This is a genomic window from Thermotoga petrophila RKU-1 (assembly GCF_000016785.1).
GTDB lineage: Bacteria > Thermotogota > Thermotogae > Thermotogales > Thermotogaceae > Thermotoga > Thermotoga petrophila.
Genome location: NC_009486.1, coordinates 1430985 through 1546327, shown reverse-complemented (window position 1 = coordinate 1546327; position 115343 = coordinate 1430985). Strand labels below are relative to the sequence as shown.

113 protein-coding genes, 1 tRNA gene and 3 pseudogenes (2 of these 117 cut by a window edge) are annotated in these 115343 nt (G+C 46.1%); 65 read left to right on the top strand and 52 right to left on the bottom strand.

The window, feature by feature from the left end; translation table 11 throughout:
- The 20 genes from TPET_RS07945 to TPET_RS07850 all read right to left on the bottom strand — a co-directional run.
- Positions 1-6, bottom strand: partial view of an ABC transporter permease subunit gene (locus tag TPET_RS07945; RefSeq protein ID WP_011943975.1) — the beginning only. 2466 nt of this gene lie to the left of the window's left edge; only the first 6 of its 2472 coding nucleotides appear in the window; it begins with the start codon at positions 4-6; the stop codon falls past the left edge of the window.
- On the bottom strand, positions 6-1739 hold the full coding sequence (locus TPET_RS07940) for a DUF4896 domain-containing protein (RefSeq protein WP_011943974.1): 1734 nt from the start codon (positions 1737-1739) through the stop codon (positions 6-8). Before TPET_RS07940 ends, TPET_RS07945 begins: the two co-directional genes overlap by 1 nt.
- 59 nt (positions 1740-1798) lie before the next feature.
- On the bottom strand, positions 1799-2974 hold the full coding sequence (malE, locus tag TPET_RS07935) for a maltose/maltodextrin ABC transporter substrate-binding protein MalE (RefSeq protein ID WP_011943973.1): 1176 nt from the start codon (positions 2972-2974) through the stop codon (positions 1799-1801).
- A gap of 470 nt (positions 2975-3444) precedes the next feature.
- Positions 3445-4431 (bottom strand): LacI family DNA-binding transcriptional regulator, encoded by a 987-nt coding sequence (locus tag TPET_RS07930; RefSeq protein WP_011943972.1) that lies wholly within the window; start codon positions 4429-4431, stop codon positions 3445-3447.
- A 1-nt stretch (position 4432) separates the two neighbouring features.
- The gene (locus TPET_RS07925; protein ID WP_011943971.1) at positions 4433-5380 is read right to left on the bottom strand and encodes an ABC transporter ATP-binding protein; all 948 of its coding nucleotides are present in this window, start codon (positions 5378-5380) and stop codon (positions 4433-4435) included.
- Positions 5377-6357 carry an ABC transporter ATP-binding protein gene (locus tag TPET_RS07920; RefSeq protein WP_004080073.1) on the bottom strand — a complete coding sequence of 327 codons (981 nt, stop codon included), beginning with the start codon at positions 6355-6357 and terminating at the stop codon, positions 5377-5379. The genes TPET_RS07925 and TPET_RS07920 overlap by 4 nt, the downstream gene beginning before the upstream one ends.
- The gene (locus TPET_RS07915; RefSeq protein WP_048810888.1) at positions 6354-7202 is read right to left on the bottom strand and encodes an ABC transporter permease; all 849 of its coding nucleotides are present in this window, start codon (positions 7200-7202) and stop codon (positions 6354-6356) included. The genes TPET_RS07920 and TPET_RS07915 overlap by 4 nt, the downstream gene beginning before the upstream one ends.
- A 5-nt stretch (positions 7203-7207) precedes the next feature.
- Complete coding sequence (locus TPET_RS07910; RefSeq protein WP_004080068.1) at positions 7208-8197, bottom strand: ABC transporter permease; 990 nt, start codon at positions 8195-8197, stop codon at positions 7208-7210.
- A 55-nt stretch (positions 8198-8252) separates the two neighbouring features.
- Entirely contained in the window at positions 8253-9926 is a 1674-nt protein-coding gene (locus TPET_RS07905; protein WP_011943969.1) for an ABC transporter substrate-binding protein, read from the bottom strand.
- A 131-nt stretch (positions 9927-10057) separates the two neighbouring features.
- Positions 10058-11164, bottom strand: a complete 1107-nt coding sequence (locus tag TPET_RS07900) for an ROK family transcriptional regulator (protein WP_011943968.1) — start codon at positions 11162-11164, stop codon at positions 10058-10060.
- Positions 11165-11177: 13 nt separating this feature from the next.
- Complete coding sequence (locus TPET_RS07895) at positions 11178-12158, bottom strand: glycoside hydrolase family 130 protein (protein ID WP_011943967.1); 981 nt, start codon at positions 12156-12158, stop codon at positions 11178-11180.
- A 2-nt stretch (positions 12159-12160) separates the two neighbouring features.
- The gene (locus TPET_RS07890; protein WP_011943966.1) at positions 12161-14164 is read right to left on the bottom strand and encodes a glycoside hydrolase 5 family protein; all 2004 of its coding nucleotides are present in this window, start codon (positions 14162-14164) and stop codon (positions 12161-12163) included.
- A 157-nt stretch (positions 14165-14321) separates the two neighbouring features.
- Positions 14322-15122, bottom strand: a complete 801-nt coding sequence (locus TPET_RS07885) for a MurR/RpiR family transcriptional regulator (RefSeq protein WP_011943965.1) — start codon at positions 15120-15122, stop codon at positions 14322-14324.
- Positions 15106-16248: a glycosyltransferase family 2 protein gene (locus TPET_RS07880; RefSeq protein ID WP_011943964.1), complete on the bottom strand. Its 1143-nt coding sequence runs from the start codon at positions 16246-16248 to the stop codon at positions 15106-15108. The genes TPET_RS07885 and TPET_RS07880 overlap by 17 nt, the downstream gene beginning before the upstream one ends.
- Positions 16245-17528, bottom strand: a complete 1284-nt coding sequence (gene mggS, locus TPET_RS07875; protein ID WP_011943963.1) for a mannosylglucosylglycerate synthase — start codon at positions 17526-17528, stop codon at positions 16245-16247. The genes TPET_RS07880 and mggS overlap by 4 nt, the downstream gene beginning before the upstream one ends.
- Positions 17525-20023: a glycoside hydrolase family 38 N-terminal domain-containing protein gene (locus tag TPET_RS07870; RefSeq protein WP_011943962.1), complete on the bottom strand. Its 2499-nt coding sequence runs from the start codon at positions 20021-20023 to the stop codon at positions 17525-17527. The genes mggS and TPET_RS07870 overlap by 4 nt, the downstream gene beginning before the upstream one ends.
- Complete coding sequence (locus tag TPET_RS07865; RefSeq protein ID WP_011943961.1) at positions 20020-21087, bottom strand: ABC transporter ATP-binding protein; 1068 nt, start codon at positions 21085-21087, stop codon at positions 20020-20022. Before TPET_RS07865 ends, TPET_RS07870 begins: the two co-directional genes overlap by 4 nt.
- Positions 21088-21100: 13 nt before the next feature.
- Positions 21101-21898: a carbohydrate ABC transporter permease gene (locus TPET_RS07860; RefSeq protein ID WP_011943960.1), complete on the bottom strand. Its 798-nt coding sequence runs from the start codon at positions 21896-21898 to the stop codon at positions 21101-21103.
- The gene (locus tag TPET_RS07855) at positions 21895-22740 is read right to left on the bottom strand and encodes a carbohydrate ABC transporter permease (protein WP_011943959.1); all 846 of its coding nucleotides are present in this window, start codon (positions 22738-22740) and stop codon (positions 21895-21897) included. The genes TPET_RS07860 and TPET_RS07855 overlap by 4 nt, the downstream gene beginning before the upstream one ends.
- A gap of 44 nt (positions 22741-22784) precedes the next feature.
- Entirely contained in the window at positions 22785-24047 is a 1263-nt protein-coding gene (locus TPET_RS07850; RefSeq protein ID WP_048810887.1) for an ABC transporter substrate-binding protein, read from the bottom strand.
- 155 nt (positions 24048-24202) lie between these two features.
- Here TPET_RS07850 and TPET_RS07845 point away from each other — a divergent pair, with 155 nt between their 5' ends.
- Positions 24203-25270, top strand: a complete 1068-nt coding sequence (locus tag TPET_RS07845; RefSeq protein ID WP_004080040.1) for a radical SAM protein — start codon at positions 24203-24205, stop codon at positions 25268-25270.
- Between the two features lie 4 nt (positions 25271-25274).
- Here TPET_RS07845 and TPET_RS07840 read toward each other — a convergent pair whose 3' ends face one another.
- The 4 genes from TPET_RS07840 to TPET_RS09540 are packed head-to-tail and all read right to left on the bottom strand — an operon-like array spanning position 25275 to position 29106.
- Entirely contained in the window at positions 25275-27221 is a 1947-nt protein-coding gene (locus TPET_RS07840; protein ID WP_011943957.1) for an ATP-dependent helicase, read from the bottom strand.
- 9 nt (positions 27222-27230) lie between these two features.
- Positions 27231-27599, bottom strand: coding sequence for a divergent PAP2 family protein (locus tag TPET_RS07835; RefSeq protein WP_011943956.1), 369 nt, complete (start codon positions 27597-27599; stop codon positions 27231-27233).
- Positions 27592-28674, bottom strand: coding sequence for a redox-regulated ATPase YchF (ychF, locus tag TPET_RS07830; RefSeq protein WP_012311200.1), 1083 nt, complete (start codon positions 28672-28674; stop codon positions 27592-27594). The genes TPET_RS07835 and ychF overlap by 8 nt, the downstream gene beginning before the upstream one ends.
- A 9-nt stretch (positions 28675-28683) precedes the next feature.
- Positions 28684-29106: a hypothetical protein gene (locus TPET_RS09540; protein ID WP_011943954.1), complete on the bottom strand. Its 423-nt coding sequence runs from the start codon at positions 29104-29106 to the stop codon at positions 28684-28686.
- A 126-nt stretch (positions 29107-29232) separates the two neighbouring features.
- On the opposite strand from TPET_RS09540, the gene TPET_RS07820 reads away from it, so the two are divergent.
- The 12 genes from TPET_RS07820 (at position 29233) to TPET_RS07765 (ending at position 40418) form a co-directional block, all read left to right on the top strand.
- Positions 29233-29309, top strand: a tRNA-Pro gene (locus tag TPET_RS07820).
- Between the two features lie 114 nt (positions 29310-29423).
- Positions 29424-30116: a phosphoribosylaminoimidazolesuccinocarboxamide synthase gene (locus TPET_RS07815; RefSeq protein ID WP_011943953.1), complete on the top strand. Its 693-nt coding sequence runs from the start codon at positions 29424-29426 to the stop codon at positions 30114-30116.
- Positions 30092-30340: a phosphoribosylformylglycinamidine synthase subunit PurS gene (gene purS / locus TPET_RS07810; RefSeq protein ID WP_004080026.1), complete on the top strand. Its 249-nt coding sequence runs from the start codon at positions 30092-30094 to the stop codon at positions 30338-30340. The genes TPET_RS07815 and purS overlap by 25 nt, the downstream gene beginning before the upstream one ends.
- On the top strand, positions 30337-30978 hold the full coding sequence (gene purQ, locus TPET_RS07805; protein WP_011943952.1) for a phosphoribosylformylglycinamidine synthase subunit PurQ: 642 nt from the start codon (positions 30337-30339) through the stop codon (positions 30976-30978). Before purS ends, purQ begins: the two co-directional genes overlap by 4 nt.
- Positions 30978-32789, top strand: coding sequence for a phosphoribosylformylglycinamidine synthase subunit PurL (gene purL, locus TPET_RS07800; RefSeq protein WP_148186823.1), 1812 nt, complete (start codon positions 30978-30980; stop codon positions 32787-32789). Before purQ ends, purL begins: the two co-directional genes overlap by 1 nt.
- A gap of 4 nt (positions 32790-32793) precedes the next feature.
- Positions 32794-34089 (top strand): amidophosphoribosyltransferase, encoded by a 1296-nt coding sequence (gene purF / locus TPET_RS07795; RefSeq protein ID WP_004080018.1) that lies wholly within the window; start codon positions 32794-32796, stop codon positions 34087-34089.
- On the top strand, positions 34050-34667 hold the full coding sequence (gene purN, locus TPET_RS07790) for a phosphoribosylglycinamide formyltransferase (RefSeq protein ID WP_048810886.1): 618 nt from the start codon (positions 34050-34052) through the stop codon (positions 34665-34667). Before purF ends, purN begins: the two co-directional genes overlap by 40 nt.
- Positions 34648-36006, top strand: a complete 1359-nt coding sequence (locus TPET_RS07785; protein ID WP_004080014.1) for a bifunctional phosphoribosylaminoimidazolecarboxamide formyltransferase/inosine monophosphate cyclohydrolase — start codon at positions 34648-34650, stop codon at positions 36004-36006. The genes purN and TPET_RS07785 overlap by 20 nt, the downstream gene beginning before the upstream one ends.
- 12 nt (positions 36007-36018) lie before the next feature.
- Positions 36019-37212: a phosphoribosylamine--glycine ligase gene (gene purD, locus TPET_RS07780; RefSeq protein WP_011943949.1), complete on the top strand. Its 1194-nt coding sequence runs from the start codon at positions 36019-36021 to the stop codon at positions 37210-37212.
- Positions 37209-38144, top strand: a complete 936-nt coding sequence (gene purM / locus TPET_RS07775) for a phosphoribosylformylglycinamidine cyclo-ligase (protein ID WP_004080012.1) — start codon at positions 37209-37211, stop codon at positions 38142-38144. Before purD ends, purM begins: the two co-directional genes overlap by 4 nt.
- A gap of 2 nt (positions 38145-38146) precedes the next feature.
- Entirely contained in the window at positions 38147-38722 is a 576-nt protein-coding gene (locus TPET_RS07770) for a hypothetical protein (protein ID WP_011943948.1), read from the top strand.
- Entirely contained in the window at positions 38688-40418 is a 1731-nt protein-coding gene (locus TPET_RS07765) for an NAD+ synthase (protein ID WP_011943947.1), read from the top strand. Before TPET_RS07770 ends, TPET_RS07765 begins: the two co-directional genes overlap by 35 nt.
- Here the strand turns inward: TPET_RS07765 and TPET_RS07760 are convergent.
- Positions 40402-41052 carry an HAD family hydrolase gene (locus TPET_RS07760; RefSeq protein WP_011943946.1) on the bottom strand — a complete coding sequence of 217 codons (651 nt, stop codon included), beginning with the start codon at positions 41050-41052 and terminating at the stop codon, positions 40402-40404. The genes TPET_RS07765 and TPET_RS07760 overlap by 17 nt on opposite strands.
- 108 nt (positions 41053-41160) lie before the next feature.
- Here TPET_RS07760 and aspC point away from each other — a divergent pair, with 108 nt between their 5' ends.
- Genes aspC through TPET_RS07745 form a run of 3 tightly spaced genes read left to right on the top strand, consistent with a single transcriptional unit; the run spans position 41161 to position 45842 of the window.
- Positions 41161-42294, top strand: coding sequence for an aspartate aminotransferase (gene aspC, locus TPET_RS07755; RefSeq protein WP_011943945.1), 1134 nt, complete (start codon positions 41161-41163; stop codon positions 42292-42294).
- Positions 42269-44002, top strand: a complete 1734-nt coding sequence (locus TPET_RS07750) for an ABC transporter ATP-binding protein (RefSeq protein ID WP_011943944.1) — start codon at positions 42269-42271, stop codon at positions 44000-44002. Before aspC ends, TPET_RS07750 begins: the two co-directional genes overlap by 26 nt.
- A 4-nt stretch (positions 44003-44006) precedes the next feature.
- Positions 44007-45842 (top strand): HAS-barrel domain-containing protein, encoded by a 1836-nt coding sequence (locus TPET_RS07745; protein ID WP_011943943.1) that lies wholly within the window; start codon positions 44007-44009, stop codon positions 45840-45842.
- Here the strand turns inward: TPET_RS07745 and TPET_RS07740 are convergent.
- Genes TPET_RS07740 through TPET_RS07710 form a run of 7 tightly spaced genes read right to left on the bottom strand, consistent with a single transcriptional unit; the run spans position 45835 to position 51410 of the window.
- Positions 45835-46794 carry a sensor histidine kinase gene (locus TPET_RS07740; protein ID WP_004080004.1) on the bottom strand — a complete coding sequence of 320 codons (960 nt, stop codon included), beginning with the start codon at positions 46792-46794 and terminating at the stop codon, positions 45835-45837. The two genes, TPET_RS07745 and TPET_RS07740, sit on opposite strands and share 8 nt — an antisense overlap.
- Positions 46775-47455, bottom strand: coding sequence for a response regulator transcription factor (locus TPET_RS07735; RefSeq protein WP_004080003.1), 681 nt, complete (start codon positions 47453-47455; stop codon positions 46775-46777). The genes TPET_RS07740 and TPET_RS07735 overlap by 20 nt, the downstream gene beginning before the upstream one ends.
- Positions 47430-48128: a phosphate signaling complex protein PhoU gene (phoU, locus tag TPET_RS07730; protein ID WP_004080001.1), complete on the bottom strand. Its 699-nt coding sequence runs from the start codon at positions 48126-48128 to the stop codon at positions 47430-47432. The genes TPET_RS07735 and phoU overlap by 26 nt, the downstream gene beginning before the upstream one ends.
- A gap of 14 nt (positions 48129-48142) precedes the next feature.
- Positions 48143-48898 carry a phosphate ABC transporter ATP-binding protein PstB gene (gene pstB, locus TPET_RS07725; protein ID WP_004079999.1) on the bottom strand — a complete coding sequence of 252 codons (756 nt, stop codon included), beginning with the start codon at positions 48896-48898 and terminating at the stop codon, positions 48143-48145.
- Entirely contained in the window at positions 48882-49712 is an 831-nt protein-coding gene (gene pstA, locus TPET_RS07720) for a phosphate ABC transporter permease PstA (protein ID WP_004079997.1), read from the bottom strand. Before pstA ends, pstB begins: the two co-directional genes overlap by 17 nt.
- Positions 49709-50536, bottom strand: a complete 828-nt coding sequence (locus tag TPET_RS07715) for a PstC family ABC transporter permease (RefSeq protein WP_004079995.1) — start codon at positions 50534-50536, stop codon at positions 49709-49711. Before TPET_RS07715 ends, pstA begins: the two co-directional genes overlap by 4 nt.
- A gap of 49 nt (positions 50537-50585) precedes the next feature.
- Positions 50586-51410 carry a phosphate ABC transporter substrate-binding protein PstS gene (locus TPET_RS07710; RefSeq protein ID WP_011943941.1) on the bottom strand — a complete coding sequence of 275 codons (825 nt, stop codon included), beginning with the start codon at positions 51408-51410 and terminating at the stop codon, positions 50586-50588.
- Positions 51411-51634: 224 nt separating this feature from the next.
- Here TPET_RS07710 and TPET_RS07705 point away from each other — a divergent pair, with 224 nt between their 5' ends.
- From TPET_RS07705 to aar, 6 genes are all read left to right on the top strand, one after another.
- Positions 51635-52798 carry an ATP-binding protein gene (locus TPET_RS07705; RefSeq protein WP_011943940.1) on the top strand — a complete coding sequence of 388 codons (1164 nt, stop codon included), beginning with the start codon at positions 51635-51637 and terminating at the stop codon, positions 52796-52798.
- 140 nt (positions 52799-52938) lie between these two features.
- The gene (locus TPET_RS07700; protein ID WP_004079987.1) at positions 52939-53187 is read left to right on the top strand and encodes a TM1266 family iron-only hydrogenase system putative regulator; all 249 of its coding nucleotides are present in this window, start codon (positions 52939-52941) and stop codon (positions 53185-53187) included.
- Positions 53188-53192: 5 nt separating this feature from the next.
- On the top strand, positions 53193-54608 hold the full coding sequence (hydG, locus tag TPET_RS07695) for a [FeFe] hydrogenase H-cluster radical SAM maturase HydG (RefSeq protein WP_048810885.1): 1416 nt from the start codon (positions 53193-53195) through the stop codon (positions 54606-54608).
- Positions 54595-54840 carry a hypothetical protein gene (locus TPET_RS07690; RefSeq protein ID WP_011943938.1) on the top strand — a complete coding sequence of 82 codons (246 nt, stop codon included), beginning with the start codon at positions 54595-54597 and terminating at the stop codon, positions 54838-54840. Before hydG ends, TPET_RS07690 begins: the two co-directional genes overlap by 14 nt.
- Positions 54841-54846: 6 nt before the next feature.
- Entirely contained in the window at positions 54847-55893 is a 1047-nt protein-coding gene (gene hydE / locus TPET_RS07685) for a [FeFe] hydrogenase H-cluster radical SAM maturase HydE (RefSeq protein WP_011943937.1), read from the top strand.
- Positions 55894-55943: 50 nt separating this feature from the next.
- Positions 55944-57083 (top strand): bifunctional L-alanine/L-glutamate racemase, encoded by a 1140-nt coding sequence (aar, locus tag TPET_RS07680; protein WP_011943936.1) that lies wholly within the window; start codon positions 55944-55946, stop codon positions 57081-57083.
- A 38-nt stretch (positions 57084-57121) separates the two neighbouring features.
- Here aar and TPET_RS07675 read toward each other — a convergent pair whose 3' ends face one another.
- On the bottom strand, positions 57122-57643 hold the full coding sequence (locus tag TPET_RS07675) for a type II secretion system protein (protein ID WP_011943935.1): 522 nt from the start codon (positions 57641-57643) through the stop codon (positions 57122-57124).
- Positions 57644-57858: 215 nt separating this feature from the next.
- On the opposite strand from TPET_RS07675, the gene gatA reads away from it, so the two are divergent.
- From gatA to TPET_RS07650, 5 genes are all read left to right on the top strand, one after another.
- Positions 57859-59277, top strand: a complete 1419-nt coding sequence (gatA, locus tag TPET_RS07670; protein WP_011943934.1) for an Asp-tRNA(Asn)/Glu-tRNA(Gln) amidotransferase subunit GatA — start codon at positions 57859-57861, stop codon at positions 59275-59277.
- Positions 59274-60722 carry an Asp-tRNA(Asn)/Glu-tRNA(Gln) amidotransferase subunit GatB gene (gene gatB, locus TPET_RS07665; protein ID WP_011943933.1) on the top strand — a complete coding sequence of 483 codons (1449 nt, stop codon included), beginning with the start codon at positions 59274-59276 and terminating at the stop codon, positions 60720-60722. The genes gatA and gatB overlap by 4 nt, the downstream gene beginning before the upstream one ends.
- A 4-nt stretch (positions 60723-60726) precedes the next feature.
- Complete coding sequence (locus tag TPET_RS07660) at positions 60727-61464, top strand: hypothetical protein (RefSeq protein ID WP_011943932.1); 738 nt, start codon at positions 60727-60729, stop codon at positions 61462-61464.
- 120 nt (positions 61465-61584) lie between these two features.
- Positions 61585-61848 carry a type II toxin-antitoxin system Phd/YefM family antitoxin gene (locus TPET_RS07655; protein WP_011943931.1) on the top strand — a complete coding sequence of 88 codons (264 nt, stop codon included), beginning with the start codon at positions 61585-61587 and terminating at the stop codon, positions 61846-61848.
- A 2-nt stretch (positions 61849-61850) separates the two neighbouring features.
- A complete protein-coding gene (locus TPET_RS07650) occupies positions 61851-62954 on the top strand; it encodes an ABC transporter ATP-binding protein (protein WP_011943930.1) in 1104 nt (367 codons plus the stop codon).
- Between the two features lie 14 nt (positions 62955-62968).
- Here TPET_RS07650 and TPET_RS07645 read toward each other — a convergent pair whose 3' ends face one another.
- Genes TPET_RS07645 through TPET_RS07635 form a run of 3 tightly spaced genes read right to left on the bottom strand, consistent with a single transcriptional unit; the run spans position 62969 to position 67614 of the window.
- Entirely contained in the window at positions 62969-64963 is a 1995-nt protein-coding gene (locus TPET_RS07645) for a cell division protein FtsA (RefSeq protein ID WP_011943929.1), read from the bottom strand.
- The gene (locus TPET_RS07640) at positions 64960-67233 is read right to left on the bottom strand and encodes an endonuclease MutS2 (protein WP_011943928.1); all 2274 of its coding nucleotides are present in this window, start codon (positions 67231-67233) and stop codon (positions 64960-64962) included. The genes TPET_RS07645 and TPET_RS07640 overlap by 4 nt, the downstream gene beginning before the upstream one ends.
- A 3-nt stretch (positions 67234-67236) precedes the next feature.
- Positions 67237-67614 carry a hypothetical protein gene (locus tag TPET_RS07635; RefSeq protein WP_011943927.1) on the bottom strand — a complete coding sequence of 126 codons (378 nt, stop codon included), beginning with the start codon at positions 67612-67614 and terminating at the stop codon, positions 67237-67239.
- Positions 67615-67660: 46 nt separating this feature from the next.
- Between TPET_RS07635 and TPET_RS07630 the strand changes: the two genes are divergently transcribed.
- A complete protein-coding gene (locus TPET_RS07630) occupies positions 67661-68620 on the top strand; it encodes an N-acetylglucosamine kinase (RefSeq protein ID WP_011943926.1) in 960 nt (319 codons plus the stop codon).
- Positions 68617-69864 carry a 6-phospho-beta-glucosidase BglT gene (gene bglT / locus TPET_RS07625; protein WP_011943925.1) on the top strand — a complete coding sequence of 416 codons (1248 nt, stop codon included), beginning with the start codon at positions 68617-68619 and terminating at the stop codon, positions 69862-69864. Before TPET_RS07630 ends, bglT begins: the two co-directional genes overlap by 4 nt.
- Before the next feature lie 108 nt (positions 69865-69972).
- Here bglT and metE read toward each other — a convergent pair whose 3' ends face one another.
- A complete protein-coding gene (gene metE, locus TPET_RS07620; RefSeq protein WP_238374337.1) occupies positions 69973-72174 on the bottom strand; it encodes a 5-methyltetrahydropteroyltriglutamate--homocysteine S-methyltransferase in 2202 nt (733 codons plus the stop codon).
- Positions 72175-72350: 176 nt separating this feature from the next.
- Here metE and TPET_RS07615 point away from each other — a divergent pair, with 176 nt between their 5' ends.
- Positions 72351-72698, top strand: coding sequence for a cupin domain-containing protein (locus tag TPET_RS07615; protein ID WP_011943923.1), 348 nt, complete (start codon positions 72351-72353; stop codon positions 72696-72698).
- On the opposite strand, the gene TPET_RS07610 is transcribed toward TPET_RS07615, so the two are convergent.
- Positions 72699-73322: a class I SAM-dependent methyltransferase gene (locus TPET_RS07610; protein ID WP_008195328.1), complete on the bottom strand. Its 624-nt coding sequence runs from the start codon at positions 73320-73322 to the stop codon at positions 72699-72701.
- 51 nt (positions 73323-73373) lie between these two features.
- Here TPET_RS07610 and TPET_RS07605 point away from each other — a divergent pair, with 51 nt between their 5' ends.
- Both TPET_RS07605 and TPET_RS07600 read left to right on the top strand, forming a co-directional pair.
- Positions 73374-75458, top strand: coding sequence for an efflux RND transporter permease subunit (locus tag TPET_RS07605; RefSeq protein WP_011943922.1), 2085 nt, complete (start codon positions 73374-73376; stop codon positions 75456-75458).
- Complete coding sequence (locus tag TPET_RS07600; RefSeq protein ID WP_011943921.1) at positions 75455-76186, top strand: MBL fold metallo-hydrolase; 732 nt, start codon at positions 75455-75457, stop codon at positions 76184-76186. Before TPET_RS07605 ends, TPET_RS07600 begins: the two co-directional genes overlap by 4 nt.
- Positions 76187-76193: 7 nt before the next feature.
- Here the strand turns inward: TPET_RS07600 and TPET_RS07595 are convergent, their stop codons facing one another.
- Entirely contained in the window at positions 76194-76349 is a 156-nt protein-coding gene (locus TPET_RS07595; RefSeq protein ID WP_012896514.1) for a hypothetical protein, read from the bottom strand.
- A gap of 5 nt (positions 76350-76354) precedes the next feature.
- Positions 76355-77014 (bottom strand): ribonuclease H1 domain-containing protein, encoded by a 660-nt coding sequence (locus TPET_RS07590; protein ID WP_012896513.1) that lies wholly within the window; start codon positions 77012-77014, stop codon positions 76355-76357.
- 112 nt (positions 77015-77126) lie between these two features.
- On the opposite strand from TPET_RS07590, the gene TPET_RS07585 reads away from it, so the two are divergent.
- Complete coding sequence (locus tag TPET_RS07585) at positions 77127-77984, top strand: aldo/keto reductase (protein WP_004079927.1); 858 nt, start codon at positions 77127-77129, stop codon at positions 77982-77984.
- On the opposite strand, the pseudogene TPET_RS07580 reads toward TPET_RS07585, so the two are convergent.
- Positions 77975-78244: pseudogene (locus TPET_RS07580) on the bottom strand (hypothetical protein); the annotation flags it as partial. The gene TPET_RS07585 and the pseudogene TPET_RS07580 overlap by 10 nt on opposite strands.
- Before the next feature lie 367 nt (positions 78245-78611).
- Between TPET_RS07580 and TPET_RS07575 the strand changes: the two are divergent.
- From TPET_RS07575 to TPET_RS09615, 9 genes and pseudogenes are all read left to right on the top strand, one after another.
- Positions 78612-78851: a hypothetical protein gene (locus TPET_RS07575; protein WP_004079921.1), complete on the top strand. Its 240-nt coding sequence runs from the start codon at positions 78612-78614 to the stop codon at positions 78849-78851.
- Positions 78852-79036: 185 nt separating this feature from the next.
- Complete coding sequence (locus TPET_RS07570) at positions 79037-80365, top strand: radical SAM/SPASM domain-containing protein (protein WP_004079919.1); 1329 nt, start codon at positions 79037-79039, stop codon at positions 80363-80365.
- On the top strand, positions 80362-81138 hold the full coding sequence (locus TPET_RS07565; protein WP_004079917.1) for an ABC transporter ATP-binding protein: 777 nt from the start codon (positions 80362-80364) through the stop codon (positions 81136-81138). Before TPET_RS07570 ends, TPET_RS07565 begins: the two co-directional genes overlap by 4 nt.
- Positions 81089-81850 carry an ABC transporter permease gene (locus tag TPET_RS07560; protein WP_004079916.1) on the top strand — a complete coding sequence of 254 codons (762 nt, stop codon included), beginning with the start codon at positions 81089-81091 and terminating at the stop codon, positions 81848-81850. The genes TPET_RS07565 and TPET_RS07560 overlap by 50 nt, the downstream gene beginning before the upstream one ends.
- Positions 81844-82650 (top strand): ABC transporter permease, encoded by an 807-nt coding sequence (locus TPET_RS07555; RefSeq protein WP_004079915.1) that lies wholly within the window; start codon positions 81844-81846, stop codon positions 82648-82650. The genes TPET_RS07560 and TPET_RS07555 overlap by 7 nt, the downstream gene beginning before the upstream one ends.
- Before the next feature lie 217 nt (positions 82651-82867).
- The gene (locus TPET_RS07550) at positions 82868-83302 is read left to right on the top strand and encodes an ABC transporter permease (protein ID WP_004079914.1); all 435 of its coding nucleotides are present in this window, start codon (positions 82868-82870) and stop codon (positions 83300-83302) included.
- 3 nt (positions 83303-83305) lie between these two features.
- Positions 83306-84076 (top strand): ABC transporter permease, encoded by a 771-nt coding sequence (locus TPET_RS07545; RefSeq protein ID WP_011943918.1) that lies wholly within the window; start codon positions 83306-83308, stop codon positions 84074-84076.
- A gap of 66 nt (positions 84077-84142) precedes the next feature.
- Positions 84143-84277, top strand: a pseudogene (locus tag TPET_RS09660) (ATP-binding cassette domain-containing protein); the annotation flags it as partial.
- Between the two features lie 54 nt (positions 84278-84331).
- A complete protein-coding gene (locus tag TPET_RS09615; protein WP_041434717.1) occupies positions 84332-84541 on the top strand; it encodes a hypothetical protein in 210 nt (69 codons plus the stop codon).
- Between the two features lie 70 nt (positions 84542-84611).
- On the opposite strand, the gene TPET_RS09725 is transcribed toward TPET_RS09615, so the two are convergent.
- The 5 genes from TPET_RS09725 to TPET_RS07520 all read right to left on the bottom strand — a co-directional run bounded on the left by TPET_RS09725 (position 84612) and on the right by TPET_RS07520 (position 87135).
- Positions 84612-84761 carry a type II toxin-antitoxin system HicA family toxin gene (locus TPET_RS09725; protein ID WP_081434644.1) on the bottom strand — a complete coding sequence of 50 codons (150 nt, stop codon included), beginning with the start codon at positions 84759-84761 and terminating at the stop codon, positions 84612-84614.
- A complete protein-coding gene (locus tag TPET_RS07535) occupies positions 84751-84963 on the bottom strand; it encodes a type II toxin-antitoxin system HicB family antitoxin (protein WP_004079908.1) in 213 nt (70 codons plus the stop codon). Before TPET_RS07535 ends, TPET_RS09725 begins: the two co-directional genes overlap by 11 nt.
- A gap of 22 nt (positions 84964-84985) precedes the next feature.
- Positions 84986-85216, bottom strand: a complete 231-nt coding sequence (locus tag TPET_RS07530) for a type II toxin-antitoxin system HicA family toxin (RefSeq protein WP_008195297.1) — start codon at positions 85214-85216, stop codon at positions 84986-84988.
- Complete coding sequence (locus TPET_RS07525; RefSeq protein WP_004083352.1) at positions 85213-85431, bottom strand: type II toxin-antitoxin system HicB family antitoxin; 219 nt, start codon at positions 85429-85431, stop codon at positions 85213-85215. The genes TPET_RS07530 and TPET_RS07525 overlap by 4 nt, the downstream gene beginning before the upstream one ends.
- Positions 85432-85527: 96 nt before the next feature.
- On the bottom strand, positions 85528-87135 hold the full coding sequence (locus tag TPET_RS07520) for a helix-turn-helix domain-containing protein (protein ID WP_011943917.1): 1608 nt from the start codon (positions 87133-87135) through the stop codon (positions 85528-85530).
- Positions 87136-87571: 436 nt separating this feature from the next.
- Between TPET_RS07520 and TPET_RS09465 the strand changes: the two genes are divergently transcribed.
- From TPET_RS09465 to TPET_RS07505, 4 genes are all read left to right on the top strand, one after another.
- Entirely contained in the window at positions 87572-87667 is a 96-nt protein-coding gene (locus TPET_RS09465; RefSeq protein WP_010865309.1) for a Cys-rich RiPP peptide, read from the top strand.
- Between the two features lie 101 nt (positions 87668-87768).
- The gene (locus tag TPET_RS07515; RefSeq protein WP_004083362.1) at positions 87769-89160 is read left to right on the top strand and encodes a radical SAM/SPASM domain-containing protein; all 1392 of its coding nucleotides are present in this window, start codon (positions 87769-87771) and stop codon (positions 89158-89160) included.
- A gap of 5 nt (positions 89161-89165) precedes the next feature.
- The gene (locus TPET_RS07510) at positions 89166-90884 is read left to right on the top strand and encodes an ABC transporter ATP-binding protein (protein WP_011943915.1); all 1719 of its coding nucleotides are present in this window, start codon (positions 89166-89168) and stop codon (positions 90882-90884) included.
- A gap of 19 nt (positions 90885-90903) precedes the next feature.
- The gene (locus tag TPET_RS07505; protein WP_004083354.1) at positions 90904-92598 is read left to right on the top strand and encodes an ABC transporter ATP-binding protein; all 1695 of its coding nucleotides are present in this window, start codon (positions 90904-90906) and stop codon (positions 92596-92598) included.
- An 83-nt stretch (positions 92599-92681) separates the two neighbouring features.
- Here TPET_RS07505 and TPET_RS07500 read toward each other — a convergent pair whose 3' ends face one another.
- The 3 genes and pseudogenes from TPET_RS07500 to TPET_RS07490 all read right to left on the bottom strand — a co-directional run bounded on the left by TPET_RS07500 (position 92682) and on the right by TPET_RS07490 (position 94697).
- Positions 92682-92831 (bottom strand): type II toxin-antitoxin system HicA family toxin, encoded by a 150-nt coding sequence (locus TPET_RS07500; protein WP_227738448.1) that lies wholly within the window; start codon positions 92829-92831, stop codon positions 92682-92684.
- Positions 92832-92860: 29 nt separating this feature from the next.
- Complete coding sequence (locus TPET_RS07495) at positions 92861-93079, bottom strand: type II toxin-antitoxin system HicB family antitoxin (protein WP_004083352.1); 219 nt, start codon at positions 93077-93079, stop codon at positions 92861-92863.
- A 12-nt stretch (positions 93080-93091) separates the two neighbouring features.
- A pseudogene (locus TPET_RS07490) lies at positions 93092-94697 on the bottom strand (hypothetical protein).
- A 234-nt stretch (positions 94698-94931) separates the two neighbouring features.
- Between TPET_RS07490 and TPET_RS07485 the strand changes: the two are divergent.
- From TPET_RS07485 to TPET_RS07425, 14 genes are all read left to right on the top strand, one after another.
- A complete protein-coding gene (locus TPET_RS07485) occupies positions 94932-95654 on the top strand; it encodes a radical SAM/SPASM domain-containing protein (RefSeq protein WP_081440592.1) in 723 nt (240 codons plus the stop codon).
- A gap of 122 nt (positions 95655-95776) precedes the next feature.
- Entirely contained in the window at positions 95777-96487 is a 711-nt protein-coding gene (locus TPET_RS07480; protein ID WP_012896511.1) for an ABC transporter ATP-binding protein, read from the top strand.
- The gene (locus TPET_RS07475) at positions 96484-96675 is read left to right on the top strand and encodes a hypothetical protein (RefSeq protein ID WP_011943911.1); all 192 of its coding nucleotides are present in this window, start codon (positions 96484-96486) and stop codon (positions 96673-96675) included. The genes TPET_RS07480 and TPET_RS07475 overlap by 4 nt, the downstream gene beginning before the upstream one ends.
- Before the next feature lie 11 nt (positions 96676-96686).
- On the top strand, positions 96687-97208 hold the full coding sequence (locus TPET_RS07470) for a hypothetical protein (protein ID WP_011943910.1): 522 nt from the start codon (positions 96687-96689) through the stop codon (positions 97206-97208).
- Positions 97209-97301: 93 nt separating this feature from the next.
- Complete coding sequence (locus TPET_RS09720) at positions 97302-97391, top strand: zinc ribbon domain-containing protein (protein ID WP_081434642.1); 90 nt, start codon at positions 97302-97304, stop codon at positions 97389-97391.
- 112 nt (positions 97392-97503) lie between these two features.
- Entirely contained in the window at positions 97504-98832 is a 1329-nt protein-coding gene (locus TPET_RS07465; protein WP_011943909.1) for a radical SAM/SPASM domain-containing protein, read from the top strand.
- A complete protein-coding gene (locus TPET_RS07460; protein ID WP_011943908.1) occupies positions 98813-100177 on the top strand; it encodes a radical SAM/SPASM domain-containing protein in 1365 nt (454 codons plus the stop codon). The genes TPET_RS07465 and TPET_RS07460 overlap by 20 nt, the downstream gene beginning before the upstream one ends.
- Positions 100146-100331, top strand: a complete 186-nt coding sequence (locus TPET_RS07455) for a hypothetical protein (RefSeq protein ID WP_004083335.1) — start codon at positions 100146-100148, stop codon at positions 100329-100331. Before TPET_RS07460 ends, TPET_RS07455 begins: the two co-directional genes overlap by 32 nt.
- Positions 100332-100338: 7 nt before the next feature.
- Positions 100339-101151: an ABC transporter permease gene (locus tag TPET_RS07450; protein WP_004083333.1), complete on the top strand. Its 813-nt coding sequence runs from the start codon at positions 100339-100341 to the stop codon at positions 101149-101151.
- Positions 101152-101160: 9 nt separating this feature from the next.
- Positions 101161-101877, top strand: a complete 717-nt coding sequence (locus TPET_RS07445) for an ABC transporter ATP-binding protein (RefSeq protein WP_011943907.1) — start codon at positions 101161-101163, stop codon at positions 101875-101877.
- A 6-nt stretch (positions 101878-101883) separates the two neighbouring features.
- Complete coding sequence (locus TPET_RS07440) at positions 101884-103599, top strand: ABC transporter ATP-binding protein (RefSeq protein WP_011943906.1); 1716 nt, start codon at positions 101884-101886, stop codon at positions 103597-103599.
- Between the two features lie 112 nt (positions 103600-103711).
- Entirely contained in the window at positions 103712-103954 is a 243-nt protein-coding gene (locus tag TPET_RS07435; protein ID WP_004083342.1) for a hypothetical protein, read from the top strand.
- Positions 103955-104076: 122 nt separating this feature from the next.
- Positions 104077-104460: a helix-turn-helix domain-containing protein gene (locus TPET_RS07430; RefSeq protein ID WP_004083341.1), complete on the top strand. Its 384-nt coding sequence runs from the start codon at positions 104077-104079 to the stop codon at positions 104458-104460.
- A 44-nt stretch (positions 104461-104504) separates the two neighbouring features.
- Positions 104505-104891 carry a hypothetical protein gene (locus TPET_RS07425; RefSeq protein ID WP_004083340.1) on the top strand — a complete coding sequence of 129 codons (387 nt, stop codon included), beginning with the start codon at positions 104505-104507 and terminating at the stop codon, positions 104889-104891.
- Positions 104892-105000: 109 nt separating this feature from the next.
- Here the strand turns inward: TPET_RS07425 and TPET_RS07420 are convergent, their stop codons facing one another.
- Positions 105001-106563 carry a hypothetical protein gene (locus TPET_RS07420; protein WP_011943905.1) on the bottom strand — a complete coding sequence of 521 codons (1563 nt, stop codon included), beginning with the start codon at positions 106561-106563 and terminating at the stop codon, positions 105001-105003.
- A 740-nt stretch (positions 106564-107303) separates the two neighbouring features.
- On the opposite strand from TPET_RS07420, the gene TPET_RS07410 reads away from it, so the two are divergent.
- From TPET_RS07410 to TPET_RS07400, 3 genes are read left to right on the top strand one after another with little or no spacing between them, the layout of a single operon-like run.
- Entirely contained in the window at positions 107304-109088 is a 1785-nt protein-coding gene (locus TPET_RS07410; protein ID WP_011943903.1) for a radical SAM protein, read from the top strand.
- Entirely contained in the window at positions 109081-111009 is a 1929-nt protein-coding gene (locus TPET_RS07405) for a hypothetical protein (RefSeq protein ID WP_004081534.1), read from the top strand. Before TPET_RS07410 ends, TPET_RS07405 begins: the two co-directional genes overlap by 8 nt.
- Before the next feature lie 15 nt (positions 111010-111024).
- Positions 111025-112197 carry an MFS transporter gene (locus tag TPET_RS07400; protein WP_004081535.1) on the top strand — a complete coding sequence of 391 codons (1173 nt, stop codon included), beginning with the start codon at positions 111025-111027 and terminating at the stop codon, positions 112195-112197.
- A gap of 252 nt (positions 112198-112449) precedes the next feature.
- Here TPET_RS07400 and TPET_RS07395 read toward each other — a convergent pair whose 3' ends face one another.
- On the bottom strand, positions 112450-113226 hold the full coding sequence (locus TPET_RS07395) for a hypothetical protein (RefSeq protein WP_004081536.1): 777 nt from the start codon (positions 113224-113226) through the stop codon (positions 112450-112452).
- Positions 113227-113588: 362 nt separating this feature from the next.
- Positions 113589-113891 carry a hypothetical protein gene (locus tag TPET_RS07390; RefSeq protein ID WP_011943902.1) on the bottom strand — a complete coding sequence of 101 codons (303 nt, stop codon included), beginning with the start codon at positions 113889-113891 and terminating at the stop codon, positions 113589-113591.
- A gap of 123 nt (positions 113892-114014) precedes the next feature.
- On the opposite strand from TPET_RS07390, the gene TPET_RS07385 reads away from it, so the two are divergent.
- Both TPET_RS07385 and TPET_RS07380 read left to right on the top strand, forming a co-directional pair.
- Complete coding sequence (locus tag TPET_RS07385) at positions 114015-114980, top strand: aromatic ring-hydroxylating oxygenase subunit alpha (RefSeq protein ID WP_012311161.1); 966 nt, start codon at positions 114015-114017, stop codon at positions 114978-114980.
- 1 nt (position 114981) lies between these two features.
- Positions 114982-115343, top strand: the 5' portion of a protein-coding gene (locus TPET_RS07380; protein ID WP_004081539.1) for a hypothetical protein. The gene runs 331 nt beyond the window's last position; the window shows 362 of its 693 coding nt (coding positions 1-362); it begins with the start codon at positions 114982-114984; its stop codon lies off the right edge, out of view.

Here is a 115343-nt window from a genome sequence, read left to right as displayed (position 1 = left end):
CACCATTATCTGCTCACCTCTTCGAATGCACCAGACAGCTTGAAGTTTACGAAGCTGATTCCTCCGACTAGGAAGAAGATGAGTATTGAAATGGCACTGGCAAAACCGAAGTCCTGTCCCTGACCACCTTCAAACGCCAGTTTGTAGACGTAAGAGATCAAAATATCTGTGTATCCTGTTGGAGTGGTCGAGTTAGGAATTGGAGGCCCACCACCCGTGATCAGGTATATGATTGTGAAGTTGTTGAAACTGAAGGCGAAACTGCTCACGAGGAGTGGTGCAATGATGGTCATAAGGAGTGGGAAGGTGATGTGTACGAATCTCCTGAATCTTCCTGCACCGTCTATTGCCGCTACCTCGTAGAGCTCTGGTGGAATGCTCTGAAGGGCACCGAGTGAGATCGTCATCATGTACGGAAACGTGAGCCAGACGTTGACGAGAAGGACTCCCACACGTGCCCAGAAGGGATCGTTGAACCATTTTATTGGTTCGAGGCCAAAAAGAGGTAAAAGGAACTTGTTGATCACACCGTAAGACTCGTTCAGAAGTCCATTGCGCCAGACCAGAGCCGAAATGAAAACTGGAATGGCCCAGGGAATGATCAGAAGCGTCCTGTAGAGGTTTCTTCCCTTGAGTCTTGGGTTGTTCAAAACAAGCGCAAACGGAAGTCCCACAGCGAGGGAAAGGACCACGCTGAGAACAGCCCACACGAAAGTCCAGAGAAATATTCTGAAGAAAGGACCGGAAACCTTTGGATCTTTAACGATCCTCAGGAAGTTTTTCCATCCCACAAAATCTATGAATCCAACAAGGAACGTCTCGTTCCCATTTTCGTCCACATCGTAGAAAGCACCTTCACGTTCTACCACTTCTCTTCCCGTGAGATTGTTCACTACTGTGGTTTTTATCTTCATTTTCACACCGTCGTATATTTCTTTGTAAGCCAGTCTGTAGAGCCTCTCCACGTACATGAATCTCCATTCTCCATCCGGAGCAATTCTCAGGGCCAATTTTTTTCCATCGGGAAGCACGTATTCTGCGTTCACCAGATAACCCTGAGCTATTCTGCTCTTGAAGTAAGGTGCATTCAACCTCAGAATCTCGTCATCGGGTGAGTAGAAGCTCTTGTAGGTCTTCTCACCACGTACTACAAGATTGATCTCCGAGAGATCCGCAGGCCATGGAACAATCCTGAAGGTGTCGCTGTTCAGTGAGATCGTTTCACCCGTGATCGGAACCAGATTGAACTGACTCAGGAGAACCTCCTGACCTCGTGCGACAACTGGTTTCGGTCTTTCACCAAGGAAAATGGTATCTCCCGTTTTGAAAAGTATTAGGAAGTCATCAGTGGGAGAGAGGCCGTCGTACACCACGAACACCTTATATGAAACAGGAGTCGAATCTACCACATAGGAAAAATTTGGGTCATAGAGAAGTCTCTCTATAGCTTCCTGTCTCGACATGAAGTGGCCCGTTCCATAATTGGTGAATGCCACTTTGAAGGTGAAGTATATCGGATAGAGTACAAGAACAAAAAGCAGAACAAGAGCAGGTATGGTGTATCTGTAAGGATATCCCTTTGGGTTGATGATGAAGAAATCTATTAGAACTAACAGAGAGAAAAGCACTATCGAAAGTTCGTAATACTCGTTCTGGAAAAGAAAAACACCTGCCCAGAAGAGAGCGATGTTCAAAATGGCAAGAAGAAACCAGAGAAACAATTTAACGATGTTTTTCACTGTTTTCCCTCCCTGAACGTATGGAAGGGGCTGGAAACCCAGCCCCGTAAAATTTTATGTTACTGAATCTGAGCTTTGATTCTTTCAACGGCGTTTTTGAGCGCTTCTTCGACCGTTGCTTTTCCGTTCACAACGAGATTGAGCGCATCGTTCATAGCGGCCCAGACAGCGGCCATCTGTGGAACGTTGGGCATTGGAATACCGTTGGCTGCGCTCAGTGTGAAGCCAACTACGTCTGGGTTATCTTTCACAAGTTCGAGCACGTCCTTTCTGGAGGGAAGTCTTGGATCTCCAAGGTAGATTCTGTACATCGTTTCCTTTTTTGCAATGAAACTGGTCAGGAATTCGATGGCAAGGAGTTTGTTTGGGGATTTTGCGTTCACCATGAAGCCCTGGACCCCAACGAAAGGTCTTGCAGGAACGCCAGGTTCCAGATCGGGGATTGGGGCTACACCATAGTCTATTCCTGCATCCTTGTACGCCTTAATGGCCCACGGTCCGTTGATGATCATCGCCGCCTGGCCTTCCCTGAACATGGAATCCATGATCTGATAATTGTCACTGGGATCCAGTATTCCCTCATCAACCAATCTTTTGAGGAGTTTCACACCCTTGATGGCTCCTTCGTTGGCCAGTCCGATATCGTTGACGTCCAGTCCTTTTTCTGTCTGTTTGAATACGTATCCACCGTATCCGAAAATGAAAGGAGCAATGTAGTAAAACTCGGCCGCTGAGGTGATGAAACCTCTCACTTCTCCTCCAAATTCTTCATCGATCTGTTTTGCTGTCTCTATGAGTTCGTCCATGGTCTTTGGGGGTTCAGGAACGTAGTCCTTGTTGTAGATGAGTGCTATTGCTTCCATGGCGTAGGGAATACCGTAGAGTTTTCCACCGTAAGAGAACGCGTTGAGGGCAGTTTCATAGAAGTTCTTCAGATCACTGAAGTTCGGAATGGGTTCGATCAAACCGTTGACTGCGAGTTCGCCTACCCAGTCGTGTGCTCCAACGATGATATCCGCACCCTGTCCTTCAGGAGCTGCTATGAGGAACTTGGACTTGATGTCTTGGAAGTTCACGTACTGCACTTCAACCTCTACGCCGTACTTTGCCTTGAACTCCTCTCCGAGTTTTTGAAGGATATCGACCTGCTTCTCAGAGCACCAGATGGTGAGTTTCGGCTGAGCGAGGACAACGAGGGAAACGACAAGCAAAGCGATCACCAGAAATTTTTTCATACCACCTTCACCTCCTTAGATATCGAGTGTTCCAATACCATCCAGATAGATATTACCATACGTAAACGTTACCGTGAAAGTTACCGCGATGTCAAACGATATCCCGAGGAGATTTTCGATGTTATTTCCAAATAATTTCTTGAGATCGACTTTTACAGCAAAAAAATGAATATTTCTGTGTTTGATTTACATAATGAAGAGGATCTTGAAAAGAGGGACGCTATAAATCCGAAGGAAGACCGGATTATTCTTACTCGCCCGAAGAAATACGGAGCAAATTCGAATTCGTCAGGGGAAGGATCAAAACAAACGAGTACAACCAGATCCCTGTGGAATGGTTGTTCACAGAAGGAGACATCGTCCACGGTCCGGATATCATTCCCGGTATTGCAGATGGATATACCGCAGCAAAATGAATAGACATGTACCTGAGAAAGGAAAGATGAAAAAGCCCCTCTTCGGAGGGGCTTTTATAGTTGTTTCACGGATTCTCTTTCGATGATCTCAACAGGTAGAACGACTCTTCTCGCAACCCCTTTCTTCCCGGAAAGTCTCTCGTAAAGAATCTCAAAGGCCACTCTTCCCATCTCTTCCCTCGGTTGTCTCACCGTGGTGAGTGGAGGAATGGTATAGCTCGATATGGGATCGTCGTCGAATCCCATGACAGAAACTTCATCTGGAACAGATACACCAAGATCGTGAAGTGCTTTGAGCGCACCGAAGGCCGAAAGATCGTTTATTGCAAAGATCGCAGTGAAATCCCTGCCGTGTTTTTTCAGGTACCTTTCCACCGCGTGGTAGCCGTGTTCAGCGAAATAACCGCATGGTGTGACTTTCACATCTATTCCGTGTCTTGTGCTGTAATCTATGAAACCTCTTTCTCTGTCGGAAAAAGAATAAATGTCTTTTCTACCCTTCAAAAGGAGAACCTTTCTGTGCCCCTTTTCCAGAAGGTACTTCGCACACATCCTTCCAGCGGCGTAGTTGTCGATGCCAACGTTGTCGAGCCTGATCTCCGGTTCTTCCCTGTCCACCACAACAACTGGAATGGCACTCTTTATCAATCTTTCGAGTTGTTCCTCGTCCTTCTTCGACGAGCAGACTATGATACCATCCACTCTTTTCGCAAAGAAAACCTCCAGTCTTTCCAGCTCCACAGAGGTCCTGTGAAGTGTTGTTGAAATCATGAGGGTGAAGTCTCTCTTTATCGCTTCTTTTTCTATGCCCGTCAATATCTCGTTGTAGTGAAAGCCCCCAAAGTTGGGGACGAGAACTCCTATAGTTCTCTTTAAAACAGCCCCCTTCACAGCGTACACAGGGTGATAGTTGAGCTTTCTGATGGCGTCGATTACTCTCTTTCTCGTCTCTTCCGAGACGTTATCATAACCATTTATCACGCGCGAAACAGTTGCTATAGAAACACCAGCGAGCCTTGCTACATCTTTGATAGAGGGCACTTCAATCCCCTGCCTTCAGACAGAGTACTTTATGGTTCTTCTCTACCTCTACCATCTCCGGCTTTTGAACAAGACACCTTTCATCCCTTATAGGACACCTGTCGTAGTACTTGCACGGTGCGTTAGACGAAGAGACGAGTTCCAGGATGAATCTCTTGCTGAGATCCCACTTTCTGTCTATCTCCGGAACGGATTCGAGGAGCATCTTAGTATAAGGATGAATCGGGTTGTGAAAAACCTTCTCGGTGTCTCCCATCTCCACTATGTTACCCCTGTACATGATGAAAGTCTCGTCGCTGATGTAATATCCAAGTGAAAGGTCGTGTGTGATAAAGATAACGGACATTCCTCTCTCACGCAGATCACCGAGAAGATTCAATATGTCCACCCTCGTTGAAGCGTCGAGCATGCTGATGATCTCATCGGCTATCAGAAGTTCCACGTTGAGAAGGAGCGTTCTCGCGATGAGTATTCTCTGAAGCTGTCCTCCACTGAGCTGATGCGGGTATTTTCCTAAGATTTCACGTGGGTTCATTCCAACCGAAGCGATCACTTCTTCCATCTTGGTTCTTCTTTCAGAAGCGGGGGTGCCCGGGAAGAATTCCTCAAACACCATGTCCAGAACCCTGTCTATTTTGTATATGGGGTTGAAAGATGAGAACGGATCCTGAAAGACTCCCTGTACTTTTCTGTAGTATTCTCTGAGTTCTCTTCCTTTTATTTGAGTTATGTCTCTTCCGTTGAACAGTATCTGACCAGATGAAGGTCTTATGAGTTTCAGGATGAGCTTACCCACGGTGGTCTTTCCGCTTCCACTCTCTCCTATGAGAGATACGATCCTGGATCGCTCTATTTCAAAAGAAACGTCATCAACCGCTTTGAGTCTTTCCTTACCGAAGAAACCAAGAGGGAATTCCTTCGTCAAATTTTGAACCTTCAGAAGACTCAATTTGCATCACCTCTTTCGAAAAGCCAGCATGAGACCTTTCTCCCATCAACGTCGAACACTGGTGGATCCTGTTCACACTTCTCGAACGCGTAAGGACACCTGTCTCTGAATCTACATCCCGGTCCTATGTTGAGAAGACTGGGTGGATATCCCGGGATTCCCTTGAGCTTCGTCTGGGAATATCTGACACCTATCTTCGGAAGTGAAGAAAGAAGCATCTTGGTGTAAGGGTGAAGGGGTTCTTGGATGATGTCTTCCATTGGAGAGATTTCCGCCACTCTTCCCGCGTAGAGCACCATCACCTTGTCTGCGATCTGATAAAGGACCGAGAGATCGTGTGTTATGAACGCGAGTGATCCCATGATTTCCTTTTCTCTCATCTCATAAAGCATCTGTATAACCGATCTTTGAGAACTCACATCCAGGGCTGATGTGATCTCATCGGCTATGAGGACATCGGGATTCATCAATGTAGAGATCACCATCACCATTCTCTGCTTCATTCCTCCAGAGAGTTCGATCGGATACATGTTTAGAACTTTCTTTCCAAGGTTGACGATCTCGAGCCTTTCCTCGATAACATCTTTTTTTCTTTCAAAACTTTCTCCGTGTTCGTGCAGAAGGTCGTCTATGATCTGTTTTATCTTTTTCGTCGGGTTCATAGCGTCCATGGCATACTGTGGTATGATGGAGATCTTTTCGTACCTCACTTTCCTGAGCTCTTTTGGAGATAGTGCCATGATGTTCTTTCCATCGAGGATCGCTTCTCCTCCCATGTACTTCATGGGAGGTTTCAAAAGGATCAAGCCGTTTCCAAGAGTGGACTTTCCACAGCCAGATTCACCCGCAATTCCAAGGATTTCACCTCTTTTTATATCGAAACTCACCCCATCAACGGCCTTCACGTAGCCGTAGAGGGTTCTGTAATAAATTCTCAGATCTCTGACATCCAGTACCACTTCAGCCACGCCTATCACATCTCCCTGAGCTTAGGATTGAAGACTTCATCAAGGCCAGCATTCATAACGTAAAGAGTTGCAACCATCAGAGTGATCACCGCACCGGGAGTGATCGCCCACCACCACATGCCAAGCTGTATAGCGTTCCAGAGAGTGGCCTGCTGCATCATGATTCCGAGGGAGATACCCCTTGTCGGACCAAGACCGATGAAGTCGAGCCCCGTAGCTGCAAGAATGGCACCGCCGAACTGGAGAATGAACACCATGAAAACGTAGGACATCATGTTGGGCATGATCTCACCGAAAATTATTTTCATAGGTTTCCTCGCGGTGATTCTTGCAAGATCTACGAACTCTCTTGTTTTCAAGGAGAGAGTCTGTGCCCTGACAGCCCTCGCGGTCCAGGGCCAGGCGGTGAGACCGATCATGATACTCTCGATGAACACTCCTCTGTAAGGAAGGTACGCCGCTATGATGATGAGGAGCGCAAGTGTTGGTATCACCATGAGTATATTGGTGAACATCATCAGAAGTTCGTCGAACCATCCACCTTTGTATCCTGCAACAAAACCAATGAGAAGCCCAATAACCGTCGCCAGAGTTCCTCCAAGGACTCCCACGAACAAGGAGCTTCTGAGACCGTAGACGAGCTGTGTGAAAATGTCCTGGCCGAAGGTGTTGGTCCCGAGCCAGTGCTCTTTGCTCGGAGGTTGATATCCAGGTCCCACAAAAGCAAGGGGATCCTTATAAGGTGAAAGATAAGGTCCTACCAGAGCCAGGATGATCAACCCGGCGTACACACATATGGCAAAAATGACCTTTTTATTTTTCAAGAAGAAATGGACGAATTCTTTTCTCGTCATGGCTATCAAACCTCTCCCGAATAGGATTTTCTGATTCTGGGATCTATGATAACGTAGAAGATATCAACGAGGAAATTGGCAAGAAGCACTCCAAGGATGATGAACAAAAAGCACCCCTGAATCAGGAAATAATCCTGGTTCAAAATTCCCTGCATGAGGATGTATCCTATACCGGGGTAGGAGAAGACGATTTCCGTTGTGAGAGCACCTGCAACCACCGTTCCGAGCTGGATGGCAAGACCGGTGATCTGCGGGAGGATGGCGTTTCTGTAAGCGTATTTCCTTATGAGTCTCTGAGACGATCCGAGCGCCTCGAGATATCTGGAATAGTTCGCTTCCAGTTCGTAGATGATCATGTTCCTCATACCTATTGCCCAGCCCCCGAGCATCACAAGAAACAGAGAACCAAATGGAAGTACCCAGTGGTGCAGAAAATCGAGTATGAAATCCCAGGAGAATGAAGGTGTTATTCCAAAGCTGTAAGCACCTGCGAGGGGAAACAGAGGTATAACCACACCGAATATCCAGGCAAGAAGAATACCAAACCAGAAGTAGGGAGATGCTGTCAGAGTGTAAAAAACAGGCAGTGCAAAGTTATCGAGTCTCTTTTTCCTTGCAACGAAAGCTCCAAATCTGTTTCCTATCGCAAAACTCAGAAGAACGGCTGGAAGAAGCACTATCAGCGAGTAAGGCAAGGCACGAGCTATCACTTTTGCAACTGGTTGAGGATACATGTAGATGCTTATACCAAGGTCACCTCTGAAAAGCGCTTTCCAGAAATTGATGTACTGCTCCCAGAGGGGTTTGTCGAGACCAAAAGCCTGAGTGAAGTAGCTTTGAAGAACCTTGACAGATTCTGGAAGTCCGGCGAACCTTGAGATCAGAAAATTTATAGGGTTTCCTGGCATAAATCGAGGAATAGCCCAGTCAATTGTGACGGCAAAAAAGAAGGTCAGAATGTAGATCAGGATCTTCTTTGTAAGATACTTTCTCAAGACTCCTACCTCCTTCTTTTTTTAAAACCCCGCCCCTCGGGGCGGGGTCATCATTTTACTTTGCTTCAATACCGAAGAGTGTCTTGATTCCTGTGAACTGCCACCAGCCGTTCCAGCCTATCGGGACAGCGTACGGATTCTTCTCCGTTGGCCAGTTGGTCCACACAGCTTCAGAGGCCTGGAACCATGCACCGTTGTACCACAGAGGAATGAACGGCAGATCCTTGAGCAGTATCTCTGAAAGCTTGGCTACTACTTCTTTAATTTTAGCATCATCATTGCTTCTGTTGAGTTCGTCGAGAAGAGTCTCAACTTCAGGATTGGCGTACTTTCCAAAGTTTCCGGAGTAGGAGTACTCGGATTCTACTGCATCTGGATAGAACACACCGTTGAAGTAGGACCAGATGGTAGCGGAAACACCGGTTGTAAAGTTGTTGAGTATGAGATCAAACTTTCCACCGTAGAGGTCGTCTGCGTATTTGGAGTAGTCGGGGTACTTGGGTTCGACGTTGATTCCGACTTTCACGAGATCTTCTGCAATAGACTGGATAGAAACCATCCAGTCGGTCCATCCGTACGGACACTCAATCGTGAGCTTGAACGGCTTTCCGTTCGGATCTTCTCTGAACCCATCCTTGTTCACATCTTTGAATCCAAGCTCGTCGAGGATCTTCTTTGCCATCTCCGGATCGTACTTGAATCCGTACTTATCAACGACTTCTTTCGGATAGTACTTCATGTAACCGGGAAGGGGCAGGATTCCAGCGGGATTGGCAGCCGTCACCATGTTCTCGTAAGCCCTGGTGACGATCTTTTCGGGATTGATAGCGTAAGCCATTGCTCTTCTGAATTCAGGTATGCTGAGAGGATACTTGTTCACGTTGATGTAGATTCCTGCGGTGTTGGCCGGGAGCATGTAAGGAGCGTTTTCATACCAGGTGACGATTCCGTATGCTTTCTTCAAAACCGGAACACCCGGCAGGAAGAAGTTGCTCCAGTCGAGTTCTCCTTTCATGAGCATTCCTACTGCGACATTGTTGCTGAGCACTCTCAGTTCCACGATCCTTTCAGGTTTGGGATCGTAACCGAGTTCTCTGATGCCCCACCAGTTCTCGTTCTTCTTGAATACACATCTGTCGTCTGCCCAGCTCTCGACGTAGTACGGACCGGATCCAACTGGATTTTCGTTAGCCGCCTGAAGGACTTCTTCCTCTGTTTTGTTTTCCCAGATGTGTTTTGGTACGATCGGTGTGTTGATGAGCATCTGTTTCCATTCCTGGTACCTCGGGTCGGAGAAGACAAACTTCAGCGTTCGTTCGTCGATCCTTTCGATCCTGTCGAGCCAGTTCCACACAGGACTGTAGCTGATACCAGTGTACTTCTTGGCGATTTCGAAGGTGAAAACCACATCGTCTGCCGTGAGAGGAACTCCATCCTGCCATCTGAGACCCTTTCTGAGCGTGAGTACGTACTCGTTGTTGCTGACCCATTCTCCTTTTTCTGCAAGCCACGGTTCAAACTTGTCGTTCAGGGGATCGTAGAGGAACAAAGGTTCATAGACAAGACCGATGGTTCCCGCAACCGCGTTCCATGGTGTGAACGGGTTCCAGTTGGATGGAGGAGACCACAGCGCTCCACCCCAGTAGAGCGTTTTGTTTCTCTCAAAAGTCCGTCCGAAAACCGAAACCAGTGCCAGGACCAGAACGAGAACGACTAAAAACCTTTTCATAAGAACACCCCCTTAAAAGAGTATGAGATCGCTATCTCCACGTGTAAATGTACAGTGAAAATGTTTACATTCCAAATCCAGTCTCCCGGGATTATCAAGATTTATTTCTGATTATTTGCAACAACTTTTCTTTAACTCGTTGTTACTCTCTCGAGATAATTTTCCAGTGCGTGTACGGCTGCTCCAAAGGCGATCACCGGTTCCTGCACTTTCGAAAAACTCATGTCCACACTGTGTTTGTAAAGAAGGTGTGTTTCCACTTCGATTTTGATCTTTTTCAGAAAATTCTCACCAAGTTCTTTGAAAAACCCTCCTATGACGATCTTCGATATCCCAAAAAGATGTATCAAATTCAAAAGACCTATACTGAAATACCTCGCTATGTCATCAAAGTACTCTTTCACGCGAACATCACCAGAATCTCTTGCTTCAGCCAGAGAGCTGAATCCCATAGAACGAACGTGTTCCAGAACAACATCTTCGTTGCACACATCTTCCAGAAAGACGTATTCGTTCCCATTGAAAACCCTGGTGTATCCGATCTCCCCAGCGTATCCGTTTTCTCCCCGGTAGAGTTCTCCATCGATGATGATGCCGGCTCCTATTCCTTTTCCTGTCAGGATCCAGGCGAAAGAGTCATCCCGCTTTGTGTACCACTTTTCTCCCACGGCTCCCATGTCCGCGTCGTTCTCCACCCAGACCTCGATGCCGTACTTCTCTTTCAAAAGGTTCGCCAGAGGAATCTGTGAAAGTGGAAAGTTTCTCGGATCTATGATGATGCCTCTTTCAGTATCTATCGGTCCAGGCGCTGCTACCGTCATCGCTGAAAGCTTTCTACCGAGTTTTTCCATCATATCCCTTGCGCGGTCTATAATTCTGTACATGACATTCAACGTTTCCTCTCTATCGCTCTGAGATGGAAGAGGATGTGCTTCGTGTGCGAGAATGTTCATACCAGCATCTATGAGACAGGCAGCTATTTCGTCCCTTGTCACCTCTATACCGAGAACATGAGCGCAATTCGACGAGATTTTCAAAGATTTTGTGGGTCTTCCCACTCCCTTTGGAGAATCTTTCTCTTCAACGACGATCTCCTTCTCCAGGAAGATCTTTGCGATCTCACCAACGGTGGTTTTGGTTAGACCGAGTTCCTCCGCGAGTTCCACACGCGACACGGGTGATTTCATTATTCGTTTCAAAATCTTCGATATGTTTTCTGTTCTCACTGATTTCGGCAAGTTCTCACTTCCTTCACATGGAGTTTCTTTTCACAAAATCCACGATCTCGTCGATGTATCCAAATGCAAGGGCCACGTGGGTGTCTGCCGCACCGTAGTATATCGCAACTCTTCCTGTGTCGGCATCGCAGAGCGCTGCACACGGAAAGACAACGTTTGGAACGAAGCCCACCGTTTCGTACTCTTCTTCCGGCGTCAGAAGATAGTACCTCGACCTGTAGAGAACCTTGCTGGGATCATCGAGATCGAGGAGAGCTGCTCCAAAACTGTACACGTAGCCGTTGCAGGTGAGTGTCACACCGTGGTATATGAGCAGCCATCCTTCGCTGGTTTCTATTGGATACGGTCCCGCTCCTATTTTCAGATTCTCCCACCAGTTGTAACCGCTTCTTCCCATGACGAACCGGTGGTTACCCCAGTGTATCATATCGGGGCTTTCGCTGAGGAATATGTCTCCAAACGGGGTGTGACCGTTGTCACTCGGTCTGTTGAGCATCACGTATTTTCCTTTTATCTTCCTTGGGAAGAGAACTCCGTTTCTGTTGAACGGGACGTAAGCGTTCGGAAGTCGAACGAACGTCTTGAAATCTTTCGTCATCCCAACTCCAATCGTGGGGCCGTGGTCGTCCGTGCAGAAGGTTATGTAGTAGGTATCTTCTATCTTCACCACTCTCGGATCGTAGGCGTAACTTGGCTGGAATGGATTCCCATTCAGATCCACCCACTGTATCTCTTCTGGCTCTATTTCCCAGTGAATTCCGTCTTCGCTTCTTCCAAAGTGAAGAAAAGGCCTTGTGTTCTTGTGATCGATCCTGAACACTCCCACGAACTCTCCATTGTAAGGTACAACAGCAGAGTTGAAAACTCTCGCTCCCTTCGGAACCGGATTTCTTCCAATTATCGGGTTTTTGCTGTATCTCCACACGGGACCTGTGTAACCTTCCGGCCTGTCTTCCCAAGGAATGTTTGGGATCCTTTCGCCCATAACCTTCAACGTTATTCAGCCTCCTTTGTGTAGAGTTTTACATTATCGATGAAAATCGGTCCATTGTACTTCAGATGATCACCGACAATTCCTATGTGAAGCTCGTTCACCCCCGCTGTCTTGTCGAATTCAATCCTTACGTGGAATTTTCTGTACTCTTTTCCACCGAAAGTGACGATCTCCGCACTTTCCACGCTTGTGTTGTTCATATCGAGGCCTATCTTCACCCAGCCGGGGTTCAGAACCGCGTACGGTCTCAACCTTCCTTTGAGCCCTTCGACGTCTGGAATGTAGATGTCATACTCGAGGATCTCACATTCGGAGAGCTTTTCGAACTTCCTCGCTGCCCTCACTTCTTCCCAGTCGCTCTTTCCAGGCAGCTTCACGTTCAACTGCAACGCACCATTTCCCACCTCACTGTTCCATTCAATGTCAGGTGACTCAAATTCTGCCTGCCAGGTTCCGCTGTTCCACCAGTTTTTCACCTCCTCCGGGGAAGAGAAATCCACCTTTCCTGCAAGCACGTACCGCGCTTCGTTCACCACTTTCGCTTTGATAGAGTCTTTCACCGTTTTTCCCTGAAAGTGGCCTTCAAGGAACATTTCATGTTCTCCATCCGGGATCCGGGTTGTGTCGAGATCAAAGCCGTAAATTCCGTATCCGAGATGCTCTATCTCATTTTCAAAAACCAGATCTTCGACTTTGACAGACAACTTTTCAAACGTGTTGCTGTAGTCGAAAACACCAGCCCTCACTTCCACGGTCTTTTTGATCTCCATGCCGTCTTTTGGAAGGATGAAAGAGCAGGTGTCTTCTCTTATGTCTTCACCTGTGTTGAACAGCTTCGCGTATTCTCTTATCAGTTCCGCTTCTGGACTGTCGTCGTTCACTATTCTGAAACCGTCGTAGTCCGGATAGTACCCTCTCTCGTCTCTGTCCGAACCTTCCCCGATTCCCGCGAGCATCCAGAACATCGCTCCATCTCCACCGAGATCGTAGACCAGATCGTTCCAGAGTCTGTAGATGGCCGTTCTGTTAACTGGCGCACTCTTTGGAATTCCATATTCTTCCAGAACAACGGGTTTTCCGATCTCTTTTGCGATCTTTATGTGGTCTTCTATCCACTTCGCTCCCCACTGGGCATAGTTCTCTGGACTGACACCCCAGTGGGACGGATAGAGGTGGAACGTGCCGAAGTCCACCGTCTCTATCGAAAGGAGCTTCTTCCAGTCAACACCGGACCAGCCGTTGTAGGCCCACTCGGCTTCTCCACCGTAAGGTTTGAATCCTTCGTAGTTGCTGAAGAATCCTTCGTCCCCCACAGCCACGAGGTGGTTGGGATCCAGACTCTTTATGTAGGAGCTCATCTCCTTCACCCACTCAACGAGCGTGTTCCCCGATTTGTCCGTCTCACAGCGCAGTTCGTTTGCAAGCTCCCAGGCCATGATGGTGGGCTCTTCCCTGTAAGGAACTCCCGTGTAGACGTTGACATGGTTTATGAGGAAAGACACGTACTTTTTGTACTCTTCTTTGATTCTTTCATCTCTGTAGAAATCGTCGTGGTGGGTTCCTCCGAACCACCTCACGTACTGGTTCATCCCACCAAAGTCGTCCCAGTTGTTCACAAGAACGATGATGAGTTTTATGCCAAGTTCTTTCGCTTTCGCTATCGTGTAGTCGAGTCTTTCGAAACCATTCTGGGCGTTTGAGATCCCTTCCGGCACTCCGAAAACACCGGGCTCAGGATGCATGTAGGTGTTCTTGTCTCTGCAGTAACTCTCCCCGTCGAGGAAACCCCAGATTCTGAGCACCTTTATTCCCATATCCCTGGCGCTCTCCAAAACACTGTCTATCATTCTGTTGCTCTTGTAGTGCATGTAGTAGTTGTTACTCCCAATGAATCTGAATTCTTTTCCATTAAGGACGAATTTTCCGTTTTCCACTCTCACGAACTCATCTGCAAAGAGAACGAAAGAGAGAGCAACGATCGATAAAATGAACATAAACCTACGCATATCGATCCCTCCTGTTAATTAGTAAACTTTACTTATTTATCGGGGGCATCAAGAAAAATATACCATTCGGACTTCTGTAAAATCAAGTCTTATTTTTCGTGGTTTTGGCCCTTTATTTGTTAAAGTGAGGAATTATTTCCAATTAGAATTCAAAATCTCAGAATCTCTTCGGTTTGAACACTCCCTCCAGGTTCTCGAAGTGCTTCTTTCTCTCCCGGTATATTCTCTGAAACGTCTCTTTGAAGAGCACATCCACAACGGCGATCTCTCCGATGTTCTCTCTGAGGAATTCGTAGGTGTCGTATTTCACAGGCGGGCTTTGAAGCACCAGATGAGCCACCCTGGCGAGCTCAGACTGTCTGTTCGTTGTAATTGCGATCGTCTTCGCTCCCATGTCTTTCGCAACCTGGGTGGATTTCACCGTGTCTCTGATGTTTCCTGTGTGACTGATCGAGATCACAAGATCATCGCCGGTCAGATTCACGGCCTCTATCACCTGAACGTGAGGATCGTTGGAAAAGAACGTGTGGAAACCAAGAAGAGAGAACTTCAGACTCGCGTACTCAGAAACCACTCCCGAGAGTCCCACGCCGAAGAAGAGAATTCGATGGGCGGAGAGTATCCACTCCACGGCCTTTTCCACATTCTTCATATCGAGAGTGTCCTTGAGCCTTCTGAGGATGTCTATCTCCTCGTCTATGAAATCTCTTCTTTCTATGGTTTCTTCGATCCCGCTGAGTTCCCTTGCAAGTGCGATCTTGAAGGCCTGGTATCCCTCGAAATCGAGCTTTTTGATCATCCTGTGAATCGTGGTCTCGCTCACACCCACGATCTTTGCGAATTCTGTGATCGAGTAGTGAATGACGTCGTCCGGTCTTTCGAGTACGTAATCCGCTACTCTGCGCTCTGCGGGACTGAGCTGTGTGTAAACGTTCAGGATCTTATCTTTTATTTTCAACTTCCCATTCCTCCTTGAACAAGCGTTTCTTCTCCAGAAACACATCGAGCTGTTCGTACACGTATTTTTCTGCTTCTTCATCCGATAGAGATTTTACCTCTTCCGCGAACCGTACGGTTCTTGCGAAGTAGAACGGCAGAAGATTCTCCACCACTCTTTTATCCCTTGTTTTCCTGTACTGAACAGCGCTCCTGTAGAGGGTGTCAATCCAGGAAGAGAGACTCAGTGTACCGTTTTCTTTCACTTCCGACAGGATGCTGCGGTCTATGTACTCCACTTCTTCCAGAGTTTCTCTTGCGAGTTTTTTGAGGTTTTCGATATCTATACTCATAGGAGGAACTTCCTCTTGAGGAGTTTCACCATAGATGGGAACGTCTTCTATCTTCCATACTTCTTTCCAGGCGTTTTCGTAGGTGATCACAAGTTCGAAGAGCGTTCCCACGACCTGAAGGAACATTCCCTTCAGATGTTTTCCCGGGTCTTTCACGTCGTGCACCTTCGCTCCGAGAGCTGCCTGAACCACCCTTCCAGACTCGTTTATAGCGGTTGTGGTCATCCATATGTCGATCCCGAATCTTGCAACGTCCGTGTTCCAGATCTCTTTTGGTTTTTCCAGATAAATCTCGAGGAGCTTTCTTCCCACACCGAAATCCCCACCGATGGGTTGTCGCACCTTCTTACCGTAGAGAACAGCCGTTATTGGAAAACACACGTTGTTCGTGATCGTACCGTCAAACCTGTGCCTCAGATAGAAGGGAGTGACGTAATCTGCCTCTCCTTTCAAAATAGGTCCTGCGAGTCTTTCGATCCACCAGGGTTTGACACTTCGAAGATCAGAGTCGAGAAAAACAACCGCTTCCGCACCCTGTTTCATAGCAAACTCCATGATCGCTCTCATCGCGCTTCCCTTTCCGGGAAGGCCTTCATAAACGAAGCTCTCTTTGGGAAGACCGAAAGTATCGGTCTCCATGAAGCGCTCTCTTGTCCCATCTGCCGATCCTCCATCGGAGTTCACGATCATACCATCACCATCGAAGAAATCTACAATTCCCTGCGCCGCTGTTCTCGCAACGTGAGAAATCGTTTCGGCGTTGTTGTAACTCGGTATCCCCACAACCACTTTCATGGTAATACCTCCCTGCTCAGTATGTCTTCCAGTCTCTCTAAACTGAAGTGCCTCTTTCCCACTTCAAAGTTGTGTTCGACAGTCTCCCTGTAAAGAGACGGATCGAAGAGGAGACGAGAAATTTCCTCGACGGCCTTTTTCAAAATCCTCTCGTCCACCTTTACAAGGTCGTTCTCTCTGAAGCATCGATCTCCAAGACTGACGTATTTCAGGCCGGCTGCTTTTATATCTGATTTGAAGACTTCGTACTCGAAAAGCACCACGGGCTTTTTGGCTGCGATCGCTTCCAGAAGCTGATTCCCCCATCCCTCGAGTATCGATGGATACGTGACAAAATCGGCGGCGTTGTAGAGCTTCCAGAACAAAGAGGTGTTTTTTCTCACTTCCTCGCTCAGGACAAGAAGCGATACTCCTTTTGAAGAAGCGTATTCTTTGAGTTCTTTCAGATACTCTTCGTCTTCGCAGATACCGGAAAAGAGAAGGATCACTTCTCCGCTGTATCTCTCTCCGTTGTAGAGATCAGCTTCTTTTTTCGATGTCAGTGTTTCCTTCAGAAGTGACACCACATCTATCGAAAGTTCGATCGTTTTTCTTCTATCGATTCTGGTTGCCTGGAGGGCCACAATCGTGCCAGGCGCTATCTGAAGTTCTTCTCTCACCCTGTGGTACATCTCTTCAGAAGTGATGGGAGAGCTGAAATCCATGACGTTTGGCACCACGACAGAATCGATGTTTCTGCGTCTTTTAAGCTCCCTTTGAGCGATCGTGTTTATGACAACGTGTTTCACGTTTGGAAGATCTGGAGGGAAGTGTTTATCAAGGATCTCCCTGAATCTTCTGTTTTCCGGAATCAGATGTTTCCTCTCCCACCAAAAATCGTGGTGATGCGCGACGAAGTTCTTTTCCAATCTCGAAAGGGCAAGGCCCAGGGACGGAAAGAGTCCAAGGGACCAGATGTTGTTGGGAACGATGAGATCGTAATCTTTCAAGGCTTCGTTCAGGATGTGGAAGAGCTCTTCCTCTTTTTCTTTCAAGAAATCGAGAAACTCTTTTTCACTGAGGAAATCTTTTATTCCTCCGAAGAAGTTCCTGTTCACCCTTTCAAAATCTGGATTTTCAAAACCGATCTCCTTTAGAGTGAGATCGACTCCCTCTTTCTTGTTTCCGGCAACGATGTGGACTTCGTGGCCCATCTTTGTGAGAACCTTCTTCCACTTTTCCATCTCGAGTGAGACACCATCCATGAGACCTCCCCGGTAGTGAATGAGCGCTATTTTCATTCTCTCTCCTCGCTTTCAAAGAGTTCCACCACGTAGTCGTAGGTTCTTCTCTTCATTCGAAGCTCGTTCAGCTCTCTCGCTGTTTTCTCGACATCTATCAGATACTGAAGGGAAAGTTCTATTTCCTTTTTCGTTCTCAGAAGAGAGAAGAGCCGATGCTTCGATCGAGGATCGTCCTTTCCCTCAAGATCGGTAATTTCATCTTCGAGGCTGGAGAGCGTTTCTTTCAAAAATTCGATCACTTCACCTTCCGGGTTCTTTTCCACGGAAACAACGGGAAACTCCGGGAAATTCAAAATGTTCAGTCTCGAAACAAAGCATTGTTTCTCTGAGAGAGACTCTATCGATTTCTCACCTATCTGAAGCGGTCTCAGACCTTCTATTTCTTCGAGGTACGGATTGTACACCCAGAGGTGATACCGATCCTTCACACCGGCCCAGGGGAGAGAAGAGAAGAAGAAAGTTTTCTCCTTTTCGGTGCCGTCAGCTTCAACATCTAAAAGAAGAGGAGGATTATCGAAGAGAAGGTACCATCTGAAGAACTCTTCGCTACGTGGATGAACCGGCAGTTCCATGAACGCAAGATCCACTGTGAAAACTCCTTCACACTTTGCCCCCGGAACATACATCATGGGTCCCGCGTCACCAACTCTGTTTTTAACCTCTTTTGCTATCCACTCAACGGACCTGCTCAAAGTGACGTGTACTTTTCCTTCTTCCATCCAGTACTCTCTAAGACCTCTTGCGAGAATAGTCTTTGAACTTTCTTCACTCCAGACGGACACAAACCCCTGAAACGGAAATTCCCTCACTTCACCTGTTTCTCTTGCTGCAAGCAAAATCTCCTTCAGTTCCTCAGGAGGTGTTTCAGGAAGAAGGTAGGAGTCTTTTTCTTTCCTTTTCACCACGTCAAAAGGCATCTTCGCGAAGATTTCGCCACTTCCCGTTTCATAAACCATTGAAAGCTTGTAGTTTTTCCCCTTTATCTTCAACGCGATACGCCACTTCACGAGCGGGGTTTCATCGAAGATCACGCGTTCTTTCGTCTCGATCAGGCATTGCGAGGAACGTATCGTTCTTTCCAGTTCCACCACCATCGAGTGTTTCGTTTGCAAAACTGTTCTCATCTTCTCCAGAGAAATCGAAAAATCAGTTTCTTCAACAGAGGTGGTGTAAGCGTCACCATCTTCTTTGAACAGTTTCAAAACACCCGCTTTCCTGTTATTCAGAACAAGTGTGCCGTCTCCTTCAAAATAGGCTCTGTAGTATTCGTTTTCCCAGGTGAGTTCCTTCACTTCTTTCTTCTCGTCGGCAACTTCTGTTTTGAACAGCCCTGCACCGTTTGTTTTCAACAGGAATGTCCTCTCGCCATCGCAGAAGTGATGGTTGTAGGAAAAGGGCGATAGAGAGAGTGCGTAGGTTCCCTTCTCAAGACCTGAACGCTCTACAAGGTGCCTCAGCCTGGATTCAACAGAAGATTTCACAAGGAAATACACGTTTCTGTACGTTCTCTCCATTTTTTCGTGGACGTGGTCAGCACAAACACCGCAGCTGTTGTCGTGCGCGAGAGTTTTCAGGTAATCTCTCCAGAAAAGATCACTTAACTCCTCTCCGTTCAAAACAGAGAGAAGATCGTTCATTTTCAAAAGCTTCTCTACAAGATCACTTTCAAGCTTCAGATAAGCTCTTGTGGAGAGTGTCCCTGGAAAGACGCAGGCGTACCTTCCAGAAAGGAGCTCTCCAGAGAGGGTGGGGGCATCTTCAGGGAATCTCTCGGGAAACTCTTCTGGTGAGACAATCTCAACGTTCAGATAATCTTTGGGATCCTCGGGAGAGAGATCTATATCGTATCCGTCGAGAAGAAGAATTTCTCCAGATCTCGAGAATTTTGCGAGTTTTTCCACTTCGTGTTTCAGTCTCTTCTCCGCGATATCCCGCGTTTCCTTCAAATTGTAGAGGTTCCTGTATCCTCCCACGAGGAAAACACCCTGGACAGCCGTTCCATCGCTTCCTTTCCAGAAAAACTCCTGGGAGATCCCGTCGTTTTCGAAGGAAATTCCCCTCCACAGAAAGACCTTTTCTATTCCAAAGATTCTGTGCAGTTGAGGTTCCTGTGATATGTGACCGAAACTGTCGAGAAGCCATCCGGCGTTCATGCGTCGTCCAAAACGATTCGTGTCTTTTTCTCCTATCTCGAAGTTTTTCAAAATGGAAGCTTCACCCGGAATTCTCCAGTCTATCTGGATATAATACGGACCAACAAGGAGTCTTCCAGATCTCACAAGCTCTCTGAGATCTTCTTCGAGGTCCGGATGGTAAACGAGGAGATCTTCAACCGCAGCTGTTTGGCCATCCAGAACGTACACGAATTCTGGATTCTTCTGAACAAGCTCTTTCACTCTGAAAAAAACTTCTTTCAGCCATTTAGAGGTCACTTCAGAAGAGGTGAACCACTCTCTGTCCCAGTGGTTGTGAACAACCACCTTCACTTTCATGAGATTCTCTCTCCCGTCTCAGGGTGAAAGAGATGGATCTTTTCAACGTCCAGGAAAAACGTGATCTTCTCACCGCTTCTGAAATCCACATCCCCTGGAATTTTTGCGACGATCTTCTCACTTCCAACGTTGAGATGGAGAATCGTATCCGACATGAGTTTCTCGGCGAAATAAACCTCTCCTTCCAGCTTCAAAGTGTTCGGCTTTTCCTCCAGATAGACGTTCTCCGGTCGAATACCAAGGATCACCTTTTTTGCACCTGGATCGGTCTTCGCGGGAATCTTTATCTCACCGTTTTGGAGGACAACGCTATTTCCTTCCGATCTCACTTCCATCTCTAAGAAGTTCATCTGCGGAGACCCCACAAAACCAGCAACGAAGATGTTCACCGGGTGGTGATAGATCTCAGAGGGCGTACCAACCTGCTGGATTCTCCCCTGGTTCATCACCGCGATTCTGTCTCCCATCGTCATGGCCTCTGTCTGGTCATGAGTCACATAGATGGTGGTGACTCCTATTCTTTCCTGGAGCTTTTTCAGCTCGCTTCTCATCTTCACCCTCAAAAGCGCGTCCAGATTAGAAAGAGGCTCGTCCATCAAGAGCACTTCGGGTTCGTGAACGATCGCGCGGGCAACGGCAACCCTCTGCCTCTGACCTCCGGAGAGCTGCGCGGGATATCTGTCGAGGAGTTCGGAGATGTGAAGGAGATCCGCTGCCCACTTTACCCTCTTTTCTATCTCCTCTTTCGGGACTTTTTTCAGTTTCAGAGGATACGCGATGTTGTCGTACACCTTCATGTGGGGCCACACCGCGTAGCTCTGGAAGACCATCGAAATGTTCCTGTCCTTCGGAGGAAGGTTCGTCACATCGCGATCGTTGAAGAAGATCCTTCCCCCGGTCACCTGCTCGAGGCCCGCTATACACCTCAGAAGGGTCGTCTTTCCACAGCCGGATGGACCGAGAAGAACCAGGAACTCCCCTTCGTTCACAACAAGGTCGATTCCATCGAGGGCTTTCACATTCCCGAAATATTTCTTCACTCCGTCTATTCTTACCTGCGCCAAGATCGATCACCTCTCATTTCAGGGTGATCCCCCACATGCTCACAAGGTATTTTCTTATGAAGAATATAAAGATCATCGCAGGAACGGCCATGATCGTTCCCGCAGCGAACTTGAAGTAGTCCGGTGAGGCCATAGCGGTGTTCAGAATGTGTGCTGGAAGCGTTCTGTTCGTGAGTGTGAGGATCGAAGAAGCGAAGACTTCGTTCCAGGACATGATGAAGGCGAATATGGCGGATGCGGCGAGTCCAGGAAGAGCAAGAGGCAACGTGATCCTTATGAACGCCTGGAATCTGCTGAGGCCGAAAACCATCCCCGCTTCTTCGTATTCGACAGAAATTCCGGAGAAAACACTGGATGTGATGAGGACGACGAACGGCAGTATCATGGAAGCGTGAGCCAGTGCCACACCGAGCGTGGTGTCCGCGAGGTTGAACCTCATGTAGAGAACCACAAGAGGTACCGCCACCACAATCAACGGAATCGATCTCGTCATGAGCATGGAAAGTCTGATGATGTTCTTTCCCGGAAACACGTACCTTGTGAGGGCGTATCCAGCTGGAAGTCCCAGCAGGAAAGAGATCCCTATCGAGATGAGTGCCACCTGCACACTGACCAGAGTGGCTTTCCCACCCCCGAGGGTGACGAACAGCTTGTAGAGATGTTCCAGTGTGAGACTGCTTGGAAAGATCCTGCTGGGATTGTAGTAATCCGAGGACGGTGTTAGAGACGCAAGAACAATGAAGAACACCGGCGTCAGAAACCACAGGGAAATGATCACCGAAAGAAAAACAATGAAGAACCTCTTCATCATCGTGCCCCCTCCAGATGTTTTGCACTGAGGAAGGTGATGTAGAACCAGCTGACCACGATGGTGACAAGGGCGATCACGAGAGCGTACGCACTGGCCATCTTCGGGTCGTTCATGAAGGTGTACCAGTAGTAGGTCTCACCAGCGAGAACGGGAATATCCCTTCCCGCAAGAAGCCACACCACACCGAATATCTGGAACGCGAAGAGAGTTCTCAGAAGGAGCGCTGACATGATCGATGGTTTCAGGAGTGGAAGTATGATCTTTGTGAATTTCTTCCATCTTGAAAAACCGAAGAGATCTGCCGCTTCCAGATACTCTTTGTTTATCGACTGAAGACCCGCCAGTAGAATGATGAAAACAAGGGGAGTAGCCCTCCACACCTCCGTGAGGACGATCACCCAGAATTCTCTTGCCTTGAACATGTATCCAAAGAAATAGATGGGTCTTTCTATCAGATGCAAATTCATGAAAATTTTGTTGAGATACCCGTTCGGAGAAAATATAGTGTAACTCATGAGCGCCGCTGTAACATCACTCAGAGCCAATGGAATCGCTATGAAGTAAAGTACCGTCGTGTAACCTCTGAATCTCTGATTGACAAAAAGAGCGAGTCCCAGTGCGAGTATGAGTTGAAGGGGGACGATCACCGCTGTGAGAAGAAGGGTGTTTTTCATGGCGTTCCAGAAACCACCACTCTCCACAAGGCGCTTGAAATTTCCAAGAAAACCTTCATCGCTTGTAAAAGCGAGTCTGAACGTTTCGAAGAGAGGATATCCCATCAACAAAACGAGATAAAGAACGGCTGGAAGGATCAAAAGAAAAGAAATCCATTTCCCTCTCATGATGCACCCCCGGAAAAGGGGTGGGGATCCCCACCCCGGTATTATCAGAAGAGGCTCGCGTCGGGTTCTGGAAGTTCCGCTCCGGATTCTTTGAACAGCTGTCTGATTCGCTCACCGAGTTCCTTCACTACCTTCGCTGGGTCTTCACCTTGGAAGACGATCCTCGTGAAGGCCATCCTGTAGGTTTCGGTGAACTCTCCGCTCTTTGATCCAAGACTCGGTATGAAGGAAACGACGGAGTCCTTCGTGGCAGACTGATTTATCACACCTTCCGCGAGCACCCTGAGGGCACCTTCTGGCACGGCACCGACAGCCTCCTGAACCACAGGGAAGAAACCGACGTTCTTGAGGATTTCAACCTGCATCTCCGGAGAAGTGAGGAAGTCTATCACTTTCGCGGGTTCCTCGAAATCCGCTCCCTTCGGTATGGCAAGACCCACAAGCACTATGATGTACCCTCTACCCATCGGCCCTCTTGGGACCGGTACAACAACGAAATCGTTAGGCTTTTCAACGATCGCGGGTTTGAGTCTTGCAGTGTGATCCCAGGCGATCCAGACTTCTTCTCTCAGGAGAGGATCGGCCATCCCGTCCCAGGTGGAGCTTGCCGGATGTACGTATTTGAAGAGCTCCTTCAGATAGTTCCACATTTCAACGGCCCTCACACTGTCGAACTTCAGAGCCTGCGCTCCCGTGAAGGATGGATAGATGTAGCCGTGGAGGAACCTGTGCCAGAGTCCCTTCGGTCCGATCGGGAAGCCAAGAAGGGGTTGTTTCGTCTTCTCATAGATGTTCTTTGCCCACTCGAGCAGAGCGTCGTAAGTCCACTTCTCCGTCCCCCTGATGACGTCTTCTTTCGAAAGACCGCGCGGCAGGTAGTCAAACGCCTTTTTGTTAACGGCCATCACGTAAGTTGCCTGGAGCCAGGGAATGAACACCTTTTCACCTTTCACATAAGCGAACTTCTCAAGCGTCTCGATGAAGGTTTTTCCTTCGAATTTGAGATCCTTGAGATCGCTCAGAAATCCTTCGGAAGCCATTATGTAGAGGTTTCCCTGGAGGTCTGCAATCAGGTTCAGCGTATTTTTACCGGCTCTGATCTCCGCCTGGAGCCTGCTGTAGAGCTGTGGATACTCGAAGTTGAGAAACTCCACACCGATACCGGTCTTCTTCGAGAATTCCACGAGTTTGTTGAGCATGAACTCCCTCTCAGCAGCGGGCGTCATCTGTGTGGATGCGAAGTTCACCTTTCCGAACATGAGACCCGCAACGATCAGAAGAACCATGAAAAACAACCACTTTCTCACCTTGAACACCCCCTTGAAAAGATTTTTCAAAATTGGATATGTGATAGAAAATTTTCTACATCCATATCATAATAAAAAATTGCTCCCTTTGTCAAGAGGTGTTAACATAAAAGGGATATTCGTCCTTTTGAACACTCTATGGAGGGTTTTTCAAGATGGGAGTCTGCAGGATTTGTGGTCTTTCACTTGATGAGATCAGCGATTCGATAGGTGTCTGCCTGGAGTGCCTGAGAAAGGGGAATCTGGATTTTGCAAGGAAGGCCCACAGAAAATGGAGGGAAGAGATCGGTCTTCCCGTTGAAAGGTGGGCTCGTGAAGAAGGAAAGGTGTGTTTCCTCTGCGTCAATTCGTGCGTGATACCGGAAGGGAAAACAGGATTTTGCGGCGTTCTCAGAAACGAAGGAGGCAGGCTCTCCTATATAACAGGCTCTCACAGGAAGGCCTTCCTTCACTGGTACTACGATCCCCATCCAACGAACTGCGTCGCACTACCTATCTGTCCGGAAAGAGAACACAGGGGCTTTTACAATTTCGCAGTCTTCTTCGCAGGATGCAACCTCGACTGCCTCTTCTGTCAGAACATAGATCACAAGTACATGGTGAAAGACGGAAGGATATCCGAAGGAAAGATCGTGGACATCGACGAACTCGTTGAGATAGCTATGAAACCACGCGTCTCCTGTGTGTGCTTTTTCGGGGGAGATCCCACTCCCTGGACTGTGTTTGCACTGGAGTTTGCCGTGAAGCTGGGAAATCGCCGAAGGATCTGCTGGGAAACGAATGGTCTTGCTCATCCCAGGATCATGGAGAGGATGGCCAGAGTCAGTCTTGAAAGTGGTGGCATAGTCAAGATAGACTGGAAGGCCTTTTCACCGGAGGTTTATGAAGCGCTGACCGGAGTTGACGGGAAGAGTGCCGTTAGAAGAATCATGGAGAACGTGCAGCTGGTTTCCTCCATGGGTAAGGGAAGAGAAATACCACTTCTTGTTATCAGTGTTCTTGTAATACCTCACTACATCGACGAAAAGGAAATAGAAGGAATCGCAGGGTTCATTTCATCGGTGGATCCAGAAATTCCCCTTGTTCTCCTTGCGTTCGCTCCTCAGCACCTGATGAGCGATCTTCCAACCACCAGAAAACATCACATGGAGAGAGTGAAACAGAAGGCACTCGAAAAGGGTCTGAAGAGGGTGTTCGTGGAGAACGTTTGGCTTCTGAGCTAAAGTCTCATTTCACTTCCCAAAACTCGACGAGTTCAAGCGGTATTCTGTCAATGAAATTCTCTCCGCTTCTCATGATGAACCTGTTTCCGCGGTATGGGTAGGAGGTTCCGGTGACCTGGTAGGAAATATACAGCTGTTCCTTTGCTCTTGTTATGGCAACGTAGAAGATCCTCTCTTCCTCATCGAGATTCCCTTCGGATATCGCGAAATAATTCGGAAAGTCTCCGGGATTCACAGAGATGACAAAAACGACTCTCCACTCGAGCCCTTTTGCCTGATGAACGGTGGTGAGAGTGACCTTTCCCTCTTTTTGAGAGATTTCTCTTTCTATTTCAACGTTTTCCGTCACAGCAAGATCCGTCAGGAAGGATTCGAGACTTGTGTAGCGAGACGCTATTTCAACGAGCCTTTCCAGATCCATCTCCCTTTCACGGAAATCAGGATACCTCGCTTCCAGATATTCGGAATAAAAAGAAGACAGGACGCGCTCTATCATTTCCCCAGGAGAATCGAGCTTTCTGATCTGATCGAGAATATCGATAAACCTGCTGTACTCACCACTGAAACTCACTTTCTTCAGTTCCTGGAAGGGATCCAGACCTTCTTCCACGTAAGCGCTGGCGAGATCCGCTATCTTCGAAGCCGTTCTGTCACCGATCCCGTAGAAGAGCTTTGCAGTCCTCAACCATGCGGATTTGTCCCTTGGATTTTGAACGATTCTGAGAAAAGAAAGAACGTCCTTCACGTGGGCGCTCTCGGTGAATCTGGGACCAGACAACACACGGAAATCTATTCTACTTCGAACGAGTTCCATCTGAAGCTCCAGAGAGTGCGAATGTGATCTGTAGAGAACTGCGATTTCTTCTGGTTTGAACCCTTCTTCTATTAACTCGAGAATCCTCTGAGACACGAACCGCGCTTCTTCGTATCTATCCCAGGTCTTGACAACAACAGGTTTCATACCATCCTTCTTTACCGGCTTCAGTTCTTTTGGAACGGATTTTTTCGGAAGCATGGCGTTTATGAATTTCACAATACTTTCCGTGCTTCTGTAGTTCGTCTGGATCTTGAAGATTTTTGTTCCGGATACCTTTATGAAATCTTCAACGTTTTCGTACCTTGCCCCTCGAAAGGAGTAAATACTCTGGGCATCGTCTCCAACCGCCAGGACGTTGCCGTGTTTCGACGATAGGTGTTCCACTATCCTGTACTGAACGTAGTTGGTATCCTGGAACTCATCAACGAGTACCCAAAGGAATCTTTCCGCCTCTCGATCTCTTATTTCTTTGTTCTCTTCTAAGAGTCTGTAAGCGTAGAAGAGAAGGTCTTCGTAGTCCACCACATTTTGAGAGCGTTTTTCCTGTTCGTAGAGATCGAAGATCTCCGAGATTTCTTCTTTCAAGTCCAGAAACTTTGGATTCTTCACTACGATACTTTCCCTCAAAGATTTGAGAGTATTTTTCATATAAGAATATATAGCCATCAAAACAGAAGGCTGGGGGAAGTTTTTTCTCTCTTCTTTACTCTTTCTTTCGAGGTACTTGCTTCTTGCATGCCTCATGAGGCTCTCCGCGTCTTCTCTGTCCAGGATAGAGTAATTTCGTTCCAAACCCACGTAAGGTGCGTACTTTCTCAAAAAGTAGTTGCACACATGGTGGAACGTTCCGGCGAGCATCTCAGAAAGCTCTCTTCCGGTCACCGTCTTCGCTCTCTCTACCATTTCCCGCGCCGCTGCTCTGGTGAACGTGACCAGAAGAATCCTGGAAGGATCCACACCGTTCGCCAGAAGATAGGCGATCTTGTACGTGATAACCCGGGTTTTCCCAGACCCCGGGCCTGCTATTACAATGCATCTTCCCTCTGATTCAACGACTGCTTTTCTCTGTTCCTCATCCAGATCTTCCAGAAAAGAAAGATTCGCTTCCTTGGGCCTTATCCGGTATTCTTTCATCTCTTCACCTCACCAAAGATGGAGCCGCGCGGGGAAAATGTGGGCGATGAGCATTCCGAGTCCAAGGCCAGCGAGCGCCTCCAGAAAGTTGTGCCCCAGATCCTTCTTCACAGCCGGTCTCAGAACGATGGCATCCATGAATATGATTACAAGGAGAATGGCAGCGATGGAAGTGTAGGGAGAGTCGAATCCCGTGCTTCGGGCGAGTGACCACGCAAGGCCAGAGACGGTGGCCACATGACCGCTGGGCATACCACCGTAGCTCTTCAGCATCTTCACGTCTCTTTTGATCAGAAACTTTATGAACTGAGCCGTCAGGAAAGAAATAACAGCCGTGGTGAACGGCGTGCTCCGAAAAATCTTCCAGACGTCAAGCACGGAATAGGAAATGGATCACATCCCCCTCTCTTACAATGTAATCTTTTCCATGTGTTTCCACAGCTCCGGCTTCACGTGCTTTTTTCAGAGAACCAAATTCCACGTATCTTTCGAAAGGAATAACTTCGGCCTTTATGAACCCTTTCTGTATATCTGAATGAATCAAACCCGCCGCTTCATAGGCAGTGGATCCTTTCTTTATAGTCCAGCTTCTCGCCTCATTCTGCGTCGCTGTCAAAAATCTTATAAGGTTCAGAAGTTTCAAAACCTTCTCGAAAAACTCCCTCCTTTTGTCACCGAAAAGGTTGTACTCTCTCCTGAAAACTTCCGCCTCTTCTTCCGGGAGAAATTTCAATTCTTCTTCGAGCTTCACGTTTATTATAATGTATTCCTCGTCCTTTTCTTTGACGATTTCTTCTATCAGTTTTCTTTTTTCTTCGTCCAATTCATCGACGTTGAAAACCAGTATCTGAGGTTTATCTGTGAGGAGGAAGAGGGATTCGATCACCTCTTCCTCGAATCTGTCGTGCCTTGGAAATTTCGAGGCCTTTTTACCCTGAGAGAGAAACTCCCGAAGATTCTGGAGGAGTTCTACCTCTCTCTTTGCTTCCTTGTCTCCCGTTCTTGCAACTTTCATCCGCTTTTCGAGACGCTTTTGAACAGTTTCGAGATCCTTGAGTATGAGCTCGGTTTCGACTATTTCTATGTCTCTTTTTGGATCCACGTTCTGATACGGATGAGAAACTCTTCCGTCTTCAAAAAGACGGACGACATGGGCTATAACATCCACCTTGCTTATGTGGTCAAGGAACTGATTTCCAAGTCCTTCTCCTTTGCTGGCTCCCTTGACGAGTCCCGCTATGTCCACAACCTCCACGAAAGGATGAACCACCTTTTTCGATCCTTCGTTCTTCGCGAGGAGCTCTATCCTTTCATCCGGCACAACGAAAATCCCCACGTTCGGTTCAATCGTGCAAAAAGGAAAACTTTCCGCAGGTACGCTGTTGTCGGTCAGGAAGTTGAAAAAGGAAGATTTCCCCGCGTTGGGAAGACCTACTATTCCCACCCTCTCCAAAGTATCACCTCAGTATTCATCTTCTTCGTCAAAGAAATCTTCTTCCTCGTCGAAGAAATCCTCTTCGTTGAAAAGATCAAAATCTTCATCCTCATCGTATTCATCTTCTTCTTCCTCGAACTCCTGTTCAGTTTCCGTCTGATGAATGGACAGGGGCTTTCTTGGATCAAGCATGCCGTCGAACACTTTCCTCTCCTTGCCGTTGACTACAAGGTATCCTTCCGCTTTGGCAGGTTTTCCATAGGCAGTGATCACCATCATGATGAGATCTTCATCCACATCGTAACCCGGTTCTGACTCGATCACCAGAGCGTTGTCGTAGTAGAGTTTGTTCTTTACCTCGCTGGCTTGCTTTTGGATTTTACCGTTGTTGAGAATCTCCTTTGCAGCCTCTTCACTGATATGGATCCTGAGGATATACCTGAAGTCCACGCTCTTCACTCCCCTGAGAAATTTTTTTACGCTCTTCGAATTATACAGGAGAAGTTTTAAAAGTCAAGGGTTCGATCGGTAAACGATTGCCCGGTGCAAAATCATATGTTATAATACCAGAGGCTACGGGGAGTAGCTCAGACGGCCAGAGCGCCAGAATCGGGATCTGGAGGTCGCGGGTTCAAGTCCCGCCTCCCCGACCAGGGACGGGAGCAAGGGCTCCCGCTTTTCTGTTTTTTTCAAAGTGTTTACCTCCGATGTAATTTTCATTCATGATTGAAGTATAGAATTTTCAAAAAGGGCGGGGAGGCGAGCGTGTGAATTACGAAGGAAAGACAAAAATTGTTAAGGTCACCGACGACTATGCCCTGCTCGAGTTCAAAGACGATATAACCGCTGGTGACGGATTGAAGCACGATGTTCTAACGGGCAAAGGATCCATCTGCGCAGAAACAACTGCTATCCTCATGAAATATCTCTCCGAGAAAGGTATCAAAACCCACCTCGTTGAATACATCCCCCCTCGAACACTGAAAGTCATTCCTCTGAAAATGTTCCCTCTCGAAGTGGTCGTGAGATTGAAAAAGGCAGGATCTTTCGTGAGAAGGTACGGTGGAGTTGAAGGGGAAGACCTTCCAGTTCCTCTCGTTGAGTTCTTCATAAAAGACGACGAAAGACACGATCCAATGGTCTGTGTTGATCATCTCGAAATACTCGGCATCGCAACAAGGGAACAAGCTGAAAAAATGAAAGAAGCGGCGGTGAAGGCCACTCTTGCTCTCAAAGAGTTTTTTGAAAGGGCGAATTTCGAGCTCTGGGATATAAAGTACGAGTTTGGCCTAGACAAAGATGGAAACGTCGTTCTCGGTGACGAAATCTCTCCCGACACGTTCAGATTGAGAAAGAAGGGTGAAATCTTCGATAAAGATGTGTACAGAAGGGATCTTGGTGATCCCTTAAAAAAGTACAGGGAGGTGCTGGAACTTTGCCGCTCTTTAAATTCGCAATAGACGTTCAGTACAGGAGCAACGTGAGGGATCCGCGCGGAGAAACGATCGAACGTGTTCTGAGGGAAGAAAAAGGTCTTCCCGTGAAAAAGTTGAGACTTGGGAAGTCCATCCACCTCGAAGTAGAAGCAGAAAACAAAGAAAAAGCGTACGAAATCGTAAAGAAAGCCTGCGAAGAACTCCTGGTGAACCCGGTTGTTGAGGAATATGAGGTGAGGGAGCTGTGAAGCCCAGAGCTTGTGTAGTGGTCTATCCCGGTTCCAACTGTGACAGAGACGCGTACTACGCTCTGGAAATAAACGGCTTCGAGCCCAGTTACGTCGGGCTGGACGACAAGCTGAACGACTACGAATTGATCATTCTACCTGGAGGATTTTCCTACGGAGACTACCTGAGGCCTGGTGCCGTTGCCGCAAGAGAAAAAATCGCCTTCGAAATAGCAAAAGCCGCTGAAAGAGGAAAGCTGATAATGGGAATATGTAACGGCTTTCAGATTCTCATAGAGATGGGGCTCCTGAGAGGAGCCCTTCTTCAAAATTCGTCTGGAAAGTTCATCTGCAAATGGGTAGATCTGATCGTGGAGAACAACGACACACCGTTCACGAACGCTTTCGAAAAGGGAGAAAAGATAAGAATACCGATAGCACACGGCTTTGGAAGATACGTGAAGATAGATGACGTGAACGTGGTTCTCAGATACGTCGAAGACGTGAACGGCTCAGACGAACGAATAGCGGGTATTCTGAACGAGAGCGGAAACGTCTTCGGTCTCATGCCCCACCCGGAGAGGGCAGTTGAAGAGCTAATAGGCGGAAAAGACGGAAAGAAAGTGTTCCAGTCCATCCTCAACTACTTGAAGAGGTGATGAAATTGAGATATCTGAACATCCTCAGGGAGAAGCTTGGAAGAGAACCCACCTTCGTCGAGCTTCAGGCTTTTTCAGTCATGTGGAGCGAACACTGTGGATACTCCCATACGAAGAAGTACATAAGAAGATTACCGAAAACGGGTTTTGAGGGAAACGCAGGTGTGGTGAACCTGGATGATTACTATTCCATTGCTTTCAAGATAGAGAGCCACAACCACCCGAGTGCGATAGAACCTTACAACGGCGCAGCAACGGGTGTCGGTGGAATCATCAGAGACGTCCTCGCGATGGGAGCACGTCCAACGGTCATATTCGATTCACTCCACATGTCTCGAATCATAGACGGAATCATAGAGGGCATAGCCGATTACGGTAACTCCATAGGCGTTCCAACGGTCGGTGGGGAACTCAGGATCTCTCCTCTCTACGCGCACAATCCCCTTGTGAACGTACTCGCGGCGGGTATTGTGAGAAACACCATGCTGGTCGATTCGAAAGCATCAAAACCGGGACAGGTCATAGTGATCTTCGGAGGAGCCACAGGAAGAGACGGAATCCACGGAGCGTCTTTCGCTTCGGAGGATCTCACAGGGGATAAGGCAACCAAGCTTTCAATCCAAGTTGGTGACCCATTCGCTGAAAAGATGCTCATAGAAGCGTTCCTGGAGATGGTGGAAGAGGGCCTCGTGGAAGGGGCTCAGGATCTGGGAGCGGGCGGTGTGCTGTCCGCAACATCGGAACTCGTGGCAAAGGGGAACCTCGGAGCGATCGTTCATCTGGACCGTGTTCCCCTGAGAGAACCGGATATGGAGCCCTGGGAAATCCTCATAAGTGAAAGCCAGGAAAGAATGGCGGTCGTCACATCACCTCAGAAAGCGAATCGCATTCTGGAAATAGCCAGAAAGCACCTTCTTTTCGGTGATGTCGTTGCCGAGGTGATAGAAGAACCCGTTTACAGGGTGATGTACAGAGACGATCTCGTCATGGAGGTTCCCGTCCAGTTCCTCGCGAACGCCCCAGAAGAAGACATTGTCGAATACAAACCCGGAAAGATCCCAGAGTTCAAAAGGGTGGAATTCGAAGAGGTGAACGCGAGGGAAGTCTTCGAGCAGTACGATCACATGGTCGGAACGGATACTGTGGTGCCACCCGGTTTCGGCGCAGCCGTGATGAGAATAAAGAGAGATGGGGGTTACTCCCTCGTCACACACAGTAGAGCGGATCTGGCTCTTCAGGACACCTACTGGGGAACCTTCATAGCCGTACTCGAGAGCGTGAGAAAGACTCTCAGTGTGGGAGCGGAACCTCTCGCTATAACGAACTGTGTGAACTACGGAGACCCCGATGTTGACCCGGTGGGACTTTCGGCCATGATGACTGCTCTCAAGGATGCCTGTGAATTCTCGGGTGTTCCCGTTGCATCGGGAAACGCTTCTCTCTACAACACGTACCAGGGAAAACCCATTCCACCCACCCTGGTTGTGGGAATGTTGGGGAAGGTGAACCCGCAGAAAGTGGCAAAACCGAAGCCTTCGAAGGTGTTCGCGGTGGGATGGAACGACTTCGAACTCGAAAGGGAAAAAGAACTCTGGAGAGCCATAAGAAAACTCTCAGAAGAAGGTGCTTTCATCCTCTCTTCGTCACAGCTTCTGACGAGAACTCACGTGGAGACTTTCAGAGAGTACGGCTTGAAGATCGAAGTGAAACTGCCAGAAGTGAGGCCGGCGCATCAGATGGTGCTCGTCTTCTCTGAGAGAACTCCCGTAGTCGATGTTCCTGTGAAGGAGATCGGAACGCTCTCGAGGTGATGATATGTGCGGAATCGCAGGAGTCTGGAATGTGAAAGATGCCTTTTCTGTCCTTCACGACGTGCTTCTCGGTCTTCAGCATAGAGGACAGGAAAGTGTGGGTGTTGTGGTAGACGGGTTCAAAACGATAAAAGGAAAAGGACTCGTAGACACCGTTCTCACCGAAGACAGGTGGGAAGACGCTGAAAAGGGTATTGGACACGTAAGGTACTCCACGGCAGGATCGCTCGAGGACATTCAGCCAATCGTGGCGTTCACGAGAAAGGGAAGGCTCGCGATCGCTCACAACGGAAACATACCCAACGGCGAAAAGTGGATAGAGATGCTCAAAGAAAAAGGAGCGGTTTTCCAGAGCTCGCTCGACTCGGAGGTCTTCCTTCATCTCATCTCGATGTCTGAAGGTGACCTGAAAGAGTCCATAGTGAAAGCGCTGAAGAAAGTCCCTCTTGCCTACTCACTTCTCATTCTACACGAAGAATTCCTCGCTGCGGCGAGAGACCCATACGGCGTCCGTCCCCTGTTCTATGGAAAATACGGTGATGGAATCGTTGTGGCATCGGAAGACGCAGCGCTGAAAGCGATAGGTGTGGAAGACATAGAAGAAGTTCCCTCTGGAACGGTCGTGTTCTTCTCGAACAAAGGCACAGAAACGGTGAGGTTCTCCAAAAAAGAAAAGCGGTTCTGCTCCTTCGAATTCATCTATTTCGCGAGGCCGGACAGTCACTTTCTCGATCAGAGTGTACACATAGCCCGTTACAGAATGGGTGAAGAACTCTACAGAGAAAACCCGATAGAAGCGGACGTGGTCGTTCCGGTGCTGGACTCCGGACTTTCCGGAGCGATGGGATTTTCTTCGGCTTCGGGTATACCTCTCGACATCGGTCTCATGAGGAACAGATATGTGGGAAGAAGTTTCATCATGCCGGTGGACAGGGAAAAGATCGTCAAGAAAAAACTCGTCCCCATAGAAGACGTTGTGAGTGGAAAGAGGGTTGTTGTAATCGATGATTCGATCGTCAGAGGAACAACCATGGGCATCATCGTGAAGATATTGAGAGAGGCGGGTGCGAAGGAAGTACACGTTGGCATACACTCTCCACCTGTACGTTTTCCCTGTTTCTACGGAATAGATACCGCCAGAAAGAAAGAGCTCGTCGCGGGAGAACGTGCCGTGGAAGAAGTGAAAAAAATAGTCAACGCAGACTCTCTCTTTTACCTTTCACTCGAAGGGTTGAAAAGAGCCATCGGGAGGAGTGAACTGTGTGTAGCGTGCTTCAGCGGAGAGTACCTCCACGAATAGTCGTTCTCGCTTCGGGAAACGGAAGCAATTTCGAAGCGATCGTGAACGCAGCGCGAAGCGGTGAATTGAGTGCGGAAATCCAGATGCTCCTTGTGGACAGAAACTGCTACGCAATAGAGCGAGCGAAAAGACTGCAGATCCCCTGGGAAAGGCTCGAGAAACCCTGGGCAGAGTCTCTGAAAAAAAGACTCGAAGAGTTGAATCCCGACCTCGTGGTCCTCGCCGGTTTCATGAGGATTCTTCCGGCGGAGATCGTCGAAAGGTGGAAGTGGAAGATCGTCAACATCCACCCTTCGCTTCTTCCCGCGTTCCCCGGGACCCACGCCATCGAGAAGGCCTACGAATACGGTGTGAAGGTCACAGGAATCACCATCCACTTCGTTGATGAGGGAGTCGACACCGGTCCCATCATCTTTCAGAAAGCAGTTGAAATAAAGAAAGACTGGTCTCTCGAAAGACTGGAAGAAGAGATCCATAAGATAGAACATCGGTATTATCCGCTCGTCATTCAAAAGGTACTGGAAGGAAAATGGAAGATCGAAGGAAGGAGGGTTATCCTTGAAGAGGATATTGGTTAGTCTCTACGAGAAAGAAAAATATCTGGATATTCTGAGAGAACTCCACGAAAAAGGCTGGGAGATCTGGGCGAGCTCCGGCACCGCCAAGTTTTTGAAATCAAACGGAATAGAAGCAAACGACGTGAGCACCATAACGGGTTTCGAGAATCTCCTCGGAGGGCTCGTGAAGACCCTCCACCCGGAGATATTCGCCGGCATCCTCGGACCGGAACCCAGATGGGATGTGGTCTTTGTGGACCTATATCCACCCCCAGACATCGACATAGGAGGAGTCGCTCTTCTTCGAGCAGCTGCCAAAAACTGGAAAAAGGTGAAACCCGCTTTCGACATGGAAACACTCAAACTCGCGATTGAGATAGACGACGAAGAGACGAGAAAGTACCTCGCTGGAATGACCTTTGCGTTCACCAGTGTGTACGATTCGATAAGGGCCAACCAGTTTGTCGAGGGTATTTCTCTCGCCTTCAAGAGGGAAGATCTTCAGCTGAGGTACGGAGAGAACCCTCACGAAAAAGCGTTTGTGTATGGAAAACCAGCTTTTGAGATTCTGCACGAAGGAAAGACAATCTCATTCAACAACATCTTAGACGCGGAAAACGCGTGGTTCATGGCGAAGAACCTGCCGAGGATGGGTGCGGTTGTGGTGAAACACCAATCTCCCTGTGGTGCTGCGATAGGAGAAGACAAAGTGGAAATCGTGAAGAAGGCCATCGAGGCGGACGACGAATCCAGTTTTGGAGGGATCCTGGCCGTGAACTTCGAAATGGACGAAGAAGTTGCGAAGTCATTGAAAAAGTACCTCGAGGTGATCGTGGCACCTTCCTTCACACAGGAAGCGATCGAGGTTCTCTCTAAGAAAAAAGTGCGTCTCTTGAAGCCTGGGGATTACGCTTCGTGGGCTGGAAAGATGGCATTCGGTTCTCTCGTCCTGAGTGAAAGAAAGTACCCCGAAGGGAATTTTGAACTGGTAGTTGGAGAGCCTCTCTCGGAAAAAGAGCTTGAGGATCTGGAATTCGCTTACCGTGTTGTGGAAGGAGCGAAATCCAACGCTGTTCTCATAGCAAAAGACGGTGTAACTGTGGGAATAGGGAGCGGGCAGCCTTCGAGAAAGAGAGCTGCCTGGATCGCCACCGTGATGGCAGGAGAAAAAGCGAAGGGAGCGGTTGCGGCTTCCGATGCGTTCTTCCCGTTCCCGGACTCGCTCGAAATACTCGCTCAGGCTGGTGTGAAAGCGGTGGTCGCTCCTCTCGGATCCATAAGAGACGAAGAAGTGATCGAAAAAGCCAGAGAACTTGGAATCACGTTCTACAAAGCTCCGAGCAGGGTTTTCAGGCACTGAGGGGTGAAAGCGGTGAGGGTACACATACTCGGTTCTGGAGGAAGGGAACACGCGATAGGATGGGCTTTCGCAAAGCAGGGATACGAAGTTCACTTCTATCCAGGAAACGCCGGAACAAAGAGAGACGGAACGAACCACCTTTACGAAGGAGAAAAGACCCTGAAAACTATCCCAGAAGAAGACATCGTGATACCGGGATCCGAGGAATTCCTGGTAGAAGGGGTCTCGAACTGGAGATCCAACGTCTTTGGCCCGGTGAAAGAGGTCGCAAGGCTCGAAGGATCCAAGGTCTATGCCAAAAGGTTCATGAAGAAGTACGGTATAAGAACCGCTCGTTTCGAAGTGGCAGAAACTCCAGAGGAATTGAGAGAGAAGATAAAAAAATTCTCTCCTCCTTACGTGATAAAGGCGGACGGGCTCGCTCGAGGAAAGGGTGTTCTGATCCTCGACTCTAAGGAAGAAACCATCGAAAAGGGATCGAAACTCATCATCGGAGAGCTCATAAAAGGTGTGAAAGGCCCTGTTGTGATAGATGAATTTCTCGCCGGGAACGAGCTTTCCGCCATGGCGGTTGTGAATGGAAGAAATTTCGTGATCCTTCCCTTCGTCAGAGATTACAAGAGACTGATGGACGGTGACAGGGGACCGAACACGGGAGGTATGGGCTCCTGGGGGCCTGTAGAAATCCCTTCCGATACGATCAAAAAGATCGAAGAGCTCTTCGATAAGACTCTGTGGGGAGTGGAGAAAGAAGGCTACGCGTACCGGGGGTTCCTCTACTTGGGTCTCATGCTCCACGATGGTGATCCCTACATACTCGAGTACAATGTGAGACTGGGCGATCCAGAAACAGAAGTGATAGTGACGTTGAATCCCGAAGGATTTGTCAACGCGGTTCTCGAGGGATACCGCGGTGGTAAAATGGAGCCGGTGGAACCGCGTGGATTCGCCGTGGACGTGGTTCTCGCAGCGAGGGGCTATCCCGACGCTCCCGAAAAGGGCAAAGAGATCACCCTTCCCGAAGAAGGTCTCATATTCTTCGCGGGAGTCGCGGAGAAAGATGGAAAACTTGTGACCAATGGCGGCCGTGTTCTTCACTGTATGGGAACAGGAGAAACGAAGGAAGAGGCACGAAGAAAGGCTTACGAACTCGCGGAAAAGGTCCACTTCGAAGGTAAGACCTACAGGAGGGATATCGCTCTATGAAATACACTTACAGAGAAGCAGGAGTCGATGTCGAGAGGGGAGAAAGCTTCGCAAAAACTATAAAAAGCGCTGTAAAACTTCCTGAATGGGTGATGAAAGAGCCCACGGGATACGCTTCCATACTCACGATCACAACTCCCCCCGTTGTTGTAACGGCCGATGGGATCGGCACCAAACTCATCCTTCACAGAAAGCACGGGACCTGGCGCTACGCGGCTGAGGACCTTGTGGGTATGAACTACAACGATCTGGTCTGCGTGGGAGCGAGGCCTGTGGCCTTTCTGGACTACCTTGGGGTCGAGAGAATCTCCGAAGAACACGAGTCGTTCATAAAAGAGCTCGTAAACGTCCTTGACAGCGTGGATGTGAAACTGGTGGGCGGTGAGACCGCTGAGATGCCCGATGTGTATCGTGGAGACTGGGACGCTGTGGGGTTCGCTGTCGGCGTTTTAGAAAAACGGATACCGGTTGATAAGATAAAAGAAGGGGATGTGATCGTTGGTATTCCGTCATCGGGGTTCCACTCGAACGGCTGGTCACTCATAAGAAGGATCATAAAGGAGGAATCCATAAAGATCGAGGAACTTCCCTTTGAACTCCTGAAAGGAACACGCATATACAGAGAAGTCATCGAGTTGTTCGACCTGGTGAAAGGGATCGCACACGTGACCGGCGGGGGAGTGGTGAGGGCGCTGAAGAGAGTCCTCGGAAAGCTTGGGGCGCACGTTTCTCTACCAAAGAGGGACTTCGTTGATTGGATATTGAAATATGTAGACTTCAACGAAGCGGTCAACACCTTCAACATGGGTGTTGGAATGTTTCTGATCGTGGAAAAACAAAAGGTGGACGAGGTTCTGGCCAGAGTGGATGGAACAGTCGTTGGGAAGGTATCCTCAGACTGGAGAATCGAGTACGGAGGTGAGGGGGGATAAGTGTGATCGAGAGTTTCGTTAAAGGATTCAGGGAGATAGTTCAAAATACAAAACTCGCTGTGATAAGCGTTATGGCTCTCGTTCTGGGGTTTGTGGCGGAAGTGCTTTACATCTTTGCCGGAAAGTACGATTTTCTGAGCTTCGATTTCTTCGTCATAAAACTCTTTGAAGAGGTACTGCTCGCATTGTTGATGGGACTACTTCTGGTTCCAAGAAGAAGAGAAAATCTTCTCAGTCTTCTCGTGTTTTCAGCGTTTTACGGGTTGACGGTAAGTGCTGGTTTTTCTCTGTTCGTCCTTCCCGGTTTTGTGGCCTTCATGTTTCTCTTCTTTGTTCCCCTGCTCTCCGCTAAAGACGAATCTCCTTCCAGCGTCCTGGAAAAGAACTACAGAATGGTGTTCAAAGGGGAAAAGACGGTGGACGTTTTCCTCGCTGCAGCCGTTGTGTTCATCGTCTGGTTCATACCGTACCTGGGTTCCATAATATCGAATCTCTTGAGAGTCGTTCTGGTCTACTCGATGTACCGGATAATGGAGGGATCCTATGAAAAGACTGAGAGTGACACTGGCTCAGCTTAATCCGACCCTTGGAGACTTCGAGGGAAATCTGAAGAAGGCAATAGAAGCCCTCAGAGTGGCGGAAGACCGGGGAAGTGATCTCCTTGTCTTCCCGGAGCTCTTTCTTCCCGGTTATCCTCCCGAAGACCTCATGCTCAGGCTCTCATTCCTCAGAGAGAACAGAAAATACCTCCAGAAGTTCGCTCAGCATACAAGAAATCTCGGTGTTACCGTCTTGATGGGCTTCATAGACAGCGACGAGGATGCGTACAACGCCGCCGCAGTTGTGAAAGGCGGTGAGATCCTTGGAGTGTATAGGAAGATATCTCTGCCGAACTACGGGGTTTTCGATGAGAGAAGATACTTCAAACCCGGAGAGGAACTCCTCGTCGTGAAAATAGGCAACATCAAAGTGGGAGTTACCATCTGCGAAGACATTTGGAATCCAGTGGAACCGAGCGCCTCGCTTTCCTTGGGTGAGGGAGTTCATCTCATAGCGAATCTTTCGGCTTCTCCCTACCACGTGGGGAAACCTGTTCTGAGAAAGGACTATCTTTCCATGAAGGCTTACGACTATCACGTGGCCATGGCCTACTGCAACATGGTCGGGGGTCAGGACGAGCTCGTTTTCGATGGAGGAAGCATGGTGGTCGACGCTTCAGGAGAGGTCATAAACTACGGAAAGCTCTTCGAAGAGGAGATCATCACGGTGGATCTGGATCTGGACGAGAACCTCAGAGTCTCGCTGGTAGATCCTAGAAGAAGGTACATGAAGACTCAGAACTATCCGGTGAAAACCGTGGAAGCGGGAAATCTCCGGGAGAAATCCGGGCATTTTGAACCGGTGGTGAATCCTCTTCCTGTGAGAGAAGAAGAGATGTTCAGGGCTCTGATCACGGGTCTGAGAGACTACGTGAGGAAAAACGGTTTTGAAAAGGTCGTGATAGGGCTCAGTGGGGGAATGGACTCTTCCCTCGTCGCGGTCATAGCAACAGAAGCCCTGGGAAAAGAGAACGTGAAAGGTGTCCTCATGCCGTCCATGTACACCTCAAAAGAAAGTATCGAAGACGCGCAAACACTGGCAAAAAATCTGGGCATAGAGACTTTCATCATTCCCATCACGGATGTGTTTCACTCCTACCTTGGAGCACTCGAAGACGTCTTCGCCGGGAGAGAACCAGATATAACCGAAGAGAACCTTCAGGCAAGAATCAGGGGAAACTACCTCATGGCACTTTCCAACAAATTCGGATGGCTCGTTCTCACGACGGGGAACAAAAGCGAGATGGCGACGGGATACGCGACTCTCTACGGAGACATGGCGGGAGGATTCGCCGTTATAAAGGATGTTTACAAGACAGACGTTTACAGAATAGGAAGATGGTACAACAGCTGGAGAGGAAAAGAGATCATTCCGGAAAACATCTTCGTGAAACCCCCAACGGCGGAGCTCAGGCCGGGCCAGACGGACCAGGAGAAACTACCACCGTACGAGGTGCTCGATGAAATACTGAGACTCTACATAGAAGAAGGGCTCGATCCAGAAGAAATCGCATCAAAAGGCTTCGACAGGAAGACCGTGCTCGACGTGACGGAAATGATACGAAAGAACGAATACAAGAGAAAACAGGCCGCTATCGGCGTGAAGATCTCCACGAGAGCTTTTGGGAAAGACTGGAGAATGCCGATCACGAACAGATTTAAAGAACCTCTTTGAGAACGTTCAGGATTTCCTCGGGTTTCACCAGAGCAACCGCACCCGCTTCAAGAAGCGCTTTACCGTCGTTCAAAGAGTGAACGACTCCATAGATTCTTTCTATGCCGGCGCTTTTTGCGGCTTCAACACCGCTCTTTGAGTCTTCGAAGACCACAACCTTCTCTGGGACCACATTCAACCTTTCCAGAACGAGAAGGTATATCTCTGGATCAGGCTTTCCGTTCTTCACCTGATCACCGAACACCATGACATCGAAGTACCTTTCGAGATCGAGTCTTCTCAATCTCTCCAGCGCTTCTCGCTGTGGTGTGGAGGTTGCGAGCGCGAGTTTTATTCTTTTGCTCTTTACGAACTCGAGCGCCTCTCTTACACCCGGATTTTCCTTGAGAAGCTCAGAGAAAACGCGCTTTTTTTCTTCGTGGACCCTCTTTTTGAAGTTCTCCAGAGAATCTTTTATCTCCAGAGCTTCCATGAGGATGGGAAGACCTTCTCTTTCAGGAACTCCCATTATTCTCCTGTGGAGATCCTCCGTGTAAGGTTTTCCATAGCTTTCCGCGACTCTTCTGTAAGCTTCGAAGTAGAGAGGCTCTGTGTCCATGAGCACTCCATCCATGTCGAAAATCACCGCTTCCATTCCTTACTCCTCCTTTCTTTTAAAAGAATAACATGAGAAGTTTAACCTGTCTAAATCGGATCTTTGTGGTAGTATTAAATATGAAACCACGACCAGGGGGGTTTCTAAATGGTATCCAGGAGAATATCAGAGATTCCCATATCGAAAACCATGGAACTCGACGCGAAGGCCAAAGCCCTCATAAAAAAGGGAGAAGACGTGATCAATCTAACGGCTGGTGAGCCGGATTTTCCCACACCGGAACCCGTCGTGGAAGAAGCGATGAGATTTCTCCAGAAAGGAGAAGTGAAATACACAGATCCTCGTGGTATCTACGAACTCAGAGAGGGTATAGCGAAAAGGATAGGCGAGAGATACAAAAAAGATATCTCACCGGATCAGGTCGTGGTGACGAATGGAGCGAAACAGGCTCTGTTCAATGCTTTCATGGCCCTTCTTGATCCCGGTGACGAAGTGATCGTGTTTTCTCCCGTCTGGGTCAGCTACATTCCTCAGATCATCCTTGCTGGTGGCACGGTGAACGTGGTTGAGACGTTCATGAGTAAAAATTTCCAGCCCAGTCTGGAAGAGGTGGAAGGGCTTCTTGTTGGGAAAACGAAAGCCGTTCTTATCAACTCTCCGAACAATCCCACTGGTGTGGTGTACAGAAGAGAGTTCCTTGAAGGACTTGTGAGACTTGCCAAGAAGAGGAATTTCTACATAATCAGCGACGAAGTCTACGATTCCCTTGTTTACACGGATGAATTCACATCGATACTCGATGTTTCTGAAGGATTCGACCGGATAGTTTACATAAACGGCTTCTCGAAGTCTCACTCCATGACCGGCTGGAGGGTGGGTTACCTGATATCGAGCGAAAAAGTAGCGACCGCTGTGTCGAAGATCCAGTCTCACACCACCTCCTGTATCAACACGGTAGCACAGTACGCCGCCTTGAAGGCTCTGGAAGTGGACAACTCTTACATGGTTCAGACCTTTAAAGAAAGAAAAAATTTCGTGGTGGAAAGATTGAAAAAGATGGGTGTTAAGTTCGTGGAACCAGAAGGTGCGTTCTACCTCTTTTTCAAAGTCCGGGGTGACGATGTGAAATTCTGTGAAAGGCTCCTCGAAGAAAAGAAGGTTGCACTCGTTCCAGGATCCGCCTTTCTGAAGCCTGGATTTGTGAGGCTTTCTTTTGCCACATCTATAGAAAGACTTACGGAGGCGCTGGATAGAATTGAAGACTTCCTCAATTCTCGTTGATTTCCTGAAGAGAAACTGGCACAAATACCTTCTCGGTGTTCTTTCACTCATCGCGGTGGACCTCCTTCAAGTCTACATTCCACGTGTCATCGGAAAGATCGTTGACATGCTGAACACAGAAACGATGAACTTCGATACACTCAAAATAATGTTGTTTTGGGTGATGGCCGCCGCGAGCGGGATGTTTATTGGAAGGTTCTTCTGGAGATTCTTCCTTGGTGGCACTGCAAGAAAGTTTTTCCTCGAGACATCGAACAAGATGTTCTCAAAGCTGCTCAGTCTCACTCCCGGTTTCTTCGATCGAATGAAAAGCGGTGAACTCATGGCAAGGTTCACCAACGATCTGAGCCTTCTGAGAAGAGTGCTCGGCCAGGGTGCGATACTCTTCTTCGATTCTTTCATCATGATCGTGATGGTCTTTTTCTTCATGATAGGTAACGTGGGTTGGAAGCTCTCCTGGATCAGCTTTGCGCCGCTTTTGCTTCTTGCCCCTGTTTCGATGAGCTTTGGACGACTCATACACAGAAAAGTATCGGAAGTTCAGAGATCCTTCTCGGAACTTTCCGGGTTCACCGAAGAAACGATTTCGAGTGTGCGCATTGTGAAGAGCTTCTCGGTGGAAGACGTCTCATTCAAGATATTTGAAAACAGGGCACTCAAAAACTACGAAGGCACTCTCAGTGCAATCAAAGTCTCCAGCGTTTTTAGGCCTCTCATCAACCTTATCGCTTCGACCGCTTTTTTCCTCGCCCTTCTCTACGGTGGAAGAGCCGTTATAAACGGGAAGATCTCTCTCGGTGATTTCATAGCCTTCAATTCCTACCTTGGAATGCTCGTCTGGCCGATGATGGCCTACGGTTTCATGGTGGATCTGTTCCAGAGGGGAAGAGCGGCTATGAGACGTCTGGACACGATCTTCACTGCCCAGCCCGAAGTTGAAGAACCCGAAAAACCGATCAAAATAGATCACTTTGAAAGTTTTGAAGTGAGAAACCTGACCTACAGATACCCCGGAACAGAACGTGAAGTTCTGAAAAACGTCACCATGAAGATAAACAGGGGAGAAATGATAGGCATCGCCGGCAGTGTTGGAAGTGGAAAGTCCACGATAGCAAAGCTTCTCGTGAAGCTCTATCCGGTGGAAAGGGGAAAGATATTCATAAACGGTGTGGACATAAACGACGTTTCTTCGGAGAATATCAGATCCATCGTCACTCTGGTTCCGCAGGAAACGTTTCTGTTCTCAGACACGGTGAGAAACAACATAACGGTCGGTTTGGAAAACGTCGATGAGAAAAAGATCGAAGAAGTGACAAAACTTGCGGCCGTCTACGACGATATCATGAGCTTTCCAGAAAAATTCGACACGATCGTTGGGGAAAGAGGTGTGACGCTTTCGGGCGGTCAGAAACAGAGAATCACCATAGCCCGCGCTCTCATAAGAGATTTCGAAGTTTACATATTCGACGACTGTCTCTCGGCCGTTGACCCTGAAACCGAAGAGAGGATCATAGATTCGATCAGAAAAGGAATGAAAGGAAAAACGATCGTCGTCATAACACATCGATTGAAGGTGTTGAAAAACGCCGACAGGATATATGTCTTGCACGAGGGAAGAGTGATAGAAGAGGGCACTCACGAGGAATTGATGATCAGGGATGGCATGTACAGTAGAATGTACAGAAAACAGCTCATCGAGGAGGGATAGGTAAATGAGCGGAAGAAAGATAGGGGTTGTCACCGGTATATTCCAGTCCAGTCCGTACGAATTCTTCGTTCGAATGACCGCCGAAAAGCCAGGAGAAGCGTACAAGGTATTCGCTCAGATAGAGGATGTTGTGAAGGTTGAGTACCTCACGGGGTACGGCACCGTCGTCACGTACGGAATGATCGTTGATATACAGAACAGATGGGATGGAGATTTGAGAAACGGCTACGAAGAGGAAGTTGCACTCGAGAAGTTGAAACCTGCCTATCCGATATACATCGCGAAGGTGAAGGTGACAAGATCGTTTCTGAAAGAAGGAGACAAGCTCCTCGAAGACGCTCCGGAGATCCCTCCAAACATAGGCTCCCCCGTCTTTCTCGTCGGAGATGAGGAGATAGACATCGCCCTTGGATTCGATGAGTTGAAGAGAAAGAACGTTGCACTGCCAGTTGGCTTGCTGAAGAACGGAAGGCCGGCTTATCTCGATTTGAGATACATCCTGGGAGACAACGGAGCCCACATAAACGTCTCCGGACAGTCCGGTGTTGCGGCGAAAACGTCTTACACCACGTTCCTCGTCAAGTCGATGATAGAAACGTCCAGCAAAAACGATGGAGATTTGATGAGAGAGCTGAGAGAGGCGAGATACATCATCTTCAACGTGAAGGGAGAGAGTCTGCTGTTTCTCGATCGCATTTCGAAGGAGTGGTATTCAGAAAGGGAGAAATGGGATGAAATGTACAGGGTTCTCGGCATTGAACCAAAACCTTTTGAAAATGTCGCATTCTACGCTCCCAGCAGGGAGAAGGGAGCTTACATACCGGATGTCAACAAGAGATTGATCGGTGTGAACGTTTACGGCTGGGACGTGTTCGACATCGTCGAAATGAACCTTCTGGAACTCATGTTCGATCCAGATGAGATGACGAGAAACCAGAACTTTCAGCTCGCGGTCTGGTCCCTCCAGGAGCACCTTTCCCAGAGAATGGAAGAGATGTACCAGGAATTTCTGAAAGAGGGATACATCGTTGACAGAAAAAAACTGCCGTCAGAAGCACTGCGCGAAGTGGTGATGAAGAAAGGTGAAGTCGTGGATCTTCCACTTGATCTCGATAGTTTGATAAAAGATCTTGGAGAAGGTGGAAGGACAAGAGAGTATCTCCTGGGAGAACACGTCCAGAAGCAGACGATCGGGATGCTGATCAGGAGATTGAAAGCCGCTCAAAAGATGGACTTCGACAGACTCTGGGTGAAACCGCCTCTGAAAGTGGAACCGTGGCAGACCAACTATCGGATCGACTGGAACGTGCCGGGAAGGGTCACAGTCATCGACATTTCGAAGTTGAGAGAACGCGCACAGGCGTTCGTTGTAGGTGCGATTCTTTCCGAGGTAATGAGAGAAAAAGAAAGAAACAGCGGTTTCACCCAGCCCGTTTTCATTTTCCTGGACGAGCTGAACAAGTACGCACCAAGACACGGCGGAGGAGCCCTTGCGAACATCTTCAGAGATGTGGCGGAAAGAGGAAGATCTTTCAGAGTGATCCTCATTGGAGCCGAACAGACCGCTTCCGAAGTGGATTACAGGGTAATCACGCAAGCCGCTACGGTGGTTGTGGGCAGGCAGAAAGGAGCCGAACTCATAAAACCCGAATACTCGCATCTCACAGAGCACTACAAGAGAAAAGCAGCACTCTTGAGACAGGGAGAAGTGATCATAGATCAGCCGTTCTTGAACCTTCCTCTCACGGTGAAGTTTCCGCTTCCGGCCTGGTGCACGAGAGAAGGCGGGTGGCACAACCCGGAGGGGAAAACGTGGGAAGAAGAGGAGTTCATCATTTGAAGTGAACGATGAACTCTGATCCAACGAGCCACTGAGAGTTCACTTCCAGCCTGTAACCTATCGTGTCGCACAGGTGTTTCACTATGGAAAGTCCCAGGCCAGAACCGGGCGCCATCTTGAGTGCTTCTGAACCTCTGTAGAAGCGCTCGAATATCCTGCTCTTCTCCTCTTCTTTGATACCGATTCCCTGATCTTTCACACTCAGTCTTTCACCGGTGATAGAAATCTCCACCACAGAATCGGGATAAGAGTACTTCACGGCGTTTGAAACGAGGTTCTTCAAGATCGTGTGGAACACGAACCTGTCAGTTTCGATTGTTTCAACATCCACAAAAACGTTTACCTTGATCTTCTTTGACTCGATCTTTTCTCGAAGCTCTTCCAAGACCATGTGAACGACTTCTTCGACAGGAATGTGCTCCATCTTGAGTTCGTAAAGTCTCAGCTGTATCATGGTGAGCACCTTGAGCTGTCTGATGATCGTTTCCATTCTGTCCAAGGAGCGCTCAACTTTTCCGAGTATTTCGAGTTTTTCTGGATCGTTTTCTATGTCCTTCAGAAGAAAAACGTTTGCCTTTGACGCAGAAAGAGGTGTGAACAGCTCGTGGGAGACGGCCGTTACAAAATCGAGTTTTGCCTCGCTGAGAGTTCTCTCCTCGGTGAGATCGTTCACAAAGAGAAGACTCTTCTTCGGAAGGTAGCGGAGGGAGACGAACCTTTTCGAGTGGAGTTCAAAAAAATAGGCGTTTGTTTCAAGGGAGAAATTCTTTCTTTCTTGAACATCTCTGATGAATCTATCCATTTCCTTGCACGTGAAGATCGACATCAGATTCTTTCCCTTTTTGAAGCCGAGTTTCTCACCCGGTTTGTTCGCACCTTCCACTTCCAGGCCCTTCAGTATCACGATCGCTTCTCTGATATGATCGAGATCTTCAAGCTCTATCACCCTCATCACCCCGTGTTGAAAACTTGTATCCCAATCCCCTCACCGTTTTTATCCATCCCTTTCCTATCTTCGATCGAATGGCGCTGATGTGGACATCCACTACCCTGTCAGAGACGTAATCGTCTCCCCACACCCTGTTCAGGATCTCCTCTCTTGAAAAGACCTTGTTCGGGGTCGTGGCGAGGAGTTTCAAAAGCTCGAACTCTTTGGCTGTCATCTCAACGTTTTTTCCATCGTATCTGACTATGTAATCCTCTGGAAAGATCTCGAGTCTTCCAAATCTCAGTACCTTCTGTTCTTTCCCCATCCTTCTCAGAACCGCTTTCACACGTGCGAGAACTTCCCTTGGATTGAAAGGTTTTGTCACGTAATCATCCGCTCCGAGCTCTATTCCAAAGATGCGGTCCATGTCCCTGTCCCTTGCCGAGATGATGATGATGGCCATTTCCGGGTGAGAAACTTTCATCTCGGGAATTTCGTCCATCGCCACACCGTCGGGAAACATGAGATCGAGGAGAAGCACGTTGTACGTTCCTTCAGAGAGTTTTTTCTTGAGATCGAAAAGGGACTCTGCTTCGTCGCACTCGTATCCTTCGGTTTCCAGGTATCTCTTCAACACGCTCCTTATGTCTTCGTCGTCTTCAGCTATCAGCACCTTCACTCCCACTCTCAACACCCCTCAGGAATTCCTTCATGTTTTTTCCCGTTTCTATGTATATGACCTCCTCACAGAGGTTGTTGGCGTGATCTCCCACCCTCTCAAGGTCTCTTGCGATGAGTATGTAAACCAGCGCCAGCTCGGCCGAGATGTTTCCCTCCCTTATTCTTTCCACCACGATTCTTCTGATCTTCTTTTCCATCTCGTCTATCACGTCGTCGAACTTCCAGAGCCTGAAAGCCAGATCCACATCTTCTTCAACGAAGGCCTTGAAAGCGTCCTGAACCACCTTCAGGGTGCTTCCGAACATGTCTTTGAGTTCCTTGAGCATTTCGAATTTGATCTTCTCTTCAGAGAGAAAGAGACACTTCTCAGCTATGTTGCAGGAGAGATCTCCTATCCTCTCCAGATCGTTTGAAAATTTCAAGATGGTGATGATGTACCTGAGCTGTTTCAGGATGGGGTTGTACCTCGCTATGATCTGGTAAGCTTTTTCTTCTATCTCCCTGTTCAGTTCGTCTATCATATCGTCCGACTCGAGGACCTTCCTGGCGAGCGTCTCATTCATCGTCTCGAGGCTCTCTATCGCGTCGTTCAAAGATTCAGAGACCAGAAAGAGCATCTTCGAGACATCAGACTTGAGAAGTGTGAGTTCCCTTTCGAAGTGAACGTGATCGACCATACTTTCCGCCTCCATCATCCGATTTTTCCTGTCAGGTACTCCTCGGTGAGCCTGTTCTTCGGTCTCTCCACGATCTCCCTCGTTGGTCCGTATTCGATGAGTTCTCCTCTGTACATGAACGCTATGTAGTCCGCTATTCTTATCGCCTGGCCGATGTTGTGTGTGACGATCACGATGGTGTAATTCTCAGAGAGTTCTTCCAGAAGCTTTTCTATCCTCTGAGTCGCTATGGGATCGAGGGCCGATGTCGGCTCATCGAGAAGAATCACCTCGGGTTCAACGGCGAGTGCTCTCGCTATGCAGAGCCTCTGCTGCTGACCGCCGGAGAGTCTCGTACCAGATTTGTTCAGTTCTGACTTCACCTCGTCCCATAGGGCTGCCTTTTTCAATGATTCCTCTACTATCCGGTCGAGAATGTGTTTGCTCTTCACCCCGTGTATCCTGGGGCCGAACGCGACGTTGTCGTAGATCGACATGGGAAAAGGTGTCGGTTTCTGGAAGACCATACCGACTCTCTTTCTGTACTCCGTCACGTCGAGCTGTGGATCGTAGATGTCCTGTCCCTTGAAGTATATCTTCCCTTCAACCCTGAATCCAGGCAGATGATCGTTCATCCTGTTGATGCTCCTCAGGAGAGTTGTTTTACCGCATCCGGAGGGACCTATTATGGCGGTTATCTGGTTTTTGAAGATCTTCATCGTCACGTTCTTGACGGCTATCTTCTCGCCGTAGTAAGCGCTGAAGTTTTCGATCTCAATGATGGGCTCCATTCTTTCTCCTCCTCAAAAAGAAAGCTGTTCCATATATCAAGGCAACCACTATCATCAGAAAAGCGGCCGTTCCCTTCGCCATCCACTGGGCCGACTCGCCGTACGCCGCTGTGATGTAGTATATGTGTGTTGGCAGGGTCATAACAGGAGAGAGAAGACTCTTCGGAAGCTGTGTTGAATAGAACACGGCTCCTGTGAGCAGAACAGGAGCGGTCTCTCCCAGAGCTCTTCCACCACCGACGAGAACCGCTGTTATGATTCCTTTCCTCGCAGCGGGGAGAAGAACTTTGAAGATCACCTCTTCTTTCGTCGCACCGAGTGCCAGCGCCGCTTCTCTTATCTCAACAGGTATGGCCTTCAGGGTTTCTCTCGTGGAAGAAGCGATAACGGGAAGTGTCATGAGAGAAAGAGTCAACGCGGCAGCGAGCATGGAAGTTCCAAACTGAAGGGCCACGCAGAAAAAGGCAAGTCCGAAGAGTCCGTAGACGACCGAAGGAATACCGCTCAGGGCGGTCAGAGAGATATCTATCCACTTCGCGATCACGTTGTTTCCGTACTCAGAGAGAAACACTCCGGTGAAGATCCCAAGAGGAATCGATATGAGAAACGTGAGCACCATGAGGTAGAAACTGCCAAGGATGGCGGGAAAGATCCCTCCCTCCGTCATACCGTTCTTCGGGTAATCCAGGAAAAAAGAAGGTGAAAAGTACTTCACCCCTCCAGCGAGAACCAGTACGAACATGATCACAACAACTGCGAAGGCAACGTAACTCACTGCTCTGAAAACGTACGAAGCGATCAGGTCTTTTCTCATCTTGTCTGCCTCCCCGATATGTACCTGGAGAGTCCTGTGAGAACAAGGGAGATCACAAGAAGTATAACCCCGGCCGCAAAGAGCACATGATAATGCATGCTTCCAACGGCCACCTCACCTATTTCGCTCGCAATCGCGGCTGTCAGAGGTTTCACCGGATCGAAGAAAGAACGCGGTATTATGGCGGCTCCTCCGCCAGCCATGAGGACGATCATCGTTTCACCGACAACTCTGTTCACGGTCAGGACGAAGGCGTTCAATATGCCGGGAAGCGCCGCTCTGGTGGTAACCTTGAAAACCGTGGTGAATCGAGTCGCTCCGAGTGCCAGGGCGCTCTCTTCAAGGGCCACATCGACAGAGTCGAGTGCTTCAAGGGAAAGAGAAACGGTGTAGGGAAGGGCCGTGAGAATGAGACCGATGGATGCGAGCAGAAAGTTCTCGGTGGACCACACATCGAAATTGAGCAGAATAGGAGCGATGTACAGAAGAACGAAGAGTCCTATGATTACAGAAGGTGTCCCGGCGAGGAATTCCACTGTGGTTCTTATGAGGTTTTTCTCGAAGTCTTTAGCGTAAGTGTGGAGGAAAAAGGCTATAAGGTAACCGAGGGGAAGTAACACGGCAGAAGAAAAAGCCGTTAGAAGCAGAGTTCCGGCTATCATAGCGAGCATACCGTATTCTGGGGGATCCGCCGTTGGATACCAGTAGATACTCGTGAAAAGCTCGCCCCCGATTTCCACGAGGGCGGGCCAGGCTTCCCTGATCAGAAAGAAAACCAGGAGAAAGAGGGCAAGAATGCCAGTACCCGAAAGAGCGACTATCACCAGTTTTCTGAGGAAATTCGCCAGGGTTCTGTTCAGCTTCGATCCCTCCTCACTGACCGTAAGCGGCTATGTAACCTGCCTTTTCAACCAGCTCCTGTCCTTTCTTCGAGAAGGCGAACATGATGTACTCGAAGACGAGGCTTCCCATCTCAGGAAATCCATTTGTCGCATCGACAAACATGAAGAGAGGTCTTGCTATCGGGTATTTTCCTTTCAGAATGTTTTCCTTCGTCGGGTAGATACCGTTCACCTTCAGGACTTTCACATCGTCTGTGACGTATCCCACACCAACATAAGCAATAGCGTACGGATTTTTGGAAACACTCTCTATCTCAAGCTGGGTACTTTCGACCATTCTCACGTAAGGAGCCATTCTCGCTCCACCGAGGACTTTGTTTTCAAACGTTTCGTAGGTACCAGAAGCGGTGTTTCTCGAGTAAACAACGATTCTCTGTTTCGGGAGATTTGGATTCACCTGTGACCAGTACTGGATCTCTCCTGTGTAGATCTTCTTCAAAGTTTCGATGGAGATGTCGTCGATGCCGAGGTCCTTGTTCACAATGATCGCTATTCCGTCGAAAGCGATGAGGAAAGGAATGAAGTATTTTCCTTCCTTGTTCATTCTCTCGATTTCAGAGGGTTTGAGCCATCTGCTCGAGTTGGCGATGTCGGTCGTTCCGTTGAAGAGCGCCGCGATTCCTGTGGAAGAGCCCGCACCTTCGAGAGTCACCTGAAGATCCGGGTGGAGCTTTTTGAACTCTTCGATCCAGAGCTGAGCGATGGGAAAGACTGTGTTGGAACCCTTGATGACGAGCGTTTCTGCCACAAGAAAAACCGAAACTAATGAAAGAAGAAGTACCACAAACCTTTTCATAAGAGACACCTCCACATCAGGATTTTACCACTTCTTAGTTTCCAGGTTTTCTTTGTGTGATTTCACATGGTTTGTTAAGAAATGTTAAGCCGACTCTTCGTTCTGAAAGAGAACGATTTTGTGAGACTATCGTTCTATAACAGAACGGAAAATAGAATTCTACGAAAAATCGTTCTTTTTGAGAACGTTTTGTGCTATAATTCGTTCCAGAGGAGGTGCATACTGTGTACGAGGAGATCATCGAAAAATTGGATCTCCAGATGAACAGAATGATCAGTTTTCTTTCAAAAAAGATGCGTCTCTTTTTCCAGGATCTGGAAAAGAGATTCACAAACAGGGCGATCCTTCTCTACGGACCACGAGGTGCGGGTAAGACCACTTTTCTCCTGTCGATGGCAAGAAAGCACGGTTTTCTTTATGTTTCAGGAGATGAAATTCTCCTTCTGGACGTTCCACTACACGATCTTTTTCAGGAGATAATGAAAAATTATCCGGGCATCATCATCGACGAAGTTCACCTTCTGAAAAACTGGAGTACCATCCTTAAGGTTCTTTACGATAGCTTTCCAGACAGGGTTATATGGACGAGTGACAGCAGTTCCGTTCTCCTGAGAAAGGGAATATCAGATCTTTCGAGAAGATTCGTTTTGATCAGAATGCCTCTGATGTCTTTTAGAGAATTCATCCACTTCGAAACTGGAAAAACTCTGAGGAAGCTGAGTTCTCCCTTTGAGGTCTCCATCGATTACGCCGCCGAGGCTTTAAAAGAAGTGGACCTGATGAGTCTCTTCAGAAAATATCGAGAGACTGGAACAAGACCGTTCTATGTGGAAGGTAACTTCAGAGAGAAGTTAATGAACATCCTGCAAAAGGCGATCTACTACGATGTACCACACTTTCTTGGTACAGTAACAGAAAATCACCTTGGGGTCATGAAGGCAATCGTCGGCCACCTCCTCCATTCAAAGATACCGACGATAAACGTTGAATCCATGTGCAGAGAATGGGGTGTTGGAAAACAAAAGTTTTACCAGTTACTACAGACAATGGAAGAAATAGAGCTTGTGAACATCGTGCGGAAAAAAAGGGTAGAAAAACCCTTTTCAAAAGGGGAAAAGATCTTCTTATCTGATCCTGCCATGTACTACGCTTTCGAGGGAGAAATTGGAAATTTCAGAGAGGCTTTCGTTGTCTTCGCATTGAAAGAGATCGGGAAAATATACGCTGTGAAAAACGAAGAAGAAGGAGATTACGTTTTCGAAGGAATAAAGATAGAAGTTGGTGGAAAGAGCAAGAAAAAGAAATCGAGTGACTTCGTGATAAGGGACGATGTCGATCTTCCCGTTAGAAATGTGATCCCGATGTGGATGCTGGGGATGTTGTGGTGACTCTCAGAAGGTGGTATAATATGAACAGAAAGTGAGAAAAATCACAAACCTCCTGAGGTGGAGGGGAAAATCCTGACACCGGGGGAGGGGATGGATGGAAGTATACCCCTCTCCCGGCACGTGGAGAGGGGGTTTTCGTTTTGGAGAAGAGATTCTACATCCTCACCATCGTGGTGGAAGACCGGGAAAAAGCCTACCGACAGGTGAACGAACTCCTTCACAATTTCTCCGAAGACATTCTGCTCAGAGTCGGCTATCCCGTCAGAGAAGAGAACATGGCGATCATATTCCTCGTTCTGAAAACAGACAACGACACGATAGGTGCCCTCTCCGGAAAGCTCGGCCAGATTTCCGGTGTTCGCGTGAAAACAGTTCCTTTGAAGAGGTGATGTGTATGTATGTGTTTGTGAAAGAGCGTGTAGAGAGCAGATCTTTCATACCGGAAGAAAAGATATTTGAACTTCTGGAGAAAACGAAAAACCCGGATCCTGCAAGGGTGAGAGAGATCATCCAGAAGTCGCTGGACAAGAACAGGCTCGAGCCGGAAGAGACGGCCACCCTTTTGAATGTGGAAGATCCAGAGCTTCTGGAGGAGATCTTCGAAGCAGCCCGCACTCTGAAAGAACGAATCTACGGAAACAGAATAGTTCTCTTCGCACCGCTGTACATAGGAAACGATTGTGTCAACGACTGTGTTTACTGTGGTTTCAGAGTTTCCAACAAAGTGGTGGAAAGAAGAACGCTCACGGAAGAGCAATTGAAAGAAGAAGTCAGGGCACTCGTTTCCCAAGGGCACAAAAGACTCATCGTCGTCTATGGAGAGCACCCCAAGTATTCACCAGAGTTCATCGCAAGGACGATCGACATCGTTTACAACACAAAGTACGGAAACGGCGAGATCAGGCGTGTGAACGTCAACGCTGCTCCTCAAACGATTGAAGGCTACAAGATCATAAAGTCCGTGGGAATCGGAACCTTCCAGATCTTTCAGGAAACGTATCACAGGGAAACGTATTTGAAACTCCATCCAAGAGGTCCGAAATCGAACTACAACTGGAGGCTCTATGGACTGGACAGAGCAATGATGGCGGGAATCGACGACGTTGGAATAGGAGCGCTCTTCGGCCTCTACGACTGGAAGTTCGAAGTGATGGGTCTCCTTTACCACACGATACACCTCGAAGAGAGATTCGGTGTGGGACCACACACCATCTCTTTCCCGAGGATAAAACCCGCGATAAACACACCATATTCGCAGAAACCGGAACACATCGTGAGCGACGAAGACTTCAAGAAGCTCGTCGCCATCATAAGGCTTTCTGTTCCGTACACGGGCATGATTCTCACCGCAAGAGAACCCGCAAAACTCAGGGACGAGGTGATAAAGCTCGGTGTTTCACAGATAGACGCCGGCTCCAGAATAGGAATCGGAGCGTACTCTCACAGAGAAGACGACGAGGACAGAAAGAGACAGTTCACGCTCGAAGACCCAAGACCACTCGATCAGGTGATGAGAAGCCTACTGAAAGAGGGCTTTGTACCTTCATTCTGCACCGCGTGTTACAGGGCAGGAAGAACTGGGGAACACTTCATGGAATTTGCAATTCCCGGTTTCGTGAAGAACTTCTGCACACCGAACGCCCTGTTCACACTTCAGGAATACCTCTGTGACTACGCAACAGAAGAAACAAGGAAGGTAGGAGAGGAGGTTATTGAAAGAGAACTTCAGAAGATGAATCCAAAGATCAGAGAGAGAGTTAGAGAGGGACTCGAAAAGATAAAGCGCGGTGAGAGGGATGTTAGATTTTAAAAGGATCCTCGAAGAGATCGCGGAAAAATACGACTGCAAGATCTGGATCTCAGAGAAGATAGGAAAGAGATGGTCCTTTTACAGAGATCTCAAAGCGGGAAGGGAAAAGTTCCTTCCCGCCGAACTTCTCGTAGAAAACAAAAGGTTTGGTGTCTTCGCAGAAGATTTCCCCGAGGATAAAAAGGACGAAGTGATCCCTCTTTTGAAGAAAATCCTCGATAAACTGGAGTGATGAGCCATGACCGGTAGAGAAATTCTGGAAAAACTCGAAAGAAGAGAGTTCACAAGGGAAATCCTGAAAGAAGCCCTTTCCCTAAACGACAGGGAATTCAACGAGGCCCTCTTCAAACTCGCGGACGAAATCAGAAGAAAGTACGTGGGCGACGAGGTGCACATCAGGGCAATCATAGAGTTCTCGAACGTGTGCAGAAAAAACTGTCTCTACTGCGGTCTGAGAAGAGACAACAAGAATTTGAAAAGATACCGCATGACTCCGGAAGAGATCGTCGAACGGGCAAGACTCGCCGTTCAGTTCGGTGCGAAAACGATTGTCCTTCAATCCGGTGAAGACCCTTATTACATGCCGAATGTGATTTCTGACATCGTGAGAGAAATAAAGAAGATGGGAGTCGCAGTTACTTTGAGCCTTGGGGAGTGGCCAAAAGAGTACTACGAAAGGTGGAAAGAGGCGGGAGCGGACAGGTACCTCCTGAGGCACGAGACAGCGAACCCCATTCTTCACAAAAAACTGAGACCGGACACATCCTTTGAGAACAGAGTGCAATGTCTTCTCACGTTGAAAGGACTCGGATACGAGACGGGAGCGGGCTCCATGGTGGGCCTTCCCGGACAGACGATAGACGATCTGGTCGACGATCTTCTGTTTCTGAAGGAACACGATTTCGACATGGTGGGAATAGGCCCGTTCATTCCACATCCTGACACACCACTCGCAAACGAGAAAAAAGGAGACTTCACCCTCACGCTGAAGATGGTGGCACTCACCAGGATCCTTCTTCCAGACTCGAACATCCCGGCGACCACCGCCATGGGAACGATCGTACCGGGAGGAAGAGAGATCACTCTCAGATGCGGTGCAAACGTCATTATGCCGAACTGGACCCCATCTCCTTACAGACAGCTTTATCAGCTCTATCCCGGAAAGATCTGTGTCTTTGAGAAAGACACCGCGTGTATTCCGTGTGTGATGAAGATGATAGAGCACCTCGGCAGGAAACCCGGAAGGGATTGGGGAGGCAGAAAAAGGGTCTTTGAAACAGTCTGAACATAAGGTAAAATATGATGCGGTATACAATCACAACAGGAGGCCTACTCATGAACATAGACGACATTCTGTTCTCCTACGGAGAAGAGGACATTCCTCTGAAAGCACTGTCGTTTCCCATCTTCGAAACGACGAATTTCTACTTCGACAGTTTCGATGAGATGTCAAAAGCCCTCAGAAACGGAGACTACGAGTTCGTCTACAAAAGAGGAAGCAATCCCACAACAAGACTGGTGGAAAAGAAACTCGCAGCGTTGGAAGAATGCGAAGATGCCCGCCTCGTTGCTTCTGGAATGAGTGCCATTTCGCTTTCCATCCTTCACTTCCTCAGCTCGGGAGATCACGTCGTGTGTGTGGACGAAGCTTACTCCTGGGCGAAGAAGTTCTTCAACTACCTTTCAAGGAAGTTCGATATAAAAGTCAGCTACGTTCCTCCAGATGCGGAAAAAATAGTCGAAGCCATCACGAAGAAGACAAAGCTCATCTACCTTGAAAGTCCCACGAGCATGAGGATGAAGGTGATCGACATAAGAAAGGTCACAGAAGTGGCAAGAGAACTCAAAATAAAAACCGTCATAGACAACACCTGGGCATCACCGATCTTCCAGAAACCAAAGCTTCTGGGAGTGGATGTGGTGGTCCACTCCGCGACGAAGTACATCTCGGGGCACGGAGACGTGATGGCGGGAGTGATAGCTGGAGACAGTGAAGATATGAAGAACATCTTCGTGGATGAATACAAAAACATCGGTCCAGTTCTCTCGCCCATAGAAGCCTGGCTCATTTTGAGGGGTCTTAGAACGCTGGAACTCCGTATGAAAAAGCACTACGAAAACGCTCTTTTGGTGTCAGATTTCCTCATGGATCACCCGAAGGTCCTCGAAGTGAACTATCCGATGAATCCAAGGTCTCCGCAGTACGAACTCGCTTCTTCTCAGATGAGCGGTGGCTCAGGATTGATGAGCTTCAGGCTGAAAACAGACAGCGAAGAGAAAGTAAAAGAATTCGTCGAAAGTCTGAAGGTTTTCAAGATGGCTGTGAGTTGGGGAAGCCACGAGAACCTTGTTGTTCCAAGGGTGGCCTATGGTGACTGCCCGAAAGAAGACGTGAACCTGATAAGAATCCACGTGGGCCTTGGGAATCCAGAAAAGCTCGTGGAAGATCTGGATCAAGCGCTTAAAAAGATTTAAAGCCCCCGGACGGGGGCTTTTTGTCTCTGGAGAGGAGATTACCACCAGAAGGCGTCGATGGATTTGATGATAAAAACATTGGTGTTATTGTAGTAAGCTCCATCGTCAGTATTTTCATCAACATCATCTAGCGAGCCAAGATTTTTCGTCGTTCCACCACCGTACGCTTCTCTGAGAGTACCTACTATCAGCTGTGCTATGACGGTACTAGGAGCATTGTAATAGAGGGCAATTTTTATCCTTTTATTATTATCATCAGGTATTAGTTTAATATCAACTTCGTCGTTGTTTAGAAGCCCAACATTTGTAAAATCTCTGAAATCCTGATTTCTATCAAGATCATTATATGGTGACTGGTCTAAATCATCAGACTTTGGCAACATAGAATACAGATATTGTTCCACCGCTTGCTCTATGTTTCTCAGTTGCACCGCTATCTTTGTGGCAGTTGCTTTTCTCATTGCCCCTGTTACTGATGGAATGAGCACCGCCATCAGAGCCGCGATGATAGCCATGACGATCAGAAGCTCAATCAACGTGAAACCCGCTCTTCTCCTCATAAAAACACCTCCCAAGTTAAAATTTGTTAAATATAGATTTTACTCTTATGAATTATACAACCTGTTACCTGATTGTGTCAAGTGTTAAAAGGCTTTCAATAAGGCTCTTTTATTCTATAGAAATATGTTCATTTTCCATTTCAGAAGAAATTTCATCGCTCTTCTGAATAATTCTAACACGTCTCTGATATAATTCTCAAGAGGAGGTGATCGGTTTGGACTTCAGAAGGCTCACAATAGAAGACTCCTTGAAACTCCCTGACGAAGAAAGGGAAAATCTCCCCCGTCTTTCCTTAGAGGCGATAAAGAAGTTCGACCCCCACGTGAAGGCGTTCATCTCCGTCAAAGAAGACGTCTCCGTGGAAAAGAATGGAAAGTTCTGGGGAATTCCCATCGCCATCAAGGACAACATCCTGACCCTCGGAATGAAAACGACCTGTGCTTCTAAAATCCTTGAGAACTACGAATCTGTTTTCGATGCCACCGTTGTGAAAAAACTGAAAGAAGCGGGCTTTGCCATCGTTGGGAAAGCGAACCTCGACGAGTTCGCGATGGGATCCAGCACCGAAAGATCCGCGTTCTTTCCCACGAGAAACCCTTGGGATCTCGAGCGAGTTCCCGGTGGCAGCAGTGGAGGATCTGCCGCTGCGGTCGCTTCGGGAATGGTCGTTGCGGCGCTCGGAAGCGACACAGGAGGTTCTGTGAGACAGCCCGCCTCGCTCTGCGGGGTGGTCGGGTACAAACCCACCTACGGACTCGTCTCTAGGTACGGCCTTGTGGCATTTGCAAGCTCTCTCGACCAGATAGGTCCCATCACGAAGACGGTGAAAGATGCGGCGATACTTATGGAAATCATCTCCGGAAAAGACGAGAACGACGCCACAACGATGGATAGGAAAGTTGATTTCCTTTCGGAGATCGAAAACGGCGTCGCAGGTATGAGATTCGCCGTTCCGCAGGAGATTTACGAGCACAAGATAGAAGACGGTGTGGCAGAGAGATTCGAAGAGTCCCTCAAACTCCTCGAGAAACTCGGTGCGAAGGTGGAAAAGGTCAGCATCCCGCACATGAAATATTCCGTCGCCGTCTATTACGTCATCGCTCCCGCTGAAGCGAGTTCCAACCTCGCCAGGTTCGACGGTGTCAAGTACGGCCTCAGGGTAAAAGAGAAAGGACTCAGAGAGATGTACATGAAGACCAGAAACGTCGGGTTCGGTGAAGAAGTTAGAAGAAGGATCATGATCGGAACATTCACCCTCAGCGCTGCCTACTACGAAGCCTATTTCAACAAGGCCATGAAAGTGAGAAGAAAGATCTCCGATGAACTCAACGAGGTGCTCTCGCAGTACGACGCGATCCTCACCCCCACTTCCCCAGTGACGGCTTTCAAGATCGGAGAGATAAAGGATCCTCTCACCTACTACCTCATGGACATCTTCACGATACCCGCAAACCTCGCGGGACTTCCCGCGATAAACGTTCCCTTTGGATTCTCCAACAACCTCCCCGTGGGTGTTCAGGTGATAGGGAAGAGGTTCGCGGACGGAAAGGTCTTCAGGATAGCAAGGGCCATAGAGAAGAACTCCCCCTACAACGAAAACGGCATGTTCCCGCTCCCGGAGGTGAAAGCATGAGATACAGACCCGTCATAGGTCTTGAGATACACGTTCAACTTTCAACGAAGACCAAAGCGTTCTGCTCTTGCCCAGCGGATGTCTTCGAGCTTCCCCCGAACACGGCGATCTGTCCCGTCTGCACCGGCCAGCCGGGAGCCCTTCCTGTTCCCAACGAAGAGATGATCAGGTTTGCCGTGAAGACCGCCCTCGCATTGAACTGCAAGATTCACAAGTACTCCAGATTCGACAGAAAGAACTACTTCTATCCTGACCTTCCCAAGGGGTACCAGATCAGTCAGTACTTCTACCCGATCGCAACCGAGGGTTTCCTGGAGATAGACGGAGACGAAGGAAGGAAAAAAGTCAGAATCAGAAGACTCCACCTCGAGGAAGACGCTGGGAAACTCGTTCACGAAGGGGACTCCATCACCCGCGCAAGCTACTCTCTGGTCGATATGAACAGATGCGGTGTTCCCCTAATTGAGATCGTTACAGAGCCCGATATTTCTTCCCCAAGAGAGGCTCGTGTTTTCATGGAGAAGTTGAGATCCATCGTGAGGTACCTCGGCGTGAGCACAGGAGACATGGAAAAGGGAGCGCTCAGATGCGATGCGAACATCTCCGTCGTTGACACAGAAACGGGAAGACAGAGCAACAGAGTGGAAGTGAAGAACATGAACTCCTTCAGGTTCGTCGAGAAGGCTTTAGAGTACGAGTTCGAGCGAATCGTGAAGGCGATGGAGAGAGGAGAAGACGTGGAAAGAGAGACGAGAGGCTGGGACATGACCACGAAGACCACCGTTTCCATGAGAGGAAAAGAAGAAGAAAGCGACTACAGGTACTTCCCGGAACCGGACATACCGCCCGTTGTTCTCTCTGACGAGTATCTCGAAGAGGTGAAAAAGGAACTCCCAGAACTTCCAGACGAGAAGGCGAAGCGCTTCATGAGAGAGTACGATCTTCCGGAGTACGACGCAAAGGTGCTCACCTCGAGTAAAGAACTCGCCGAGTTCTTCGAAGAGTGTGTGAAGGTGGTGAACAGGCCGAAGGATCTCAGCAACTGGATCATGACGGAAGTTTTGAGAGAACTCAACGAAAGAAACATCGAAATCACAGAGTCAAAACTGACCCCTCAGCACTTCGCTGATCTCTTCAAATTGATGGACGAAGGAAAGATCTCCATAAAGATCGCAAAGGAGATATTCCCTGAGGTCTTCGAAACAGGAAAGATGCCCTCCCAGATCGTGGAGGAAAAAGGTTTAGTTCAGATCAGCGACGAAAAACTCATCGAGGAACTGGTGAAAAAGGCAATGGAACAGAACCCAAAGGCCGTTCAGGATTACAAATCAGGCAAAAAGAAAGCGGCAGGGTTTTTCGTGGGATACGTGATGAGAGAGACAAAAGGAAAAGCGAACCCGGAACTCACGAACAGGATCATTCAAAAACTCCTCGAGGGGGAGTGATATTTTGAAAAAGTTTCTTCCTCTTCTTTTTATTTTTGTGGTGGGCGTAGTCGTTCTTCCCGCCTCTTTCACCTGGACGTCCGATGGATACCGCGTCAAATTCGGTGACACACTCTTTTTTGAAGTCTTCAACGACGGATGGGGTGTGGGAGTGAGTCTCTCGAAGAGTGCGACGAACTACCAGAAACTCGGTTTTCTCAAGGTGAAAACCTCAGAAGTCACTTTGAAGACGGGTCTTTCTTTTGGGAACGGCTGGAACGTTTTCTTCTGCGTTGATCAGAAAGATGTGATTCCGTTTCCCGGAAGCCTCTATTATGAGTTCTTCATCGGAAGATCGGGTGGGTACGCTATCCTGGAACAGGACTACATCGTGAAGATCGGTGGGTACAGACTATCCCTCGACAACTTCGCCTACATGTCCAGGGACACCGTCATGTTCCACAGCGGTCAATTCTCCATGGGAGGCACCTCTTTTGCGTACAGAGCTTTGAACAACACGGTTCTCTTTGGCATCTCAGATCCAGACAACGTTCTCTTTTTGGGAGCCGGACTGCTCAACTGGAAACTCGCCGGAGGAGCAGGATTCAACTTCACACCCATAAACGGTGTGGATGTCAAGCTTCTTGTTTCAGCCGCCGTAGATGAGGTCTCTTTTGGATTCATGACACGTGCAAAGAAGGGAAATACCGATCTCACCTTTGTTCTGAACACGAACGAGTTCTACTTCAGTGTGAAATTTTAAGAATCCGCACGATATTCTTCAATAAACGGGGATATTTCTCGATATCCCCGTTTTTTTGTTCGAAACAGGGCTTGTAATTTTTTGTAAACTTGACTATAATTCTGGTCAGGGAGTGATGAAATGGATCTGAGCAGGGTTTCTTTTTACAGTCTTGCGGACGCGAAAGCGCGGTTCTCCCAGGTTGTCGAAGAAGCGAAAACGAAAGACGTGGTCGTGACAAAGAACGGTGTGCCCGCGGTTGCTGTCATTGACTACGAGAAATACAGAAAACTCATGGAATTCATGGATGAGATCCTTGATACTTATCTGCTGGACATCGGGAACGTGGAGAAGTATCTCGAGCTCAAAAAGTATTTTGAATTCAACGATTCACAGGAGGTGTGAGAATGGCTCAGGTTGTCCTTGAAAACGTCACCAAGGTCTACGAAAACAAAGTCGTCGCTGTGAAAAACGCGAATCTCGTCGTCGAAGACAAGGAGTTCGTGGTTCTCCTTGGACCATCCGGTTGTGGAAAAACGACCACTCTGAGAATGATCGCAGGACTGGAGGAGATCACAGATGGAAAGATCTACATCGACGGCAAAGTTGTGAACGACGTCGAACCAAAAGACAGGGACATCGCCATGGTGTTCCAGAACTACGCTCTGTATCCACACATGACCGTCTACGAAAACATGGCCTTCGGCTTGAAGCTGAGAAAATATCCAAAGGACGAAATCGACAGAAGAGTACGTGAAGCTGCGAAGATTCTCGGAATAGAAAACCTGCTCGACAGAAAACCGAGACAGCTCTCAGGTGGTCAGAGGCAGAGGGTTGCCGTTGGAAGAGCCATCGTGAGAAATCCGAAGGTTTTCCTCTTCGACGAACCGCTCTCCAACCTCGACGCGAAACTCAGGGTACAGATGAGAAGCGAACTCAAGAAGCTCCACCACAGACTCCAGGCAACGATCATCTACGTGACACACGACCAGGTGGAAGCGATGACGATGGCTGACAAGATCGTCGTCATGAAGGACGGAGAGATTCAGCAGATAGGAACCCCACACGAAATATACAACTCTCCAGCGAACGTCTTCGTTGCCGGATTCATCGGTAGTCCTCCAATGAACTTCATCAACGCGAGAGTCGTGAGAGGAGAAGGCGGTCTCTGGATCCAGGCATCTGGCTTCAAAGTGAAGGTGCCGAAGGAATTCGAAGACAAACTCGCAAACTACATCGACAAGGAGATCATCTTCGGTATCAGACCTGAAGACATCTACGACAAGCTCTTCGCACTGGCACCAACTCCAGAGAACACGATCACAGGTGTTGTGGATGTGGTCGAACCTCTCGGAAGTGAAACTATTCTCCACGTGAAAGTCGGAGATGACTTGATTGTGGCATCCGTCAACCCGAGGACTCAGGCAAAAGAAGAACAGAAAATCGATCTGGTACTCGACATGACGAGAATGCACGCCTTCGATAAAGAAACGGAGAAGGCTATTATCTGAGGGGGCCGGCCCCCTCACTTTTTTACTTTGAACTCGATCACGTCCCCATCCTCGAGCAGTTCAGTGAACATGGCTCTCCTTCCGTTTTTGAGAAGTTCGTAGTCCTTGAGTCCGTCCAGTTTCAAATCCTTGAGAAGGTCTATTACCATGGGTTTGAAGTCTTTCAGTTCCACTCTTTCTTCGTCTATCCTGTGGAGGATTTTCAAAGGGATTTTCTTCAATTCGCCGTTGAACGTGACGGTGATGTGGGGAACTTCAAGTGCTTCCTCCAGTGTTTTCCTTCCCTTTTCAACGAGGTCGATCTCTTCTCCGAGCGGAACTTCTTTATCGTCTTTCAAAGGAACTCCCCCTTTGAGAAGATCAAGATTCACGAGGGAGATCCATTTCTCTTCGCCGTTCACCACGATCCTTGTCTTTCCGTAGGAGATCTTTGACTTTATCTCGGAGATCTTTATCTTTTCCGGAAAGCTTATCACATCTCCTTCTTCTACGTCCGCGTCGGGTGGTACTGGCGTTCCGTTCTTCACGATCTCCGGTAAGATCTCCTCCACTTCTCCATCGGGAAGTTTCACTTTCACAGGTTTCACAAGGTCCTTTATTCTCAGTGGAGTTTTCTCCTCTTCGGTTTGAATATCTATCCTGTCACCGTGCTTCACTCTGGAGGAGAGATTCGCCTCTTCGCCGTTCACGAGAATCTTCACGGAGGTTCTTCTCTTTGGCCTCAAGAGAGTTTTTCCGTTTAGTTCAAAGGAAATCATCTCTCCACCTACGAGCGAGGAGAACCTGTATCCCGCCTGTATGAGCACCTGCATGACCGAGTACCTGCCCACTCCTCCCATGAGCTTCACAGGAACCCCGTTCACGAAGACCTGAGAGAAAACGGATCCCCTGTTTCTCATGGCACTGTAAGCGATTCCCACAGGAGTAATGTACTCGCTTCCTTTGACCTTTCCGGTGAGATCCTCAACAAGACCGGTGCTTTCTACACTCTTCAGAGATACCCTGTCAAGAGGAAGATCCATCTTCCTGGCAAGACTTTCCACAAAACCCGGTACCTTCGCGCCGCCGCCGACCACCATCACAACAGAGGGGGCTCCACCGTTCAGCTCTGTCACGACCGTTGAGATCTCCGTTGTGATCTGATCCACCACAGGCTTTATCGCTTCGGAGACCTCCTGAGCGTTTAATTCGATTTCTCTGTCCAGTATATTCTTCACCTTCACTCTTTCTTCCGAAAAAACGGTTCTCTTCACGTGTTCCGCCGTCTGAAAGTCGAGCAGAAATTTCTTTCCTATGGCTTCCGTTATCTCGTCACCCGCCATGGGAATCATTCCGTAGGCCACCACCGTTCCTTCCTTCGAGATGGCTATGTCGCTCGTTCCCGCGCCCACATCGACGAGAGCTATGTTCAGATACCTGAGATCCTCCGGGACGGTCAGATCCATCGCCGCTATCGGCTCCAGCGTCACGTGAACCGGAGTGAGTCCCACAGTCTCCAGAACCCTCATCAGGGAATCCACAACGTGAACGGGAAGGAAAGCAGAGACCACCTTAACATAAGCCTTCCCGCCTCTGTGTCCCTCAAGCTTTTTCATCCACATTCCGTCGAGTCTGTACTCGACGACGGAGTATCCCACACAGAAGAAGTCCTCTTCCACACTTTCCTGCGCTTTAGTCACCGCTTCTATTTCAAGCTTCATAACGTCTTCGCGGGTGATGTGTCCGGTCTTGGAAAAATCCAGCTCCGCCTCACCTACTTGAGTTTTCAGGAACCTTCCCGCGAGGGCTACAGCCACCTCTTTCAGTTCGATTTCGTTCCTCGACTCGAGTCTTTCTTTCACCTCTTTCACCGTTTCCGCCACTCCGAGCACATCGTGAACCTGACCGTCGAACATCGTGCGTGTTTTGTGTTCTATCAGTTCAGAATCCACGATTCTGATCGTACCTTTCTCCTCGACGACGATCAAACCCGCTATCTTTCTGGTACCCACATCGAGAGCGAAGATCACACTTTCACCTCCACCACCGTGACACCCGTTCCCCCCTCAGAAGGTGTTCCGAATCTGAAAGAAACCACTCTTTTGTCCTTTCTCAGTATTTCCCATACTCCAGATGCGAGCTTTCCGGTGCCCTTTCCGTGTATTATGTATCCCTTGCTGATGCCGTTCATCATCAGGTCATCGATGAACTTCTTCACAACCGGCTCCGCTTCTTCAACCGTCATACCCCTTATGTCTATTTCCGTTCTGAAGCTCGAAGGCCTGTAAGAGACCGCTGAAGATTCTTCCTTCTCCTCTTTTTTAGCCTTTTTCAGTTTCGAAACGGGCACCTTCAATCTGAGAAAGCCAAAGTCAACAAGGGCGGTGCCACTTTTCACCTCAACGACCTTCCCCACAGAGGTTCCACCTTCCATTTTCACGTGATCTCCGGGTTTTATTTCTTCTTCGGTCGCTTCTTCGATTCTCTTTTGCTCCAGATCTTTCTTCTCTTTCTCTATCGTCTTCACCGCTTCTCTCATCTCGTCAACGCTGCCAGTTTTTGCCACGTGTATCGCCTGATCGAGTTCCTTCTTGACCTTTCTGATGTAATCGTTGAGCTCCCTCAGCTCTTTGTCGAACTCTTCTATCTTCATCCTCCTCAGCTTTTTGTAATCTTCCTCGTACTTCTCCCTCAGTTTCATGTACTCTTCGCGTTCTTTCTGGAGTTTTCTCTTCTCCTCTTCAAGAAGCGAGATCTTCTCGTGGAGAGACCTTATGAGTCCCTCGAGTTCCATCTCCTCCCGAGAGAGTCTCGATCTGGCGTTTTCGATTATACGTTTGTCGAGTCCCAACTTTTCTGCTATCTGGAAAGCGTGAGAACCTCCTGGAACTCCAACCAGAACCCTGTAAGTTGGTGAGAGGGTTTCCGGATCGAACTCCATGGAGGCGTTCAAGAGCAGAGGATGGTTCATGGCGAAGACCTTCACAGGTGTGAGGTGTGTGGTTACAAAGATCGTTGCTCCTTTTTCCAGAAGATCCTCTATTATCGCGACGGCAAGGGCGGCTCCTTCCACCGGATCCGTCCCCGAGCCCAGCTCGTCGAGGATGACCAGTGAATCGCTGTCTGCATTCTTCACGATCTCCACGATCTTCTTCATGTGCGACGAGAAGGTGCTGAGGCTCTGTTCTATGCTCTGCTCCTCACCGATGTCCGCCATGATCTTTGGAAAGACCTTCAGCTCCGTTCCTTCATCACAGGGGAGAGGGAAGCCACTCATCATGAGGGCGGTAAAAAGACCAACGGTTTTCACAGTCACGGTCTTTCCGCCCATGTTTGGACCCGTTATGATGAAACCTCTTTTGTTGGGTGGAAGCTCAAGATTTATTGGAACGACTCTCTCCTTTGGTATCAACGGATGTCTTGCGTTGACAAGTCTTATCCGCGAAGAAGGTTTCACGACGGTTCCGTTGAACTCTCTTGCGAACTTCACCCTCGCGTAGAGGGAGTCGAAACGCGCTATGAGTTCCACGTTCCTCTCAAGGTCGTTGAGCCTGGAAAGGAGTATGTTCGTCAGCTGTCTCAGGATCCTGCTGATCTCCAGCCTTTCCTCCTCTTCTAAAAGACGCACTCTGTTGTTCAGTTCGACGAACTCGTCGGGCTCCAGAAAGACGGTGGCACCGGAAGAGGAGAGATGGTGAACGATTCCCCTCACTGCGTTCCTCATGGAAGCCTTCACGGGGAAGAGATACCTTCCATCCCTGTAAACGTACATCTGTTCCTGAAGGATCTGAGAGTGCGTCCTGACGAAATCATCGGCCTTTCTCTTTATCTCGCTGGAAAGACGCTTCTTTTCCGTTCTGATCTCCCTCAATCTGGGACTCGCACGGTCCGAGATCTCTCCATCCTGTTCTATGCACCTGTTCACCTCTTCCACGAAATCTCTGAAGGAGCTGAGTCTGGAGAAGGTCTCTTTGAGCCTGCTGTATTCACGCTTTTCGAAGTCCTTCTTCAGGATGTCACAGCCTTCGAGAAACACGGAAACGCGAAGAAGTTCCCATGGTTCCAAGGCTGAACCGGACTTCACCCTCTCCACTTCCTGAGAGATATCGTTCAATCCCTTTATGGGAGGCTCTCCCCACCTGGCAAAATAGTTCAGAAGCTCCTCCACGAGTTCGAGCTCGTCCCACGGATTCACCGTCGGTTTGAGAGTGTCCAGATGTTTTCTTCCCAGGTCAGAGAGCGCGTATTTCTTTACTATCTCCACAACTTTTGGAAAATCGAGTGATTCGAGATAATCCACTCTTCACCACCCCAGTCTCACGAACAGAGGAAATCTGATGCTCGAGTCCTTCAGCGTTATTGAATAACCAAATCCCCATTTTACTCCTTCATGCTTTTTCCAGAAAAAATTGACGACGGCAAGATAGGGTTTTAAAGAAAAGCCTACCCTTGTCTCAAGGGTAAACATGAAATCCCCCAGATCCAGATTCCTCACAGCACCGACGAAGAAACAGATGGAGGAAAAGCCCCAGAGTTCCACTCCCGCTGTGAACTCTCCAGTGTCCATGCCCACGGACGACACGGTTTCTCTTTCCGAAAAATCGTAGGAAAAGCTCACAAAGACGTCTCCCATCATCTGAACGGAGACGATCACAAGCAGAGCGAGAATGATTTTTTTCATGTTTTCCACCCCGAAACGATTATACTATGATGGGGAGGTGAAGAGATTGCTCTTTCTCGGAGTGGATGTGGGGGGAACGAAAACACAGGCCGTCCTCAGCGATGAACAGGGAAACGTTCTGGCTGTTCACAGAGGAAAAGGAGCGAACTATCAGGTCGTTGGAAAGGAAAGCGCTGTCAGGAATCTCAAAGATGTGATCGAAGGTATCCTGAACAAGGCAGGAAAGACCAGAGAAGAGATCGATTTTGCCTTCTTCGGATACGCGGGAGCGGACTTCGACTACGAGATGAAGATTGTGAGAGAAATACTGGAAAAGCTCGGTCTTGAAAAATTCGACTTCGACAACGACGGAAGGACCGCCCTGAGATCGGGGGTTTTCGACGACATTGGCATCATGGTGAGCTGTGGAACAGGTAGCATCTCCTACGCATCGGACGGCAGAAGGGTGAACAGAATAGGAGGCCTTTCTTTTTCACTGGGTGAGAGACTCGGTTCACACTACATCGCTTCTCTTGTGACCTCCGCTGTGATGAGGGCAAAGGACGGCAGAGACGACTGGACGACGCTCGTTGAAGAGGTGGAAAAAGAGATCGGCCCGGTGGAGAACCTTCTGAGATACGACTACGAAGGAGGATACACAGCAGAGCTGGTCAAGAGAGTGAATCAGGCACTGTTCAGATGCGCCGAAAAAGGTGATGCGGTTTCTCTCAGAATTTTCGATGAGATCGTGGTTGAAGTGAAAAAAATCATCGACGCGCATAGAAAGGCACTGAACTTCACACCTCCCATCAAACTGATCCTGGAGGGAAGCTTCTTCAAGAACGCACCTTCCCTTCTGATAAACATGATAGAAAGCGCCACCGGAAAAGAATACGAAATCGTCATACCGAAGCACGACCCTGTAATCGGTGCCGTGTTGTTTGCAATGGAACGCTCTGGACTGAGAGTAACAGAGGACCTTTACAACAGACTGGTGAGGAACTACCTCAGGGAGGTGAAGAAATGAGAATCGCGGTGATAGGTGGAGGAAGCAGCTACACCCCGGAGCTGGTGAAGGGACTTCTCGACATCTCCGAGGATGTTCGCATCGACGAGGTGATCTTCTACGACATCGACGAAGAAAAGCAGAAAATCGTCGTTGATTTTGTGAAAAGGCTCGTCAAAGATAGGTTCAAGGTGCTCATCAGCGACACCTTCGAGAGTGCTGTCGTGGACGCGAAGTACGTGATCTTTCAGTTCAGACCCGGCGGACTCAAAGGTAGAGAAAACGATGAGGGCATTCCGCTGAAGTACGGTCTCATAGGTCAGGAAACAACAGGGGTTGGGGGATTTTCAGCGGCTTTGAGGGCGTTTCCCATAATAGAAGAGTACGTTGATACCGTGAGAAAAACATCGAACGCAACCATTATAAACTTCACCAACCCATCCGGCCACATCACGGAGTTCGTGAGAAACTACCTCGAATACGAAAAATTCATAGGCCTTTGCAACGTTCCCATAAACTTCATCCGGGAGATCGCAGAGATCTTCTCAGCAGAGCTCGAAGACGTGTTCCTGAAGTACTACGGCCTCAACCATCTGAGCTTCATAGAGAAGGTCTTTGTAAAAGGTGAAGACGTGACGGAAAAGGTCTTCGAGAACCTGAAGCTGAGGCTCTCCAACATACCAGACGAAGATTTCCCGGCGTGGTTTTACGACTCGGTGAGGATCATCGTGAATCCTTACCTGAGATATTATTTGATGGAGAAAAAGATGTTCAAAAAGATCTCCTCGCACGAGCTCAGAGCAAGGGAAGTGATGAAGATAGAGAAAGAACTCTTCGAGAAGTACAGAACCGCTACCGAGATACCGGAAGAACTCACAAAGCGCGGCGGCAGTATGTATTCCACTGCGGCGGCTCACCTGATAAGAGACCTCGAAACCGATGAAGGGAAGATACACATAGTGAACACGAGGAACAACGGCTCGATCGAAAACCTCCCGGATGATTACGTTCTCGAGATTCCGTGTTATGTGAGATCCGGTAGGGTCCACACGCTCTCGCAGGGGAAAGGAGATCACTTTGCTCTTTCCTTCATCCACGCGGTGAAGATGTACGAACGACTCACAATAGAAGCGTATCTGAAAAGATCGAAAAAACTCGCCTTGAAGGCTTTGCTTTCCCATCCACTTGGACCCGATGTGGAGGGCGCGAAAGACCTTCTCGAAGAGATACTGAAGGCAAACAGCGAACACGTGAAACTGGAGTAAAAAAAACAAAGGAGGGGGAAATTCCCCCTCCTGTTTTTGGTCGGCCAACGTATATTATACCACATGTTACTCCGATTTGTCAAGTAGGTATTTTCATCTTCTGTCCGTTCAAGTGTTATTATACTCCTTCCTCAACTTCTTTGCAAGGTCCACCATGTTTTTCAAAGAGGGTACGACCTCTTCCCAGTTTCTTGTTTTAAGGCCACAGTCGGGGTTCACCCATATCAGTTCCTTCGGAAGTATCCTGAGGACTCTTTCTATTATACTCTTCATTTCATCAACGGAGGGAACAGCGGGAGAGTGGATGTCCCAGACACCAACACCGATCTGTTTGATCCATCCTTTGAAGTTCTCAAAGGCAGAGATGATCTCACCTTTGCTCCTCGAAGCCTCAATGCTGATCACGTCGAATTCCAGCTGGTGGATGTACTCGATTATCTCGTTGAAATCCGAGTAGCACATGTGGGCGTGGATCTGTGTTTCTGGCCTCGCGTTGGCTGCCAGGTTGAAAGCGTTTATCGCCCATTCAAAGTACTCAGGCCATTTGCTCTTTTTGACAGGTGCCTTTTCTCTGAACGCGGGCTCATCGATCTGTACGATCTTTATTCCCGCCTCTTCCAGATCCTTCACTTCTTCGTTTATCGCGAGGGCTATCTGGTAAGCTATTTCTCTCTCTGGTATGTCTTCCCTGTAGTAGCTCCAGCCCATGATGGTGATGGGACCTGTGAGCATTCCCTTGACGGGTTTTTCTGTCAGAGACTGTGCGTAGGTGATTTCTTTCAACGTCATGGGCCCTGTCCTTGAAACCGTGCCGTATATGATGGGTGGACGATAACACCTCGAACCGTAAGAGAGAACCCAACCGTTCTGAGTGGTGGCGATGCCGTTCAATTTCTCAGCGAAGAACTCGACCATGTCGGTTCTTTCGAACTCACCGTGCACCAGAACATCGAGCCCTATCTCTTCCTGGATCCTTACTACCTTTTTTATCTGTTCTTTTATGAAGGACTCGTATTCTTCTTCCGAGATTTCTCCCCTTCTGTACCTTGCCCTCATCTTTCTCACATCGCTGGTCTGAGGGAAAGATCCGATTGTTGTGGTCGGAAAAAGAGGAAGTTTCAGTTCTTCTCTTTGAATCCTGTCACGCTCCTGATACTCCTTCTCTCTTCTGAAAGAGTCAGGTGTGAGCTGTTTTATCTTTTTAGAAACTGATTCATCGACGGCGAAGTCTTCGAAACTAACCTCTGGAAGATTTACTTTTTTCCCTTCAAAGAACTCTTTCAGTACTTTCAGCTCTTCAAGTTTTTCCTTTGCGAAGGCAAGTTTTTCCCTCAGACCATCAGGAAGGCTGTTTTCCCATTGCGCAGTTATGGGAAGGTGAAATAGCGGACAGGAGTTCGAGATGGCACTCGCACCGAGTTTGTCCACAAGTTCTGCCACTTTCTTGAGATTTGCTCTCCAGGGCTGACGGCCGTTTATGACACCGGCTATGAGAGTCTTGTCCGATGGAAAACCGTGTTTTTCGAAGTTTCTGAGATTTTCTGTGTTTGAAACAAAATCCAGGTGAAGGCCCTTCACAGGAAGGGACACATAAGACTCGTAGTCAGAGACGCTATCGTAATAGGTAAAAATCGTCAAAGGAAACCCTGAAAACTCGCTGTACACATCTTTTATCAAATTCCAGTGGTCTTTCTGAAGATCACACACGAAGGCAGGCTCGTCCACGAGGATTTCTCCACAACCGTTTTCTACGAGTTCTTCAAAAACTTTCCTGTAAACAGGAACGAGCCTGGTGAAAAGTTTTTCCATTTCACCGGGTTCTCTGATCCACATCCCGTCTTTTTTGGAAAGATAGAGGAAGGTGAACGGTCCCAGTATTCTTGGTGCGGTTTCAATTCCCATCGACCTGAAAAAGAGAAAATCTTCAAGAGGTATATTTTCAAGGAGTTCAAAGTTTCCACTCTCTATCTCGGGAACAAGGTAGTGGTAGTTCGTGTTGAAGTACTTTGTCATCTCAAGGGCTTTTCTTCCACGTGCCATCTCAAAATAAGTCGAAAGGCCCTCATACTTTCCAAACCGCTCCGGAATTGCCCCCACCATTATGGCTGTGTCGAGAACGAAATCGTAGTAGGAAAGTTCGTTCGAAGGAACAACGTCCACGTTCGTTCTGTAGTTCTCCACCATGTACATCCTGAGTTCGCTCATCTCTTCTTTGAACTGGTTTTCTGTGATCTTCCCCTTCCAGAAATCTTCCAGTGCTTTCTTGAACTCTCTTTTCTCACCTATCTTTGGAAAGCCGAACGCGTACACCTTCAATTTCTTTCACCTCCATTTGTTGTATGATTTGGAATCATAATACCACATGTTGTGTGTAACGTGGTTAACGACAGGAAAATTTGAACCGACATTTCCGAGGGAAAGGCCAGGTCATCTCAGATCATGATGTGTGATATACTATCAGAAAAATCATTGAAGGAGGGAACAATATGGTTGTGAAATCTTCTGAACTCACCCCTGAAAAGATATCGAACATGCGCGGCGGAAAGGGTGAGGTGGAGATGACACACCTTCTTTCCAAAGAAACCATGAGGAACAGGGCAAGACTCTTCGCAAAAATGAAACTTCCACCGGGGTCTTCTGTGAGACTGCACAGGCACGATGGAGAGTTCGAGATATACTACATCCTCTCCGGAGAAGGCATCTTCCACGACAACGGAAAGGACGTTCCCATAAAGGCAGGAGACGTGTGTTTCACAGATTCTGGAGAGTCACATTCCATAGAGAACACAGGAGAGAAAGACCTTGAGTTTCTGGCGATAATCGTTTTGCTCTGATTAACTTTTTCGCCCCGCGATCACCACAAAAGCCCCTTCGCCGTATCCTTTTAAGACAGGCTCAACATCGGTGAGTTTTGAGGGATGGTTGAAGAGTGTCTGAACCACTTTGAAGTCCCCAAAACCCACCATTTTCATTAGGTGCACTATCTCTTCAGTGGAGAAGAATCTTGCACGTTTGTAGAAGAGGCTCTTTTCCTTCTTTTCTTCGTACTCTCTTCCCAGAAAACTTTCTCTGCCCACAATACCAACGATAATGTGTCCTCCTTTTCTGATCACTCTTTTTGCTTCCTGCAAAGCCCTCAGTGGATCATCCACAAAGCAAATCGTGGTGACCATCAGTGCAAAGTCGAAGCTTTCATCCTTCAGTGGCAGATTTTCCGCTGTTCCTTCTATCACCAGTATTCCCCTTCTTCTTGCTATCTTTCCCATGCGTTTTGAAGGTTCCACCCCGATCTTTATCTTCAAAGGAACAGCGAACCTTCCTGTACCAACTCCTATCTCCACTCCCCTTCCCTCTGGAAGAAGGGCCTTCACCGCTTTGAGTTCAGAAAGATAGGCGAATTTATGCTTTAAGAACCACTCCTCGTACTCGTTCACGAAGTGTTCAAAGACATCCCACATGCTTTTTCACCGTCCTTCCTGATAAAATAAAGTCCACGGGAGGTGACACCTTTGTTCGAAGAGTACACCTCTTTTGTTTTCAAAAACAGAAAGAAGATCTTCGCGGTGGTGCTGGTACTGAACATTTTAGCACTCTTTGGGCTTTTCAGACTTCACTTCACAACTGAGTTTTCCATTCTGATGCCTCAGAAATCCCGTCAGAAAGAGATATACGAGAAGATGAACGGCGTCTTCAAAACAGGAGAACAGCTTGTGGTGATGGTGAAGACGAACGTCGATCCCCTGAGCAGAGAGGGAATAGATGAGATCTTTGAAATAAAGGAAAAACTCTCCTCCGTTGAAGGTGTAAAGACTGTCATACCACCCATTCCGGAGAAGTTTCCCGCTGGCTTCAGACTGGTGGAGACAAAGAACATGTCCGAAGAGCAGTACAGAGACTTTCTGAGCTATGTTGAAAACATGAAAGACTTCCTCAACGTGAGGAAAATGGAAGATGGATACTACTCCCTATTCATGATACTTCCCAGAAACAGTGTAAATCCCAATGAAATCGAAAGTACTCTTTCAGGATATGAACATTACCTCTCTGGAACACAGTATCTGGAAGACCAGATATTTCGCTATCTTCTGTTCATGATATTCACACTTCCCCCACTCGCCGTTGTTCTTCTTCTGAACGTCTTCAGAGTACAACTTGGAAGGTTCAGATACGCCATTTTATCTTTGATACCGGCGGGATTCGCCGCCCTCTGGACGCTTGGCTACGTGATGGGATGGATGGGCCAGAACCTTTCCATCATCACGGTTCTGGTTCCCATATTCACCATCGTCATGGGAAGTGCCGATGGGCTTCACTTCGTTTCGCACTTTTTGGAACGAAAGAAAGATGGAGAGAGTACGTTCAACGCCATCAAAGATACTCTCGAGAGTGTTGGAAGGGCGATGATCCTCACCACACTCACCACGATGGCAGGATTTCTCTCTTTTCTCACTTTGAACTCTCAGTCCATGAAACAGATGGGACTCCTCGCTGCTGCTGGAATCGGTCTTGCGGGAGTTTCAACGTGGATCGTACTTCCCGTAATACTGTCAGGAATGGAAGATGTTGAGATCAAAAAGAAGGAAAGCAGCCTGGCCCGGCTTTTTCAAAGACTTTCAAAGCGAGCGTGGATCATCACACTGGTGGTTCTTTTCGCCTTCCTTCCAGGCACATTCCTTCTGAAGGCAGACCTCAACATTCTGAAACTCTACAAAGGCTACACAAGGGTCAGAAAGAACGTGGAGAAGATAGAAGAGATCTTCGGAAGGGCTCTGCCTGTTTATGCCGTTTTCGAGTCAGAGAATCTGCTCTCTCCAGACTTTGCCCGGAAGGTCCTTTCTATGGAGGAAAAACTGAAGAGCAAAGGATACGATGCCTTTTCCGTCTACGACATCCTTGTGAGGATGAACGAACATCTCTTCAAAGAAGAAGGTTACCCGAAAATCCTTGCAAGGGCGCTGATACTCAAAAGACTTCTTCCAGAGGATTACACGAGCAACTTTCTATCCGAAAGCACAGGAAGAGCTTTTATCTTTCTGGATAACCTGGACAGAAACACTCTCGAGGAAGTGGAACACATAGTGAAAGAAAGCGGCTTTCAGGTGACAGGGCTTCCCTACATCATAAAAGAGATGAACGACTCGATCGTTCCTCAGCAGGTACTTTCGGTGGTGCTTGCTGTCAGTATGGTCTTTCTCCTTCTTGTTCTGTTTCAGAGAAGTTTTGTCATTCCGGCAAAGGCGATCGTTCCTGTTTTGATCTCGCTTGTGTCTCTTTTTGGCTTCATGGGGCTTTCTGGAATTCCTCTGAACCTGATCACGGCAAACATGGCCGGAATAGTGATCGGGGTTGGTATAGACTACGCCATACATGTGACGGAGCTGTTCAGATATTACAGAGATCTGGAAAAGACGGTAAAGATCGCATCCACACCAATTCTGGCAAACGCCTTTGGTCTTTCTGTGGGGCTTTCCGCTCTGATTCTGTCTCCCTTCACGTTCCACACTTATCTTGTCGCAATCATGTGGGTCACAATGACCGTGAGTTCTTTCATGAGTCTTGTGGTCTTGCCGAAACTTCTGGAGGTGAAAAGATGAGGAAAAACGAGTACACCTGCACCTTGCTCGAGCCCGGTGTATGGCACATTGCCGACTACAGGGGAGACAGTATGTACCTGGTAGTGGGAGAAGAGAAAGCCCTCCTCATAGACACTGGTATGGGAGAAGGTGACCTGAAAGGTTTCATAAGATCCATCACGGAAAAACCCATCGAAGTTGTTCTCACCCACGCCCACTGGGATCACATCATGCAGGCGAACCAGTTCGAGAGGGTGTATCTCAACCACAGGGACCTTCAGATCATAGAACTGTTCAAAATACAGGTGGATTACAAAAACTTTCTGGACGTGAGAGAAGGAGACAGTTTCGATCTTGGTGGAAGAACGCTCGAGGTGATCGAAGTCCCGGGACACACACCAGGGTCGATCGCTCTTCTGGACAGAGAAAACAGGCTGCTTTTCAGCGGGGATTCGGTGGGGGCAGGACACACCTGGATGCATCTTCCGGGATGTCTTCCACTGAGAGAGTACCTTAAAAGCCTGAAAAAACTCAGAGAGATCGACAGTTTTGAGAAGATCTACCATGGGCATCTGAGTGGTACACAGTTGAAACCTTTTGGACCAGATTATCTGGAAGACCTCATAAAGGCTGTGGAAGGTGTTATCGATGGGTCACTGAAGGGCGAGCCGTATCCCTATGGAAACTTCAAGGGTCTCCATGTAACATGCGGCACGGCAGTTCTGGTGTACAATCCAGAGAACATCTGAACGATTTCTATTTTTCTCTTTTCGTGAGATACTCGATCAGTAAACCCACACCGATTCCTATGAAAAGAGACGCAATGAAATAGAACACGGAATGTTTGAAAAGAATAAAACCAACTCCAAGTCCTATCAGGGTCGTCCCACCCGTGATACTCATCTTTTTCATTCTGCTCATCTCCTCTTTTGATCCAGTATCTTCATTGTACTCTCGAAATCCCTCAAAGTCCACTCAACGTTTGATCTTTTTTTCGCTGCTTCTTTTGCCAGCCTGTCAGCCTCATCGTTGCAAAAGTCTCCAGAGTGACTCTTCACCTTCTCAAAGACCACTTCAAGACCGCTCCTGCAAAACTGCTCGTAAAGGTACTTGTAAACACGCGTCACCGGCTCTTTTGTTCTGTACTCTTCCGTTGCCCACTTTTCAAGCCCTTCAAGATCGTGCCTGAGAATGAGTCTTTTTGCTCCTTTCTTCAAAGCACAGTCCATGGCAAAAAGTGCAGCCATGATCTCTCCGGCTATGTTCCTTGAGTCTTTGAACTCATCGATGTCCGTCCAGAAATAGTACTCCTCTTTCTTTCCCCTATAGCACAGAACCACTCCAGAACCACAGACCACATCATAACTCCCATCCACATAGGCGATCATCGTCTCTTCGTCAAGTTCCGGGCAGGTGCATTCATCTTTTCCCTCAAGATATGCCTTTGCATCCTCTATCTTCTCAAAACTTTTGTACTCTGCTCCCGGAAAGCCCTTTACCTGTTTTTCTGCCTCTTCCCAGGACTCATAGATTCCTGGTACCCTTCCTTTCCTCACAGCGTAGTATTTTTTTGCCAACTTCATCACCTCTCAAACCCATTTATACCATGTCCATTTAAAATCGATACAATTTGGAGAAATTAAGGTCCTGGATGTATAATAGACCCAGTCGTTGAAGGGGGGATTTTCCGTGGAAAAAAGAGTTCTGGGGAAAACAGGTGAAAAGCTCTCTGTGGTCGGATTCGGCGGAATCGTTGTGATGAACGAGTCCGTGGAATCTGCAAAAAAGATAGTTGCCAGAGCGATCGAGAGGGGCATAAACTACTTCGACGTTGCTCCTTCCTACGGAGACGCCGAGGAAAAACTTGGCCCAGCGCTGAAGCCTTACAGAGACCAGGTGTTTCTGGCCTGTAAAACGATGGAGAGAACAAAAGAAGGTGCCTGGAAAGAATTGAACGAATCTCTGAAGAGACTCCAGACGGATCACTTTGACCTTTATCAGTTCCATGCTGTGACCACGCTCGATGAGGTGGAGGCCATCTTTTCACCGAATGGAGCTATAGAGGCCTTTTTGAAGGCAAAAGAAGAAGGACTGATAAGGTACATCGGTTTTTCTGCTCACAGTGAGGAAGCTGCACTTTCGATGCTGGAAAGGTTCGATTTCGATACGGTACTTTTTCCACTGAACTGGGCAAGCTGGCTGGGAAAAGGATTTGGCAAAAGACTTTACAGCAAAGCCCGGGAGAAAAACATGGGAATTCTGGCAATAAAGGCTCTGGCAAAAAGACGTCTGGAGGAAGGAGAAGAAAAACGCTGGGAAAAATGCTGGTATCATCCTGTGGATGATTTCGAAGAAGCATCCATGGCACTTCGCTTCACACTATCACTGCCCGTCACCGCAGCTGTGAGTCCAAGTCACCAGGAATTTCTCTGGTGGATGTGTCAAATCGTTGAAAATCAGGGAACAAAAATCAGCGAAGAAGAACTGCAGATACTGAAAGAAAAAGCACAGAAACTGACACCCGTTTTCCCACTCGATCACTCTTGAGTCATCCAGTGTAATATCCTCACCAGTCTTCTTCTTGCCCTGCCGTCCTCTTCACACCAGAAGGCAACAAACAGGGGCTGAACCTTGAGAGAGTGCCTCTTTGCAAACTCTCTCACCACATCCGGCTTCCTTAGCCTGATCCCAAACCTCACTCCATCGTACCTTCCGCAGTTCCTCAGAAATCTATCAAGGAATTTTCTGTCAGGCTCTTTCATCTCGATGTATTTCAAAGTGAATCTTTCTAGTTTCTTTCTTTTCATCTATTGCGCTATCTATTTCTGAGAGAGCCTCCTCATAAAGCTTTTCATGACGGTATTTCAGAAATCTTATGTAATGTTTCCAGGATGCATCATGGCATGTTTTGAAGCAGTATGTAACAAGTGGTCGTGAGAAAAGAAATCCATGCTGAAATGGTGCTTTCAAAAGTTGATGACTTTTCAATCCTTTCCCTCCAAAACTATTATTTTTACGCTATTTTATCACACTGCTGTGTAACGTTAGGAGTGAAATTGCACAAAACATGAAATCTCAATGAAAATCCTTTATCGCAGAACGCTTTAAAAAGGGCTTTTCAAAACCAGGAAGATTTGAAAGGTCACAAAAGATCTGTTCTAATGAGGAAGGGGGATGAAAATCGTGAGAAGGATCATTCTCACAATAGTTATTCTGCTCTCTCTCCTATACACGCTTGTGTTTCCCAGTCCTTCTGATGATTATCAAACGACAGTGAGGAAAAAAACTGTTGTTCACACCCTCCTGCTAGAGAAGTCACACTCGGAAGATTTAACGGCTGGAAATCAAATTTTACGGTTTAATAAAAGCCTCGCGAGGCTTCTAATATCGAATGAAAGGGGGGACAAAGGATGAATGTACTTAAGCGAATCGCGAACCATTCTATTCCTTTAGGTGGATGCACTAACAGAAGTCAAAGATGTGCAGTAGTAACTCCTTAGACTGAGGTTAGAAATTTTTAAAGAAGGCGGCCGCCTTCTCTATTAGGAATATCTAGGAATATTTGATTATTAAGTACTCTACAAAAATGGGGTGGTTGTATGTCAGGGTACAAATTCTCGGATTTTCTCATTAAAGTACAAGAAAAGAACCGGATCCTTCTTTATAACGTGTTGTTAAGAAGTTATGCGGAAACCAATGTGGATGAGCTGAGAAGATTACAAGCTGCACTCAACGGTGCTAATGAGGAGTTTCTCTTGTCAACTTTTGTAGATAGAGGTATTGTATTGGAGAATCATATTAATGAGTATGCATTGTTCAAGTATATTTCGAATAAAATCAAGTATGACCGCTCTGTTTTATCAATAACAGATGTCATAACATTGAACTGTAATTTAAACTGCATTTATTGTATGCAGCAAGGTATCAAACCACATAATAAAGAAAGAAATGGTTCACTTTCTCCTCAAGATAGAGTAAATTTATGGCTAGCCTTGATGGATCTGTTTGACACGAAGACCATTGCTGTGACATTTTTTGGTGGAGAGCCTTCTCTCTATCCTGAAAAGTTGAGTGAAATTATTAGAATTGCTGAAAAAGAGCAAGTGCCGATCAAGCAGTACAATATAATAACAAATGGTGTGAGTTTTTCTAATCATATGTTTGAAGTACTAAGTAATTCCAAATTCAGGTTTATTCAAATAACCATAGATGGGCCAAAAAACATTCATGATAAAAGAAGGATCTCGCAAAACTACGACGGGACTTGGGAAGTAATAATAGATAACATAAACAAATTACTTAATAAAACAAATTTAACAATAGTTATCCATACTGTTTTAGACAGAATGAATTCAGAGGAAAAATACGGTATGATGATAGATGAGCTCATAGACATCTTCGGTAAAAATACGATAAAAGAGAGATTTTTGTTCAACATTGGATTACTAAGTCATCCAAATAGTTCTTGTGCCTATACGATCGAGAATATACCTGATATTGCAGAGTATGCAAATATTTATGTAAATACTATAAAAGTTGCTCTAGAACGGGACATTTTCCTATTGGATTTTCTCAACATCTGGCCATGTACCTACCATAAGGAAACAGATCTAGTTGTTGCTCCTAACGGAGATTTGTACAATTGTATTTCGGGAGTGGGAAGAGAGGAGTTTAGGATATGTTCCTACAGTGAATTTCTTAATTCTCCAATAGACTTTTTGAGGCGTTACTCTCAATTCATGGAAAACGATAATACTGACAACGAGTGTAAGGACTGTATCTATTTACCTATATGTAATGGTGGCTGTAGGTTTAACGCCTATATTTTGAAAACAAAGAAAGATTGCTGGAAAGTTTTTCATCAAAATTCTTATCCAGAACTTTTGAGATTATTTTCAAAGTTCCGTGAAAGGGTGAAGTTGGTATGAGAAAAGTCGTAGAAGTGTCCGGTGTCAGGAAATCCTTCGGAGAACTTCGAGTTCTCGATAAAGTTGATTTTTACGCAGAAGAGGGAGACTTCAAGGTAATCGTCGGCGAGAACGGTTCGGGAAAAAGCACACTGCTGAAAATCATGATAGGTCTCTTGCTTCCTGACGATGGGGAAGTGAAGGTTCTCGGCGTTGATGTGAAAAAGCACTGGAAGAAACTATCTGCGAGAATAGGGGTGGTTCTTGCAAACGAGAGAAGTCTGTACTGGAAACTCACTGCCTGGGAAAACCTCGATATCTTTGGGGGTGTATACGGCGTACCGAAAAAAGTCAGAAGAGAACGAATGGAAGAGCTTCTCAAAAGATTCGGTCTGTTCGAATACAAAGACAAACCCGTCGAAGAGTTTTCAACGGGCATGAGGAAAAAGTTGATGATTTGTAAAGCGCTAATTCACGATCCAGAGGTACTGTTCATCGACGAGATACTCAACGGTCTGGATCCACCGTCGGTGCGTGAAATGGTCGGTTTTTTGGATGAACGGAACAGGAGGGGATTGACTATCGTAATGATAAGTCATGTACTTCACGTTCTTCCCGAGAATGCCTGCGTTGTTCTTCTTAGAAACGGTCGTGTACAGATGGAAGTGAGATACAAGGATATCCGCAGCGAAAGAAGCGAAGTATATGAGGTGTTCGAAAACCTCATCAGGGGGCGAAATATGGATGAGGAAGATACTCCATCTGGTTCTGAAGGAGATGAAGATAAGGCTTAAATACAGGTTCGTGTGGGTGAACATGGCTCTGACACCATTTTTCATCATAGGACCTTATGTGTTTTCTTCCAGAATCGCTGATGTGAACTCGCTTGCAGAGAACGTGTTGATAGGAGCCCTGCTCTGGTACTGGCTGAACCAGTACTTCTTTGGGGTGGGAGACGGATTCACAGAAGAAAGAGAAGAAGGTGCCCTCATCTCCGTGGTACTTGCTCCAATCAGTCTTTTGGCTTTTTTGTTCTCAAAAGCCGCTGACACATTCCTAATGAACCTGTACATAACATTCTTCACATTGCTTTTCTTCTACCTTTCCGGTATAAAGCTTGAGATCCATCTTTACTTTCTTCTTTTGCTGGCGGTGAGCGGTGTTTACATAACATTCTTTTCGATATTTTTCGCAGCGTTGTCGTTGTGGAAGAAGAGAATCAGAAGCATAAATTCCACTGCCCAATTCTTTTTTGGCGTCCTCTCAGGGATGGTCAATCCTGTTGAGAATTTCCCTTCTTACGTTCGACTCATCTCGTACATGATACCGCTCACCTACCTCATCTCCATAGGAAGAAGCATAATAAAAAACGGAAACATGAGTGGCTTTGTTCCCCAACTCCTGATACTGACAGGTTTGAGTTTTGCCTATCTGATCCTCGGAGTATGGTTGCTTAAAAAGGCAGAAAACGAGATTCGAAAAAAAGGAGAATGGGAATCATGGTGAGAAGTCTGTATCTTGCAAAAGCCAGTTTCCTGAGTGCGAAAAGATACAGAATAGACTGGTATGGAGCTTTCCTCACACCCCTTCTGACGATAATGCCCGTTGTCCTGCTCTATTACTTTGGCACAGAATCAGGCCTTGTACGGTTTTTCTACGGTGCGACGAACACGAAGAACATCATCGGATACCTCCTGCTAGGGGCAGCTTACTGGAACTACGTTGAGGTACTCTGGGGATCTGTCTTTGCTTTGAGGTACTACATGAGAATAGGACAGCTGGAAGAACTGTTCATCATGCCCGTGAGTTCCATAGGGTACATCCTCTCGTGGTCGGTTTTTGGTCTTGTGAAAGTTACCGTGGAGTCTGTTCCGATAATCGTCCTGGCAGTGCTGCTGAATCTGATGACCTTCAACCTGGTTGAGTTTGCCCTTGCAGCGGGTGTTGTTATTCTTTCCATAATCGCTTCTTTCGGTCTTGTCTTTCTGTTTTTTGGCATCACGTTGAGATTCAAAGAAGGGGACGAACTGGTGAGTTTGCTTGGTAATGCCGCTCCTCTGATTGGTGGTATGTTTTTTCCTGTGAATGTTCTTCCAAAAGTGCTGGAATATCTTGCATATGCTTTTCCATTTACGTGGGGGTTGGACCTCACACGCTATTTTCTCATGAAAACAAACACATTGCTTGACTTGAAAAAAGAATTCATCATCTTGATTGTTTTATCTTTACTGTACTTAGCTTTTGGCACCATTTCTTTTAAGGTACTTCAAACCAAAGGAAGGAAAAATGGGTTGCAGGGTTTTTGATGATTCTTTCACGTCCCATTGCTATATTGTTCAACAGTGGATAAGTAGCAATCACCGTGGGAATTTATCAAATGAAAATAGGTCTCGTGCAAGCGGGTGGTTTGGTGGCAGTGTTGGTGGTCGCAATCTTTCTGGAAAAGAGTGCCAGAGGCTGCTACTTTGCAAAAATTTCTGCATTATCAGAATCCGCTGATATTGATTGAAGCGGGGGAATTAGATGGAAGCCGCCGTGGTTGTGGCTTATTCTTATTTTGTCTTGAAGTTGGAGTTTGCCATTTCGAATCCCGTGATGTTTGCCTGTTCGTTTCTGATACTGGTCCTTTCCTTCATTTCCACCTCTTTCGTTTTTGCAACGCTTTTGACACTCTCAAAGAACGCCTTTTCATGGATGTCAACGATCCAGTATCCGGTGTATTTCATCTCGGGAATGCTCTTTCCGATAGACATTCTTCCAAAATGGATTCGAGTGATTTCCAGTTTCCTTCCCATAAGCTGGTCAGTTACGCTGATGAGAGATTCCTTTGAAGTTGGCAGTGCTGGAAAGGATTTGATTTTCAACGCACTTTTACTCACGCTTTTTTACTTTCTTTTAGGACATGTTCTTTTCAAAAAGATAGAAAGAAAAAGCAGAGCGGAAGGGGAGCTGGTTTGAGAAGTGAGGCTGCTCAGACATTTTTGGATTTCGTACAAAGGGGTTTCCCTGTGGCTGAACTGGAAAGCCTATGCCGCTGAAAAGATCATCAATCCGATTTTTCGGCTGCTCTTTTACTCAACACTTCTTGCATATGGATATAAAACGCTGCACGATGCGAGAGCTTTCATAATAGCAAATATCATGGCTCTGTCTTCAATAAGCGTTTTTAAAGGGCTCGGCATAATATTTTTCTCCGAGCGAGATCAGGGATCGTTGATTTTCTTCGTTGTTTCGCCTTCATCGAAATTCAAAGTAATGCTAAAAAAGATGCCTTTTCACATAATCGATGCACTGGCCACGGTGATTCTGGGACTGGCTGTTTCATTTTGCTTTTTAAAACTTGATCCCTCCATTACTGCGAGCCTTTTTGCCCATATGACGATAGGTGTACTGGCTCTGAGCAGTTTCGGAATGACGGTGGCAGCTCTTGGACTGCTGACGAGAGATATCAACATGCTTCTTGGTGTTGCAGAGATGTTGGTTTTCATTTTGAGCGGTGCAAGTTTTCCTATAGAAAGACTGCCCGTGTTTTTCAGATGGCTTTCACAGCTTTTGCCGCTTTCGCGTTCGGTCGAAAGCATAATATACGCTCTGCAAGGATTTAAAATGAAGGCCTGGATTTCAAGTGCCTGGGAAGCGGCAGTAGGTCTTGCATACCTCGTTTTGGCCTATTTCACACTGCGGTTGATTGAATTTGCAGCAAGAAAGTACGGAAACATCGATATGTATTAGCGAACATTGGTGATGGGAAGGCCTTTCTGAAAAATCTTCCAGAACATCAGGGAGGGAAAGTAAAGAATCATAAAAGAACTTGGAATAGAACATCTGAGAGGAAGAAAACTTGGAGAAGGAGGAAGTTTCGTCTCAGGAGGAGAAAAACAGAGGATACAACTTGCCAGACTCTTCTATGCAGACAAACCAGTTGTTGTTCTGGATGAACCTCTCACAAACCTGGACACGATAACAGAAAAATTCTTACTGGAGAAATTGATTGAATTTTTGAAAGAAAAAACAGCCATCATGATATCGCACAAACCGAATATCATAAGGGTTGCGAGTAAGATAATCTTCCTTGAAAACGGAAAAGTTTCGTCTGTCGGAGGGTTCGAAGAGTTGATGCAAAACAACACAACGTTCAGAAGGATAATAGAAACGTACGTGAATGAATCGAAAAGGATCGCTGATAAAGATGTCTGAAATCAATCTACAACAACCTTCCAATCCAGGGGGGATGGGGGTTGTTCAATGCTGATTCCATGGTACGCAACTACATCTTGTGAACCGGTACGGTTATGAAGTGTTTTCCTCTATAGGAGAGACGTACGTGACTCCCTCGTTGTCTGACAACCTCATATTCTAGATCTTCTAACTTATCAAACGATCCGCAGATACATCCCTCGGTAGTTTCATACCGCAATCGTCACATCCTTCACAAAGCGAGCATGTACGTACTTAGGAGCACCCTCATCGAAATGGCATTTGACCGCATCTTTTATCATCTCAAGGAGCTCTTCCCAGGTATCTCCCTGCGTGAATATCGAATACCTCTCAGTTTTTTCGATGTATCCTCCGTCCTCCGATTCCACGGCGATGAAGACTATCTCCTTTTGCGTCTCCATCTTCCCAATCTCCCTGAGGAGATCACAGATTCTCAAGTACTTTCTTGAATTCCTCCACTGATATACCCGCTTCACGGATGATTTTTCTTATAAGTGATTTGGGCAAGGCTCTTGCATGAAATGGGATGGTCGTATATCTGCCATTGCTGTGCCTGTAGAACACATGACTTCCTTTTTGGCGAACACGTTGAAATCCAAGTTTCAGTAAAACCTTTTCCATAGTTTTTGGATCAACTATTGGAAGATAACTCAAGTTTCCACCTCTATCATCTCAAGAGCCACGAATTCCTGGTGATTTATTTCATCTCCTGCTTCCTCCAATACGAGTTCAAGCACCTCTTTTAAATTCCTTCTCACTTCTTCTAAGGAACTACCTACAGTATGCACACCCGGAACGTCCGGAACCATTCCAACATATTGCTTTGTTTCAGGATCGTATTCAATGATAGCTGTGAAAATTTTGCGCACGTTTTTCACCCCTCATTTTTCCATCATGACAAATGATATGGCAATTTCGATTAAATTATAGCAGGAGAAAGAGATTCTAAGGCTGGAACTCCGGGTTCAATTCAGGACCATATGCTTCAAGACTCTTTCCAGTCTTCTTCTTGCTCTGCCGTCCTCTTCGCACCAGAAAGCAACAAACAGGGGCTGAACCTTGAGAGAGTACTTTTTTGCAAATTCTCTCACTACTTCTGGACCTTTTAACCTGATGCCAAACCTCACACCATCGTACCTTCCGTAGTTTCTTAGAAATTTATCCAAAAGCCTTCTGTCAGATTCTTTCATCTCGATGTATTTCAAAGTGAATCTTTCCAGTTTCCTTCTTTTCATCCTTTCAAGGGCCTTCTTCACCGCTTCTTTTCTTCCTTCAATGAAAGGATGAGCCTTCACCATTGAAACAACAAATTCCATGGTCCGGTGATCTTTTGCCATGAAATCAGCGAACGACTCAATATCTTCAAGGAGTGTATATGCCTTTTTGAGCTTTTCTTTCCTTGAAAGGAACTCTCTATCAAGAAGAGCCATGTAGGTGGTAAGAAAAAGGATTTGTCTTTCCTCTAAAATTTTTGTCTTTATTTCTCTCAATGAAGCCGAGAAATCCTCTTCTATCTTCAGTTTCACCAGTTCATTTAACAGGGGTTCAGGAAGAGACAAAATGTTGGACTTTCCAAGAGCCTTTGCTATTTTTCTTAGCGTTTCTCCCCTGATCTTTTGTGTTTTTCCGTTTAATATGTCGATCAGTCTGTTTCTTGCAACTCCTGTCATTTCTGAGAGGTGTTTGATGGATGTGGTGTTTTTCTTCAGAAATCTCTGGAGAGATTTTGTGTTTTTGTAGAGAGAGTTGTTCAATCTCAAACACAGTTTCTGGGCATTTTTCAAGAGATCGTTTGCGTTGTCTTTTAACCCTTCAGAAGCGATCACAATCAGCCTGGCAGTTTCAACGATTGCGGGGTCAGAAGTTGTCCTTTGAATCTCAAACAGTGTGTCCAGTGCATAGAACCGCGGAGTATCAAAAAAGTATCCATTCCAGTAGAGTGCTTCTTCTGCCATATCTTTGGCTTTTTCTGGATCTTTCTCCTTTTTATACCATGCCATATCGTTAAGACAGGCGATTATTCCAGAAGGATGAGGAATTTCTTGCAGTATTTTCAGTGCTTTTTCGTAGAACTCCATCGCTTCTTTGACGTTTCCTGTTCTTGCCATATATCTTGCTTTTCCTATCAGTATAAAAGCATAAGAGGATTTCTCCAGATGATGAGCCTCTGGCTTTATTCTCCCTAAACATTCAAAAGCGTTGTGTAGATACATGGAGCAATAGTTCAGAAGGTTTCCAATAAATATGCTCCTGAGATTCGGTGAAACGTTTCTCATTCTACCGCGTAAATGAGAGTAAAGTTTTATTCCTTCCTCGTGTTTTCCCATATAACCGAGCACGGTGAGTTTTTCTGAAAGAAGAAAGTAGCGAAAGGCGATCGAGTTGCAAACCTTTATTGCGTTATCTATCTCTGAAAGAGCTTCCTCGTAAAGCTTTTCATGACGGTATTTCAGAAATCTTATGTAATGTTTCCAGGCTGAATCATGGCATGTTTTGAAGCAGTACATAACAAGTGGTCGTGAGAAGAGAAATCCATGCTGAAATGGTGCTTTCAAAAGTTGATGACTTTTCAATCCTTTCCCTCCAAAACTATTATTTTTACGCTATTTTATCACACTGCTGTGTAACGTTAGGAGTGAAATTACACAAAATATGAAATCTCAATAAAAATCCTCTATCGTAGAATGCCTTAAAAATGGCTTTTCAGAACCGGAAAAGTTTGAAAGATCACAAAAGATCTGTCTTAATAAGGAAGGGGGGTGAAAATCGTGAGAAGGATCATTCTCACAATGGTTATTCTGCTTTCTCTCTTATACACACTCGTGTTTCCCAGCCCTTCTGATGACTACCAAACGACGGTAAGGGAAAAAACTGTTGTTCACACCTTCCTGATAGAGAAGTTGCATTCGGAAGATTTAACTGTTGGAAATTAGGGTTTCTTTTGTTTATTAAGTAATTCTGAATCCGAACACCGGTGTTCGGAAACCACATACGAAAGGAGGGGATGCTATGCAGAAGATGCCAAAACCAGTTGTTCCTAATGATTATTTGAACCCAGGAAAAGGATGTGGAGGAGCTGGTCTCGTCTGTGGTTGGTGTGGTTAAGGAAAAATAGCAGCCGCTTTTTTCCCTTTCCCCTGGCGAAAGGCCAGGGGAAGGGGTTCATCAAGAGGCTCTATTTCATTTTACCAAGGAGGTTTTAAGAGATGATAACCATTAATCTACCCAAGGTCTTTTTCTCATTGATTGAAGCTCCTCGCAATAATAGGTATCTTCTAGACAAGGTTAATTTTGATTTCTACAAATTAGATGATAGTATACAAATAACAAGAAAGGCTTCTTCTTACCTAGTTCGCACTAAAGCCAAAAATGTCATAGAAGAGCTCGAAAAGTTAAAGAAAAATACTTTAATTTCTCTGAAAAGAAAGTTGGTTAAAGATAATGATATTTTGCGTTTAGCGCTAAATGTATCTCAGGTTTGTAGATTAAAATGCAGATACTGTTATGCTAACGCTGGAACATATGGTAATCCTGGCTTTATGAAGAGAAATGTATTAGTACGGACCCTTGATTTCTTTCTTTCGAATTATAATGTGCACAATATACATATTTTTGGTGGAGAACCTCTCCTAAATATTGAAATGATAGAAGAAATGTTCAGAATATTGACATCAAAGTATGCTAAAAAATTCAATAATCTGCGAATAACCGTAGCTACAAGTTTATTTGTTTCAGAGGAAACTATCAATCGCTTTATTAAAATTTACGAGTCCTATAAGGATAAATTCCAAATCTATATGGTTGTTAGTCTAGATGGGCCGAAAGAAATACAAGATAATACAAGACCTAGTCTTGATAGCAAGTCTAGCAGTTTTGATCGGATAAAGAATAACATAAATTTGCTTAAACAGAAAGGTTTTTCTATATCATTTGAAGTTACCTACACCAAGTTACACAAGCAACTCGGTTGGAATATTTTGAAAATATACAAATATTTCTATACCGAATTCAATGCTGCAAATGTGATTATCTCTCCGGTGTACGACTGGAATGGTTCTTTAGACAAAAATTTACGAATCGATATTTCCATTGCTCAAGAATATTATGAAATAATAGCTTCTCTGTTAGAAAAAAGTCGCAGAGGAGATTTAAATGACTTTGATCGTGCCCTGCTGTGTAAATTACTGATGAATTATCTCAACCCTAGTGACTCTTCTGGCAAGATAATTGTTAGTACATTTTGCCCTGCTGGGTCGAATTCATTTATTGTAGATATTTTTGGAAACATATACCCATGCCAGCTGGTTGTAGGAAATTTAAAATACAGAATATCGAATGTTGTAAAAGATAATGAAGAAAAAATACTAAAGAATTTGAAAGACTGGAGGTATAAAGCTTTGAGATTATTTACCAAAGCTAGATACAGCAAGTGCAAGGATTGCTATTTCTTGTTTTACTGCAGTAGATGCATTTTTAAGCGTGATTACCAAAAAGATATGTTCAAAGCATGTGATGTTGAAAAGAAAATAATAGAAACAATTTTGGAATTTGATCCATGGACATTATTACCTTTAATGGATAATTTTAACGGAGGATGAAAACTATGAACCTCTTCTTATTTACAGGTCATCTCAGAGACGATATCAGAAAATTCGAGAGGAAGTACAAAAAACACTATCCGATTTTCTTCTTACTGGAAGGCCTGTTTTTGACCACCAACGTTCTTACTCCACTTCTCATCAAAAAGACCATCGACAGTGCGTTTTACAGAGGTGATGTGGGAGAAATCGCTCTGTTCTCAGTACTATACTTCATCGTTCTTGTGGCCCAGTCTTTCATCATGTACAAACTCAACTACTCAGCTGCGAAGTACTTGCTGAACGCATCCCGGGCTAGGGAATCGAAGAGCGCATACGCAAAAATCCTGGCGCTTCCACTGACTTACGCGAACTCACAGAACACCGGTGATTATCTTTCGGTTTTCATGAGGGATGTTCCGAAGGTAGCTTCGGGAGTTTACCTTGGAAGGTTGCAGTTTTTCTTCAACCTGGGATTTTTCCTTGCTGTTCTTTTCCTTTTGTTCATTCTGAGTGTAAAACTCACTCTTGTGGTCCTGGTGAGCATCGTTCTGTTTTTTGTGTCAACCTCGATTCTGAGGAAGATGGTCATCAGGGCTTCTCAGAGAGATCAGGAATCCTACCAGAGGTTTTTGAAAAGATCCAGGGAAGTGGTGGAAGGAATTCCTGTTCTCAAACAGTTTTCTGGATCTTCGTTTCTCAAAAACTTCCTCGATTCAAGTGCCGGAGAATGGAGCAGGGCGAGTATCGCTCACAGTACGGCAAATGAACTGTCGAACAGAAACATCGACATTAACAGATGGATCGGGAGTACCATCGTTCTTGCCTTCGGTATTTATCTTCTCTGGAAGGGTGAGATAAGTGTCGGAACACTTCTGGCCTTCGAATCTTACATGAACTGGATGTACGACATCGTCAGAATGGCGCTCACAGGCCTGACAATGTTCTTTTCGACGCTTCCAAACTGGGAAAACTTTGCGAGAATATTTTCCATGCCCTTTGAAAGAGCAAGCGGTATAAATCTTGAAAAGTTCGAAAAACTGCAATTGAGGAATGTGTATTTTAAATACGACGGAACTCCTGTTCTCACTGGTTTGAATTTCGAGATAAACTCCGGGGATAAGATCGCAATTGTGGCAAGATCTGGGGCAGGAAAGAGCACGCTCGTTTCTCTTTTCAACAGGCTACTGTCTCCCACAGAGGGTGAAATTCTCATAAACGGTGTTCCCATCGAACAGTACTCTCTTCAATCACTCAGAAGAAACATCGTTCTTGTTCGCTCGAACGATATACTCTTTGATACAACAATCAGAAACAACATCACCCTTTTTGAAGACTTTCCAGAAGATGAAATCGAAAATGTTCTCAAAATGTGTGAGTGTGACTTTGTTGAGAAACTGGAAAGCGGAATAGACACGATCGTAGGAGAGAGGGGAACAAAACTCTCAGATGGTCAAAGGCAGAGAATAGTCCTCGCGAGAGCTTTGATAAGAAAACCACAGGTTCTCATCCTAGACGAGGCCACCTCTGGTGTTGATGGCAAGACGGAGGAGAGGATTTTCGAGAAAATCTTGAGGGAAATAGAAACTGTGATTATCATCTCACACAGGCTTTCCACTGTGAGAAAGGCCAAAAAGATATACGTCATGGAGAACGGACGGATTCTGGACTCTGGTTCTCACGAGGAGCTGATCGTCAGGTGTGAAAAATACACAGAGATTCTAAAGGAGCAGTTTGTAGAATGAATTGGGAGGAAAAGTGGGCATGAAAACTGGAAAGTTTCGGCTCTTGAGGAAGAATCACATAGCACTTGCCGTTTTGACAACTGCGAGCTTAGTTGCCTCGGGTTTTTTCTATTCCAGAAGGGTCACTTTGCTTCAAAGTGCCGTTGACAGAGCGATTCACAGCAAAGAACTTTCATCTTTCCTTGGAGACATTCTGTTGTTTCTTGTGTTCCTCTTGTTAACCATTATTTTCGATTTCCTGGCCAGTTTCATGTCCGCTGTCAACAACGTCGGTATGTTCAAAAATTTGGTCAGAAGTCAGATAAGACTGATGCTCGACGCTGATATGCTTGAACTGAAAAAGCAAAACACAGGAGAGATAATAACCCGCATGTTCGATGATGGGTGGTATATAATCAGTCTGTACTCCTCTACAATTCCAGACCTTGTGGCAACATCGTTCAAAGTAGGACTGCTCGTTTTCGTGTTCTACCAGCTCAGTCCCAGGATTCTTCTCATTGCCCTGCTTCTGTCTCCTCTCTACAGTTTTCCACTATCGAGTCCCAGACGGAGAATAATGGAACATCAGGAAAAAGAACGCTCGAGTTTTGAGAAATGTGTCAAGTTTATAAACGAGACGTTGAGTGGGGCGGCGGTTATCAAGGCATTCGAATCGAAGAGATTTTTCTACAAAGAATTCGGAAAATTAACTAACCTGTGGTTGAACACGTCGAATACGCTCTTCAATGTGGTGGCGAAAACGGAGAGTCTCTATCCGTTTTTAAACGGATTGCTCCCGATACTCGTTGTTGCTCTATCGTCTTTTCTCATCGCGAAAAAGGAAATAACAATCGGAAGTGCGATATCGTTTTTCTACTTCATCAGCGGTTTTTATTCATCAATAAGCAACGTTTACAGTTCTGTTCTAGACATTATGAGATCAAGGACGTATAAAGAACGAATTTCAGAGGTTATGGAACTCAGCGCTGAGAAAGGTGGTGGAAAAGAGCTCGGAGACTTCAAACAGATGAGTTTGCAAAATGTTTCCTTTGGATATCCAGATGGCGGGGAGATACTCACTGATTTAAACATAAAGATAGACGCAGGCGACAGGGTGGCCATAGTGGCGAGTTCTGGGGAGGGAAAGAGCACACTTGTGTCACTCTTCAACCGCTTTCTCACACCCACAAAAGGTCAGATCCTCATCAACGACATCCCTATCGAGCAGTATTCACTTTCTTCACTCAGAAAGAAAATCATCCTTGTTCGATCGAACGACATCTTGTTCGATACTACCATCAAAAACAACATCACGCTTTTTGAGGACTTCCCGGAGGATGAGCTGGAACGTATTCTCAGGATGTGTGAGTGCGATTTCGTCGAGAAACTGGAAAACGGGATACACACCGTTGTTGGTGAAAGAGGAACAAAACTCTCGGACGGTCAAAGGCAGAGGATCGTCCTTGCAAGGGCTTTGATCAGGAAACCACAGGTTCTCATCCTGGACGAAGCCACCTCTGGTGTGGACAGCGAGACAGAGGAGAAAATCTTTGAAAAAATTCTGAAGGAAATCAACACCGTGATCATAATCTCCCATAGGCTTTCCACAATAAGAAAAGCAAAGAAGATCATCGTACTGAATAATGGAAGAGTGGAAGCCGAAGGAACACACGAAGAACTCATGGAAAAATCTCCCCTTTACAGGGAGATTGTAAGGAGTCAATTGGAGGTATAAGAACAGTAGAAATGTTTGTGTGGGGAAAGTACTGATATAGATTTTCGAGTATTTTCTTGAATTCTTCCACTGATATACCCGCTTCACGGATGATTTTTCTTATTAAGTGACTTGGGCAAGTCTCTTGCATGAAATGGGATGGTCGTATACTTTCCATTGCTGTGCCTGTAGAACACATGACTTCCTTTTTGGCGAACACGTTGAAATCCAAGTTTCAGTAAAACCTTCTCCATAGTTTTTGGATCAACTATTGGAAGACGACTCAAGTTTCCACCTCTATCATCTCAAGAGCCACGAATTCCTGGTGATTTATTTCATCTCCTGCTTCCTCCAATACGAGCTCAAGCACCTCTTTTAAATTCCTTCTCACTTCTTCTAAGGAACTACCTACAGTATGCACACCTGGAACATCTGGAACCATTCCAACATATTGCTTTGTTTCAGGATCGTATTCAATGATAGCTGTGAAAATTTTACGCATGTTTTTCACCTCTCATTTTTCCACCATGACAAATGATATGGCAATTTCGATTAAATTATACAGGACCATATGCCTCAAGATTCTTTCCAGTCTCCTTCTCACTCTTCCATCCTCTTCACACCAGAAGGCAGCAAACAGGGGCTGAACCTTGAGAGAGTACTTCCTCGCAAACCCTCTCACCGCTTCTGGACCTTTCAATCTGATCCCAAACCTCACTCCATCGTACCTTCCGTAGTTCCTCAGAAATCTGTCAAGAAGCTTTCTGTCAGATTCTTTCATCTCGATGTATTTCAAAGTGAATCTTTCCAGTCTCTTTCTTTTCATCTTTCCAAGGGCCTTCTTCACCGCTTCTTTTCTTCCTTCAATGAAAGGATGAGCCTTCACCATTGAAACAACAAATTCCATGGTCCGGTGATCTTTTGCCATGAAGTCAGCGAACAACTCAATATCTTCAAGGAGTGTGTATACCTTTTTGAGTCTTTCTTTCCTTGAAAGGAATTTTCTATCAAGAAGAGCCGTGTAGGTGGAAAGAAAAAGGATTTGTCTCTGATGGAGGGAGAATCCTTTTATTTTTTTCTGATGATTCCTTGTATTTTCTTTCAATCTCCATTTTTATCCACTCGTTCCAAATGGGAAAAGGCGCACTTGGATCGACACTGAATGTCAACAGTCTTCTTATCGTATCTGCACGAATCGTTCTTGTTTTTCCCTTCAATATATCTGAGATACCTTTGGAACTGAGAGGTCTTCTTTTCTGAATGACATTTTTAATGTACTCTCTCACCTCACTTGTGTTCGGATAAGTCGATCGCGTATGGTCCAGCACAAATTTCTTTGCTTCTTTGAGTAGAGGCAAATAATTCTTTGGCACAGAAATCGAAACGATGATATGTGCAGTACTGTGAATGAAAGGTGATCCTATGCTTTTTTCCAAAACAAACAGGGTATCCAGTGTTCCAAAGAGGTTCCCCGGTGCTTCCTTGTAGTATCCAAGCCAGAAAACAGCTCCTTTAGAAAGATCGTAGGCGAGTTTTGGGTGTTTTTCCTTAATGTCCCATGCCAGATCGTTCAAAGAGGAAACCATACAGGTTGGATGGGGAATTTCTCTGGACAGTTTGTAAGCCTGTATGTAACCGTGCACCGCTTCAGAGAGGTCTCCAGAATCTGCTTCCCTTCTTGCCAGGGAGAGATATAAAAAGGAAAGTGTGGATTTTCTGTAATCGTTTTTCCACACCCTCACCTTCCGTAGTGGCTTTACTCCGCTTGCTTCAAAATTTATTAAAGTAACGATCACAGTATCTCTTATCGATTTTGACATTTTGGGAAGGTTTCTTTTCAGGTATCTGTATAAGTTCACATCCGTTTTACCTGTATATTTTAAAAATGCCAGTTTGTTCGCTAAAAGGAAGTACTTCGCAGTTTCAGACCTGCTGTTCTCCACAGCTTTGTCTGCTCTCCGAATCGCTTCTTTGAAGTTCCCTTTCCACGCGAGTTTTAAAACATCGAGAATTCCCTTACAATCTCCTGGAATGTTTCCCTCACAGAGAAGATAATTGGCGACCGGGAGAGAAAATGCACCATACTTGAAGATTTCTTTGAGACTCTCAATACCTTTCATTTTCAATCACCTCTTTATAGTTATACCCCAAAAAATCAAATTGTTTCGAACTCGACAAAATTTGGTGCTGAAAATGTGCTTCTAGAGAGGATTTTGGAACAGCCAAAACTTGAAAACCATATAAGGTTTGATAAGGTGATGACAGGTGATCAGAAATGCGAAAGGTTCTGATGATTATCTTTTTGATATTTGTCCTCTTGTCCACAACCATTTTCGCTGACAAAGTGAAGACAGATAACGAAACACATTCTCAGAAAATTTGAAGATTTAGGTGTAAAAGTCATAGAATTAACTGGTGGAGAACCAACCATATTTCTGGACTTCAAAACAGTGTTAGAGGAGATATTTAAACATAATCTTGAATTGGTTGGCATTTTATCGAATGGTTCAGGATTCAGTGCTGAAGTTTTGAAATTGATTGAGGAGAATAAAGAAAGAGTGGCTTTTCAAATCGATCTACATAGTATTTATCCAGAATATTATGAATGGTTCACAGGTAATAGATATGCTTATGAGAAAGCCGTGGACACTATCTCAAAAGTAACAGATACCGGTGTACCTGTCAGAATTGCTTGCAATGTGACTCCAAAAAATGTGGATCATATGTTCGAAATAGCAGAAACTGCCCATAAGCTTGGAGCTACATCAATTGCATTCGGACCGATTGCTCCATTGGGAAGAGCAAAAGTCAATAAGAACTTGATTCTGAGTATGGATTCTTTTAAAAAATTCGTTTCCAATATGAATAAGCTTATCAACGTATATGGAAAAGATTTCATAACCACTCTTGAATCAAGGCCAAATGCTATTAACTGCGGAGCAGGCTGGAACAGCTTGACGATTTCTCCAAACTTTGATGTGAAAATTTGTCAAATGGCAAGTGTATATATTGAAAATCTTAGAAGATATGGATACTCGTACAGAAATTTTCTAATTGAAAATTCAGATCTTTTGTAGACAATATCAGAAACTCCTGCTCCCAACGATAAAATATGCAAAAATTGCAACGATTTATGGTTTTGTCACGGATGTATAACAAGGGGCATGCAAAAAGCATCAGAGAAGGGGGAAAGATGCCTATGGAGAAAAGAGATTTTAGAACCAAAGCCATTACTCTTAGAAAAATTAATAAAAAGATAGGTGAAAAACACATCTTGAAAGATGTTTCCTTTGACATTTTCATGAATGAGATTCTTGCATTGATAGGTCCCAACGGTGCGGGGAAGACGACTACCATAAGGTGCATTTCTGGGATCTTCAAGGTTGATTCTGGCACTATTATAAAAAATCCAAACTTAAGGGTTTCTGTAGTGAGCGAGAAGGACTTTTTCTGGGAAGGAGACACCGGGCAAAAGAATGTAGAGAGATTTTACAAATACTTTGAAGGAAAACTCAGCAAAGACATGATCGATTATTACTCGGAAAAACTCGGCTTGAAAGAGTTTCTAAGCAAAAAGGTTCACACATATTCGAAGGGTACGAGAAGAAAGCTTTCTTTCCTGCTCTCTCTACTTCCAGATCCCGATCTTCTGATACTTGACGAACCGATGAGCGGACTTGACCCAATATCGAGGATAAACATGAGGGAAACGATAAAAGAGCTCAAAAGAGCGGGAAAGGGTGTCCTCATAACTTCGCATGACCTTGCTGAAGTAGAGAAACTCGCTGACAGATTCGTCCTGATAAAGGACGGCAAGATACTGGCGGACAACTTGGTATGGGATGCTCTTTCAAAGTATCAATCTCTGGAAAAACTCTTTCTCGATTTCGTAAAGGAGGGAAGGTCATGAAGAGGGAATTTGGATATTTCTTTGAAATGAACTTTAAAAAGCCTCCCTTTTACTTTGTGATGATCTTCATAATGGCGCTTTTTTCCTTCACTCTTGCGCAGCTTTTCGCAGACGAAACAACCAAGCAGATCCTTGCAAACGAGAGTATCGCGAGAATTTATATCGCTGAAATGCTCTATGTTATGTGATGTCCCTCAGCATGATCATGATGGGAATCTTCACAATTCTTCAGCAGGTTATAATCCCGGAGAAAGAGAGTGGAAGGATCGAATTTCTGCTTTCAAACGGCTTTAGGATAAAAAGCTATCTGAAAAGTGCTATCCTGTCCATGTGGCTTTCAGGTGAGATTTATCTTGCGATCTTTTTCATAGTTTTTGTGTTTCTTGCAAGGACTTTCAACATCAAAGCGTTTCCGACAGATGTGACCAAGATTTTCATATATGGAACCATAGTGAACACAGGCGTGTCGACTTTCATAAGCAGCGTGGTGATGAAAATCAGAAGGGCCGCTCTCATGAGATTCGTAACGATAGCGAGCGTATTCGCTCTGGGATATGGTGGAAACGTTCTGATAAACTCTACGGTGAAAAACTTTCAAGGTGATATCTTTTCTCTTTTGCTAACTTTCTCGCTTATCATGGGTGGAGTATTCTTCGCACTGGGTATGTTTTTTGGAAAAGGTGTGGATGAGGAAACAGTTGTTCTCACGATTCCAGAGTAAATTAAATCGTTTTCCTAGTCCTTACAAAAAACAAGCCATAAAGCACATTCCTTTCAGGAATTATGATGAACTTAAGCAAAGAACTATCAAAACTTGCTGGACGAGTCCTACACCTCACAGACGTGTCCTGTCTGCGGTAAAAGACACAAGACTTCGACGAGGAACTTCATGGGACCAGACTGAGGATGTCAATTGCTGAGAGTACGGTTTCTATAAGGGTATGCTGGTTGTCTGGTGTGTTCTCCAAACGCGAACTGTACCAGCTGTTTGGCGAAAAACTAAGGGGGGATCTTTCGTGTTCAAACCTTCAAGATACAATGTGATTTTCAGAGATGGCGACTACGTTGTGTTTGTGAACTTTCTAACCAGAGCGATCGCTCGTCTGGAAAAAAGCAAAGCAGAAATTGCAGAGAAGATTCTCAAAGATCCAGACGAAGAGATCCCTGAAGAATGGCTTTCCATAAAGAAAGATTTGATCTACGGTGGGTATATCGTTGATGAGGACTTCGACGAAATAGAGCATCTGAAACTTATGAACAGAATGACCCGCTATGATTCTTCCTCGGTTATGGTCACGATCATACCCACCCTGGCATGCAATTTTGATTGTATCTACTGCTATGAATCGAAAACAGGACCTTCGATGACAGCGAAAACGGCAGAAAGGATCGTAGAATATCTGAAAAGGCTGATTCGAACCAGAAGATCTATAAGTGTAGGCTGGTTCGGCGGGGAACCCCTCCTGTGTTTTGACGTGGTGAAGTTCGTAAACTCATCGCTGATAGAAGCATGCAGAGAAAACAATGTGGATTTTCACTCCTCCATGTCAACGAATGGATACCTTCTCGACAAAGAAAAAGCGGAATGGTTTGACAGGCTCGAAATAAGAAACGTTCAAATAACGATCGATGGCCCAGAAGATGTTCACAATAAATACAGGCCTTTGAAAGGTGGCAAGGGAACTTTCGACACCATTGTGGAAAATCTGGAGAATCTCTTCAGGGTCACGGAGAAACTTCAGGTCACGTTCAGAATGAATGTGGGACCTGACAACTTCCATCGTGTAGAAGAGTTTCTGAACGTTCTGGAGCGATTTCCGAAAGACAGAACGAGGGTATATTTCAGGTGGATTTTTGGATCGAACAGCAGGGAATTCTTTTTCAGGAAGGTCTATGAGATCAGAGATCGGGAGTCTCTGAACATTCTCAATTTCTACGAAAGTGCTGCGAAAAGAGGCTTCAATGTGTTTCTTCCCGTTCTTGTGCAAAACAGATACTGTGAGTACGACTGTGTGTCTTCTGTTGTGATAGGTCCACAGGGAGAGTTGTATCCATGCACAGTGAGAGTGGGAAAAGGCATGGAGATAGGAAGATTGACCAACCGAGGACTGGAATACGACAGGAAAAAATATCTCAGATGGCATTCTTTCGATGCTTTCGAAAGCGAAGAATGCATGAGGTGCAAACTCCTTCCTGTGTGCATGGGAGGATGTAGAAGTGCCAGGTTCGATGGCAAAACGGGATGCCCTGAAGAGAAAAAGGATCCGGAGAAATTCGCAAGGGAATGGTACAGGATAAAACTCCTTGAAAGGCAGGTCGAAAGACATGAAGCCTTCGAGATTTAATTTGGTAATAAATGAAAGCGATGGCACACTTTTGTTCAACACGCTTTCTCAAGCCCTTCTGTGGATAGATAGGAAAAACACCAACAAGGTACTGAAGACCCTGGAAGATCCTTCCTCGGCAGAACTTTCGAAAGCGGAAGTTGAAAAGTTGAAACGGGGAATGTTTTTGCTTGATGACAACTTCGATGAACTGGAGTTTCTGAAATTTCGCTTCAACACGTATCGCTACAGTGATAGATTTTTGAGATACACAATTGTTTTAACCCACTCCTGCAACTTCGATTGCGTTTACTGTTATCAGAAGGTAATTCATATTTCCTCAGGATCCTACATTTCTGAAAAAGTGCAAAGCAACTTCCTCCTGGATGTGGAAAGAAAATTAGAATACCAAAAACCAAACCTGCTGAGCGTTACTTTCTACGGGGGAGAACCTTTGCTTCTGGAAGAAACAGTGGTGAATCTGAGCAGCAAACTGAAAAGACTCTGCGAAAAATATGGTGTGAAGTACGATTCCTTCATCGTGACAAATGGCTACCTTCTGACGGAGAAGATGGTAGATGATCTTCAGAAAGCAGGAATAAAGGCACTGGACATAACACTGGACGGTACAGAGGTGTACCACGATCGGTACAGGAAAGCCAGAAACGGTGCTCCAACTTTCAGCACCATTTTCGAAAATATCTTTCGTGCTGTCAACAAAGGCTTATTCGTTCAGATCAGAGTGAACGTGTCTAGAGAGAACATTGAAGATGTGAAGAAACTCATCGATAGGATAGCAGAGAAAAAGTTGAGAGTGGAGTTCAATTTCCAGCCCATAGAGATCGTTGAGGGAAATCCCACAGGCTTTCAGGACACAGCACTGAACACAGAAGAGTTTGCGGAGATAGAAACGAAGCTGTGGTGGTACATCAGGGAGAAAATTCCTGAGTATCCTTTTGAATATTTCAAAAAACCACGTTTTGCAAGATGTGATGCCATGTGTAAGAACAGTTTCGTGGTCGATGTGGATGGAAGAGTGTACAAATGTTGGGGAGAACTTGGTATGGAGAACTGTTCAGGTTTTTTGAAAGAAACCGGAGTCGAATTCACTGGATCGTATTTGAAGTGGTTGACGTATGACCCACTTGAAGACGAAGAATGCAGAAGATGCCTTGTGCTTCCTTTCTGTATGGGTGGATGTGCTTTCAACAGGGTGGTTTATAGAACCCTGAAATCCTCAAAGGTAAAAAAGCCTCACACATGCATCCCGTTGAGGTACAATTTAAATGAGTTTATAAAGATAGTTGCAGATTACAAAAGGAGGAGTGCCGTTCATGGAATTTCTCAACGATCCAGTGGTGGATGAAAAGGTCTATCTGAGTTTCTGCGATAGTCTGAAAGACCGATGTGGAGACAGAGTGGGAAACTGTGATGAATGTACGAACAGTCACTGTGTAGGCCTTTGCAACACCGAATGTGATCATGTTCCATGGTGGAAGCGAATTTTCCTCTGGTGGTGAAGGTCATTTGAAACTTCTGATCAAAACGTTGTACTTCATTAGAAAAGATATCCTCATCTGGCTTTCTTACAGAACACAGCTTGTTCTCGGGCTCTTATCCGGTTTTGTGGGAATTGTCCAGTTCGGTTTCATTGGAAAATTCATCGCACAGGGGAACTACTTTCCCCTGATAGAGCGATACGGTGGTGACATCCTGGCGTACTTCATCACTGGTTCTGTTTTCATGTCTTACACGAATCTTGCCCTCATGACCTTCAAAGGTGTCATACAGAGAGAACAGAGCATGGGAACTCTCGAGTACATCCTTCTTTCAAAGACACCTCTCTGGCAGCTTTTTCTCTTCAGTTTCGTGTCTTCCTTCTTTTTCACCACGCTGAACATCACACTGATTTTTCTGGGACTGGTCTATCTCTTCTCGGTTCATATCACACCGAACTTTCTTGAAGCCCTGGTTGTTCTTTTCACTGTAATGCTTCCTCTCATGGGTATTGGCCTTCTCTCTGCGTCCATCGTTCTCGTCACAAAAAGAGGAGATCCTGTGGGGTGGCTTTACACCACACTCAGTGGCTTGTTTTCTGGTATCTACTTTCCCGTGGAAATTCTTCCAGACTGGATAAGACCTGTTTCGTACCTCATTCCCAGCACTTATGGCATAGACCTTTTGCGAAGAGTCCTCATGAGAGGCGAACACCTTTCCAGTGTGTCGGAAGGACTGGTTCTTCTTGCAGCAACAGGAACAGTATTGATATCAGCGGGAATCGTTGCGTTCAAAAGATCCTTCAATCAGGCCCGATTGAGAGGAAGTCTGAGCTGGTACTGAGGTGAAAACGTGCTAGAGGTGATCGATGTCTGGAAGAAATACCCTCCGAAAACACAGGCTTTAAGGGGAGTGAGTTTTGAGGCGGAAGAAGGAAGTATCACGGCGGTCTTCGGCGAGAACGGTTCTGGAAAGACGACACTTTTGAAGGTTATAGCCTCCTTTCTCATTCCTGACAGAGGGAAGGTTCTCATAGACAGTGTGAACATCGTGGAAAAGCCTTCCTTTGCAGTAGAAAAGGTCAGCATATCAACCGGGTATGAGAGGAGCTTCTACTACAGGTTGAGTGTGGAAGAGAATCTGAAGTTTTTTGGTATGTTGAACGACCTTCTTGGAAAAACGCTGAAGAGAGAAACAGAAAGAGTGATGAAGGAACTGGGTCTTCTGGAGTGCAGGAAAAAGAGGTACATGGAACTTTCCACCGGGTACAAAAAAAGAGTTGATGTGGCAAGAGCCCTGATGAAAAAGGCGAGCATATACATCTTCGATGAGCCGTGCAGTGGAGTTGATCTCAGAACGAGATTGAAGATACACGAGATCATGAAAAGACTCAAAGAGAGTGGTAGAATCGTCATCTTTGCAAGTCATGACCTGGAGGATCTAAAGATCGCAGACAGGGTGATCGTTTTGAAAAAGGGCGAAAAAGTTCTCGAATTTTCTCCAAAAAAGGAAGATTTGGCGGCAGTGTTGAGAGGTATTTTAGAGATACAGGCATTTCCGGGGGATTGAGAGGCTATGAAATTTTTCTCAGCAAGTAACGTCAGAGACGATATCAAAAAATTCGAGAGGAAATACAAAAGGTACTATCCGATCTTCTTGTTACTGGAGAGCCTGTTTTTAACCACCAACGTTCTCACTCCACTTCTCATAAAAAAGACCATCGACAGTGCGTTCTACAGGGGTTCTGTAGAAGAAGTCGCTCTGTTTTCCATACTTTATTTTGTCGTTCTTGTGTCTCAGTCCTTCATCATGTACAGACTGAACTTCTCAGTTGCGAAACACCTGCTGAACGCATCACGGGCTAAGGAATCAAAGGGTGCCTATGCGAAAATCCTGACACTTCCACTATCTTTTCTGAACTCGAGGAACACCGGTGATTATCTTTCGATCTTCATGAGGGATATTCCGAAGGTGGCCTCGGGGGTTTATCTTGCGAGGCTTCAGTTTTTCTTCAATCTGGGATTTTTTCTTGTTGTTCTTTCGCTTCTGTTCATTCTGAATGTGAAACTTGCCCTTGTGGTTCTGGCGAGCATCGTTCTGTTTTTTGTATCGACTTCAATCCTGAAAAAGATGGTCATCAGGACATCTCAGAGAGATCAGGAAGCCTACCAGAGATTTTTGAAAAGATCCAGAGAAGTGGTGGAAGGAACACCGGTTCTCAAACAGTTTTCTGGCCTTTTGTTTCTCAGAGATTTCCTCGATTCAAGTGCCAGAGAGTGGAGCAGGGCAAGCATCATCCACAGCACGGTAAACGAACTTTCGAACAGGAACATCGAGATGAACAGATGGGTCGGGAGTACCATTGTCCTTGCCTTCGGTGTTTACCTTCTCTGGAAGGGTGAGATAAGTGTTGGAACGCTTCTGGCTTTTGAATCCTATATGAACTGGATATACGACATCGTCAGAATGGCACTCACAGGTCTGACGACGTTTTTCTCTACAGTTCCAAACTGGGAAAATTTTACAAGAGTGTTTTCCCTGCCCTTTGAAAGAGCAAGCGGAATAGATCTTGAAAGGTTCGAAAAACTGCAGTTGAAAAACGTGCATTTTAAATACGATGAAACACCTGTTCTCACTGGTTTGAATTTCGAGATAAACTCCGGGGATAAGATCGCAATTGTGGCAAGATCTGGTGCAGGAAAGAGCACGCTCGTTTCTCTTTTCAACAGGCTACTGTCTCCCACAGAGGGTGAAATTCTCATAAACGGTGTTCCCATCGAACAGTACTCTCTTCAATCACTCAGAAGAAACATCGTTCTTGTTCGATCGAACGATATTTTGTTCGACACCACTATCAAAAACAATATCACCCTTTTTGAAGACTTCCCAGAAGATGAGATCGAAAATGTTCTCAAAATGTGTGAGTGTGACTTTGTTAAGGAACTGGAAAACGGAATAGACACGGTTGTTGGAGAAAGAGGGACAAGACTCTCAGATGGTCAGAGACAGAGAATCGTCCTTGCAAGGGCCCTGATAAGAAAGCCGCAGGTTCTGATTCTGGACGAGGTTACATCTGGTGTTGACAGCGAAACAGAGGAAAAGATCCTTGAAAAAATTCTGAATGAGATCGAGACGGTGATCATCGTCTCTCATAGACTTTCTACCATAAAAAAGGCCAGCAGAATCATTGTACTGAACGATGGAAGGGTGGAAGCTGAAGGGACCCACGAAGAACTCATGAAGAAATCTCCTCTCTACAGAGAAATTGTGAAGAGCCAGCTGATGAGATGATTCGATTTTTCTGCCACACGTCAACTGAATTGTAACAAATCGTCCATTTGTAAAATTATGACTTATTTAGGTTATAACCGCTAACGGGTGTATAGGGGAAAGGACGGTGTTCATGAAAAAAGAGATAATAACATTGGACGAGTTTCAGAAAGAATTCGAAGAACTGATAAAAAGGTATGTTCCAAGACGAAGAAGGGATAAATTGATATCGAAATATGAAAGTCTGATAAATACTCTGGCCATTGAAGGAGAAAAAGTCTTAGTGCAGCCTTACTTTGAAAAACTCAAAGGGATTGGTGATGTGAATTTATATGCTCTTAGGTTGGAAAAGAAAAATCCAAAAAGAACTATGTAGTTTTTCTCTGCGCTTTTTTAGAAAAGGAAAGCAGCGATTATGACAGAGCTATAAACAACGCAAAGAAAAGATTACAAAAGATCACGGGAATATTGTGAAAGATCTAAGAGGAGGTGACGGAGGTGAAGGAATTCAAAAAGTATTCCGATGTTTTTGAATTGTTCGAAGAAATGGGATTTCATCATTCTGAAGAGGAAAAAGTTTTTATCGAAGTGATGTCTCAGATAGGAGGTCAGCTGCTAGCCTATAGGAAGATGCACAACCTGACCCAGAAAGATCTGGCCAAAAAGCTTGGAGTATCCCAGTCTATGGTTTCAAAAATTGAAACAGGAGAGAAAAACATATCTATTAGGGTGCTGGCAAAGATAGTCGCTGCACTTGGTGGTAAAATCAAAATATCTCTTGGGTTACTGCCGGAAGAAGAAAACAAATCACCAAGATATGGCTTTGGAGTGTCTGAAGAAATAATCACATCTTTTGAAGCTCAAAGGAGTGTCGCTGCATGATGAAGCAAAAAAATAGTATTATCCCTTCAAGGAGTTTTTTCAGAATGCTGGGTTACTTCATTGAAGAAGCAAAATTTCAGTTAAAAGAAGTAAAAGGCAATTTTATTGATTACCAACTCGAACTCGAGCCAGAATTTGGAAAAATAGTTCATCAAAAAGATTATTTTTCTAGGAGCATCGTTTTAGGTGTTTACATAAGAGGAAGGCAAGGAAATGTACAGGTTCACGATATGTATGTAAGAATAAAAGGTAAATTCGAAGCCAATATTGAAGAAAGCAGCGAAGATTTGTTTGACAAACTTTGTAAATACAATGGTTTAATGAACCTACTCATTATAGTTCGATCTTTCGTAGCCACAACAACTGCTCAAATGGGGATTCATCCTGTGCTCATTCCTATGATAGACTTAACAAAGGTTGAGGTAAATTAGTTTTTGATTGACAGATCTTCAACTGTACAAGCCACTCTTCTTTAGAAGAATGGTAAGCGGTCAGTGGAGACAGGATTCACAGATTCCATAAAGAGTTAGGGCATCGTGTTCAATTTAGAAACATGTATTTCAAAATTCTTTCCAGTCTTCTTCTCACTCTTCCATCCTCTTCACACCAGAAGGCAGCAAACAGGGGTTGAACCTTGAGAGAGTACTTCCTCGCAAACCCTCTCACCGCTTCTGGACCTTTCAATCTGATCCCAAACCTCACACCATCGTACCTTCCGTAGTTCCTCAGAAATCTATCAAGGAGCTTTCTGTCTGACTCTTTCATCTCGATGTATCTCAGAACAAATCTTTCCAGTCTCTTTCTTTTCATCCTTGCAAGGGCTCTCTTCACTGCTTCTTTTCTTCCTTCAACGAAAGGATGAGCCTTCACCATTGAAACAACAAATTCCATGGTCCGGTGATCTTTTGCCATGAAATCAGCGAACGACTCAATATCTTCAAGGAGTGTATATGCCTTTTTGAGCTTTTCTTTCCTTGAAAGGAACTCTCTATCAAGAAGAGCCATGTAGGTGGTAAGAAAAAGGATTTGTCTCTGATGAAAGGGGAGCTCTTTAAGCTTTTCTGACGACTCCCTGTATTTTCTTTCAATCTCCATCTTTATCCACTCGTTCCAGACAGGAAAAGGTGCCCCTGTATCAACACCAGATGTCAACAGTTTTCTTATCGTATCTGCACGAATCATTTTTGTTTTCCCTTTCAATATATCTGAGATACCTTTGGAGCTGAGAGTTTTTCCTTTCCAAGCGACCTTTTCAACATATCTTCTCAACTGACTTGTGTTCGGATAAGTTGATCCTGTGTAGTCCAACACAAATTTCTTCGCTTTTTTGAGTAGAGACAGATAATCTTCTGGTACGGGAAGCGAAACGATGATATGTGCAGTGCTGTGGATAGACGGTGAATCCATGTCTTTTTCCACAACAAACAGAGTATCCAGGGCTCCAAAGAGATTTCCTGGTTCCTCTCTGTAGTATCCTAGCCAGAAAACGGCTCCTTGAGAAAGAGCATGGGCAAGTTTTGGATGTTTTTCCCTGATATCCCATGCAAGATCGTTCAGGGAGGAAACAATACAGGTTGGGTGAGGAACCTCCCTGGATAGTCTGTAGGCCTGTATGTAATCGTGTACCGCCTCAGAGAGTCTTCCAGAATCTGCTTCCCTTCTTGCCAGGGAGAGATATAAAAAAGAAAGTGTGGATTTTCTGTAGTTGTTCTTCCACACCCTCATCTTCCGCAGTGGCTTTACTCCGCTTGCTTCAAAATTTATTAAAGTAACGATCACAGTATCTCTTATCGATTTTGACATTTTGGGAAGGTTTCTTTTCAGGTACCTGTACAGATTCATATCTACTTTGCCTGTATATTTTAAAAATGCCAGTTTGTTCGCCAAAAGAAAATATTTCGCTGCTTCGGATTTGCAGCTTTTCAAAATTTTATCTGTTTTCTGAATCGCTTCTTTGAAGTTTCCTTTCCAAGCGAGTTTCAGTATACAGAGAACCTCTCTGCACTCTTTTGGAAGGTTTTCTTCGAGTAGCATGTAATTCACTGCTGGAAGAGAAAAAGCACCGTACTTGAATGTCTCTTTCAGGCCTTCTATACTTTTCATCTTTACTCCCTCTGTTATAGTTATACCTCAAAAAACCAAATTGTTTCAAAGCCCATGAAATCTGGTGCTGAAAATGTGCTTTTAAAGAGGATTTTGGAACAGCCAAAACTTGAAAACCATATAAGGTTTGATAAAGTGATGACAGGTGATCAGAATGCGAAGGGTTTTGATGATAATCTTTTTGATACTCGTTCTCCTGTCTACAATCATTTTCGCTGACAAAGTGAAGACAGATAACGAAACGCATTCCTGGAAAAGTGAGATTACGGAACAGGTTCAGGTTGCACCCAAAAGTGCAGCTACTTGTGAGGTTACTTTCAAAGGTTCAACTGCTGGAAATCAGAGTTTTTAACCCTTGTTCTGCTGTACGTAAAAAATCATTTTTATTTAAGTTCACAGAAATTTTGCGATCTAAAAAACAGCCCTGTAAGTTCTTTTCAAATCATTGAAGAATTTTCTTTAAAACTTGAAAACCATATAGGGTGTTTTAGCATCTGTGCGGGGGGTGAGAAATATTGGCACCGTGCAGATGTGGGAAAGTTCCTGAGTTGTTGAGGAGGATTTTGATTCTGATGGCAAGACAGACGCAGGGAACGAAATGCAAACTTTTTGAGAGAGTGTATATAATATCTTTTAATATACTTTTTAGGAGAAGCGAAAAAGACCGATGGCTCAAGTGAGAGGTAAAGGATGAAAATTTGTACAAAGGGCAAGAAATGGTTCATTTTGGGGGATGAAACATGAGAACTTCTCTTCTTTATAAGATCAAGGAAGAAGAAAGAATACTTCCTTCCAAAAATTTAAAAGGCAATGAAATCATCTTCATTCTGGCTTTTCCTGACATATACAAGTACGGTTTGCCGAATCTAGGAATCCAGACCCTGTATAAAGAGCTGTATCTTAGAGATGATGTTGCTGTTGATAGGTATTACACAGACGAAGATCAGCCTTTCTCTTTCGAATACGGTTTCAAACTAAAAGATAGTGATTTCATAGGTATTAGTTTTCAATACGAAGGAATCGTGTTAAATGCTTTCAAAATATTGAAAGCAGGTTCTATACCATTGATCAATCTTCTCAGAGAAGAGAACGATCCCATTATAATAGGTGGAGGACCTGTAGCTAATTATAATCCACTGCCGTTATCTCTAGTTTGTGATGTCATAGTCTTAGGAGAGGCAGAAGAGGCTATTCATAAAATCATAGATTCATACAAAGTTTATCGAAATGTAAAAAGAAAGCGTATGAAATTCCTGCAGGCTGTCTCTCAAATAGAAGGGATTTACGTGCCTTGTATTCACGGTTTTTTCCAAACGGGTATGGTGAAACAAACCAGTCCTGTTGATATAAACGAACATCCAGCACATAGTATATTCGTTACTAAAAATACCGTTTATGAGGGAAGAGTTTTTTCTATAGAAGTGAGACGAGGATGTACCCAAAGATGCAGATTTTGTTATATGGGGCATAGGTTAAAACCACCTAGAACTTTAAGATGGGAAACATTCAAGAAAATAGTTGATCTAGCAATTGATCAGTGCAATGTGGAAATAATTAAACTCTTCTATGAAGGACTAGAAACTAGGATTGTAGAGCATTATCTTGAATACATCATTAAAAAAGGAGGGAGAGTGAGGATCGGTTCTCAGAGATTAGAAAAATTGTCGAAGCGGATAATAGAGATTGCTGCAATTTCCGGCCAAAGAAAGATAACTGTAGCACCAGAAACGAGCGGAAGATTACGCAAAGTAATAGGTAAACACGAAATAAAGGATGAGGAAATATTGGAAGTGGTTAGGATCTCTTCCCTCTATGGCATACCAGATTTCGGTCTTTACTTTATCTTAGCCATACCTGGCGAGACATTTGAGGATTTAGATAAGATAGCAGATCTTATAATGAAGGTTCGGCATCAAATGAACAAACTAAAGAATACTGATGGGCGCTTGGAAATAGGTATAAATCCTTTATATCCTAAACCTTTCACTCCTTTCCAGTATGTGAAACTTCCGTCGCTTAAGAATATTGAGGACAGATTTCTTTACATTGTAGAGAAAGTTAAAAAAGAAGGATTTCCTGTGGTTATATCAAATGATGTTGTTGACGAAAAAGTGGAAAAAAGACAAAAAGATGAAAATGAAAATGAGTCGCTTGTAAAATTTGAAACAACGGTGTTTCATCCAATTTCTTTACTCCAACCAATGATTTCAAGGGGAGGATTAGAAATAGCTTTCTTGCTACACTATTTGCATAGCAAACGCTTCAATACTGTCAGTGATCTTGAGAATCTCCTGAATGAGTTTGGTATAAATGCAGCTTGGTACTTTGAGGAATATATTGATAAATACTGTCCTTGGAAGATCCAGAAAACTTTAATATCAGAAGATTATCTATTAAAAGAATATTTTAAGGCTTTGAACTTTATATCAACAGATGAGGAATGTAAGTTAAATTGTTCTCAATGCTTTAATCGATGTATTGATATATCGACGACCAACTATCAGGGGGGAATGTCGAATGCTTGAGATTGTGGCCTTCAGAGGGGATGAATATGGTCTTTCAGCCAGGATACTGGCTGATTTTCTCGATGAATTCAGAATCCATGAAATGTCCCCCGATAACTTCAACGGGAAAGAAGAGATAGAAAATGACTTCATAATCGTGTGCAATCCAAAACTGCTGACGGAAAATTTCCTGAGGCAGGCGTATGAATACTCCAGAGACAGGGGCATTTACTTTGGAGTCATATCTGCCCTCTCCATCGATCTGCTGAGAGAAAAACTCGCAAATTACCAGGAACAGATCTCACTTGATCCCCAGCAGTATCTTATAATCTTGAGGAAGGAAAACAAAAGTATAAAACACAGACTCAACGCGGAAGTTTTCACGCGGTACGAAAGCACGGTGGACAACTTCGACAGAGTGAAGCACAAAAAGCTCTGTTTGAGCATGGTGATAGATGGAAACAGAAGGCATCTGCATCTGAGTGACGGAAAGATCTGCGGAATCAACAGAGACATCCCTCTGGAAGAGATTTACAGATACTTCCCGGACTGTCAGAACTGCGAATATGAGAGGGTTTATGCTCAGGATGTTCAGGCTGAGTGTATCTTCATGGACTCGTGCTCAAGCACTCTCATTTCCACCTCAGAGAAGGGAGAGTACATAAACGTTGGAATGAACTTTTTGAAGAACGCAAAGGTCCTCATCAGCTCTTACAGGCCAAAACAAGGCTATAACAGTGAGGCTCTTCTTTTCCATCATCTCATCTCTCACGGATTCGAGGCAGGAGAAGTGCTCTACATTCTGAACACGAACTCCTACAACCACTGCTCGGACTACCTTCCGTACATACTCTACGGCTTTCCAAACGCAAAGGTGACCATTCCAGAAAAACTGGAAGTGGACAGGCTGAGAATGGGGAAAAGCGAGATCGTTTTAGAAATCGACAGAATTGCTGGGATGAGGCTTTTAGAGATTCATGCAGGAGAGGATATTCTCAATGAAGTATTGAAAAGGCAGTTCTATGTGTTTTCCAGCGACGAGATAAGGAAGGACGTGTTCTACTCGGTGATACCCTATCCGCTCAAAAACAGTATCAAACTCTTTTTGTATTCATGGGAAGAAGTAAATGGGCCGTTGAGAATTGTTTTCGGAGTGGGGAAAAGGCTAAGAGAAGATGTGTATTCAAAAAGATATTTCAACATGAGAAAACTGGAACTTCTGGGATTCAGGCACAAGAAGATTCAGAATCAGGTTCACGATTACTTCTCGAAGATAAACGAGCAAACGGAGGTTCTGGACGAAGCAAACAGAAACCTGAAAAACTTCGATTTGCACAGATTGAGTAAGAATCTGTCAGCAGTGGAGGAGAGAATCTACAACCTTCTGGCCGATCATCTTCTTTCACAGAATCCGAAGTTTTTCATAGAGGTGTACGGCGAAAACATGACGGTCAGATGTGCAGAAGAAGACCTTCACAAAACCATCAGGTGTCCGTACTGTGGTAATTACCTGTCAATAAAAGAGAGCGAAAACACTCTCGTACCCATGAAAAGATACTCTGGATTTTGCAGCAACTGTCACAACGTTTTCGACACCGAGAGCGTTCATCCCCCGAAGTATCCTGAGATAGTCCTTGTTCACGAGCAACCCGACAGAAAGATCTTCTACGTGAAAGTCTGGAATGAAAATGCCCACACCACGAACAACCTGGTGTGTTTCAACCTGTGGTGTGAGAACAGAAGTGAAATGGAAAACATTTATTTGAGCAGAGATTTTCAGGTCTTCACGCTTGAGCCTGGTGGGGAGGAAAAGTTCGAAGTCGAGGTGGCCCTGAAAAGGACAGATCAGAGAATCAACAAGACCTACTGTCTCTACGTATACTGGTTTGAAGACTTCAATCTCAGTGTCAGCACCTACACCTTCAGACTGAAGAACGTGTAGAGGAGGTGAAAGGAGTTGAACAGAAACCTCCTTCTTTTCGCCTCCGGTTCGTTCGTTTCGCTGATCGGCACCAGGATCTATCAAGTTGCACTGGCATGGTGGCTCTACTCGAAAACCGGCTCGAGCGAATACGTGGGCCTCTTCATGATATCCTCTTTTCTTCCCGCCATAATAGTGAGTCCCTTCGCTGGAACGGTGGTGGACAGGCACAGCAGAAGAAACATGATGGTTGTGATGGATATTCTCAGGGGAGTTCTGTTCATGTATCTGTTTCTCATGGAATATTTCTCAGAGTTAACGATGGCGCTTCTTCTGATCGTCACCGTTCTTGTCTCCGTGTTCGATTCTTTCTTCAATCCAGCAGTTGATTCCCTGCTTCCCGATCTGGTCAGAAAAGAAAACCTGGTCAGGGCGAATTCACTCTACAGGTTGCTGAAGAACCTCTCAAAAATACTTGGACCTGCCCTTGGAAGCCTCCTTCTGAAGGTAGTGGGACTTGCAGGAGTGATTCTCATAAATTCTCTGTCCTTTTTGATTTCAGGAATCTTTGAGATGTTCATAAAGGTTGAAGAAAAGCATCTGAAGAAAGTGTCGAAGGAAAGAAATATGTGGCAGGACATAAAATCTGCTCTTTTGTACATAAGATCGGTGAGGTTCATCCTGGTGACGATACTGGTCATTGCCATCATGAACTTCTTCACAGGTTCAATGCACGTTCTGCTACCTGAACACGTCTCGAAACTGGGAAAGAGCGAGTGGGTCTATGGAACGTTGATGAGTATGCTGTCGTTTGGGGGACTGATAGTCACATTTCTGATGGCAACGATAAGAACAAGAGCCAGCGTGAAAACCCTGGGTTTGAATCTGGTGGGGTACGGGCTGGCTGTTTTCGTGTTTGCCATGACGGGTAACCATTGGCTTATGTTTGCCATGTATTTCCTCATTGGAATCTTTCAAACCCTTTTCAACATAAACGTTATCACACTGCTTCAACTGGCAATACCGGAGGAAATGAGGGGAAAGATCTTTTCCCTGATCTCAGCCGTATCTTTCTCGCTACTGCCCGTTTCCTATGGTTTCTTTGGATTTCTCTCCAGTTACGTTGCAACGGCGCACATCTTCATAACCACTTCCATGGCGCTCATCGCAGGAGGCGTGCTGATTTCTCTTCAGAGGTTTGAGGGGTGAGCGGTTGAAATATCAAGAAGATCTGTTTACCAGCATCAATGAGTGTAATCAAAGGACCGTGATACCAAACACTCCTAATAATAAAATAACGAAAAGGAGCATTACTACTCCTTTTCTTTGGTTGTGAGTGATTTTGCTTTATCTTGTTTGACAAAGTAAATGCGTGTAGGAACTGAATAATATCTCGTCACTCTTTCAGTATCATCTCCCACCAAACTTCTTTGATTCAAAGGTAAGCCACAAAGGCTCACCTCACTGCCAACCAAGCTTCACAACCCAAAAATCAGCGCTTCCATGATTTCCAGTCACATCTCCATCGTTTGATTTGGTAAATCCAGCCACTATGTATCCTCCATCTGTTGTCTGCTGAACTGACCAAGCACTATCCGAACCAGATCCGCCCAGTGCTTTTTGCCACTGCATGTTCCCATTGCCGTCAAGCTTTACTACCCAAGCATCGAGTGATCCATGATTTCCTCGGATAACCCCATCGGTTGAATAGGTTCCTCCAGCCACTATGTAACCTCCATCGGTTGTTTGTTGAACTGAAGTGGCCCAGTCATTTCCGGATCCGCCAAGGGTTTTCTGCCATTCTATGTTTCCATCTTTGTCAAGCTTTACTATCCAAGCGTCAAGCGAGCCATGATTTCCACTAACATCTCCATCATTAGACCAGGTAAATCCAGCTACTATATACCCACCATCGGGTGTTTGTTGAACTGAAAAAGCCCAATCCCAATTGGATCCACCGAGAGTTTTCTGCCATTCTATGTTTCCATCTTTATCAAGCTTTACTATCCAAAAGTCACCGTTTTCATGATTCCCTTTGACATCTCCATCGTTTGACTCGGTATATCCAGCCACTATATACCCACCATCGGGTGTTTGTTGAATTGAAAAAGCATAATCATCACTGGATCCACCAAGAATTTTCTGCCAAATAATTTCTGGCGCAGTTTCAGCTATGCAAATTAAAGAAACAGTAACAAGCATTATACCAAAGAACACAGTGATAAACATCTTGCTCATAAAAACACCCCCCTTACACCATTTAAGTGAACTCTGTCGATTTCTCCAGGCTTTCTGAAAACCTCATTTACTATTTAATTGGTGGTATTGTATCACAAAGCCCCTGATATGCAAAATCTTCTCACTTCAAACCTTAAAGCAAAGAATTCTTTAAAAGCTTCTTTTCCCTTCTGCCTCAACAAAAAAATAATATTTCACCAGTACAGGATATGAGCTTTGCCCTTTTCTGATACACCCTGGCTATTATGACCTCACCTCCTTCCACTAGTTATAGTCCGTTTCTTTGTGTTTCAACTCTGGAACAATTTGGTGAGGACCCATAAAAAACAAAAAGCCCGGCCATTTCGACCGGGCTTCCCTATTCATTCAACGTACAGCAAGATAGAACGGTCTATTCTTCTTCGTTCCACTAGTGGTAAAAAGAGACGAACAAGTTCTTCTTCTGTCTCACTGTCGATGGGAACACGGTTTACAACACGAAACGTCATAATCCAGGCTCTGAGGCCTTCTTCTCCGTCTTCTAAAATGCCGTAGAAAGGAGAGTCCGTTCCAGGTATGTGCCCTCTGATGGTCGTACCAAGCCCTGTAAGCTTTTCAAACGTTCCTTCTTTTGCCACAAAAGTGTACTCTCTGCCGTCTGTACCCTTCACAGTTTTTCTGATCACCACAATCACCTCCTCATTCGACCGTTCTGAGATCACTCTCGTTTTTTCCAATTCCAAAACTATGGTATCATTAAGAAAAAACAAACAACGGACGATGGGGGGGCGCCGCAAGAAGTGTCTTCAATGTGGTTTGCAGTTCTTTCATCGAATGAGGTGAGGAGAAAACCCGTTGGAGTTAGGCGACTCGGGAGAGACCTGGTGTTCTGGAGGGACAGCTTGGGAAAAGTCTACGCCCTGGAAGACTTCTGCGTGCACCGGAGGGCTAGGCTCTCAGCGGGGAAGGTTATAAACGATAGAATCCAGTGCCCCTTTCACGGGTTTGAGTACGACGGTAACGGCAGGGTGAGGCTTATACCGGCCCTCGGGAAGAACTACAAAGTTCCTGATAGATTTAGGGTTAATTCATACCCGGTTTACGAAAAAAATAACATAATATGGCTCTGGTTCGGAGAAGGAGAGCCAGAGAAGGAGCCAAAGTTCTTCGATGATATAGATGAGGACTTCGCTTATGCGGAGTTCAGGGAGCTCTGGAACGTCCCGTTCCCGAGGGCGGTTGAGAACCAGCTCGACGTCATGCACCTACCTTTCGTCCACAGAACCACCATAGGCCGGGGAAACAGGACCCTGGTCCACGGCCCCGTCGTCAAGTGGATAGACGAAGACAGTTTCATTTTTTACGTGTTCAACGAGGTCGATAGGGGGCAGAGGGTCAAAAGACCCGAGGAACTCAGCGGGGAGGAGTCGAGGGTTTACCTTGAGTTCATATTTCCCAACCTCTGGCAGAACCACATAAGTGAAGGTACGAGAGTGGTAGCCTTTTTTGTTCCCGTGGACAGGCAGAAAACCATGATATACCTCCGCTTTTACGTGAAAATGACGGGATTGAAACCCGTTGATTCCATCATAGCCCGTTTAAGCATGCCCTTAAACAGGATAATCCTCCACCAGGATAGGAGAGTTGTGGAGACCCAGGAGAGGGACATAAGGAAAGATGTCCTCGTCCAGGGTGACCTGCCCATAATGGAGTTTCGCAAAAGGCTTTATAAGGAAAAGAAACTGATTGATTTCCTGTTTGGTGGAGGTCAGTGAGATGTCCGGAGTGAAAACCTATGACCCGACTTCATGGAGACCAAAGCACCTTGACCTCCTGCTTTCAGCTGTAATAGCCTTCTCTCTCCCTGCTGTGGCGGGATGGCTCTATGATCTGAGCGGGGTCCTCATTCCCATGCTTATCTACTACTCCCTCGCCTGGGGCCTTGTGAAGCTGAGAAGAGGCGTTGTAGGCTATGGAACACCCTTCCCGAAAAAGCCTCCCAAGTGGTTCTATGTGAACGTCCTTGTAATACTCACGGCCCTATTCTTTGCCTACCAGGCACGGATTAGAGTTGAGGAAGTTGACCGGTTTGGTGTTCTCCTTACGGCACTTTTGTGGGCTCCGGTGAATGCTTCGAC

What these genes read in the sequence shown, in the direction of transcription:
- malE (WP_011943973.1), bottom strand. Translation starts at nt 2,974, where the DNA reads ATGAAAAAATTTCTGGTGATCGCTTTGCTTGTCGTTTCCCTCGTTGTC.
- TPET_RS07915 (WP_048810888.1), bottom strand. Translation starts at nt 7,202, where the DNA reads ATGACGAGAAAAGAATTCGTCCATTTCTTCTTGAAAAATAAAAAGGTC.
- TPET_RS07905 (WP_011943969.1), bottom strand. Translation starts at nt 9,926, where the DNA reads ATGAAAAGGTTTTTAGTCGTTCTCGTTCTGGTCCTGGCACTGGTTTCG.
- TPET_RS07890 (WP_011943966.1), bottom strand. Translation starts at nt 14,164, where the DNA reads ATGCGTAGGTTTATGTTCATTTTATCGATCGTTGCTCTCTCTTTCGTT.
- TPET_RS07880 (WP_011943964.1), bottom strand. Translation starts at nt 16,248, where the DNA reads ATGAAAGTGGTTGTGGGGATACCGAGTTACAACAACGCCGAAACGATT.
- mggS (WP_011943963.1), bottom strand. Translation starts at nt 17,528, where the DNA reads ATGAAAATAGCGCTCATTCACTACCGGGGAGGTCTCATGGATGGTGTC.
- TPET_RS07870 (WP_011943962.1), bottom strand. Translation starts at nt 20,023, where the DNA reads ATGAAAGTGAAGGTGGTTGTTCACAACCACTGGGACAGAGAGTGGTTC.
- TPET_RS07860 (WP_011943960.1), bottom strand. Translation starts at nt 21,898, where the DNA reads ATGATGAAGAGGTTCTTCATTGTTTTTCTTTCGGTGATCATTTCCCTG.
- TPET_RS07855 (WP_011943959.1), bottom strand. Translation starts at nt 22,740, where the DNA reads ATGAGAGGGAAATGGATTTCTTTTCTTTTGATCCTTCCAGCCGTTCTT.
- TPET_RS07845 (WP_004080040.1), top strand. Translation starts at nt 24,203, where the DNA reads ATGGGAGTCTGCAGGATTTGTGGTCTTTCACTTGATGAGATCAGCGAT.
- TPET_RS07840 (WP_011943957.1), bottom strand. Translation starts at nt 27,221, where the DNA reads ATGAAAGAATACCGGATAAGGCCCAAGGAAGCGAATCTTTCTTTTCTG.
- purL (WP_148186823.1), top strand. Translation starts at nt 30,978, where the DNA reads ATGAAATTGAGATATCTGAACATCCTCAGGGAGAAGCTTGGAAGAGAA.
- purF (WP_004080018.1), top strand. Translation starts at nt 32,794, where the DNA reads ATGTGCGGAATCGCAGGAGTCTGGAATGTGAAAGATGCCTTTTCTGTC.
- purM (WP_004080012.1), top strand. Translation starts at nt 37,209, where the DNA reads ATGAAATACACTTACAGAGAAGCAGGAGTCGATGTCGAGAGGGGAGAA.
- TPET_RS07765 (WP_011943947.1), top strand. Translation starts at nt 38,688, where the DNA reads ATGAAAAGACTGAGAGTGACACTGGCTCAGCTTAATCCGACCCTTGGA.
- TPET_RS07760 (WP_011943946.1), bottom strand. Translation starts at nt 41,052, where the DNA reads ATGGAAGCGGTGATTTTCGACATGGATGGAGTGCTCATGGACACAGAG.
- aspC (WP_011943945.1), top strand. Translation starts at nt 41,161, where the DNA reads ATGGTATCCAGGAGAATATCAGAGATTCCCATATCGAAAACCATGGAA.
- TPET_RS07745 (WP_011943943.1), top strand. Translation starts at nt 44,007, where the DNA reads ATGAGCGGAAGAAAGATAGGGGTTGTCACCGGTATATTCCAGTCCAGT.
- TPET_RS07740 (WP_004080004.1), bottom strand. Translation starts at nt 46,794, where the DNA reads ATGAGGGTGATAGAGCTTGAAGATCTCGATCATATCAGAGAAGCGATC.
- phoU (WP_004080001.1), bottom strand. Translation starts at nt 48,128, where the DNA reads ATGGTCGATCACGTTCACTTCGAAAGGGAACTCACACTTCTCAAGTCT.
- pstB (WP_004079999.1), bottom strand. Translation starts at nt 48,898, where the DNA reads ATGGAGCCCATCATTGAGATCGAAAACTTCAGCGCTTACTACGGCGAG.
- pstA (WP_004079997.1), bottom strand. Translation starts at nt 49,712, where the DNA reads ATGAGAAAAGACCTGATCGCTTCGTACGTTTTCAGAGCAGTGAGTTAC.
- TPET_RS07710 (WP_011943941.1), bottom strand. Translation starts at nt 51,410, where the DNA reads ATGAAAAGGTTTGTGGTACTTCTTCTTTCATTAGTTTCGGTTTTTCTT.
- hydG (WP_048810885.1), top strand. Translation starts at nt 53,193, where the DNA reads ATGTATGTGTTTGTGAAAGAGCGTGTAGAGAGCAGATCTTTCATACCG.
- TPET_RS07690 (WP_011943938.1), top strand. Translation starts at nt 54,595, where the DNA reads ATGTTAGATTTTAAAAGGATCCTCGAAGAGATCGCGGAAAAATACGAC.
- hydE (WP_011943937.1), top strand. Translation starts at nt 54,847, where the DNA reads ATGACCGGTAGAGAAATTCTGGAAAAACTCGAAAGAAGAGAGTTCACA.
- aar (WP_011943936.1), top strand. Translation starts at nt 55,944, where the DNA reads ATGAACATAGACGACATTCTGTTCTCCTACGGAGAAGAGGACATTCCT.
- TPET_RS07675 (WP_011943935.1), bottom strand. Translation starts at nt 57,643, where the DNA reads ATGAGGAGAAGAGCGGGTTTCACGTTGATTGAGCTTCTGATCGTCATG.
- gatB (WP_011943933.1), top strand. Translation starts at nt 59,274, where the DNA reads ATGAGATACAGACCCGTCATAGGTCTTGAGATACACGTTCAACTTTCA.
- TPET_RS07655 (WP_011943931.1), top strand. Translation starts at nt 61,585, where the DNA reads ATGGATCTGAGCAGGGTTTCTTTTTACAGTCTTGCGGACGCGAAAGCG.
- TPET_RS07650 (WP_011943930.1), top strand. Translation starts at nt 61,851, where the DNA reads ATGGCTCAGGTTGTCCTTGAAAACGTCACCAAGGTCTACGAAAACAAA.
- TPET_RS07635 (WP_011943927.1), bottom strand. Translation starts at nt 67,614, where the DNA reads ATGAAAAAAATCATTCTCGCTCTGCTTGTGATCGTCTCCGTTCAGATG.
- bglT (WP_011943925.1), top strand. Translation starts at nt 68,617, where the DNA reads ATGAGAATCGCGGTGATAGGTGGAGGAAGCAGCTACACCCCGGAGCTG.
- TPET_RS07615 (WP_011943923.1), top strand. Translation starts at nt 72,351, where the DNA reads ATGGTTGTGAAATCTTCTGAACTCACCCCTGAAAAGATATCGAACATG.
- TPET_RS07610 (WP_008195328.1), bottom strand. Translation starts at nt 73,322, where the DNA reads ATGTGGGATGTCTTTGAACACTTCGTGAACGAGTACGAGGAGTGGTTC.
- TPET_RS07600 (WP_011943921.1), top strand. Translation starts at nt 75,455, where the DNA reads ATGAGGAAAAACGAGTACACCTGCACCTTGCTCGAGCCCGGTGTATGG.
- TPET_RS07595 (WP_012896514.1), bottom strand. Translation starts at nt 76,349, where the DNA reads ATGAAAAAGATGAGTATCACGGGTGGGACGACCCTGATAGGACTTGGA.
- TPET_RS07575 (WP_004079921.1), top strand. Translation starts at nt 78,612, where the DNA reads ATGAAAATCGTGAGAAGGATCATTCTCACAATAGTTATTCTGCTCTCT.
- TPET_RS07570 (WP_004079919.1), top strand. Translation starts at nt 79,037, where the DNA reads ATGTCAGGGTACAAATTCTCGGATTTTCTCATTAAAGTACAAGAAAAG.
- TPET_RS07565 (WP_004079917.1), top strand. Translation starts at nt 80,362, where the DNA reads ATGAGAAAAGTCGTAGAAGTGTCCGGTGTCAGGAAATCCTTCGGAGAA.
- TPET_RS07560 (WP_004079916.1), top strand. Translation starts at nt 81,089, where the DNA reads ATGAGGAAGATACTCCATCTGGTTCTGAAGGAGATGAAGATAAGGCTT.
- TPET_RS07555 (WP_004079915.1), top strand. Translation starts at nt 81,844, where the DNA reads ATGGTGAGAAGTCTGTATCTTGCAAAAGCCAGTTTCCTGAGTGCGAAA.
- TPET_RS07550 (WP_004079914.1), top strand. Translation starts at nt 82,868, where the DNA reads ATGGAAGCCGCCGTGGTTGTGGCTTATTCTTATTTTGTCTTGAAGTTG.
- TPET_RS07535 (WP_004079908.1), bottom strand. Translation starts at nt 84,963, where the DNA reads ATGGAGACGCAAAAGGAGATAGTCTTCATCGCCGTGGAATCGGAGGAC.
- TPET_RS09465 (WP_010865309.1), top strand. Translation starts at nt 87,572, where the DNA reads ATGCAGAAGATGCCAAAACCAGTTGTTCCTAATGATTATTTGAACCCA.
- TPET_RS07515 (WP_004083362.1), top strand. Translation starts at nt 87,769, where the DNA reads ATGATAACCATTAATCTACCCAAGGTCTTTTTCTCATTGATTGAAGCT.
- TPET_RS07510 (WP_011943915.1), top strand. Translation starts at nt 89,166, where the DNA reads ATGAACCTCTTCTTATTTACAGGTCATCTCAGAGACGATATCAGAAAA.
- TPET_RS07505 (WP_004083354.1), top strand. Translation starts at nt 90,904, where the DNA reads ATGAAAACTGGAAAGTTTCGGCTCTTGAGGAAGAATCACATAGCACTT.
- TPET_RS07500 (WP_227738448.1), bottom strand. Translation starts at nt 92,831, where the DNA reads ATGGAGAAGGTTTTACTGAAACTTGGATTTCAACGTGTTCGCCAAAAA.
- TPET_RS07495 (WP_004083352.1), bottom strand. Translation starts at nt 93,079, where the DNA reads ATGCGTAAAATTTTCACAGCTATCATTGAATACGATCCTGAAACAAAG.
- TPET_RS07480 (WP_012896511.1), top strand. Translation starts at nt 95,777, where the DNA reads ATGGAGAAAAGAGATTTTAGAACCAAAGCCATTACTCTTAGAAAAATT.
- TPET_RS07475 (WP_011943911.1), top strand. Translation starts at nt 96,484, where the DNA reads ATGAAGAGGGAATTTGGATATTTCTTTGAAATGAACTTTAAAAAGCCT.
- TPET_RS07470 (WP_011943910.1), top strand. Translation starts at nt 96,687, where the DNA reads ATGATCATGATGGGAATCTTCACAATTCTTCAGCAGGTTATAATCCCG.
- TPET_RS07460 (WP_011943908.1), top strand. Translation starts at nt 98,813, where the DNA reads ATGAAGCCTTCGAGATTTAATTTGGTAATAAATGAAAGCGATGGCACA.
- TPET_RS07455 (WP_004083335.1), top strand. Translation starts at nt 100,146, where the DNA reads ATGGAATTTCTCAACGATCCAGTGGTGGATGAAAAGGTCTATCTGAGT.
- TPET_RS07440 (WP_011943906.1), top strand. Translation starts at nt 101,884, where the DNA reads ATGAAATTTTTCTCAGCAAGTAACGTCAGAGACGATATCAAAAAATTC.
- TPET_RS07435 (WP_004083342.1), top strand. Translation starts at nt 103,712, where the DNA reads ATGAAAAAAGAGATAATAACATTGGACGAGTTTCAGAAAGAATTCGAA.
- TPET_RS07425 (WP_004083340.1), top strand. Translation starts at nt 104,505, where the DNA reads ATGCTGGGTTACTTCATTGAAGAAGCAAAATTTCAGTTAAAAGAAGTA.
- TPET_RS07420 (WP_011943905.1), bottom strand. Translation starts at nt 106,563, where the DNA reads ATGAAAAGTATAGAAGGCCTGAAAGAGACATTCAAGTACGGTGCTTTT.
- TPET_RS07410 (WP_011943903.1), top strand. Translation starts at nt 107,304, where the DNA reads ATGAGAACTTCTCTTCTTTATAAGATCAAGGAAGAAGAAAGAATACTT.
- TPET_RS07405 (WP_004081534.1), top strand. Translation starts at nt 109,081, where the DNA reads ATGCTTGAGATTGTGGCCTTCAGAGGGGATGAATATGGTCTTTCAGCC.
- TPET_RS07395 (WP_004081536.1), bottom strand. Translation starts at nt 113,226, where the DNA reads ATGAGCAAGATGTTTATCACTGTGTTCTTTGGTATAATGCTTGTTACT.
- TPET_RS07385 (WP_012311161.1), top strand. Translation starts at nt 114,015, where the DNA reads ATGTGGTTTGCAGTTCTTTCATCGAATGAGGTGAGGAGAAAACCCGTT.